This window comes from Pseudomonas sp. NPDC090592, assembly GCF_044769185.1.
Taxonomy (GTDB): domain Bacteria; phylum Pseudomonadota; class Gammaproteobacteria; order Pseudomonadales; family Pseudomonadaceae; genus Aquipseudomonas.
This window is the reverse complement of record NZ_JBIVXJ010000002.1, coordinates 56,330-168,546: the sequence shown is the minus strand read 5'-3', so window position 1 is coordinate 168,546 and position 112,217 is coordinate 56,330. Positions and strand designations below refer to the sequence as shown.

Sequence of the window (112,217 nt, the reverse complement as noted above, 5' to 3'; positions counted from 1 at the left end):
CTGCACAAACCCGCTGGTTGCGTCAGCGCCACCCAGGATCCACAACACCCAACCGTGCTCGACCTGCTGCCCGACGCGCTGCGGGCCGACCTGCACATCGCCGGGCGCCTGGACTTCAACACCACCGGCCTGATGATCCTGACCAACGATGGCCAATGGTCACGGCGCCTGACCCAGCCGGCTACCAAGCTGCCCAAGCACTACCTGGTGCAAACCGAGGACGAGATTGGCGAGCATTACCAGGCCAAGTTCCGAGAGGGTTTCTATTTCGCCTTTGAAGACCTCACCACCCTGCCCGCCCAACTGGACATCCTTGGCCCGCATCAGGCCCGACTGGCGATCGTCGAAGGGCGTTATCACCAGGTCAAGCGCATGTTCGGGTTCTTTGACAACAAGGTGGTGGGGTTGCATCGGGAGAGCATGGGGGCGATCCGCCTGGACCCTGGTTTGGCGCCTGGGGAGTTTCGTGAGCTGACGGCCGAGGAAATAGCCACCGTCTAAGGCGCCTGCCCGGGCCTTTTCGCGGGCACGCCCGCTCCCACAGGCACCCCACACTGTTCAGGGTATGTGCTATCCCTGTGGGAGCGGGCGTGCCCGCGAAAGGGCCGGAACAGACAGCCCAAGGTCGTCATACGACCGCTCGGCGACAAAAGTCACAAATTCTCCCGAACGGCACTTGCAGGATCACCGACCCACTGCTTGAATCCAAATCGTCAGTCTGCATGTGACCGCTTAGTCACGCCCGCAGTCGAAGACACCTTTTGCCGGCTACCCAGGGCCTAGATGCCTTGGGGCACGGCAAATTGCCCGCCAAAAACAATATCGTCGACGCACGTGCCAAGGATCGACACAGGGCCCCCGGTTTCTCTTCAGGCAAATGCCTACCTGTCATAAAGAACGTGCACCCTAGGTGACGCGAATACCCTTTTTGCGCCAGGAGTCGATGACATGAGGCCAGAAATTGCTGTACTTGATATCCAAGGTCAGTATCGGGTTTACACGGAGTTCTATCGCGCGGAAGCGGCCGAGAATACGATCATCCTGATCAATGGCTCGCTGGCTACCACCGCCTCGTTCGCCCAAACGGTACGTAACCTGCACCCGCAGTTCAACGTAGTACTGTTCGACCAGCCGTATGCCGGCAAGTCCAAGCCGCACAACCGTCAGGAACGCCTGATCAGCAAGGAGACCGAGGCGCATATCCTGCTTGAGCTGATCGAGCACTTCCAGGCAGACCACGTGATGTCGTTCTCGTGGGGTGGCGCAAGCACGCTGCTGGCGCTGGCGCACCAGCCACGGTGCGTGAAGAAAGCAGTGGTGAGTTCGTTCTCGCCGGTGATCAACGAGCCGATGCGCGACTACCTGGACCGTGGCTGCCAGTACCTGGCCGCCTGCGACCGGTATCAGGTCGGCAACCTGGTCAACGACACCATCGGCAAGCACCTGCCGTCACTGTTCAAGCGCTTCAACTACCGGCATGTCAGCAGCCTGGACAGCCACGAGTACGCGCAGATGCACTTCCACATCAACGAGGTGCTGCAACACGACCTGGAGCGAGCGCTGCAGGGTGCGCGCAATATCGACATACCGGTGCTGTTCGTCAACGGTGACCGCGACGAGTACACCACGGTCGAAGATGCCCGGCAGTTCGGCAAACATGTGGGCAAGAGCCAGTTCAGCGTGATCCGTGACGCTGGCCACTTCCTGGACATGGAGAATAAAACTGCCTGTGAAGACACTCGCAGCGTGCTGCTCGGTTTCCTCAAGCCGACCGTGCGTGAAACGCGTCATCGCTACCAGCAAGCACAACAGGGGCAGCATGCATTGGCCATCTGAGCAGCTCGGCGCCCTCTGGCAGATACCCGCAGGCCACAGGGTGCCGACAAGCTTTTTTATAACTTGGGCTTCTAATTCGTGGAAGGTTCTGGTAAAAAGTGCTGCGCAGACGCGGGTATAGTTTAGTGGCAAAACGAAAGCTTCCCAAGCTTTAGTTGAGGGTTCGATTCCCTCTACCCGCTCCACATCGCATTCCAGCATGGCGTTCCGGTAACGTCATCGCAGTCAAAAGGAGCCTTGGCTCCTTTTTTCGTTTCCGCCCTCCCGGTTTTGACCTGGCCCATGGCCAATTGCCTGTCGATCCGCTTCAATGCGTAGATGGTTACGTGAAGCATTTCGAAAGGACGACGCATGTTTCTCTCCCGCTGGCTACCGGGCCTTGCCAACCTGTTGCACTACCGCCGCGAATGGCTGCATGCCGATTTGCAGGCCGGGCTTTCGGTCGCGGCCATCCAGATCCCCATCGCCATTGCCTACGCCCAGATCGTCGGCCTGCCGCCACAGTACGGCTTGTACGCCTGCGTGCTGCCCATGATGGTCTACGCGTTGATCGGCAGCTCGCGCCAGCTGATGGTCGGCCCCGACGCCGCCACTTGCGCGATGATCGCCGGCGCCGTGGCGCCGCTGGCCATGGGCGACACGCAGCGCATTGCCGAACTTTCGGTGATCGTCACCGTGCTGGTTGGGGTGATGCTGATTGCCGCAGGCCTGGCCCGTGCCGGGTTCATCGCCAGCTTCTTCTCGCGGCCGATCCTGATCGGCTACCTCAATGGCATCGGCCTGAGCCTGATCGCCGGCCAGTTGTCCAAGGTCGTAGGGTTCAAGATCGAAGGCGACGGTTTTATCCTCAGCCTGGTCAACTTCCTCCAGCGCCTGGGTGAAATCCATTGGGCCACGTTGCTGATCGGCCTGGCCGCCCTGGGCCTGCTGATCTGGCTGCCACGGCGCTACCCGCGCCTGCCTGCAGCGCTAACCGTGGTGGCACTGTTCATGTTGCTGGTCGGCCTGTTTGGCCTGGACCGCTTTGGCGTCGCCATCCTCGGCCCGGTGCCTGCCGGCATTCCGCAACTGGCCTGGCCGCACAGTAATCTGGCAGAAATGAAAAGCTTGTTGCGCGACGCCCTGGGTATTGCCACCGTCAGCTTCTGCAGCGCCATGCTCACCGCCCGCAGCTTTGCCGCACGGCACGGCTACGCGATCAACGCCAACCATGAATTCGTCGCCCTGGGCGTGAGCAACCTGGCAGCCGGGGTCTCCCAGGGTTTTGCCATCAGCGGCGCCGACTCACGCACCGCTGTCAATGACATGGTGGGTGGCAAAAGCCAGCTGGTGGGCATCATCGCTGCACTGGTGATCGCCCTGATCCTGCTGTTTTTCACCGCACCGATGGCGTGGATTCCACAGGCAGCATTGGGTGCTGTGTTGTTGATGGCCGGCTGGGGGCTGATCGACATCAATTCGCTGGGGCGCATCCGCCGCCTGAGCCGCTTCGAGTTCTGGCTGTGCCTGCTGACCACGGTCGGCGTGCTTGGGCTGGGTGTGCTGCCTGGCATCGTGTTTGCCGTAACCCTGGCGATCCTGCGCCTGCTGTACAGCATCTACCAGCCCACCGATGCCGTGCTGGGCTGGCTACCGGGCACCGAGGGCCAGGTCGACATCCGCAAATTCAAGGACGCTCGCACCGTGCCGGGCCTGGTGGTATACCGCTTCGACGACGCGATCCTGTTCTTCAACGCCGACTACTTCAAGATGCGTTTGCTCGAAGCCGTGCAAAGCCAGGACCAGCCCAAAGCCGTGCTGTTCGATGCCGAAGCGGTCACCAACATTGACGTCAGTGGCATCGCGGCCCTGCGCGAGGTGCGCGACACCCTGGCAGCGCAGGGCATCTTCTTTGCCATCGCACGCGCACGCGGCACGTTCCTGCGCATGCTGGTGCGCTCGGGGATGGCGCGGGAGATGGAAGAAAAACTGCTGTTCGGCTCGGTGCGGGCGGGGATTCGGGCGTATCGGGTTTGGCGTAACCGCAACCGCAGCACGCACATTGCCGGGCAGAGCTGAACAGAACGACGCTATCGCAATCCGTTCGGCCCCTACAGAGAAAAGGACTACCCGCCCCCCGGAAAAGGATGATCGCCCAGCGAGGAGCGGATTCGCTAGCCTCGCTGACCCGATCCTGAATGCGACCGGGCAATCCATCTCTGTGGCGCTGGACGACCAGCAGCTACGCCGTTGGCGTACAACCTGCTATGCTTTTTACCGAAACTGCCTTGTTCACCAAGCGAGTCAAGGAACTCCTTGATGACGATGCCTATCGCTTGCTCCAAGTCCGACTCATGATTTCACCTGAGGCAGGTGACCTGATCGAGGGAACAGGCGGCCTGCGCAAACTACGTGTGGCCGCAAACGGGCACGGAAAACGCGGTGGTGCCAGGGTTATCTACTACCACTTCACCGCCAGGTCACAGATAGCCATGCTGTACATCTACCGCAAAAATGACCAACCCGACCTGTCCACCGAGCAACGTAAAGCGCTGCGGTCGATCATTGAACACTGGAGGCACGCATGAACCGTTTTTTTGACGAACTGATGGAAAGCGTGCAACAAATGGACGACATCGTCCAAGGAAAGCAGGCGCCTTCTCGAGAATTCGAGATCGATGCGCTGCTGGTGCGCAACATCCGTAAGGCAACAGGGCTCACCCAAGCACGCTTTGCCGAGATTATCGATGTTCAGGTAGCAACATTGAGGAATTGGGAACAAGGGCGGCGAGAACCAACCGGGCCTGCCAAAGCATTACTACGTGCAATACGTAATGATCCTGATCATGTATTGAAGGCCCTTGCACACTGACAAGGGCCTGTAGGCATCGCACACCCTGCACGACATGATAAAGTCCCCCCGCTCCCCGCTCCACCCAACGGACTCCAGCATGCCTGCACTTGACGCCACCCTCACTCCCTGGCCAGAACTCGCCGCCCGCCATCCCTGCGATGCCCTGCTGCTGGGCAACGGCGCCAGCCGTGCAGTGTGGAAACCGTTCGGCTATTTCTCGCTGTTCGAGGAAGCACAACGCGCAGGCCGCAAGAAAGGCCTGGCGGTCAGTGACCAGGCCCTGTTCAAGTCCCTGGGCACGGAACTGTTCGAACCCGTGCTCAGCGCCCTCAACACCACCGTGCGCGCCAACGCTGCGCTGGCCATCAACTCCACCGCGCCGCTGAACCGCTATTACTCGATCAAGGAAGCGCTTATCCACGCCGTGCGCACGGTACACCTGCCGTGGCCGCTGCTGCCGTCAGCCACCCTGGCGACGCTCAACCAGGCCCTGCGCGGTTACCGCAGCGTCTACACCAGCAACTACGACCTGCTGTTGCCTTGGGCCGTGCAACACGCTTCGCAAGGCTTCGCCGAACTGTTCGACGAGCAAGGTTTCTTCGACGTGCGCCGCACCCACAGCGAAGGCACCCGGCTACTGCACCTGCATGGTGGCCTGCACCTGCTGAAGCTACCCGATGGCACCACCCGCCAGCGCAGCGCCGACAGCGCCGAACTGCTTGACGGCTTTGCCGTAAATATACCCGGTGAAGTACCGCTTTTCGTGAACGAAGACCGTAGCGACGAAAAACTGCGGGCCATCCGCCACTCAGATTATTTGAGCTGGTGCCTTGGGCAACTGGCACATGAGAGCAACGGGCTATGCCTTTTCGGGCAGCACCTGGACAGCAGCGACCAGCACCTGCTCGAAGCCATCCGCCAGGCCAGGCCGCAGCATCTGTCGATTGCCATCAGGCCGTTGAGCGAGGCCTCGGTGATCAACCAGAAGCAGCATTTTGTTGATCGATTTGGAGATTTGGCGGGGACGCAGTTGCATTTCTTTGATGCCAGTACGCATCCGCTGGGCCCGGCAAATCTGGCGATCGAGTTACCAGCCGCTCGAGGCTAGCACGCTCACTGGCAGGAGCGCTGCCAACAGGCTTGCTGGGTTGCTTTTAAAGCAACCCATCCGCCCGCAGCAACGTCTCCAGGCAATGCTCCTGCACCCCATAGAACGCCTTGAGCTGGCCAATCTTCTCCAGCAACGCCTCGTTGCCCCCCGCCTTCTGCCGCTTCACCGCAAGAATCATCTTGTTCTTGTTGGTGTGTTCCAGCGAGATGAACTCGAACACCTTGGTCTCGTAACCGCAGGCTTCCAGGTACAACGCGCGCAGGCTGTCGGTGAGCATTTCGGCCTGCTGGCCCAGGTGCAGGCCGTATTGCAGCATGGGTTGCAGCAACCCCGGGCTGTGCAGTTGTGGGCGGATCTGCTTGTGGCAGCACGGCGAGCACATGATGATCGCGGCGTTGCAGCGGATACCGGTGTGGATGGCGTAGTCAGTGGCGATGTCACACGCATGCAGGGCGATCATCACTTCGATGGCCTCGGGCACCACGCTGCGTACATCACCGCACTGGAATTCCAGGCCCGGGTGCTCCAGGCGCGAAGCAGCGGCGTTGCACAAGTCGACCATGTCCTGGCGCAGCTCCACACCGGTGACCTGTGCCTCGCGGCCCAGGCTGTTGCTCAGGTAGTCATGCATGGCAAAGGTCAGGTAGCCCTTGCCTGAGCCGAAGTCGGCCACCCGCAGTGCCTGCTTCGCAGGTACCGGCGCACCGGTCAGGGCGTGATCGAACACCTCGATGAACTTGTTGATCTGCTTCCACTTGCGCGACATGGACGGGATCAATGCACCTTGTGCGTCGGTCACGCCAAGGTCACGCAGGAACGGCCTCGACAAATCCAGGTAGCGCTTCTTCTCGCGATCATGGCCGCTGCTCGCCGTTGCCTCGCGTGGCGCCTGCGTGCCATGGCGTTGCAACATCGGCTTGCCCTTCTTGCTGAACGTCAGTTGCACCTCGCCGTCAGCATCGAACAGGTGGGCGTTGCGGAAGCTGTCCGGCAATAGTTCGGCCACCAGCGCCTGCGCCTGATCCAGCGGCAGGTTGCGGGTGATGTCGCGGGTCTGGTGACGGTAGACCAGCGACAGGCACGCCTGGCCCTTGGCCTGTAGCGGCTTGGCGATGATCCGTTGCAAGGTCTGGTCGGCACCGACATGGCGCGCCAGCACCAGTTTGACCAAGGTGTTGCCGTGCAGGGCGGCGTTCAGCAGGTCGAGAAACTGGGCGCGCGCATCCGGCGCGGAGGGGGCGGAAGTACTGGCGGACATGGAGAAACGGTGCCTCGAATAGCGGGAAGCGCTTGGCGCAATGCGCACATTCTACAGGGAGGTGATCTTCCTGTGGGAGCGGGCATGTCCAGGCGTCGAGCCGCCGCGAACACCGGCGCAGCCGGTGCCATGCACCGCGTTTGATTCTTCGCGGGCGCGCCCGCTCCCACAGGATACGCGGAGCGCCCAGCATCAGTTCTCTGCGCGACCGCCCAGCCCAATGGGCTGGGCAATCTCCCACAGGGGACTTTACGCGGCAGGATTCTTCAATCCAGGATCACCAAACGGTTGGGCAACTCGTTGCGCGCATGGGTAGGCGGTACGTGCTCGCTGAGCAACTCGCCGCAGGCATCGATGCACTCGACAAAACCTTGCAAGGTCCGCCCCTGACGCACCTGTTCGGCAAAGCGGGCACCGATGGCTGCGCGGGCTTTGGCATCCAGGCAGTGCTCTATTCCCCGGTCGACCAGTATCTCCACATGCCGCTCCGCCTCGCTGACGAAAATCAGCACACCGGTTGCGCCTGCGGTGCGCTGCAGGTTCTGCTCGCGAAACTGCTGGCGAGCCAGCCTGGAGGCGCGCCAGCGGCGCAGGGCTCGCGGGATCATCCAGCCGGCAAGGCGCGGCTGACGCAGCAGCAGGCACAAGCCGACGAACAACAGCACGTTGGCGACCAGCAAGCCACGCACGCTGGGCCACCCCAGCAGCCAATGCAACAGGCCTGGCACGGCCAGTGCCAGCACTGCGGCCCAGAACAGTGGCCAATAGGCGTAATCGTCGGCGCGCCGCGCCAACACGGTCACCAGTTCGGCATCGGTGCGCCGTTCGGCACGGGCAATCGCTTCGGCAATCTGCCGTTGATGGTACTCGTCGAAGGAGGTCATGCCGTCGGTCTCTTGAGCGTTCTTATAGTTGTTGTCCCGGCATTCGGGGCTTCATCCGCAGGCGACATATTCAGGCATAATCCGCTGCTGGAAAGTAAGCCTGCGAATCGTACAACAATAGCCGCCTGAAAACTTCGGCCGCGCGCGTACCACCCTGGATACGGCACAGGCCCCACAACGGAATTGATGATGAAACTGTCTTTGCTGGGCCTGGCCATGGGCCTTGCCAGTCAGGCGGCCCTCGCCGCCCCCACCGCCCCGCCCCTGCAAGACAAGCAGGCGTTCATCGACCATCTGATCAGCCAGATGACCGAAGCCGAAAAAATCGGCCAGTTGCGCCTGATCAGCATCGGCCCGGAAATGCCACACGAAAAGATCCGCGAGGAAATCGCCGCCGGCCGTATCGGTGGCACTTTCAACTCGCGCACCGCGCCTGAAAACCGCCCGATGCAGGACGCGGCCATGCGCAGCCGCCTGAAGATCCCGATGTTCTTCGCCTACGACACCGTCCATGGCGAGCGCACCATCTTCCCGATTGGCCTGGGCATGGCCGCCACCTGGGACATGGACGCCGTTGCCAAGGTCGGCCGCACCGCAGCCATCGAAGCCTCGGCCGACGCCCTGGACATGACCTTCGCTCCCATGGTCGATATCGCCCGCGACCCGCGCTGGGGCCGCACCAGTGAAGGCTTCGGCGAGGACACCTACCTGACCTCGAAAATCGGCCAGGTGATGGTGCGCTCGTTCCAGGGCAGCAGCCCGGCCAACCCCGACAGCATCATGGCCATCGTCAAGCACTTCGCCCTGTATGGCGCAGTGGAAGGCGGGCGCGACTACAACACCGTCGACATGAGCCTGCCGAAAATGTACAACGACTACCTGCCACCCTACCGCGCGGCGCTCGACGCCGGTGCCGGCGGGGTGATGGTGGCGCTGAACTCGATCAACGGCGTGCCGGCCACCTCCAATACCTGGCTGATGAACGACCTGCTGCGCAAGGAGTGGGGCTTCAAGGGCGTGACCATCAGCGACCACGGTGCCATCCAGGAGCTGATCCGCCACGGCGTAGCCCGTGATGGCCGCGAGGCCGCCAAGCTGGCGATCAAGGCCGGCATCGACATGAGCATGAACGACACCTTGTACGGCGAAGAGCTGCCAGGCCTGCTGAAGTCCGGCGAAGTGACCCAGGGCGAGCTCAACCAGGCAGTGCGTGAAGTACTGGGCGCCAAATACGACATGGGCCTGTTCAAGGACCCGTACGTACGCATCGGCAAGGCCGAAACCGACCTGAAAGACTACTACGGCAACGACCGCCTGCACCGCGACGCCGCGCGCGACGTGGCACGCCGCAGCCTGGTACTGCTGGAGAACCACAACCAGACCCTGCCACTGAAGAAGGCCGGCACCATCGCCCTGGTCGGCCCGCTGGCCGATGCACCGATCGACATGATGGGCAGCTGGGCGGCCGACGGCAAACCCGCGCACTCGGTGACCGTGCGCGAAGGCCTGCGTCGCGCCGTGGAGGGCAAGGCCAAACTGGTCTACGCCAAAGGCTCCAACGTCACCGGCGACAAGGCGATCTTCGATTACCTGAACTTCCTCAACTTCGATGCCCCGGAAATCGTCGATGACCCGCGCCCACCTGCGGTCCTGATCGACGAAGCCGTCAAGGCGGCGAAGCAGTCCGACGTGGTCGTGGCCGTAGTCGGCGAATCACGCGGTATGTCCCACGAGTCGTCCAGCCGCACCACCCTGGAAATCCCCGCCCGCCAGCGTGAGCTGATCAAGGCGCTGAAGGCTACCGGCAAGCCGCTGGTACTGGTGCTGATGAACGGCCGCCCGCTTTCGATCAGCTGGGAACGCGAGCAGGCTGACGCCATTCTCGAAACCTGGTTCGCCGGCACCGAGGGTGGCAATGCCATTGCCGATGTACTGTTTGGCGACTACAACCCGTCCGGCAAGCTGGCCATCACCTTCCCGCGCTCCGTCGGGCAGATCCCGATGTACTACAACCACACCCGCATTGGCCGGCCGTTCACGCCGGGCAAGCCGGGCAACTACACCTCGCAGTACTTCGAAGAGCCAAACGGCCCGCTGTACCCGTTCGGCTATGGCCTGAGCTACAGCAGCTTCGAGCTGTCGGGCCTGAAGCTGTCGAACAAGGACCTCAAGCGCGGCGAGAACCTGGAAGCCAAGGTGACGGTGAAGAATACCGGCAAGGTGGCAGGCGAAACCGTCGTGCAGCTGTACCTGCAGGATGTATCGGCATCGATGAGCCGCCCGGTCAAGGAACTGAAGAACTTCCAGAAGCTGATGCTCAAGCCTGGCGAGTCGAAAACCTTGACCTTCCGCATCAGCGAGGACGACCTGAAGTTCTACAATGGCCAGCTGCAGCGGGTTGCCGAGCCAGGGGAATTCAATGTCCAGGTCGGGCTGGATTCCCAGGCGGTGCAGCAGCAGAGCTTCGAACTGCTGTAACCCTGAAGTCGCCTGTACTGGCCCTTTCGCGGGCTTGCCCGCTCCCACAGGTACTGCACAGATCCATTGAGCTGTGAGTATCCTGTGGGAGCGGGCAAGCCCGCGAAGAGGCCGGCCCTGATATCCCAATCTTCCGGATCCGCCCCGATGCCCTTTTCCTTTCGCGCCCTGCGTCTGGGGCTGATCACCCTGCTCATCCTGCTGGGCACCGCGCTCAGTGCCGGTTGGGCCATGCAGCAGGCCAAGCGCCAGGCCATGGAAGACGACGCCCAGCGTGCCAGCCAGCAACTGGGCCTGTACGCCAATGCCCTGCACACCCTGATCGACCGCTACCGTGCCCTGCCCGCTGTGCTGGCACTGGACCCGGAGCTGATCGCAGCCCTGCGCGGCCCGGTCACCGAACAGGTCCAGGACGCCCTGAACCGCAAGCTTGAACGCATCAACGGCGCCGCCAATTCTTCTACCCTGGAGTTGCTCGACCGCACCGGCCTGGCCATCGCCGCCAGCAACTGGCGGCTGCCCAGCAGCTACGTCGGCTCCAACTACGGTTTCCGCCCCTACTTCAAGCAAACCCGCAGCCAGGGCAGTGGCCGCTTCTACGCCGTGGGCGTAACCAGTGGCGTGCCGGGCTATTTCCTGGCCAGCGCGGTAAATGACGAGCATGGCCGCTTCCTCGGCGCCATGGTGGTCAAGCTGGAGTTCCCCGAACTGGAGCGCGAATGGCGCCAGGGCAGCGACATTCTGCTGGTCAGCGACGCCCGCGGCATCACCTTCATCGCCAACCAGGACGGCTGGCGCTATCGCGAGCTGCAGCCACTCAGTGGCGCTGACCGTGCCGAGCTGGCCGAGACCCGCCAATACGACAAGCAGCCATTGGTGCCCTTGCAGCATCAAGTGCTGACCCGTTTTGCCGAGTACAGCACCCTTAGTCGCGTGCAAGGCCCGGAGGGTAGTGCACAATACCTGTGGGAGAGCCTGCCGCTGGAAGGTGAAAGCTGGACCTTGCACCTGCTGCGCAAGCCGCAGGTAGCCGCCGATGGCCGCAATGCTGCCTTGGGCGCCGCGGCCGTGTGGCTGAGCCTGGTGTTCGCCGCCCTGTTCGTCAGCCAGCGCCTGCGCCTGGCCCGCCTGCGCCAGCGCAGCCGGCAAGAGCTCAAGCGCCAGGTCGAAGAGCGCACCCGCGAGCTGCGTACCGCGCAGGAGGGCCTGGTGCAATCGGCCAAACTGGCCGCCCTCGGGCAGATGTCGGCAGCCATGGCCCACGAAATCAACCAGCCGCTGACCACCCAGCGCATGCAACTGGAAACCTTGCGCCTGCTGCTCGACCACGGCCGGCATGACGAAGCGCGGCAGGCCCTGGAACCGCTTGAGCAAATGCTCACGCGCATGGCCGCACTCACCAGTCACTTGAAAACATTTGCCCGTAACAGCCCGGTGGGCCTGCGCGAGCGCCTTGACCTGGCCACAGTGGTCGACCAGGCCTTGCACCTGCTGGAAACCCGCATCCGCAGCGAAGAGGTAGAAGTGGCCCTGTACCTGGCACGCCCGGCCTGGGTGCGCGGCGACGCCATTCGCCTGGAGCAGGTACTGATCAACCTGCTGCGCAATGCCCTCGACGCCATGGCCGACAAACGCTACAAACGCCTGGAGGTCCGCATCGAACCTGATGGCGAGCTGTGGCGCCTGAGCGTACTGGATTCGGGCGGAGGTATCGCCGAGGCTGACCTGGCCAAGGTCTTCGACCCGTTCTTTACCACCAAACCGGTCGGTGAAGGGCTGGGACTGGGGCTGGCCATTTCCTACGGCATCGTCCACGAGGCCGGCGGCCAGTTGCAGGCCGAAAACCTGCCTGGCGGCGCGCGCCTGAGCCTTACCCTGCCCCGCGATCTGGAGCCTGTATGTTGAATTCAGTAATCGTCGTCGATGATGAAGCCAGTATCCGCACTGCGGTCGAGCAGTGGCTGAGCCTGTCGGGCTTCAGCGTGCAGCTGTTCGACCGCGCCGAAGCGTGCCTGGCACACATGCCGCAGCACTTTCCCGGGGTGATCATCAGCGATGTGCGCATGCCAGGCATGGGCGGCCTGCAACTGCTCGAACGCCTGCAGGCAGACGACCCCGACCTGCCGGTGATTCTGCTGACCGGCCACGGCGACGTGCCGATGGCGGTGGACGCCATGCGTGGCGGGGCCTATGACTTTCTGGAAAAGCCGTTCACCCCACAACACCTGCTGGGCAGCCTGCGCCGGGCGCTGGAAAAGCGTCAACTGGTACTGGAAAACCGCCGCCTGCATGAACAGGCCGACCTCAAGTCACGCCTGGAAAACACCCTGCTGGGCATATCTCAAGGCCTGCAACAGCTGCGCCGGCAGGTACTGGACCTGGCCAGCCTGCCGGTCAACGTGCTGATCCGTGGCGAAACTGGCAGTGGCAAGGAGCGGGTGGCCCGTTGCCTGCACGATTTCGGCCCTCGCGCCGACAAGCCTTTCGTTGCCCTCAACTGCGCAGCCATCCCCGAATCGCTGTTCGAGGCGGAACTGTTTGGTCATGAGAGCGGCGCCTTTACCGGCGCCCAGGGCAAGCGCATCGGCAAGCTGGAGTACGCGAATGGCGGCACGGTGTTCCTTGACGAAATCGAGAGCATGCCGCTGGCCCAGCAGGCCAAACTGTTGCGGGTTATCCAGGAGCAGAAGCTGGAGCGACTGGGGGCCAACCAGAGCATCAGCATCGATTTGCGTATCATTGCCGCGACCAAGCCGGACCTGCTCGAAGAGGCACGCGCCGGGCGCTTTCGTGAAGACCTTGCCTACCGCCTGAATGTGGCGGAGTTGCGCCTGGCGCCACTGCGCGAGCGGCGTGAGGACATTCCACTGCTGTTCGAGCACTTTGCCCGTGCCGCCGGCGACAAGCTTGGGCGTGCCGCACCGCCGCTTTCGGGGGCACAACTGGCGCAGCTGCTGTCGCATGACTGGCCAGGCAATGTGCGGGAGCTGGCCAATGCGGCGGAGCGGCACGCGTTGGGGCTAGGTTCACCGAATATCGAGGTAGCGCCTGCCGGGCAGTCGCTGGGAGAGCAAATGGAAGCGTTCGAGGCACAGTGCTTGCGTGCGGCGCTGCGCCAGCATGGGGGATCGATCAGCGCGGTAATGGAGGCGTTGCAGCTGCCGCGGCGTACGTTAAACGAGAAAATGCAGCGGCACGGCTTGGTGCGTGAGGATTTTGTTGGCCGGGAATGAGCGGAAATCCGCTTATGGTGAGCGCCTGGTAGGCGGGAAGTCGCTTATCACAACGTAATTTTGGGGCTGCGTTGCAGCCCTTCGCGGGCGCGCCCGCTCCCACAAGGAAATGTGAAACATCAGGCGCAACGCGGTCCCTGTGGGAGCGGGCGTGCCCGCGAAGGGCGCATAGCGCCCCCGTCTGGATCACCCTGCACCCATTTGGCACACCTTCTGCAATCACCTGTGCAAGCTGCGCCACGGCGCGCTCCACAAAAACAACGAGAAGGTATCCCTGATGGATAACGCCACCTCCCTGCCCGCTGGGGCGGCCACCGCGCCTGCCGCAGAAAAAACCACCGCCAGCCGCCTGAAGTCGATCTTCAGCGGGTCCATCGGCAACATGGTCGAATGGTACGACTGGTATGTCTACGCCGCATTCTCGCTGTACTTCGCCAAGGCCTTCTTCCCGGCCGGCGACTCCACCGCACAATTGCTCAATACCGCCGCGATCTTCGCCGTGGGCTTCCTCATGCGCCCGATCGGTGGCTGGCTGATGGGCCTCTACGCCGACCGCAAAGGCCGCAAGGCTGCGCTGATGGCCTCGGTGCTGCTGATGTGCGCGGGCTCGCTGGTCATTGCCCTGACCCCTGGGTATGAAACCATCGGCGTCGCCGCGCCGATCCTGCTGGTCATCGCCCGCCTGCTGCAAGGCCTGTCGGTGGGTGGCGAGTACGGCACCTCGGCCACTTATCTCAGCGAAATGGCCAGCAAGGACCGCCGTGGCTTCTTCTCCAGCTTCCAGTACGTGACCCTGATCTCTGGCCAGCTTATTGCCCTGGCGGTACTGATTGTCCTGCAACAGACCCTGACCACCGAGCAGCTGTATGCCTGGGGCTGGCGCGTGCCATTCGTGATCGGTGCGCTGTGCGCAGTGGTTGCCCTTTACCTGCGCCGTGGCATGGAAGAAACCGCCTCGTTCACCAAGAAGGAAAAGGCCAAGGAAAGCCTGATGCGCACCCTGCTGCGCCACCCCAAGGAGCTGATGACCGTGGTCGGCCTGACCATGGGCGGCACCCTGGCCTTCTACACCTACACCACCTACATGCAGAAGTACCTGGTCAACACCGTGGGCATGAGCATCAGCGACTCGACCACTATCTCGGCCGCCACGCTGTTCCTGTTCATGTGCCTGCAGCCGGTGATCGGTGGCCTGTCCGACAAGATCGGCCGTCGCCCGATCCTGATAGCCTTTGGTGTGCTCGGCACCCTGTTCACCGTGCCGATCCTCAGCACCCTGCACACCATCCAGACCTGGTGGGGCGCGTTCTTCCTGATCATGGCGGCGCTGATCATCGTCAGCGGTTACACCTCGATCAACGCCGTGGTCAAGGCCGAGCTGTTCCCGACGGAAATCCGCGCCCTGGGCGTGGGCCTGCCGTACGCCCTGACTGTGTCGATCTTCGGCGGCACCGCCGAGTACGTGGCCCTGTGGTTCAAGAGCGCCGGCATGGAGAGCGGCTTCTACTGGTACGTCACCGCTTGTATCGCCTGTTCGCTGCTGGTTTACGCGACCATGAAGGACACCAAGCAACACTCGCGGATTACTACTGACTGATTTCCAGGTCGTTGTCATGAAGAAGGGCGCACCGGTTTCGGAGCGCCCTTTTTCATGCTTGTGAATGCATTGTGTGATTCGATGAGCCGATTAATTGAGCTATTCGGCTCATCATGTGAGCCGAATAGCTCAATTAATCGGCTCACCAGCTCCTGAAACCTGGCTCAAGACATGTCCAACGCCTGACGTGGCTCACGGAGCTGGTACCAGCTGGCCATCAGCACCAGTACCAGCAATACCCCGCCCAGCAACGCCGACGACCCGATCGTGCCAAAGTCCAGGCCGCCCTTTTCATGAGGCTTGGTTAGGAAGTCGCCCAAGGTGGCGCCAAACGGGCGGGTGAGTACAAATGCCACCCAGAACAACACCACACCAGGAATCCGCGTCCAGTAACAGGCCACGACCACTAATGCGATGGCGCTGCCGATCAGCAGTGCGCCGCCGGCAAAACCAAGCCCCGAATCATCGGCCAGGTAATCGCCCAGGGCGGTGCCAAGCGTGTTGGAAAACAGGATCGCTACCCAGTAGAACAACTCGCCCGAGCGATTCTTGATGCGGGTTACATCCAGCGGGTTGCCGCTCAGGCGCCAGACCAGGAAGGTCAGCAGCAGGATACCGATGAGCACGGCCGAACCCGTGGCATAACCAAGGCCGAGCGTGCGGTCCATGAAGTCGGACATGGTGGTGCCAGCGGTACTGGTGGAGAGGATCACCAGCCAATACAGCATCGGGTGGTAGCGGCGCGAATAGAGCTGGCCGAGCAACGTCAGCAGGAACACGCTGATCAGCATCATCGAGCTGACGGCATAGCCCACATTCAATGTCATCGACAACAAGTCGCCTGCCGTCTCGCCAAGGGTAGTAGCGCAGATCTTCATGACCCAGAAGGCCAAGGTGATTTGCGGGAATTTGTTCATTGTTGTGCCGCTCCGGTTTTAGGTGCGGCGATGGTGCTGAGCGGCGTCTGAAAAATCGGTTGGTGATAGATGAAAAATACGTTCATCAGCCATCTCCGTAAGATTTTTCCTTCTTAACGCCCCATTAATTCAACCCTATCAAGCTGCAATGGCTGGCAGAACGTTGGCGCAAGCGTCGACGCCCCCTGAGCCAGGCACCCGCCTGATTCACGGTACAAGCGCCCACACACATCGATAAATTCGATTTTTAACGGCTATTTTTTGCGCTTTTTAATCAAATTAATCGGCGTAGCATTAAACCCATAGAAACGAACAACCTCTCACCCCTGGAGCAACGACCATGAAAAGCAAACTGATCCTCACCTTGGCTCTCTCGGTTTTCGCAGTTGGCGCCTTCGCCGAAGATGGCTTCGACCGTACCAACGCTCACAGCTTTGCCGCGGTGCAAAGCCAGGCCGCCAGCTACGCTGAAGACGGTTTTGACCGCACCGGTGGCCAACGTTTTGCTGAAGATGGTTTCGACCGCACTGGCGGCCAACGTTTCGCCGAAGACGGCTTCGACCGCACTGGCGGCCAGCGTTTCGCCGAAGACGGCTTCGACCGCACTGGCGGCCAGCGTTTCGCCGAAGACGGTTTCGACCGCACCAACGCCCACCGCATCAGCTGATCCCTGATGCGAGCACCCAGCCCGGCTTTGGCCGGGCTTGATCATTTTCAGGCGGGCACAGGCTTGGCACACTAGGCACCTCGTCACCCAGGAGGTGGGCCACAAGCCCAGCACAGATGTACTACTACGAACCTGCCAAAGGCCACGGCCTGCCCCACGACCCGTTCAACGCCATCGTCGGCCCCCGCCCTATCGGCTGGATCTCCTCGCAAGACCGCGAAGGCCGCCTGAACCTGGCGCCTTACAGCTTCTTCAATGCCTTCAACTACATCCCGCCAATCATCGGTTTCTGCAGCGTCGGGCGCAAAGACAGCCTGAACAACATCGAGCAGACCGGTGAATTCGTCTGGAACCTGGCCACCCGCCCACTGGCCGAGCAAATGAACCAGAGTTGCGCGCCGGTTGGCGCCGAGGTGAGCGAGTTTGAGTTGAGCGGCCTCACTGCCACGCCGTCGCGTGTCGTCAGCGTGCCCCGTGTAGGCGAAACCCCGGTGGCCTTCGAATGCAAGGTCAGCCAGATTATCCAGCTCAAACGTGCCGACCAAGAGCCGGTGCCGAGCTGGCTGATCCTGGGTGAGGTGGTGGCAGTGCACATTGCCGAGCATCTGCTGAAAAACGGCATCTACGACACCGCTGCCGCCGAACCGATCCTGCGTGGTGGTGGCCCGGCGGACTACTTCGAGCTGGGCAACCTGTTCAAGATGGCCCGCCCACCGGCCTGATCACCAGATCAGCTCACCCTCTTCGCTGACGCCCTGCAGGCGTTGCAGCTCGGCCGTGGCCGCTTCGTCGGCAGCCACGGCGCCCTTGAACACCTGGCCGTCGAGCACCTTGTGAAAGCGCGGTGCGCCGCCCATGTTCAAGGCCTTGACCGCAATGGCCGCGTTGTAGCCGCCACCTTCCACCGGCACCATCGCCGATACCGCTTCGAAATGAGTGAATTCCCTACGTGCCATGTTGCTATCCACCTGATTGAACAAGGGCGTCACTTTACCTCATCCACCCTCAATCGAAGGTATGCAAGTCCAGGCTGCTGACCACCTGCGCCTGCACCAGCTCGCCAAACACGTCCAGGGTCGGCGAAGCGAAGTAGCCACTCATCGCCTGCTGATCCTGCCAGCTGCCACTGAGCAACCACAAGTCGGCATCGGCCTGCGAGCGCTGCACGGTAAAACTGAGGCAACCGGGTGCGCGCAGCGAGGGCTCGAGCAAGTCACGCAGGCGTGCGCCCAGCTCCGCCGAGCGCCCGCTGCTGGCACGGATGAAAGCAAGGTGGGTGACCGGTTGTTTTAAGGTCATTGCACAATCTCCTTGAAGCAGGCGGACAGAAAAGCCAGGCTGCCAAGGTTAGGGGCACGCCCGCGCGACGCGTTAGGCCATTACTGCACGCCGATTGCCTGATCCTGCAGCACGGCAGGATCAGGCAATCGGCGTGCAGCTTTCGACTAGCGCCCGCCATTGCCCAAACCTATGCTGCGTCGGTCAGTAGAGGAAAGCCATCATGACCACCGCCACATCCACCGATCCGACCCTGGAAATCCAGCGCCAGGAGCTTGCCGAGCTGATCCGCCGACATGCCGGTGACCCCCACGGCCCGGCGTCGGCCATTGATGACTTGTACCTGGTGCGCTACACCGAGAACGTGCGCTCGGTACCGACCCTGGCACAACCCGCGCTGTGCATCCTGGCCCAGGGCAGCAAGAGCCTGTTTCTCGGTGACGAGCAGTACGCCTACGACCCGCTGCACTACATGGTGGTCTCGGTTACCTTGCCGCTAAGCGGTGTGAAGCTCGACGCCAGCCCCGAGCACCCCAGCCTGGGGTTGCGCATGGACCTGGACCCGGCAGAGATCAGCCAGCTGATTGCCGAAAGCGGGCCGATGCTGGTGCCTAACCGGCCCTCCGGCCGCGGCCTGTATGTGGACAAGACCGACGCAGCGCTGCTCGATGCGCTGCTACGGCTGATCCGCCTGCTCGACACCCCGCGCGATATTGCGATGCTGGCGCCGCTGTTCCGGCGAGAGATTCTCTACCGGCTGCTGCGCGGGCCACAGGGTTATCGGTTGTACGAAATCGCCTTGGCCAACAGCCAGACGCACCGGGTTTGCCAGGCCATCACCTGGCTCAACCAGAATTTCCAGCTGCCCTTGCGTATCGAGGACCTGGCCCGTGAGGTAAACCTGAGCACCTCGACCTTGCATCACCGTTTCAAGGCCGTGACGTCCATGAGCCCGTTGCAGTACCAGAAGCAACTGCGCCTGCAAGAGGCGCGGCGGTTGATGCTCAATGACGGGCTTGAAGCGGCGGTGGCCGCCTATAGGGTGGGGTATGAAAGCCCGTCGCAGTTCAGCCGGGAGTACAGCAGGCTGTATGGTGCGCCGCCGATTCGGGATGTTGCCAGGTTGAGAGCTACTGCTGGCTAGAACTTCTTGTTGCCTACACCGGCCTCTTCGCGGGCTTGCCCGCTCCCACAGGTGCTGCACATACTCTGAAGGTTGCGCTGTACCTGTGGGAGCGGGCAAGCCCGCGAAGAGGCCGGCACAGACAATAGCTTCACTTCAACCCGAAACTGTCCCTTGCCACTGATTCTGATCAACCTGGATCAACGTCGGCCCCTTGCGATCAACCGCTTGCCCCAGTGCTGCCTGCAATTGCGTCACATCCGCCACATTCTCTGCAGCCGCGCCCAAGGCCCGTGCCACACCGATGAAATCCGGGGTATGGATATCCACGCCAACTGGCTCGATCGCCCGGTTGACCATGTACTTCTTGATTTCCTCGTACCCCTGGTTGTTCCACAGCAGCACGATCAACGGCACCTGCGCCTCCACCGCGCTGGCCAGCTCAGGCAGAGTGAACTGCATACCACCATCACCAATCAGGCACACCGCAGGCGCACGCTGGCCGATTTGCTCCGCGCTCCCGAGCCAGGCGCCCATGGCCGCTGGCAACGCGTAACCCAGGGTGCCGTAGCCGGTCGAAGCATTGAACCAGCGACGTGGCTGATCCATGTCCAGGGTCAGGTTGCCGGTGTAAACAGGCTGGGTCGAGTCGCCCACCAGGATGGCATTGGGCAGGCGCTCGAGAATGGCGCTCAGCAAGCGCGTCTGGCTCAATGTCGGCTGGTCCCAACCTGCCGCCAGTACCTGGCGCAAGCTGGCCACACGGGCCATGCCCCAGGTGCTTTCGCGTACCGGTTGCGGCTGGGCCTGCAAAGCACCGAGCAAGGCTTCGGCGGCCAGTTCGGCATCAGCCACCAGCGCCAGCTCTGGCAGGTAATTGCGTACGGTCTGGTCCGGGTCGATGTCGATACGCAGCAGGGTGCCCGGGATCTCGAAACCACCCTTGAAGGTCACGTCATAATCGGTTTCGGCAAGTTCGGTACCAATCGCCAGCACCACGTCAGCCTCTGCCACCAGCGCCCGTGTAGCCGGTAGCGACTGGGTAGAGCCGATCTGCAGCGGGTGGCTGGCCGGCAGCAAACCCTTGGCATTGATGGTGAGCGCCACCGGTGCCTGAAGGTGTTCGGCCAGGCGTGCCAAGGCAGCACCGGCTGCCAACGCGCCACCACCGGCCAGGATCAACGGCCGCCTGGCACCGGCCAGGCGCTCGGCCATTTGTGTTATGGCTTGCGGCGCAGCCCCCGCACGGCTGCCGCGTACGGGCCGGCCCGGCAGCAGGAAATCGGCCGGTTCCACCAGCACATCGAGCGGTATTTCAAGGTGCACCGGGCGTGGCCGTGCACTGTCGAACACGGCAAATGCGCGGGCCAGTACCTGCGGCAGGTCTGCTGCACTCATCAACGTGTGGGAAAACGCTGCTACCCCCGACACCAGTGCTGCCTGGTTGGGCAGTTCGTGCAGCTTGCCACGGCCACCGCCCAGCTGGTCACGGGACTGCACGCTGGAAATCACCAGCATCGGGATCGAGTCGGCATAAGCCTGACCCATGGCAGTGGTGATGTTGGTCATGCCCGGGCCGGTGATGATGAAGCACACACCGGGTTTGCCACGGGTACGCGCATAGCCATCAGCCATGAACCCGGCACCCTGCTCATGGCGCGGGGTGATGTGGCGAATGGACGAACCCGCCAGGCCACGGTAGAGCTCCACGGTATGTACACCGGGAATGCCGAAGACATGGTCCACGCCATAGCCTTCAAGGAGTTTGACCAGTACTTCGCCGCAAGTTGCCATCAGGGTTCACCATGAATCTGGTTGGGTTATGTGCTTATTGGACCCAACCCATGACTACCACCACAATGCAAAAAAACACATACTAGCCATGTCCTGTAATCATGGCTTATCGCAATGAAACGCCTACCGCCCCTGCCCGCCCTGCACACCTTTCTGGTGACCGCACAGCACTGCAACTTCACCCGTGCCGGGCAACAGCTGCACATCACGCAAGGCGCCGTCAGTCGCCAGATCGCGGCCCTCGAGGAGCACCTGGGTTATGCGCTTTTCCAGCGCCAGGCCCGCGGGCTGAGCCTGACCCGTGAAGGCCAGGACTGGCTGCCACGGGTGCAGCAGGTGTTTGCATTGATCGAGCAAGGCGTGCATGAGGTGGGCGGGCGCAGCACGACCTTGCAGCTCAAGGCGCCGACCTGCGTGATGCGCTGGCTGCTGCCGCGCCTGATGGAGTGGCAGGCACTGCGCCCGGATGTGCCGGTCGAGCTGACCACCACTGTGCAGCACGGGGTGGATTTTCGTCGCGAGGGCTTCGATGCCGCGGTGGTCTATGGCGACGCGCCGAACTATGGGCTACATGTACGCAAGTTGTTCGATGAACAGCTGACGCCGGTATGTGCACCGTCGCTGCGTGAGGGGCCGGTACCGTTGCAGCAAGTGGACGACCTGGCGCGGCACATGTTGCTGCACCCCTCGCGGGATGAACATGACTGGCAGTTGTGGTTACAGGCAGCCGGGGTCACGCTGGCCACTCATGGGCCAAAGCAGCATTTCGAGACGCTGGACATGGCGATGGCCATGGCCTCGCAGGGGACGGGCGTGGCCATTGGCGACTGGTCGCTGATTGGCGATGACTTGCGCGGCGGGCGGCTGTGCATGCCGTTTGCGCTCAAGGTGGTGACCGGTAAGGGATATTATCTGGTGAGCCAGAGCAAGAGCTTGCCGCCGGGGTTGCTGGAGTTGCTGGATTGGCTGGAGGGCCAGGCCAGCCTGTGAGGGCCTCTTCGCGGGCACGCCCGCTCCCACAGGTACAGCACAGGATTTGCAAGCTGTGCAGTACCTGTGGGAGCGGGCATGCCCGCGAAGCAGGCGACTCAGTACCCGACGGTGAACCGCTGCCGCGAATGCTGCGGCTTCTCCAACTCATCCAGCAGGGCAATCGCATAATCGGCAAAGGTGATCCAGCTCTTGCCATCCGCGCCAATCAGCAGGTGATCCTTGCCCAACGTATACCGCCCGCTGCGCTCACCTTCAACGAACTCCGCCGACGGCGACAGGAAGGTCCAGTCCAGGTTCGGCTCCTGTTGCAACGCCTCCAGAAAACGCACTCCGGCAGCGGCCTCGGCCTTGTAGGCCTCCGGGAAATCCGGGCTATCGATCACCCGGTGCCCCGAGGGCAGCAACAGGCTGCCCGCACCGCCCACCACCAGCAAGCGCTTGACCCCGGCCCGCTTGACCGGCTCGATGATTGCGTGCGGCTCGATGGTCGAAAAATGCGCTGCGCTCAGCACAGCGTCCACACCCGCGACTGCAGCTTGCAGGGCCGCGCTATCCTTGGCATCCAGCGCCTTGACGGTCACCCCGTCCCGGCCCTGCAGTTTCGAAGGGTCACGGGCAATGGCCAGCACACTGTGACCACGGCGCAGGGCCTCTTCCAGCAACTGGCTGCCAGCGCGACCGGTGGCACCGATGATTGCGATCTTGCTCATGGGACACTCTCCATCAATTGAACGGAATTACCACTTCATCTCGCCCATGGCGACCTTGGCCCCCAGCTCCAGGGAGCTTTCATCGGCCAGGCCCGGGTAACGTTGCTTCATGGCCTCGATCAGCGCGCCAGCGTCTTTAGCCTTGGCCGCTTCGGCATCGAAGTCGCGTATGTAGTTTGCGGTGAAACGCACGGCCTGCAACGAGCGGCTGCTGTCCCCCAGGTAATGCCCCGGGATCACCGTACGCGGCGCCAGCGCTTCGATGTGCGCCAAGGTGCCGAGCCAGTCGGCATGGGACTTGGCTGTCTGGGTATCGGCCATCCACACGTGAATGTGCTCGGACACCACCACGCCGCCGACCACCGCCTTGATCGACGGGATCCACACAAAGCTGCGGTCTGGCTGCGGGCCATCAAGGCCGACCACCTCCAGGTCCTGCCCTTCAAGGGTCAGGTGGTTGCCTTCAAGGACCTGCGGCAGCACCAGCCGCGCAGGTTTGTCTGCGCCCATCTGCGGCCCCCAGTACGACAGTTTGGCGTCCATGGTCTGCCGGATATGGGCAACGGTCGCGGCAGAAGCCAGCACCTTGGCATCGGGGAAGGCCTGCGTCAGCGTATCCAGGCCAAAGTAGTAATCCGGGTCGCCATGGCTGATATAGATGCTGGTCAGGCGTTTGCCACCTGCCCGCAGTCGCTGAACCAACTGTTCGGCCTGGGCCTTGCCGAACTGGGCATCGACCAGCACGGCGTCGTGCTCACCACTGACGATCACCGAACTGACCGGGAAAATCGCCTCGTGCCCTGGGTTGTAGACGTCCAGTTGCAAAGGTTCGGCAGCCAGCACCGGGCCGGCCAGGGTAATGCAAGCCAGCAGCAGGCCACGCAAGGGAGTGAACAAGGACATGGGAAAACCTTCAGCAGAACAATGCCCAACAGCTTAGTTGCCCGATCCGTCACAAAAAATGCGATGCTCAAACATAGTTTGTTTCTGAAACCGGGCAAATCATGGACCGTCTCAACGCCATGCGCGTTTTCGTCACCGTCGTCGACCTGGGCAGCCAGTCGGCAGCGGCGGACCATCTGCAACTGTCGCGGCCGGTAGTGTCGCGTTACCTGGCAGAGCTTGAAGACTGGGTGGGTGCGCGGCTGATGCAGCGCACCACACGCAAGCTCAGCCTGACCGCCGCTGGCCAGGAAACCCTGCCACGCTGTCGGCAATTGCTGGAGTTGGCCGGCGACCTGCAGGCCGCCGTGCAACAACCAGACGACGCGCCCAAGGGGGCATTGCGCATCAGCGTCAGTACCTCTTTCGGTCAGGCGCAACTGGTGGATGCGGTAGCGGCCTATGTGCGGCGCTACCCGGGTGTGAAAGTGGAGCTGCAAATGCTCGATCGTACGGTCAACCTGGTAGACGAGCGCATCGACCTGGCCATCCGCACCAGCAACGACCTGGACCCCAACCTGATCGCCCGGCGCCTGAGTGTATGCCGCTCGGTGGTGTGCGCAGCTCCGGCTTACCTGCGCGAACATGGCGCCCCGCAACAGGTAGAAGAGCTGAGCCGGCACAACTGCCTGACCCATGCCTACTTCGGCCACAGCCTGTGGCACTTCGAGGTCACCGGCCATCAGGTTGCCGTACCCGTGGCGGGGAACATCAGCGCCAACGAGGCGATGACACTGCAAAAGGCGGCGCTGGCTGGCGCGGGCATCGCGATGCTGCCAACTTACCAGGCTGCCGAGGCCCTGCGCCGGGGCGAACTCGTACGCCTGTTGCCCGAGGCCAAGCCGCGTGAACTGAACCTGAATGCGGTGTACACGTCGCGCAAGCACATGCCGGCGACCTTGCGCAGCATGCTGGATTTCCTCGTGCAACGGTTCAAGGACGAGCCGGAGTGGGATCAGGACCTGTGATGTAATGCCAGAAATGGCCTACGCTTAAAGGTGTCACCTGTCGCTGTAACAGGAGGTGAGCACCATGGGCATCAAATCAAGAAGAGTCGCCCTTGTCATGGCCCTGACTGCTGTTGCAGGGCTGTATGGCTCAGCCTGTTGGCGCGCCGAGCTGCTACGTAGCCAGCCCAGTGCCGCCAACAGCTGCGAGCAGGCACATTGCGTGCCTCACACCGCAACCTTGAGCGCCGTCCGTTGAGTTGACGGCGCGCCGCCGGTCACTCTTCGACGCTCATGTATTCCTTGGCCCAGCGGATGTAATCCTCTGGCTGGGTGTAGGTGTGCGAGAGTTCGGTAGCACTGAGGTTTTCCGACTTGTTCTGCTGGCCACGCTGCAAGCGCAGGCAATCGTAGGTGGCTTTGATCGCGGCAAAGTAGGCCGCGTGGCCATCGACCACGATGCGCACGCCAAGGCGCGCCAGGCGCTCGTCATCGCGCAGGTTCGGGTTGCCATAGGTGACCAGCATCAGCGGTACCGTCAGGTGCTCGGCAATTTGCTCAAGCTGCTCGAAATCCTTCACGCCCACCATGCAGATGCCATCGGCACCGGCCTTCTGGTAGCTCTGGGTGCGCACGATGACTTCTTCGGTGGTGAGTACACCAGCGTTGGTGCGGGCAATGATGGCCAACGACGAATCGACCCGAGCCTCCAGCGCCGCACGAATCTTGCCAACGCCCTCTTCGACCGGTATCAGGTCGGTGGACTTGCGCCCGAACTGGGCCGGCAGCAGGGTATCTTCAATGGTCAGTGCAGACACGCCGGCGCGCTCCAGCTCGATCACCGTGCGCATTACGTTCAATGCGTTGCCATAGCCATGGTCGGCGTCAGCCAGGAACGGCAGTTGCGCTACCCGGCCAATCCGTGTGGCCTGCTCGACGAACTCGCTGAGGGTAATCAGGGCGAAATCCGGCGCGGCCAGTACCTGCAACGAAGCGACGGAGCCGCCCAGGATACCGACCTCGAAACCCAGGTCTGCGGCAATACGCGCCGACATCGGGTCGAACACCGATGCAGTGTGGTAACAGGAACCTGAAGCGAGCAGCTCTCGGAAGGCAAAACGCAGATCTTGATGGGAAGCCTTGGGCATGATCACTCCGCAAATAAGTTGAAATTTGAACGGTAACTACCGACCCCTGTAATCGGGTCTACCTGACCTGTTCCAACCGTCGCCATCTGGGCGGTCATGCTCGACATGCAGGCAGAGGAATAAAAGGTGTGGGAAACAGCGGCTCGAAAAGCCTGCGGCATACTGCTGCACCAAGCTGGTGCAGGCCGCGGGTTTCAACCCCTGTGGCATACCAACGATATCACGCAGCCATGCAGTACTGGATGAATGCGCCAATGCCGATTCGGCATAGGGGATGCAGATAGTACATAGGAAGCTACCTAACTCAGGTTACAATTCGAGGACCTCTTCGCGGGCGCGCCCGCTCCCACAGGTACAGCACGTAGCTTGATCCTGAGTCTTATCTGTGGGAGCGGGCATGCCCGCGAAGAAGCCATAACCGATAACCAAGGTATCTCCGTGACTGCCGCCCTGCCCCCCACCACCCTGCGCAACGTGCTCACCGCCCTGATGCTGGCGATCTTCCTCGGGGCACTGGACCAGACCATCGTCGCCGTCTCGCTGCCGGCAATCTCGGCCCGGTTCAACGATGTCGGCCTGCTGGCCTGGGTCATCTCCGGCTACATGGTGGCGATGACCGTGGCGGTGCCGATCTACGGCAAACTGGGCGATCTGTACGGGCGGCGCCGGATGATCCTGACCGGTATCAGCCTGTTCACCCTGGCCTCCATCGCCTGCGCCATGGCCCAGGACATGCAACAGCTGGTGCTGGCCCGTGTACTGCAGGGTATTGGCGCGGGCGGCATGGTCTCGGTCAGCCAGGCGATCATCGGCGATTTCGTACCACCGCGTGAGCGCGGCCGCTACCAGGGCTATTTCAGCAGCATGTACGCCGTGGCCAGCGTCGCCGGGCCGGTGCTGGGCGGCTGGCTGACCGAGTACCTGTCGTGGCGCTGGGTGTTCTGGATCAACCTGCCGCTAGGCCTGGTTGCCTTGTGGGCAATCCACCGTGCCCTCGGCGGCATGCCGGCGCAGCGACGCGAGGCCCAGGTGGATTACCTCGGCGCCGTGCTGCTCATCCTCGGCCTGGGCAGCTTGTTGCTGGGCATCACCCTGGTCGGTCAGGGCCACACCTGGATTGATCCTGCCGTACTGGCCCTGTTCGCCTGCGCTGTCCTGGGCCTGGCGTTGTTCATTGCACATGAGCGGCGCTGCCCGGAGCCGCTATTGCCCTTGGGGCTGTTCAGCAATCGGGTGGCGGTGCTGTGCTGGGGGGTGATCTTTTTCGCCAGCTTCCAGTCGATTTCCCTGACCATGCTCATGCCGTTGCGCTACCAGGGCATTACCGGTGCAGGCGCCGACAGCGCCGCGCTGCACCTGCTGCCGCTGGCCATGGGGCTGCCCTTGGGCGCCTTCACCGGGGGCCGCATGACCAGCCGGACCGGGCGCTACAAGCCGCAGATCCTCGCGGGTGCGTTGCTGATGCCAGCGGCCATTTTCGCCATGGCGCTGACCCCGCCACAATCCGCTTGGCTCAGCGCCCTGTTCATGCTGCTGACCGGCATTGCCTGCGGGTTGCAGTTCCCGACATCGCTGGTAGGCACGCAAAGCGCTGTAGACAGCAAGGATATTGGCGTGGCCACGAGCACCACCAACCTGTTCCGCTCGCTGGGCGGGGCCATGGGCGTAGCCTGCATGTCCAGCCTGTTGCTGGCACTGCTGCACCAGGGCGGGTTCGGATTGCTCGGTAATCCGTTGCTGGGAAGCTTGAAAGCGGGTGAGGTAGACCTGGTGACGCAAGGGCGCCTGCTGGAGACGTTCCGGCAGTTGCTGATGGGGAGTGCACTGATTGCGGTGCTCGGGCTACTGGCAGCGGTGGCATTGCCAGACCGGCAACTGCGCGGCCGCTAAGCACCTGCGCGTTTGTGTAGGAGCGGCCTTGTGTCGCGATCGGGCTGCGCAGCAGCCCCAGCAATTTTGGTACCGCTGCTGAAATCCTGGGGCTGCTGTGCAGCCCGATCGCGACACAAGGCCGCTCCTACAGGATCTGTGCCTGGCTCATTAATCCTCTGTTAATACAAAGAGGAAACACTCCCTCACAATCCTTAACAAAGTGTCATTTGCGCAGCGCCGGGCTCAAGCGCAGCATATCCAACCCGGTGTCGACCCATTTTTCGACATCACCTAGCAGATCGACACTGTCAGGCAGCAACAGCCAGCGACCGATCAGGCCATCGACATAGGCAAACATGGCCACCGCCGCGCGCTCGACATCCAGCGCTTCAGGCAACTGGCCCCGGCGAACGGCATTGGCCAACGCCAAGGTAATGCCCTTGTGGCAATCCAGCACCGCGCCCTGGCGCTGCTGGCGAATTTCACACATGTCATCGGTGAACTCGCACTTGTGATGCAGGATTTCATTGATACGCCGGGTTCGGGCATCGAGCACCAGCTCGTTGAACACTTGCAACAGCAGCTTGCGCATGCAGCCAAGCGGGTCGAGTTCGTCCTCGCTTTCACTCGCCCGCGCCAGGTGGTCATGGGTTTCGTGAAGGCTGTCGAGCAACGCCTGCACCAGCTCGGCCTTGTTGCTGAAGTGCCAGTAGATCGCCCCGCGCGTCACACCTGCCAGTTCGGCGATGTCGGCCAGGGTGGTTCGCGCAACCCCGCGCTTGTAGAAAGCCTTTTCCGCCGCCTCTATGATCTGGGCACGGGTTTCCTGGGCTTCTTCTTTGGTTCGACGGACCATGGCAGTACAACCTCATCTGGCCCGAACGCGCAGCGCGTGCGGGGAACGCTCCGGGGCGCCTCTGCAGGGTGCCTCGCGGATGAGCTAATCAAGGGCTGTGGCAGTACCCAGGTACAACCCAGCGGTATTTACAAACAACCATGAATGTAAGTATATTCCTTAGCAAGCTATTTATCCACCGGATAGCAATTTTTCCAGATCAAGACTCTTCCACTACTCTTGAGCGTCTCCCAGCTCCAGCGACCCGAGGATCCTCATGCAATTCAAGCCAGCCGTTACCGCTCTGGTTTCCGCCGTCGCCCTGGCAACCCTGCTCAGTGGCTGTAAGAAAGAAGAAGCAGCGCCTGCGGCGCAGGCTCCTCAGGTCGGCGTCGTGACCATTCAGCCCCAAGCCTTCACCCTGACCTCGGAATTGCCGGGGCGTACCAGTGCCTACCGCGTCGCCGAAGTGCGCCCGCAGGTCAACGGCATCATCCTCAAGCGCCTGTTCAAGGAAGGCAGTGAGGTCAAGGAAGGCCAGCAGCTCTACCAGATCGACCCTGCCGTATACGAAGCCACCCTGGCCAATGCCCAGGCCAACCTGCAGGCTACCCGCTCGCTGGCCGAACGCTACAAGCAGCTGATCGATGAACAGGCGGTGTCCAAGCAGGAATACGACGACGCCAATGCCAAACGATTGCAGGCCGATGCCTCGCTGAAAAGTGCACAGATCGACCTGCGCTACACCAAGGTGCTGGCACCGATCAGTGGCCGCATCGGGCGCTCTTCGTTCACCGAAGGTGCGCTGGTGAGCAATGGCCAGACCAACGCCATGGCCACTATCCAGCAACTGGACCCGATCTACGTCGACGTCACCCAGTCCACCGCCGAGCTGCTCAAACTGCGCCGTGACCTGGAAAGCGGCCAACTGCAAAAGGCTGGCGATAACGCCGCCTCGGTGCAGCTGGTACTGGAAGACGGCAGCCTGTTCAAGCAGGAAGGCCGCCTGGAGTTCTCCGAAGTTTCCGTGGACGAAACCACCGGTTCGGTCACCCTGCGCGCCCTGTTCCCCAACCCCGACCACACCCTGCTGCCAGGCATGTTCGTGCATGCGCGGCTGAAGGCCGGGGTCAACGCGAACGCCATTCTGGCCCCGCAACAAGGCGTAACCCGTGACCTCAAAGGGGCACCGACCGCACTGGTGGTCAACCAGGAGAACAAGGTCGAACTGCGCCAGCTCAAGGCCAACCGTACCCTGGGCAGCGACTGGCTGATCGAAGAAGGCCTCAACCCGGGTGACCGCCTGATCACCGAAGGGCTGCAGTACGTGCGCCCAGGTGTCGAGGTCAAGGTCAGCGAAGCCACCAACGTCAAGAAGCCGGGTAGCCCTGATCAGGCCAACGCGACGAAAGCAGACGCCAAAGCGGAGTAAACCATGTCGAAGTTCTTTATCGATCGCCCGATCTTCGCCTGGGTGATCGCCTTGGTGATCATGCTGGTCGGCGCCTTGTCGATCCTGAAGCTGCCGATCAACCAGTACCCCAGCATCGCGCCGCCGGCCATCGCCATCGCCGTGACCTACCCGGGCGCCTCGGCGCAAACCGTGCAGGACACCGTGGTTCAGGTGATCGAGCAGCAGCTCAACGGTATCGACAACCTGCGTTACGTGTCGTCGGAAAGCAACTCCGACGGCAGCATGACCATTACCGCTACCTTCGAGCAAGGCACCAACGCCGACACCGCGCAGGTACAGGTACAGAACAAGCTGAACCTGGCCACCCCGCTGCTGCCGCAAGAAGTGCAGCAGCAAGGCATCCGTGTCACCAAGGCAGTCAAGAACTTCCTGCTGGTGATCGGCCTGGTGTCCGAAGACGGCAGCATGACCAAGGACGACCTGGCCAACTACATCGTCTCCAACATGCAGGACCCGATCTCGCGCACGGCCGGTGTAGGTGACTTCCAGGTGTTTGGTGCGCAGTACGCCATGCGTATCTGGCTCGATCCGGCCAAGCTGAACAAGTTCCAGCTGACCCCGGTCGACGTCAAGACCGCCGTGGCCGCGCAGAACGTGCAGGTGTCCTCCGGCCAGCTCGGTGGCCTGCCGGCCTTGCCGGGTACCCAGCTCAACGCCACCATTATCGGCAAGACCCGCCTGCAGACTGCCGAGCAGTTCGAAAAGATCCTGCTCAAGGTCAACAATGACGGCTCGCAAGTACGCCTGGGTGACGTAGCCCAGGTCGGCCTGGGCGGTGAAAACTACGCGGTCAGCGCCCAGTTCAACGGCAAGCCGGCTTCCGGCCTTGCAGTAAAACTGGCTACTGGCGCCAACGCTCTGGACACTGCCAAGGCACTGCGCCAGACCATCGCCGACCTGGAGCCATTCTTCCCGCCTGGCGTGAAGGCTGTGTTCCCGTATGACACCACCCCGGTGGTCACCGAGTCGATCAGCGGCGTGATCCACACCCTGATCGAAGCCGTGGTCCTGGTGTTCCTGGTGATGTACCTGTTCCTGCAGAACTTCCGCGCCACCATCATCACCACCATGACCGTACCGGTGGTATTGCTGGGTACGTTCGGCATCCTTGCCGCCGCAGGCTTCAGCATCAACACCCTGACCATGTTCGCCATGGTGCTTGCCATCGGCTTGCTGGTGGACGATGCCATCGTCGTGGTGGAAAACGTCGAGCGGGTCATGTCTGAAGAAGGCTTGCCGCCCAAAGAGGCGACCAAGCGCTCGATGGAGCAGATCCAGGGCGCCCTGGTGGGTATCGCCCTGGTGCTGTCGGCGGTACTGCTGCCCATGGCCTTCTTCGGTGGTTCCACAGGTGTGATCTACCGGCAGTTCTCCATCACCATCGTCTCGGCCATGGGCCTGTCGGTGCTGGTGGCGCTTATCTTCACCCCGGCCCTGTGCGCCACCATGCTCAAGCCGCTGAAGAAGGGCGAGCACCATGTGGCCAAGCGTGGTTTCTTCGGCTGGTTCAACCGCAACTTCGACCGCAGCGTAAACGGCTACGAGCGCAGTGTCGGCACCATCCTGCGCAACAAGGTGCCGTTCCTGCTGGCCTATGCACTGATCGTGGTCGGCATGATCTGGCTGTTCGCCCGCATCCCCACCGCGTTCCTGCCGGAAGAAGACCAGGGCGTACTGTTCGCCCAGGTGCAGACGCCGGCTGGTTCGAGCGCCGAGCGCACGCAGGTGGTCGTCGACCAGATGCGTGAGTACCTGCTGAAAGAAGAAGCCGACACAGTGGCCTCGGTGTTCACCGTCAACGGCTTCAACTTCGCCGGCCGTGGCCAGAGTTCGGGCATGGCGTTCATCATGCTCAAGCCGTGGGGCGAACGCTCTGCCGAGAACAGTGTGTTCAACCTGGCCCAACGCGCCCAGCAGCACTTCTTCAGCTTCCGCGATGCAATGGTGTTCGCCTTCGCCCCGCCAGCAGTGCTCGAACTGGGTAACGCCACCGGCTTCGACGTGTTCCTGCAGGACCGCGGCGGTATCGGCCACGCGAAGTTGATGGAAGCGCGCAACCAGTTCCTGGCCAAGGCAGCACAAAGCAAAATCCTGATGGCTGTGCGCCCTAACGGCCTGAACGACGAGCCGCAGTACCAGCTGACCATTGATGACGAACGTGCCAGCGCCCTGGGCGTGACCATCGCCGACATCAACAACACCCTGTCGATTGCCCTGGGTGCCAGTTACGTCAACGACTTCATCGACCGCGGCCGGGTCAAGAAGGTGTACATCCAGGGCGAACCAAACGCGCGGATGAGCCCGGAAGACCTGCAGAAGTGGTACGTGCGCAATGGCGCTGGCGAGATGGTGCCGTTCTCCTCCTTCGCCAAGGGCGAATGGACCTACGGTTCGCCGAAGCTGTCGCGTTACAACGGTGTAGAGGCGATGGAAATCCTGGGTGCACCAGCGCCAGGCTACAGTACCGGTGAAGCCATGGCCGAAGTCGAGCGCATTGCTGGCGAACTGCCAAGCGGCGTCGGCTTCTCCTGGACCGGCATGTCCTACGAGGAAAAACTCTCCGGGTCGCAAATGCCGGCGCTGTTCGCCCTCTCGGTACTGTTCGTGTTCCTGTGCCTGGCAGCCCTGTACGAAAGCTGGTCGATCCCGATCGCCGTCGTCCTGGTCGTACCGTTGGGTATCATCGGTGCACTGATCGCCACCAGCCTGCGCGGTTTGTCCAACGACGTGTACTTCCTGGTCGGCCTGTTGACCACCATCGGCCTGGCGGCGAAGAACGCCATTCTGATCGTCGAGTTCGCCAAGGAACTGCATGAGCAAGGCCGCAGCCTGTATGACGCGGCAATCGAGGCGTGCCGCATGCGTCTGCGCCCGATCATCATGACCTCGCTGGCGTTCATCCTCGGCGTGGTACCGTTGACCATCGCCAGTGGCGCGGGCGCCGGTAGCCAGCATGCCATCGGTACCGGTGTGATCGGCGGCATGATCAGTGCGACCGTGCTGGCCATCTTCTGGGTACCCCTGTTCTTCGTCGCAGTGTCGTCGCTGTTCGGCAGCAAAGAGCCGGAAAAAGACGTCACCCCTGAAACTCCACGTTATGAGGCTGGGCAATGACCAAGTCTTTGTTGTCCCTGGCGGTAACCGCTTTCATTCTTGGCGGCTGCTCGCTGATCCCCGACTACCAGACCCCGGAATCGCCGGTGGCAGCGCAGTGGCCGCAAGGCCCTGCGTACTCGCCGACGCAGTCGGCAGACGTTGCCGCTGCCGAACAGGGCTGGCGCCAGTTCTTCCACGACCCGGCGCTGCAGCAGCTGATCCAGACGTCGCTGGTCAACAACCGCGACCTGCGCGTTGCGGCGTTGAACATCGACGCCTACCGCGCGCAATACCGCATCCAGCGCGCCGACCTGTTCCCGGCGGTTTCGGCCACCGGCAGCGGCAGCCGCCAACGGGTGCCGGCGAACATGTCGCAAACCGGTGAATCGGGCATCACCAGCCAGTACTCGGCCACCCTGGGCGTCAGCGCCTATGAGCTGGACCTGTTTGGCCGCGTGCGCAGCCTGACCGAGCAGGCGCTGGAAACCTACCTGTCCAGCGAGCAGGCACGTCGCTCCACGCAGATCGCCCTGGTGGCCAGCGTGGCCAACGCTTATTACACCTGGCAGGCCGACCAGGCGCTGTTCAAGCTGACCGAAGAAACGCTGAAGACCTACGAGGAAAGCTACAACCTCACCCGTCGCAGCAATGAAGTCGGCGTGGCTTCGGCACTGGATGTCAGCCAGGCGCGCACCGCCGTGGAAGGCGCCCGGGTCAAGTACTCGCAGTACCAGCGCCTGGTCGCCCAGGACGTCAACAGCCTGACCGTGCTGCTGGGCACCGGCATTCCGGCCGACCTGGCCAAGCCGCTGCAACTGGATGCCGACCAGCTGGCCGAAGTACCCGCCGGCCTGCCGTCGGACATCCTTCAGCGTCGCCCGGACATCCAGGAAGCGGAGCACCTGCTCAAGGCCGCCAACGCCAACATCGGCGCCGCCCGTGCAGCGTTCTTCCCCAGCATCAGCCTCACCGCCAATGCTGGCAGCCTGAGCCCCGACATGGGTCACCTGTTCGCAGGTGGCCAAGGCACCTGGCTGTTCCAGCCGCAGATCAACCTGCCGATCTTCAACGCTGGCAGCCTGAAAGCCAGCCTGGACTACTCGAAGATCCAGAAAGACATCAACGTCGCCAAGTACGAAAAAACCATCCAGACCGCCTTCCAGGAAGTCTCCGATGGCCTGGCGGCGCGCAAGACCTTCGAAGAGCAGTTGCAGGCGCAGCGCGACCTGGTGCAGGCAAACCAGGACTACTACCGCCTGGCCGAACGCCGCTACCGCATCGGTATCGACAGCAACCTGACGTTCCTCGACGCCCAGCGCAACCTGTTCAGCGCCCAGCAGTCGCTGATTACCGACCGCCTGTCGCAGTTGACCAGCGAGGTCAACCTGTACAAGGCGCTTGGTGGTGGCTGGTATGAGCAGACCGGGCAGGCCACCCAGCAGGCATCGGTGGAAGCACCGAAAGGCTGATTGAACCTGTAGCAGCATCAAGCCCACCCTCGCGGTGGGCTTTTTGTTTTTTGTTGCCAGTGCCGGCCTCTTCGCGGGTGAACCCGCTCCCACAGGTAATGCACAAGCCTTGGAACCTGTGCGGTCCTTGTGGGAGCTGGCTTGCCGGCGATAGGGCCAGTACAGACAAACTATTAACCAACTGGAACATTCCGTTCGATTATCGCCCCGTTCCGTTTGCGGCGAATTGCCTCACCCCCGCCCTAGCCCGCACCATCCCCCCACGCAACGTTGCCCAAGTTCATCAAAAAAGCCCCGCACCTGCAGGCCGCATCCTGCAGCGCACCGGCTCACCCATAAAAACAAGAGATCCACGACAGATGAGCACTTCGCACACCGCACGCCAGCTGCTGCCCGGCCTGTTGGCCATGTCCTGCGCCTTCCCCCTGTTCGCCGCAGAGGGCGGCTTCATGGAGGACGCCAAGGCCACGCTTAACCTGCGTAACTTCTACATCAACCGCAACTTCGTCGACCCGGCTCACCCGCAGGCCAAGGCCGAGGAATGGACGCAAAGTTTCATTCTCGACGCCCGCTCAGGCTTCACCCAAGGCACCGTCGGTTTCGGCGTGGACGTGTTAGGCATGTACTCGGTCAAGCTCGACGGCGGCAAAGGCACCACCAACACCCACCTGCTGCCCGTGCACGACGACGGCCGCCCGGCTGATGACTTTGGTCGCCTGGGTGTAGCGCTGAAAGCCAAGCTGTCGGAAACCGAGCTGAAAGTCGGTGAATGGATGCCAGTGTTACCCATCCTGCGCTCGGACGATGGCCGCTCGCTGCCGCAGACCTTCCGCGGTGGCCAGCTGACTTCCAGGGAGATTGCCGGCCTGACGCTGTACGCCGGCCAGTTCCGCGGCAACAGCCCGCGCAACGACGCCAGCATGGAAGACATGTCGATGAACGGCAAAGGCGCGTTCACCTCCGATCGCTTCAACTTTGGCGGCGGCGAGTACACCTTCAACGACAAGCGCACCATGATCGGCCTGTGGGATGCCCAGCTCAAGGACATCTACCGCCAGCAGTACCTGAACCTGACCCACAGCCAGCCGCTGGGCGACTGGACCCTGGGCGCCAACCTGGGCTACTTCATCGGCAAGGAAGACGGCGCAGAGCGCGCCGGCAAGCTGGACAACCGCACCGCCTCCGCCATGCTTTCGGCACGCTACCAGGGCCATACCTTCTACGTAGGCTTGCAGAAGGTCAGCGGCGACGATGCCTGGATGCGGGTCAACGGCACCAGTGGCGGTACCCTGGCCAACGACAGCTACAACTCCAGCTTCGACAATGCCAAGGAGCGCTCCTGGCAGGTGCGCCATGACTTCAACTTCGCGACCGTTGGCGTGCCCGGGCTGACCCTGATGAACCGCTACATCAAGGGTGACAACGTCACCGTGGGCAGCGTGGATGATGGCAAGGAATGGGCACGGGAGACCGAAGTGGCGTACGTGGTGCAGTCGGGTAGCTTCAAGGACCTGTCGGTGAAATGGCGCAACTCCACCATGCGCAGGGACTTCAGCACCAACGCGTTCGATGAGAACCGCCTGATCGTGAGCTACCCGCTGAATCTTCTTTGAATTCTTCGCGGGCAAGCCCGCTCCCACAGGGATTGCACCCGTCTTGAATCGTGCGCCCTACCTGTGGGAGCGGGCTTGCCCGCGAAGAGGCCAGAAGCTCTTTCAAATAACTATAAGAAATAACCAAATCAATAAACCTTCTTTGACGACATAAGCTGTAACAGCTTGAATAGGCCCCTGCCCCCCCGCCCCAGAGCCGTGACATGGACCTCCGTCAGCTGCGCTACTTCATCGCCCTCACCGAATACCGCAGTTTCGTCCGTGCCGCCGAGGCCATGGGCATCACCCAACCCGCCTTCAGCCGCGCCATCCAGAGCCTGGAACACGCCTTCGGCTGCCCGCTGGTTGACCGCGCCAGCAAAGCCCTACCGCCTACCCCCGAAGGTCTGGTGGTACTGCAACATGCCCGGCGGTTGGTTCAAGGTGCCGCGCAACTGAGCAACGAAGTGCTGCAAATGAGCAAGCTCGACGCCGGCGAGCTGCATTTTGGCAGTGGCCCGGCGCTGGCCGTGCGCCTGGTCCCCGACGCCTTGCGCCACTTCATCGAGCGCCATCCGGGCATCCGCACCTCGCTGCTGGTGGACAATGCCGAACGCCTGGGCCAGGCCCTGCGCCGTGAACAGATCGAGTTTTTCGTCGATGATATCCGCCCGTTCGAAGCCGACCCCAACTTCCACACCGAGCCCCTGTCGCCCCGCCCCGGCCTGTTCTTCTGCCGCCCGGGCCACCCGTTGCTGGCCAAGGACAGCCTGTCGACCAACGACTTGTTCAGCTACCCGCTTGCCAGTGCCCTGCTAGCCCCCGGTGTGCGCAAGCGCCTGGCCAACCTCAGTGGGCGCAGCGACTTCACCCCGCACCTGCAAACCGAACACCTGGCGGTGCTGCGCAGCGTTGTACAGGGCAGCGACGCGGTTGGCACTGCCAGCGAAGAGGCCGTGGCCGAAGACCTGGCTGCCGGCACACTGGTGCGCCTGCACTGGCGCAACCTGCCGCCGGCGCTGGAGGTGCTGAGCGTGCGTTGCGGGGTGGTCAGCCGTAGCGGTTACCGGTTGTCGCCTGCAGCGCGGGCGATGATCGACACATTGGTGGGGCTGGATATGCCGGTGCGGGCTGCTGCCATTCGCTGAGCTGATGATGGTGGTAGGTGCGGGCTATCCTGAGCTATATGGGTTGCCTGTGCTGGCCTCTTCGCGGGCTTGCCCGCTCCCACAGGATCACCACAGTTTTGAAGCTGGGTGGATTACCTGTGGGAGCGGGCATGCCCGCGAATAGGCCGGCACAGGCAAAACAACACTGAACAGGGAGGCACAACAATGAAAACCCTCGTCGACCACCTGAGCCAGTACGCCAGCTACCACCGCGACCCACGCAACATCGCCACCCACTTCGTCGGCATCCCCATGATCGTGCTGGCGGTCACCATCCTGCTCTCGCGCCCTGGCTGGGAAGTAGTCGGTATCTGGCTATCCCCTGCGCTGCTGGCAGCGGCGGCCTCGGTGTGGTTCTACCTGCGCCTGGACCTGCGCTTCGGGCTGGTGATGGGGCTGTTGCTGGGCCTGTGCCTATGGGTCGGCCAGGTGCTGGCCGTACAGACAACAACGCTATGGCTCAGCGCCGGGCTGGGGGCGTTCGTGGTGGGCTGGGTCATCCAGTTCGTCGGCCATTACTACGAAGGCCGCAAACCGGCCTTTGTCGACGATGTCAGCGGGTTGATCATCGGGCCGCTGTTCGTGGTCGCAGAAGCGGCGTTCATGCTGGGCCTGTGCCCGGGCCTGAAGCGCGCCGTCGAAGCCAACGCCGGGCCGGTGGCCGTGCGCGCCCTGTAAAAACTTACGCGGTCTCTGTGGGAGCGGGCGTGCCCGCGAACACCGGCAGCGCCGGTGCCATCTACCGCGTCGCCAGTTTCGCGGGCACGCCCGCTCCCACAACAGTCAACTGCGCGATTCTACGCCCAGCTCATCCCACACCGATTCGGCCATGTGGAAGGTGGCGTTGGCCGCCGGAATGCCGCAGTAGATCGCGCTCTGCATCAGCACTTCCTTGATCTCGTCACGGGTCACGCCGTTGTTGGCCGCCGCACGCAGGTGCAGTTTAAGCTCGTCGTTGCGGTTCATGCCGATCAGCATGGCGATGGTGATCAGGCTGCGGGTATGGCGCGGCAGGCCCGGGCGGGTCCAGATATCCCCCCAGGCGTGGCGGGTGATCATCTCCTGGAACTCGCCGTTGAAGTCGTTGAGTTTTTCCAGGCTGCGGTCCACGTGGGCATCGCCAAGTACCGCACGGCGTACTTGCATGCCGGCGTCGTAACGTTGTTTCTCGTCCATGGCGTTGTCCTCAGTGAGCCAGCAGGAAGTCGAGCACACGGCGGCTGAAGGCCTCACCGATTTCGACGTTGGACAGGTGCGCCGCCAGGAAGTCGACGTACTCAGCACCTTTGATGCCAGCCTGCATGAAGCGGCCATGCTCAGGGGTAGTCACCACATCCTCGGTACCGGCCACGATCAGCGCCGGCACCTGGATGCGGCCCAGTTGCTCCCGGTAATCGGCATCACGCACCGCGGCACAGTTGCCGGCATAGCCCTGCGGGCTGGTTTGCGCCAGCATCTGGCAAATGCGCTGGGCCTGCTCTGGCTGGGCCTGGGCAAAGTCCGGGGTGAACCAGCGGGCGATGGAGGCATCGCGCAGGTCGACCATGGCCTGCTGGCCACCTTTGAGCACGGTGTCGATACGGGTGTTCCACACCTCGTCATTGGCGATCTTGGCGGCGGTGTTGCACAGGGTCAGGCTGTGCAGGCGGGCACCGGCGTTGATGCCCAGCCACTGGCCGATCAGGCCACCCATCGACAGGCCGACGAAATGCGCTTTCTGGATGTCCAGGCCATCGAGCAGGGCCAGCACGTCGCGGCCCAGCTGTTCGATGCTGTAGGGGCCTTCGGTGACCAGCGATGCACCGTGGCCACGGGTGTCGTAGCGCAGCACCCGCAAGTGCTGGCTCCACAGCGGAATCTGGGTGTCCCACATGCCCAGGTCGGTGCCCAGCGAATTGGACAGCACCAGCACCGGGGCGTTTTCCGGGCCATCGATCTGGTAATTCAAAACGCCATCGGCCAGTTGCAAATGCGCCACAGCAGTCTCCTTCAGGCAGTGAAATGTTGATGTTCGGATACGGCCCGCGCCACCCAGACGCGGGCCTGGCCCAGATAATGGGCAGGGTCGAGCAGGCGATCGAGTTCCTCGGCAGACAGCTCGGCGCTGACCTGCGGTTCGTCACCCAGTACGGCACGCAGGTGGCGCTGCTCGGCCACCGCACGCTGGCAGCATTGCTCCAGCAAGTGGTGGGCGCGGTCGCGGCCCAGGCGCTGGGCGAGGACGATGCTCACCGCTTCGGCCAGCACCAACCCTTGGGTCAGGTCGAGGTTACGGCGCATGCGCGCTGCATCCACTTCCATGCCTTCGGCAATCACCAGGGCCTGGCGCAGCGCGCCGGAGACCAGGCAGCAGATGTCCGGCAGTGTTTCCCACTCGGCATGCCACAGGCCCAGGCTGCGCTCATGCTCCTGGGGCATGGCGGCAAACAGGGTCGACACCAGGCCAGGTACGCGGGTGGCAGCGCCAATCAGAACCGCCGCGCCCACCGGGTTACGCTTGTGCGGCATGGTGGAAGACCCCCCCTTGCCCGGCGCGGAAGGCTCGAACACCTCCCCCGCCTCGGTCTGCATCAGCAAGCTGACATCGCGGCCAAACTTGCCCAGGCTGCCGGCCACCAGGCCCAGCACCGAGGCAAACTCCACCAGGCGGTCGCGCTGGGTGTGCCAGGGCTGCTCAGGCAGGGTCAGCTTCAGTTGCTCGGCCAGGGCCTCGGCCACCGGCATCGCCTTGCTGCCCAGGGCGGCCAGGCTGCCCGAGGCGCCGCCGAACTGCAGTACCAACAGGCGCGGGCGCAGCTCCTGCAGGCGCTGCCGGTGGCGGGTCAATGCCCCCAGCACGCCGGCCAGTTTCATGCCCAGGGTCACCGGGGTGGCATGTTGCAGCCAGGTGCGGCCCACCAATGGCGTATCGGCATGCTTCAAGGCCTGCTGCGACAGGGTATTGGCCAGTTTGCCCAGGTCGGCTTCGATCAGGTCGAGGGCATCGCGCAGCTGCAGCACCAGCCCGGTGTCCATCGCGTCCTGGCTGGTGGCGCCCAGGTGCACGTAGCGCTCAGCCTCGGGCACGCCACTGGCAATCACCTTGCCCAACGCCTTCACCAACGGGATCGCCGAGTTGCCAGCAGTGGCAATGGCATTGGCCAGCGCGCCAACGTCATAGCGCTCGGCCTGGCACGCCGCCTCGATGGCAGCCACGGCGCTGTGCGGCACCAGCCCGGCAGCGGCTTCGGCACGGGCCAGCGCGGCCTCGAAATCCAGCATGCCCTGCAAGCGGCCACGGTCGGAGAAGATCTCGCGCATGGCCGGCGCGGTGAAGTAGGCGTCGAACAGTTGGTTGGTCATGCCACGTCCTTAATCATCGTGGTGCAGGTACGCGGCCTGCTTCGGCAGGCGCAGGCTGAACAGGAAGGCAATCGCCATCATGGCCGTCACGTACCAGTAGAAAGTGTTTTCCATGCCCAGGGTCTTCAGGCCCAGGGCTACGTACTCAGCGGAGCCGCCGAATGCCGCGTTGGCAACTGCATAGGCCAGGCCCACACCGAGCGCACGCACTTGTGGCGGGAACATCTCGGCCTTCACCAGGCCGCTGATCGAGGTGTAGAAACTGACAATACATAACGCCAGGCTGATCAGCACGAAGGCCATGAACGGGCTGGTCACGGTTTTCAGCGCCATCAGCAGCGGCACGGTGCACAGGGTACCCAAGGCGCCGAACAGCAGCATCGAATTGCGCCGGCCGATACGGTCGGACAACATGCCGAAGAACGGCTGCAGCACCATGAACAGGAACAGCGCGCCGGTCATCACATAGCTGGCGTTCTTCGCGGTCATGCCGGCCGTGTTGACCAGGTACTTCTGCATGTAGGTGGTGAAGGTGTAGAAGATCAGCGAGCCGCCGGCGGTGTAGCCCAGTACCGTGATGAACGCGGCGGCGTGGTTGCGGAACAGGCCGCCGATCGAGCCGGCATCCTTGTCGTTGCGGGTTTCGGCGCTGCTGGTCTCGTGCAGCGAGCGGCGCAGCATCAGCGAGATCAGCGCAGCGATGGCCCCGACCACGAACGGAATGCGCCAGCCCCAGGCACGCAGTTCATCTTCGGTCAGCAACTGTTGCAGGATCACCACCACCAGCACCGCCAGCAACTGGCCGCCGATCAAGGTGACGTACTGGAACGAAGCAAAAAAGCCGCGCTGACCGCGCAAGGCCACTTCACTCATGTAGGTGGCTGTGGTGCCGTACTCACCGCCCACCGACAGGCCCTGGATCAGACGGGCCAGCAACAGCAGTGCCGGGGCCCAGGTGCCAATGCTGGCGTAGGTAGGCAGGCAGGCGATCATCAGCGAGCCGAAGCACATCATCAGCACCGAGATCATCAGGGAATTCTTGCGACCATGGCGGTCAGCGAGGCGGCCGAAAATCCAGCCACCAATGGGGCGCATCAGGAAGCCAGCGGCGAATACCCCCGCCGTGTTCAACAGCTGTACGGTCGGGTCGTCGGAGGGGAAGAAGGCCGGGGCGAAATAGATGGCGCAGAAGGCGTAGACGTAAAAGTCGAACCATTCCACCAGGTTGCCTGATGAGGCACCAACGATAGCGAAGATGCGCTTGCTGCGCTCTTCGCCGGTGTAATAGGTTGAGGTCATGACGGGTTTACTCCTGGAGGGTCACAGGTAAGTCTAGACATACCTGGTAACACACTCGTTCCGCTTTGAAGCTGGCAATTGGCCTTGAGTCGAACATACCGGCCTCTTCGCGGGCACGCCCGCTCCCACAGCGGGAGGCGTGGTTCCCCTGTGGGAGCGGGCGTGCCCGCGAAGAGGCCGGTACAGGTCAAACCCGCTCGATGGCCAGCGCCAAACCTTGCCCAACGCCCACACACATGGTCGCCAAGCCTTTACGCCCACCGCTCTTCTCCAGCTGATGCAGCGCAGTCAGCACCAGGCGCGCCCCGCTCATGCCCAGCGGGTGGCCCAGGGCAATCGCGCCGCCATTCGGGTTCACCTGCGGCGCATCATCGGCCACACCCAGCTCACGCAGCACCGCCAAACCTTGGCTGGCAAACGCTTCATTAAGCTCGATCACATCAAAATCATTTACCGCCACACCCAGGCGCTCGGTCAGCTTGCGCACCGCCGGCACCGGGCCGATGCCCATGACCCGTGGTGCAACGCCGCCGCTGGCCATGCCGAGCACGCGGGCACGCGGGGTCAGGCCGTGCTTCTTCACCGCTTCAGCCGACGCCAGGATCAACGCCGCAGCACCGTCGTTCACGCCCGAGGCGTTGCCAGCGGTGACGGTCTTGTCCGGGCCGTTGACCGGTTTGAGCCTGGTCAACGCCTCGAGCGTGGTTTCCGGGCGCAGGTGTTCGTCCAACTCGACGATGGTTTCGCCCTTCTTGTGCGCAATGCGCACCGGCACGATCTCTTCGGCGAAAAAGCCGGCAGCCTGTGCGGCTGCAGCTTTCTGCTGGCTGCGCAGGGCAAACGCGTCCTGGTCAGCGCGCGAAACCTGGTAGTCATCGGCCACGTTGTCGGCGGTTTCCGGCATGGAGTCCACGCCGTACTGGCTCTTCATCAGCGGGTTGATGAAGCGCCAGCCGATGGTGGTGTCTTCCAGCTTCATGTTGCGCGAATAGCCGCTTTCGGCCTTGCCCATGACGAACGGCGCACGCGACATCGACTCGACACCGCCAGCAATCGCCAGCTCCATTTCGCCACTGGCAATGGCGCGGAAAGCGGTGCCGATGGCATCCATGCCCGACGCGCACAGGCGGTTCAGGGTGACGCCCGGGATGCTGTCGGGCAAGCCGGCCAGCAGCAGCGCCATGCGCGCTACGTTGCGGTTGTCTTCACCGGCCTGGTTGGCACAGCCGAAGAACACTTCGTCAACCTGGTCCCACTGCACAGTCGGGTTGCGCTCAATCAGCGCTTTCAACGGCACGGCAGCCAGGTCGTCGGCACGCACACCCGCCAACGCGCCGCCGAAGCGGCCGATCGGGGTGCGGATGGCGTCACAGATAAATACGTCGCGCATTAGGCTTCTCCTGCCACTGGCCATGGGCCGCGGCGGTACGTTTGGAGGCTACTGGTCAGGGTGCTTCGTTGCGCTCAGATTAAGGAGACTGGCGGGGGGCTTACAATCCGATAATCGACTCAATGTGCGGTTATCGAACAATTTGTTAGATTGCTACCTACCCCCTTCACTGCCTGTACCGTCCTCATCGCCGGCAAGCCAGCTCCCACAGGTGCCACCGGCCCTGGCCTTGCGCAATCCTGTGGGAGCCGGCTTGCCGGCGATTGGGCCACTACGTCAGGTCGCGTCCGCGTGGCTCACCAGCCCCTTGACGATCACCCCCACGGTCGCCAGTGCGGCAGGCACCAGCAGCGCCGTCAGCACCTGCTCGAAATTCCAGCCCAGGCCCAGCAGTGTCGCGCCACTCCAGGCACCGAGGATCGCGCCAAAGCGGCCAATACCCAGCATCCACGATACACCGGTGGCCCGGCCCTGGGTCGGGTAGAAGCGTGCCGCCAGTGACGGCATCGCCGACTGCGCACCGTTCACGCACATGCCGGCAATCAGCACCAGCGTCGCCAGTACGGTGATGTTGCCCAGGCTCTGCCCCACTGCGTAGGCAAACACCCCGGCCAGCAGGTAGAAGATGCCGATCACCTTGTGCGGGTTGAAGCGGTCCATGGCCCAACCCACCCCCACCGCACTCAACACACCGCCAAACTGGAACAGCGCACCGATGAACGCGGCCTGCTCCATGCTCGCGCCGCTGTCACGCATCAGGGTTGGCAGCCAGCTGGTCAGCAGGTACACGATCACCAGGCCCATGAAATAGGTCAGCCACAACAGCACGGTGCCCAGGCCATAAGTGCCAGAGAAGATGACCGCAAACACGTTGCGTGCTGCAACGGCCTTCTGCTCTGGCACGCTGAAGCTGCCCGCTTCGGCCACCACCTGCGGCGCGATGGGTGACAGGGTCTTGCGCACCTTGTCAGTACCGCGGTTGCGCACCACCAGGAACCGGGCCGACTCCGGCAGCCATACCATCAATACCAACGCCAGCAGCAATGGCAGCACGCCACCGATGACCAGCAGGCTATGCCACCCATAGGCCGGGATCATCTTGGCGGAAATGAAGCCACCACCGGCCATGCCCAGGTTGAAGCCACAGAACATGCTGGTCACCAGCAGCGACTTCAGGCGCTCGGGGGTGTACTCGGACAGCAGCGTGGTAGCGTTGGGCATGCCTGCACCCAGGCCCAGGCCGGTCAGGAAGCGCAGCACCAGCAGCTGGTCAACGTTGGTGGCGTAGGCCGAGGCCAGGCTGAAGCCGCCAAACACCAGCACCGCGCCTACCAGCACGCCCTTACGGCCGAAGCGGTCAGCCAGCGGCCCGGAGCCCAGGGCGCCAAACACCATGCCGATCAACGCGGCACTCATCACCGGGCCGAGGCTGGCGCGGTCTATCCCCCACTCCTGCGACAGCGCCGGGGCGATAAAGCCCATGGCGGCGGTGTCCAGGCCATCGAGGAAGACGATCAGGAAGCACAACAGCACGACCCGCCATTGATAGCGGGACAAAGGCTGCTGATTGATGAACGACTGAACGTCGAGGCTTTTGCCGACGCTGTTTTGCGCTTGGTTCATTGTTGTTATCCAGAATGTAGGGCACAGCCAGACCACTGCACACGGGCAACCGGCACAGAGGACGATGATTGGGGAATATGGCCTGCGTCAGCCTGGATACAACGGAACTGCGCGCAGGTGCGGCCGCGGCAGCGAGGGGACAGTATTCATGGTAAGTGCCTCTTATGTTTTTCTTGTTCGATCGGCAGGGCCGACCGTTGCGAGAAACATTAATCAGCGGGCGCAGGTGAAGCAATTCACCCGGAACGACACTGTGCGTTTATCGCACAAGAAACGGTTTTGCCTGTTCAATTTTTGAATGTGGGCGCTGTGCGCCCCAATCGCCGGCAAGCCAGCTCCCACAGGCTTCGCGCAGTCCTCCAGAACTGCACAGTACTTGTGGGAGTTCGGCTTGCCGACGATTGGGCCGGCAATCTCAACCAAACAACTGATGGCAAAGGTCGCGACTGGCAGCCAGTAAAATCGGCAAGAACCGTTGCTCCAACTCGCTACGCGTCACTCGCCCGACGTGGGTGCTCACGTTCAACGCCGCCAACACCTGCCCCGATGCGTCATAGATCGGCACCGCAATCGAACGCAGCCCCTGCTCCAGCTCCTGGTCGACCACGCACCAGCCCTGGGCCCGCACCTGCTGGATGCAGGCGAACAGTGACTCAGGGTCATTCAGGGTGCGGCTAGTGCGCGCCTTCAGGTCCGCACGCTCCAGGTACTCACGCAGGCTGGTGTCGTCCATCGCCGCCAGCAGGATGCGCCCCATCGATGTGCAATAGGCCGGCAGGCGCCCGCCCACCGACAGGTCGACCGATATCAGCCGCTCGACCGTGGCCGAACGGGCTATATAAAGAATGTCGTCACCTTCGAGGGTGGCCATGTTGGCGGCCTCGTGCAACTGATCACTGATACGGTCCAGGTAAGGTTGCGCAGAAATCGCCAACGGCGTCGACGACAGGTAGGCATGCCCCAGCGTCAGCACTTTGGGCAACAACGAATAGGTACGCCCGTCGGTGGTGGCGTAACCCAGCTTGATCAACGTGTGCAGGCAACGGCGCACCGCTGCGCGCGGAATTTCGGTGCGGTGGCTGATCTGGGCGATGGTCAGGTGGCGCTTGCGCTCCTGGAAAGCCTGGATCACCGCCAGGCCCCGTGCCAGGGAGGTCATGAAATCCGGGTCGCCGGTAAACGCCTGAATACGCTTGGCAGGTGAGGCCACGATCGGTGGTGCCATGGCCGAAGCGGGCCGCGCGGGCTCCGGATTGCCGGAATCGTTGGCCAGGGTTTCGTCACTCATCGCACACCTCAAAAAAAACGCCCATTCGTGCGATTATCGAACAAACGGCCGATAATCGCAATTGACCGCCGACACTTTTGCTTATACCTTTCTCTGGCCACTTGTGGCTTCTTTGGAGAGACTGGTCAGGTACCCACCGTAGAAGTCCCCAGGCAACGGCCTCGCCTTTTGGCGAGGCCGTTTTTCATTCGGGCCTTGCCCGGCATTGCAGCGAACTTTTATCCGCCATGCCTTTCAAACTTGTACGAAAGGCGCAAACAGTTTCCCGGCACCGCCCTTTACTTATGTCAGATGATGTCAGTGTTGGGTAAATAACGATGTTCGGTAAATTATCGGTTGCTATAATCGACTGCACAGGCCCGACGCTTGCGTGGCAGTGGAACCTTGCGCGGTATCAAGCCGTTGCGGCCAACAAGGCATGTGCACGCTGCACAACGCATAACAACAGTCATCACACTTATTCAGGTACTGCATGTGACAAAAGACGAACTGCGCGCAGAACTAGAGCGCCAGGCTGAACGCTTTAAAGATGTCTACGGTGGCGAAGTCACCACTTACGCCGCACAACCGGACCCGGAACGCAAACCTTGGCGCAAACGTGCCAGCATCCGTGACCAGTCCTTCAGCCAGGAACTGGAACGTATGGAGAAGGAACTGCGCGGCGACAATCCCTGACCTGGGGCCACGCCAGCGCGTCGTCGCCCGGCCCCCGGGCGCGGTCTATCTTTACCGTCAGGCCGAAGGTGAAATGGAATTACACAAATTTCATACATCCGTTTGAATGCCGGACGGACGGTTATTTGTTGAGCTTTTTGCAGGATTTCGCCAGATTTAGGGCCATTTAACCGACATTTCCCTGCCTCGAAGCCTTGATGGACCCAGCCCGTGCTCACCCGGATGATTGCCATCGGTCTGTAGCAGGTGCATCGATTGCAAAGGTTTTCTGGCATAATCCCGCCCCCCTATGACCGCCAGACAACCTTCATGATCGATTTATTCAGCGGACTGGATGCCTGGGTGTTGGTGAGCCTGCTGCTCGCCTTGACCTTCGTACTCGCCTTCGAGTTCATCAATGGCTTTCATGACACCGCCAACGCGGTAGCTACCGTCATCTATACCAAAGCCATGCCGCCGCACCTCGCCGTGTTCTTCTCCGGCGTGTTCAACTTCCTTGGCGTTCTGCTCGGCGGTGTCGGGGTGGCCTATGCCATCGTGCACCTGCTGCCGGTAGAGCTGCTGATCAATGTGAACACCGGACACGGCCTGGCCATGGTCTTCTCGCTGCTGGCCGCGGCCATCACCTGGAACCTGGGCACCTGGTACTTCGGCATCCCCGCTTCCAGCTCGCACACGCTGATCGGCTCCATTCTCGGTGTTGGCCTGGCCAACGCCCTGATCAACGACATCCCGCTGGGCGACGGCGTGAACTGGCAGAAGGCGATCGACATCGCCATGTCGCTGGTGGTCTCGCCAATGGCAGGTTTCGCCGTTGCAGCCCTGGTACTGATCGGCCTGAAATGGTGGCGCCCGCTGTCGAAGATGCACAAAACCCCCGACCAGCGCCGCAAGCTCGACGACAAGAAGCACCCGCCATTCTGGAACCGCATGGTGCTGGTGGTTTCGGCCATGGGCGTGAGCTTCGTACACGGTTCCAACGATGGCCAGAAGGGCATCGGCCTGATCATGCTGGTACTGATCGGCATCGTCCCGGCCAAGTTCGTCCTCGACCTGAACAGCACCACCTACCAGATCGAGCGTACCCGCGACGCCACCTTGCACATGAGCCAGTTCTACCAGCGTAACGCCGCCACCTTGGGCGAGTTCCTGGCACTGGGCAAAGCCAAGGCCAGCGACCTGCCAGAGCAGTTCAGCTGCAACCCGCAGCAGACCGAACCGACCATTGCCGCGCTGCAGTCCTCGCTTCAGGGCGTGACCGACTACCACAGCCTGAGTGCAGACAAGCGTGTTGAAGTGCGCCGCTACCTGCTGTGCCTGGATGACACGGCGAAAAAGGTTGGCAAGCTGCCAGGCCTGGATGCCCGTGAAAAGGCCGACCTGGAAAAACTGCGTAAAGACCTGACCGCCACTACCGAGTACGCGCCGTTCTGGGTCATCGTGGCCGTTGCCCTGGCCTTGGGCCTGGGCACCATGGTTGGCTGGAAGCGCGTGGTACTGACCGTTGGCGAGAAGATCGGCAAGCAAGGCATGACCTATGCCCAGGGCATGTCGGCACAGATCACCGCAGCCTGTGCCATCGGCATGGCCAACGTGTTCGCCCTGCCGGTATCCACCACCCACGTGCTGTCGTCCGGCGTGGCCGGCACCATGGTCGCCAACAAGAGCGGCCTGCAGGGCGGCACCGTGAAGACCATCCTGCTGGCCTGGATACTGACCCTGCCGGCCTCGATGGGCCTGGCAGCCGGCCTGTTCTGGCTGGCGTCCAAAGCCATTGGCTGAGTGATACCCGCATAGAGAAAGGCGCCTTCGCAGGCGCCTTTTTTGTGCCTGACGCGGCACCTTGTAGGAGCGGCCTTGTGTCGCGATGGGCTGCGCAGCAGCCCCGGCAATATCTGCTGGAACCAAGATCCCGGGGCTGCTGCGCAGCCCATCGCGACACAAGGCCGCTCCTACAGGTACAGCGCAAGCCTTCAGGCTGACTACCTTTTCTTGCCCCCCAACAACGACCCCATCAACCCGCGCATCAGCTGCCGCCCCAACTGATTGGCCGCCTGGCGCACTGCCGACTTGATCGCCTGCCCCGCCGCACTCTGCAGGAACTCGCCGGCCTTGTCGGCAAAACTCTCTTCATCCGCCTTCGGCTGCGGCGCCGGCTCCACCGCCTCGCCCTTGCGCTGGGTCAGCATTTCATAGGCCGATTCACGGTCCACCGGCTTGTCATAACGCCCCGCCAGTGGCGAAGCGGCAATCAGCGCAGTGCGTTCGCTTGCAGACAACGGCCCGATCCGCGATTGCGGCGGCGCAACCAACACCCGCTGCACCATGGCCGGCGTGCCCTTCTCCTCCAGCGTGCCTACCAGCGCCTCGCCAATCCCCAGCTCGGTCAGCACCGCCAGGGTGTCGAACGCCGGGTTGGGGCGAAAACCATCGGCCACCGCGCGCAACGATTTCTGCTCCTTGGCAGTAAACGCCCGCAAGCCATGCTGAATGCGCAAGCCCAACTGGGCCAGTACCGCATCCGGCAAGTCACCCGGTGACTGGGTAACGAAATACACCCCCACGCCCTTGGAGCGGATCAACCGCACCACCTGCTCCAGGCGGTCCTGCAGCGCCTTGGGCGTGCCGTTGAACAGCAAGTGCGCTTCATCGAAGAACAGGGCCAACACCGGCTTGTCGGCATCGCCACGTTCGGGCAACTGCTCGAACAACTCGGCCAGCAGCCACAGCAGGAAAGTCGCATAGACCTTGGGCGCCTCATGCACCAGCCTGCTGGCATCGAGCAGGTGGATGCGCCCACGGCCATCGGTGTCTGGCCGCAGCAAGTCTTCCAGCTGCAAAGCCGGCTCACCAAACAACGCTTCAGCGCCCTGCTGTTCCAAGGTAGCAAGCCGACGCAACAAGGCCTGGGTAGATGCAGTGGTCATCAGCGCACTGTCTTCACCCAGCAGTTGCGGGTTGTCCTTCAGATGCGCAAGCAGCGCTTTCAGGTCCTTGAGGTCCAGCAGCAGCAGGCCCTCACGGTCGGCCACCTTGAAGGCCGCGTACAACGCCGCCTGCTGACTGTCGGTCAGCTCAAGCAAGTTGCCCAGCAGCAACGGCCCCATTTCACTGAGCGTGGTGCGCAGCGGGTGGCCGGACTGCCCGGCTATATCCCACAAACTCACCGGGTAGGCCCGAGGCGTGTGCCCCAGCCAGGGCATGCCTGCGATGCGCTCAGCCACCTTGCCCTGCGGCGTGCCGGCAGCCCCCAGCCCACACAGGTCGCCTTTGACGTCGGCCGCGAATACCGCCACCCCCGCATCGCTGAACACTTCCGCCAGATGCTGCAGGGTAACGGTCTTGCCTGTACCCGTTGCGCCCGCCACCAGTCCGTGACGGTTGGCCAACCGCATTGCTTGCCCTACTGGCTGGCCATCCGGGCCTGCACCTACAACGATGGTCGAAGATTCCGACATCTCATTAATCCTCTGCTCAAGCTTTACCTTAATTCGGCCGATACCTTTGGGTGATATTTGCCTTAATTCAGAGAGGAACAACCGAAAAGGGACTTTTCGGGATAGTGCACATCCTTACCGCTTCACCCGTGCGAACACCTGATATAAAACCTTAGCGGAACCGATTACGCCATGAACAAAAGCCTTCGTTTCAGCCACAAGATTCTTTTGGCGGCATCATTGATCGTGATGCTCGCCTTCAGCCTTTTCACCCTCTACAACGATTACCTCCAGCGTAATGCGATCCGCGAGGACCTGGAAAACTATCTGGCTGAAATGGGCGCCTCCACTTCGACCAACATCCGCAACCTGTTCGAAGGCCGTATCAAACTGGTGGAAAACCTGGCACAGAACATAGCCCAGGACCCGGCCAACGCCGAAACCCTGATGGGCCAGAATGCACTGGTTTCCAGCTTCCTCACCGTGTACCTGGGCAAGGTCGACGGCGGCTTCAGCGTGCGCCCCGACGCAAAAATGCCCGACGGCTACGACCCACGTACCCGCCCCTGGTACAAGGACGGCATGAGCGCTGCCGGCGCAACCCTGACCGAACCGTACATCGACATGACCACCAACAAGATGGTCATCGGCATTCTCAACAAGGTGTCCAGCAGTGTCGGCGTGGTCGGTGGCGACCTTGCCCTGGACGGCCTGGTGCAGATCATCAACTCGTTGAACTTCGGCGGCATGGGCTACGCCTTCCTGGTCAACGACCAAGGCAAGATCCTGGTGCACCCGGACAAGGACCTGGTGATGAAATCGCTGTCGGACCTGTTCCCGCAGCACACCCCGAAACTGACCGGTGAACTGACCGAGGTACAGAGTGAAGGCCAGACCCGCCTGCTGACCTTCACCCCGATCACCGGCTTGCCTTCGGCCAACTGGTACATCGGCCTGTCGGTAGACAAGGACAAGGCATTCTCGATGCTCAGTACCTTCCGCACCTCGGCGGTAATCGCCACGGTGGTGGCGGTGGTGATCATCATTGGCCTGCTTGGCCTGCTGATCCGGGTCCTGATGCAGCCCCTGCACACCATGACCCGCGCCATGGAGGACATCGCCCAGGGTGAAGGCGACCTGACCAAACGCCTGCGCATTCACAACCACGATGAGTTCGGCATTCTGGGCAGCGCCTTCAACCGTTTTGTCGAGCGTATCCACAGTTCGATCCGCGAAGTGTCCTCGGCCACCGAACAGGTCAACGAAGTGGCCCTGCGTGTCATCAGTGCCTCCAACTCGTCGATGACCAACTCCGACGAGCAGAGCAACCGCACCAACAGCGTGGCCGCCGCCATCAACGAGCTGGGCGCCGCCGCCCAGGAAATCGCCGGTAACGCCGCCCAGGCTTCGCAGCACGCCAGTTCGGCGCGCCTGCTGGCCGAAGAGGGCCAGCAAGTGGTCGAGCGCAACATTGCCGCGATGAACCGCCTGTCCGACCTGATCGTCAGCTCCAGCGCGCACATCGAGACGCTGAACAACAAGACGGTCAACATTGGCCAGATCCTTGAAGTGATCACCAGCATTTCCCAGCAGACCAACCTGCTGGCGCTAAACGCTGCCATCGAAGCGGCCCGTGCGGGTGAAGCCGGGCGTGGTTTTGCCGTGGTGGCCGATGAAGTGCGCAACCTGGCGCACCGCACCCAGGAATCTGCCCAGCAGGTGCAGACCATGATCGAAGAGCTGCAGGTAGGCGCCCGCGAGTCGGTCGAGACCATGGACCAGAGCCAGCGCCACAGCCAGGACAGCATGCAGATCGCCAACCAGGCCGGTGAGCGGCTCGACAGCGTTACCGTGCGTATCGGCGAGATCGACGGCATGAACCAGTCGGTAGCCACCGCCACCGAGGAGCAGACCGCCGTGGTCGAGGCGATCAACATGGACATCAACGAGATCAACATGCTCAACCAGGAAGGCGTGGAGAACCTGCAGGCCACCTTGCGCGCCTGCTCGGACCTGGAGCAGCAGGCCGGCCGCCTGAAGCACCTGGTGGGCAGTTTCCGCATTTAAGCACGTACCGCGTCGCCCGCTCCCACAGGGATAACACTGGCCGCATGGCCTGCACAGTCTCTGTGGGAGCGGGCAGGCCCGCGAAGCAGCAAACACCACTCCCCAGCCCCGCCCCATCCCGATCGAACAAACTATCCTTCTGAAAGGTCAACCTTTAGGCGCGTCATCGCCGGCCCGTTACCGCCGCATGACAGACCCGAAGACGATCCCGGAGGGATGCTGATCGTGCACATTGCCGACATCACCATGTTCTACGCCCCGGCCAGCGGCGGCGTACGAACCTATCTTGATGCCAAACACCGCCGTCTCGACGCCATTGATGGTGTACGCCACAGCCTGCTGATACCCGGCGCGAGCGCCCAGCATGCCGACGGTATATTCCAGGTGCCCGCCCCACCCCTGCCGTTCGGCAAGGGCTACCGCTTCCCGGTACGCCTGGCCCCCTGGTGCAAAACGCTGCGCACGCTCAAGCCCGACCTGATCGAAGTTGGCGACCCCTACCTGACTGCCTGGGCAGCGCTGGAGGCGCGGCGTCAGCTCGATGTGCCGGTAATCGGTTTTTACCATTCCGACCTGCCCTTGCTGGTCAGCAACCGCATGGGCAACTGGTTCACGCCCAATGTCGAGGCCTACGTCAGCAAGCTGTATGGCAATTTCGACCGGGTACTGGCGCCCAGCCAGGTCATGGCCGACAAACTGCGCCGCCTGGGCGTGCATGATGTGCATGTACAGCGCCTGGGGGTGGACCTGGCCACCTTCAACCCTGACAAGCGCGACCCGCAGCTACGCGCACAACTGGGTATTGCCGACACCAGCCGCCTGCTGATCTATGCCGGCCGTGGCTCGCGGGAAAAGAACCTGCCCGTGCTGCTCGACTGCATGCAGCAGCTGGGTAACCCCTACCACCTGCTGCTGGTGGGCTCGAACATGCCGGCCAATGTGCCGCACAATGTCAGCGTGATCGACCACTTCCACCCCGCGCCGGAGGTCGCACGCCTGATGGCCAGTGCCGACCTGCTCGTGCACGCCGGGGATCAGGAAACCTTCGGCCTGGTCATACTCGAAGCGATGGCCAGTGCTACCCCCGTGGTAGCCGTGCGCGCTGGCGCCTTTGGCGAGATCGTCAATGAACACTGCGGGCGCTTGTGCCGCCCCAACGATGGCCAGGCCATGGCGGCGGCCGTGCGTGAGGCATTCGAGGCCGGCGTAGGCAAACTCGGGGCGCAGGCCCGACATCACGTGGAGCAGCATTATTCATGGGACAACGTGGTGTGCGGCCTGCTGCAGCACTACCAGGCCGTACTCGGCCACCCGTCGCAGGTACGCGCCCATGGCTGAGCTACAACCGGCATCGCGCAGCCTGATGCTGGTGCTGCACGATGTCGCGCCCGAAACCTGGCCCGACTACCAACCCTTCGTCGAGGCCATTGATACACTCGGCAGCATCCCCATGACATGGCTGGTGGTGCCGGACTTTCACCAGCGCAACCTGCTGCTGCGCTCCCCCACCTTCTGCCGCCTGCTTGAGCGGCGCCTGGCCAAGGGCGACGAGCTGGCCCTGCACGGCTATTACCACGCCGACAACGGCCCGCCGCCACGCACGCCCGGCGAATACTTCATGCGCCGTATCTACACCCACGAAGGCGAGTTCTATGGCCTCGACCAGCAGCAGGCGTTGCAACGGCTGGAGCAGGGCCTGGGCCTGTTTCACCAGCAGGGCTGGCCTGTAGCCGGCTTCGTCGCCCCGGCCTGGTTGATGAGCGAAGGCACCCGCCAGGCCTTGCGCCGCCTGCCACTGCGTTACACCAGCACCCCGCAGCACCTGTACCGTTTGCCGGACTTCACCGCGATCGAAGCCCCCGGGTTGGTGTGGAGTGCCCGCAGCGCCTGGCGCCGCGGGCTTTCCAGGGTGCTGTGCGACTGGCAATGCCGGCGTTGGCGCGACGCCGACACACTGCGCCTGGGCCTGCACCCGGTAGACATGCGTCACCGCAGCTCTCGTGACTACTGGCTGAACACCTTGCGCAGGTTGCTGGCTCAAGGCCGCGAACCACTGACCAAGTCGGCCTGGCTGGACCGCCAGGCCAACGCATGAATCGCTTGACCTGGCTGGGCCTGGCACTGCTCGGCGCAGTGCTGGTGCCAACCCTGCTCGGTGGCAGCGAGTTGCTGCCAAGGTTGCAGCGCTTCGACCCCGCGCTGATGCTGATGCTGCTGGGCATGATCCTGCTGTGCTGGGTCATCAACGCCATCCGCCTGCGCCTTCTCCTGGGCCAGCAAGGCACAAGGCTTGGGCACCTGCGCAGCCTCGGCGTGGTGATGGCCACCGAATTCGCCATCTGCACCACCCCTGGCGGCAGCGGCGGGCCCTTGACCCTCATGGCCTTGCTCGCGCGCCACCGCATCGGCCCGGCACGCAGCGGCGCTGTCTTCGCCATGGACCAACTGAACGACCTGGTGTTCTTCTTCTGCGCCATGCTGGCCATAGCCGGCTATGCGCTGTTCCACAGCCTGGGCCGCAGCCAGGAAAGCATGCTGATGGGCAGCGCGCTGCTGCTGTGCACTGCTCTGGCCGGAGTGGTCGGGCTGCTGCGCTACCGGCGCACGGTGATGCGCGTCAATGGCAAGTTGCTGCAGCGTCTGGGCATGAGCCAGCAGCGCAAACGCCGCTGGGCTCGCAAACTGCTGCACTTCATCGACGCACTGGCGCAAACCTGGCGCCTGCCCAAGCGAACGCTCAGCCTGGTGTTTACCCTGACCTGCGCACACTGGTGCCTGCGCTATAGCGTGTTGTACCTGGTATTGAGAGGGTTGGGGGTGGACTTGGCGTGGATCCCCAGCTTCCTTGTGCAGATGCTCTCGCTCAGCGCCGGACAGTTCAGCCTGTTGCCCGGAGGGGCAGGAGCTGCCGAGCTGACCTCGGCCAGCCTGTTGACGCCACTGGTGGGCAGTTCGACCGCAGCGGCGGCCATCCTGATCTGGCGTGCGGTTACTTATTACTTTTATCTGCTGGCGGGTGGGCCGGTGTTTGTGTGCCTGTTGGCCCGCCCGTTGCTGGAGCGTTGGCGGCGTCAGGCGGGTTGAGCTGTTGCCAGAGTTCGGCAGCGCCGGGGAAGTCGGTGCCGTCGCTATCGTCGAGCGCTTCGGGATCGTAGCGGGCCAGGCAGCCTTCGCCGAGGGTGGGCGGGGGTGAAGCGGTGGGTTTGTTGCGTTGCCTGGCCATCAGTATTCCTTTCGAGATTGCCGGGGGCGCTTTGCGCCCCTTTCGCCGGCAAGCCAGCTCCCACACCGACCGCATCGAGTCCAGGCCATGTGCAATCCCTGTGGGAGCTGGCTTGCCGGCGATGGGCTGCAAAGCAGCCCTAAGGCCTCACAGGCAATCCGACCCTGTCAGTCGAACACCACCGTCTTGTTACCATGCACAAGAACGCGGTCTTCCAGGTGGTAACGCAGGCCACGGGCCAGCACCATCTTTTCCACATCACGGCCAAAGCGGACCATGTCTTCGATGCTGTCGGCATGGCTGACACGCACCACGTCCTGCTCGATGATCGGGCCAGCGTCCAGCTCTTCGGTAACGTAGTGGCAGGTCGCGCCGATCAGCTTCACGCCACGCAGGGAGGCCTGGTGATAGGGTTTTGCGCCAACAAACGACGGCAGGAAGCTGTGGTGGATGTTGATCACCTTCTCGGCATAGTCCTGGCACAGTTGCGGCGGCAGGATCTGCATGTAGCGCGCCAGCACCACCACATCGGCGGCATGCTCATTGACCAGGCGCGACACTTCGGCAAAGGCCGGGGCCTTGTCCTTGGGGTCGACCGGCACATGGAAGAACGGAATACCGTGCCACTCGACCATGCTGCGCAGGTCGTTGTGGTTGGAAATAACGCAAGGGATGTCGCAGTCCAGTTCGTCGGTGTGCCAGCGGTGCAACAGGTCGGCCAGGCAATGCGACTCGCGGCTGGCCATCAGCACCACGCGTTTTTTTTGCGCCGAGTCGGTAACGCGCCAGGTCATGGAGAACTCTTCGGCGATGGGCGCAAACGCCTCGCGGAAGGCTTCAATACCGAATGGCAGCGATTCGGCACGGATTTCATGGCGCATGAAGAACCACCCGCTCTGCTCATCAGAGTGGTGGCTGGCTTCGTTGATCCAGCCATTGTACAAGGCCAGGAAATTACTGACTTTCGCCACGATACCTACACGGTCGGGGCAGGCGATCACCAGACGATAGGTGCGCATGAATGAGACTCCAGAACTTCGCAAAGGCGCCTATTCTAGCGGTCCGCCAGAAAAAACGCAGTAATGATTGCAGCGGCGATGGCCTGTGCGGATCAGCCATCGCTGCGCGAGTAGTTCCTGACCGTGATGACGCAACGCAGGGTGTTTATGTAAATTTTTGTTCACGTGGAGAAATATTGTCACAGCTTAATTAACAGTTAATTGCCCAGTACCATGTTTACTTGTGACTATCGCCTGTCTATTATTGGCCCACACATTTCTGAACACGCATTAAGGAACACTCCATGTCCCTGATCAACGAGTACCGCGCCACCGAAGAAGCCATCAAGGAACTTCAGGCCCGCCTGGCCAACCTGTCGCAGGATGACAAGCTGAAGAAAGAACTGGAGTTCGAAGGCAAACTGCGCACGCTGATGGGTGAATACTCCAAGTCGCTGCGCGACGTGATTGCCCTGCTCGACCCAGAGTCGAAACTGAGCAAGGCACCTCGCGGCGCGGTCAAGGCCACTGCCACCAAGCGTGCGCGCAAGGTCAAGCAATACAAGAACCCGCACAACGGTGAAGTCATCGAAACCAAAGGCGGCAACCACAAAACCCTGAAAGAGTGGAAAGCCACTTGGGGCGGCGACGTGGTTGAAAGCTGGGCGACCCTGCTGGACTGATTGTCCGCATACTCGCTTTGCTTATCGCAAACAAAAACGCCGGCACATTGCCGGCGTTTTTGTTTGCCTGTTGATCAGCCAATTGCAAATTGTGCCTGCAATTGCCGGGCATGCATTTGCCAGGCGTCCAGCACGCGCCGGCCGGCTTCGTCAGCGCGCTCCCAGGCTTGCTGGTGCGCTTGCTCGAAGTCGCCCAGCGTATTCGGTGCCCCCCACTGCGGGTCGCTCAGGCGCTGCTGGCAGAAGCCATGCCAGCGCTGGCGCTCTTCGCTGTTCAAGGTTTCCGGGAAGTTGCGCGCCCGGTAGCGGAATAGCAGTTCGGGTAGGCGCGGGTCATCGAACATCCAGTGCCCACGGCCCAACTGCGCGGGTTCCAGCGCACGCACTTGCTCACATAAGCGGCGGTCCCGGTCCCCTATAAAACCGTCATACAACTGTTGCTCCGGATCTTCACTCGGGGTGAAGTCTTCCTTGCCGTAGATGTGCTCCAGCTTGTCTTGCCATTGCGCCTGTTGGCTGGCCAACTGTTCGCCACGCAATTGTAACAACGTCAAGTCCAGGCCTAAACGTTGTTGATCGACAGGGCGCAATACTGACAACGGTGCCAGCACCGGGCAACGATTGATTTGTACCAGTTTGAGCGGCACTGGTAATTCACCCTCGGCCAACTCTTCATGGCGGGTGTACAAACGCTGGCGCAAAACTTCAGCACTTTCCCTCAGTAACGGTAGGGTTTCCTGATGCAGGTCGCACACAATCAGTGCATTGCGATTACGTGGGTGCCATGCCAGTGGCAATACCACACCCAGGTAATTGCGCGCTGCCGAAAAACGCCCGGATATATGCACCAGTGGCTGCAACAAGCGGACCTGCTCCAGCACTTTATGTTTGCTGCGTAACTGGAACAGCCAGTCATACAGTTTGGGCTGTTTCTGCCGTATCAGGCGGGCCAGGGCAATGGTTGCCCGCACGTCGGAAAGCGCCTCATGGGCATGCCCATGGTCAATGCCATTGGCTTTGCTCAGCAACTCCAGGCGCAAGCTGGTGCGCCCATCCTGTTGCGGCCATTGAATACCGTCCGGGCGCAAGGCGTAGGCAGTGCGCACGATGTCGATCAGGTCCCAGCGGCTGTTGCCGCCCTGCCACTCACGGGCATAGGGGTCGAAAAAGTTGCGGTACAAACTGTAGCGGGTCACTTCATCGTCGAAACGCAGGGTGTTGTAGCCCGCGCCACAGGTGCCCGGTTGCGCCAGCTGCGCATGGACCCTGGTCATGAACTCGGCTTCGCACAGCCCCTGCTCAGCCAGCAACTGCGGCGTGATGCCGGTCACCAGGCAGGCGGCCGGGTGCGGCAGGATATCGTCGGAGGGCCGGCAATAAAGACTGATCGGCTCGTCGATCTCGTTGAGGTCGAAGTCGGTGCGCACACCGGCCACCTGCAATGGCCGGTCGCAGCGCGGGTTGATGCCGGTGGTTTCGTAGTCGTGCCAGAAAATGCTGGAGGTCACGGGATCGTCCTGTATCAAGGTCGACCCGATTCTAACGCAGCCTCAGACAGAAGCGTTGGCGGGGTGGAAGCTGAAATAGTCGCGCAATGAGCGCACGAACTCGTCGTACTCGCGAGGCGCCTGCAGCAGCATGAAACCCGAATCGTAGTGCCCCGGCGTCTGGTCTTCGCGGCACCACAGGCAACTGGCAGTCAGGTTGACGAACTGATGCCCCCCGCCGACCAACGGCATGCGCAGTTGCAGTTCGTAATCAGGCCCGACCATGACGGGCAGCTGGCTGATGACCATCAGGCCATCTTCGGAGGCATTGCCTAGCTGGCCGATTTCCTGGTTGGTAAACCGGTTGAACACCTTGAGCACACAAGGCAGCTGATGACGTTCGATGTGGCGCTTGTTGAACATGATCGCGAGTGTATTCCGTACCTGATGCCAGGAATACAAGGTACTGGCGGTTGTTGTAACAGCTGAGTTACAGATTAGCGCAGCGTGCGCAGCAATTCTCGTGAAATAAACCACACCTTGGTGTTAGCGCCAAGGTGCAGTCGTCACCGGGTTGGCCACGGCCGTTTCGCCGCCGCGGTAATGGCCGAGTTTTTCCAGGGTGTGCAGGCGCGCCCGCGCCCGGTAGGCGTATTCGTTGCCCGGGTACTTCTGGATCAGGTACTGATAGGTCTGCGCGGCATCCACGTACAACGCCTGGCGCTCCAGGCACTGGCCCCGCAGCAGCGACACTTCGGGGTGGATGAACGGCCGCGAGCGGCTGGTACGGTCGACCTGCGACAGCTCCAGCATCACCCGGGCGCAATCGCCACGGTCATAGGCGCGGTAGGCGTTGTTCAGGTGGTGGTCCATGGACCAGCGGGTGCAGCCGACGGCGCTGGCCGCCAGGGCGAAAACGATCAGGGCTCGCATGGTGATCTCCTTTGATGGGAAGTATATCGGCCTGGAGTGGGTTTTCTTCAATCGCTGGCTGCAAGCTGCAAGCTGCAAGCTGCAAGCTGCAAGAAAAAGCAGCGTATGCGCCGTTCGCGCTTTTACTTGTAGCTTGCCGCTTGTAGCTTGCAGCTGCCCTATCCCCGAAGGTCGCAGGTAGTGCAACGGAACAATGACTACAGCGAGATTCAGGAGTAGCCTTTCGCTGCGCTTCACTATAGGAGTCTGTGCATGAGCATCCGCCGTACCAAAATCGTCGCCACCCTTGGCCCCGCCAGCAACTCGCCGGAAGTGATCGAACAGCTGATCCTCGCTGGCCTGGACGTGGCACGCCTGAACTTCTCCCACGGCACGCCGGACGAACACAAGGCCCGCGCGCGCCTGATCCGCGACATCGCCGCCAAGAATGGCCGCCATGTTGCACTGCTGGGCGACCTGCAGGGTCCGAAGATCCGCATCGCCAAGTTCGCCAACAAGCGCATTGAATTGAAGATTGGTGACAAGTTCACCTTCTCCACCGCCCACCCGCTGACCGAAGGCAACCAGGACATCGTCGGTATCGACTACCCGGACCTGGTCAAGGACTGCGGCGTCGGTGACGAACTGCTGCTCGACGATGGCCGTGTGGTCATGCGCGTCGAAACCGCCACCGCAGATGCCCTGCACTGCGTGGTGATCATCGGCGGCCCGCTGTCCGACCATAAAGGCATCAACCGTAAAGGTGGCGGCCTGACCGCACCGGCCCTGACCGAGAAAGACAAGGCCGACATCAAGCTGGCAGCAGAAATGGACCTGGACTACCTGGCCGTTTCCTTCCCGCGTGACGCCAGCGACATGGAATACGCGCGCAAGCTGCGTGACGAAGCCGGCGGCAGCGCCTGGCTGGTGGCCAAGATCGAACGCGCCGAAGCGGTGGCCGACGACGAAACCCTCGACAAGCTGATCCTCGCTTCCGATGCCGTCATGGTTGCCCGTGGCGACCTGGGTGTGGAAATCGGCGACGCCGAACTGATCGCCATCCAGAAAAAGATCATCCAGCACGCCCGCCGCAACAACAAGGCGGTGATCGTGGCGACCCAGATGATGGAGTCGATGATCCAGAACCCGATGCCGACCCGTGCCGAAGTGTCCGATGTGGCCAACGCCGTACTGGACAACACTGACGCGGTGATGCTGTCGGCAGAAAGCGCCGCCGGTTCCTACCCGATCGAAGCCGTACAGGCCATGGCACGTATCTGCTCGGGCGCCGAAAAGCACCCGACCAGCCAGAAGTCCAGCCACCGCCTGCACACCACCTTCGAGCGCTGCGACGAAAGCATCGCCCTGGCGGCCATGTACACCGCCAACCACTTCCCGGGCGTGAAGGCGATCATCGCCCTGACCGAAAGCGGCTACACCCCGCTGATCATGTCGCGCCTGCGCTCGCACGTGCCGATTTTCGCCCTGTCGCCACACCGCGCCACCCAGGCTCGCGCCAACATGTTCCGCGGCGTGTACCCGATCGCCTTCGACCCGGCCTCGCTGCCGGCCGACAAGGTGAGCCAGGCTGCGGTCGACGAACTGCTCAAGCGTGGCCTGGTGGAGCAAGGTGACTGGGTGATCCTGACCAAGGGTGACAGCTACCACACCATCGGTGGTACCAACGGGATGAAGATCCTGCACGTTGGTGACCCGCTGGTCGGCTGACCTAGCCCCGGGGCCGCTTTGCGGCCCAATCGCCGGCAAGCCAGCTCCCACAGGGACCACGCAGGCTCAGGTCTGATGCAATCCTGTGGGAGCTGGCTTGCCGGCGATGAGGCCAGCCCAGGCAACCCAAATGCCTCAGGCATGTTCAGCGAACACATCGGCAAACACCTGCCCCCGCGGCACCCCGGCAATGAACAGCCGCCGCGCAAACCGCTCCACACTCCCCGGCGCCCCGCACACCAGCGCCACCGTCTGCCGCGAAGACGGCCGCAACCCTGCCAGCGCTTCATCCATCTGCTCTGCCAGCACCAGTTCGACCTGCACGCCCTGCAGTTGCATCAGTGGTTCAGCCAGATAATGCCCGGCACTGTCCCGCGCCACATGCAGCACCCGAATCTCGCCGCGATGCCCCTGTCGCACAGCCTCACGCAAGATGCCCCACAACGGCGCAAGCCCGGTTCCGGCTGCCAGCAGCCAGAGCGGCCGATCCTGCCAATCCAGGTCGTAATGCAAAGCACCACCCCTGAATTCGCCCAGGCGCAGCACATCTGCCACCTGCAAACCACGAGCCTTGTCGCAGAAGGCGCCCGGGCGCCGGCAATCGATGTGAAACTCCAGGAAGTCATCTTCCGCCGGCAGGCTGGCCAGGGAATAAGGCCGCGCTATCGAACCATGCCACAACACCACATGCTGCCCCGCCTGGTAGCGCACCACCCGCTCGGGCCTTAGCCGTACACGCAACACGTCCCCGAACCAGTCCAACGCGCAGACGTGCGCCGGCACACCATCGCGCTGCGGGTCGAACAGCGCCACATTCAAGTCCTCGACCACCCGGCACTGGCAGGCCAGGCGCCAGCCCAGGGCATGCTTGTCCAGTGCCAGGGCCTCGGGCAAGGCATCCAGCGGTTGCCCGGCCAGGCAGTGCACCAGGCAGGCATGACAACTGCCGGCACGGCAGCTGTAGGGCACGTTGAGCCCGGCATCATTCAAGGCGTCGAGCAGGTTGCTGCCGGTCGGCACCGCCCAGCGGCGCTCGCCCACGCAAAGTTCGGGCATGGTCGGTCTTTCTCCACAAATCACAGTCCACTTTAAGCCAAGCGCGCTACAGCAGCAAAAAGGATGCCCAAGCACTGCCGGACCATGGTCCAGACCGGCCGCAGGTGTGCCCGGCACGGATGCGCGCTATACTGCCGCGCCTTTTTCCGTCGGCCTGACCTGCCGGCGCCTTGCAAGGCGCTTCGACATGCTGGTCGGCACCGTCGATGCGTCTTTTTGAATGTTCCCGTCTTTAAGAGGAGCGCGCTGCATGACCGTGATCAAGCAAGACGACCTGATTCAGAGCGTCGCCGACGCCCTGCAATTCATTTCGTACTACCACCCCGTCGATTTCATCCAGGCCATGCACGAGGCCTATCTGCGTGAAGAATCGCCCGCTGCACGCGATTCCATCGCCCAGATCCTGATCAACTCGCGCATGTGCGCCACCGGCCACCGCCCGATCTGCCAGGACACCGGTATTGTTACCGTGTTCGTGCGCGTGGGCATGGACGTGCGCTGGGACGGCGCCACCCTGAGCGTCGACGACATGATCAACGAAGGTGTGCGTCGCGCCTACAACCTGCCGGAAAACGTCCTGCGCGCTTCGATCCTGGCCGACCCGGCCGGTGCTCGCAAAAACACCAAGGACAACACCCCGGCGGTCATCCACTACTCCATCGTCCCAGGTGACAAGGTTGAAGTGGACGTGGCTGCCAAAGGTGGCGGCTCCGAGAACAAGTCGAAGATGGCCATGCTCAACCCGTCCGACTCGATCGTCGACTGGGTGCTGAAGACCGTTCCGACCATGGGTGCTGGCTGGTGCCCGCCTGGCATGCTCGGCATCGGTATCGGCGGTACCGCCGAGAAAGCCGCCGTCATGGCCAAGGAAGTGTTGATGGAATCCATCGACATCCATGAGCTGAAAGCCCGTGGCCCGCAGAACCGCCTGGAAGAAATCCGCCTGGAGCTGTTCGAGAAGGTCAACCAGCTGGGCATCGGCGCCCAGGGCCTGGGTGGCCTGACCACCGTGCTCGACGTCAAGATCATGGACTACCCGACCCACGCCGCGTCGCTGCCGGTGTGCATGATCCCCAACTGCGCTGCCACCCGCCACGCCCACTTCGTGCTCGATGGTTCCGGCCCGGCCGAGCTGGAAGCGCCGTCGCTGGACGCCTACCCGGAAATCGTCTGGGAAGCCGGCCCGAGCGCCCGTCGCGTCAACCTCGACGACATCACCCCGGAAGAAGTCGCCAGCTGGAAGCCGGGCGAAACCATCCTGCTCAACGGCAAGATGCTGACCGGCCGCGATGCCGCGCACAAGCGCATGGTCGAAATGCTCAACCGTGGCGAAGCGCTGCCGGTAGACCTGAAAGGCCGCTTCATCTACTACGTTGGCCCGGTCGACCCGGTCGGTGACGAAGTGGTAGGCCCGGCTGGCCCGACCACCGCTACCCGCATGGACAAGTTCACCCGCCAGATCCTCGAACAAACTGGCCTGCTGGGCATGATCGGCAAGTCCGAGCGTGGCCCGACTGCCATCGAAGCGATCAAGGACAACAAGGCCGTTTACCTGATGGCCGTGGGTGGCGCTGCCTACCTGGTGGCCCAGGCCATCCGCAAGTCGAAGGTCCTGGCCTTCGCCGAGCTGGGCATGGAAGCGATCTACGAGTTCGAGGTCAAGGACATGCCGGTGACCGTTGCCGTGGACAGCAACGGTGAGTCGGTTCACATCACCGGCCCTGCCCTGTGGCAGAGCAAGATTGCCGAGAGCCTGGCAGTCGAAGTGAAGTAAACCTGATGTAACAACAACGGCCCCAACAGGGGCCGTTTTTGTTGTCACAGGATCAAGTTGGCAGTTCCTTGGTCCAGAACGACATGATCTTTTCCGAGCTTTCCTGCGCGTCCAGGTCACGCCAGGCGTAACGGGTGCGCAGGGATGGGTCATGCAGGAAGCCGCGGTTGCGCCAGAAGCCCTGCAGCGGCTTGTAGTCCGCAGGCCGCAGCGGATGCCCGCCGGGGCGCTCCACGGCGCAGAACGCGCAGTAATCGAACTCGGCCAGCTTGTGCGCGTAGGACTCGCGCTCGATGAAGAAGCGAACCCCCAGGCCCTGACCGCGATATTCCGGCAGCACCAGTGACTCACCGAAGTAATACACAGCGGCCGGGTCACGCCCATGGGCCAGGAACGGCTGCTGGAATTCGGGTGCAACATCCACCAGCGGCAGGCCCGTGGAGGCACCTACCAACTTGCCATCGTCCAGTGCCAGCACTACCAGGCTGCGCCCGGAGCGGGCATAGGTGGCAAGGTAATTGGCCTCGTACTCAGGGCTGCCATCGTAAAGGAAGGGAAACTCGCGAAACACTGTCAGGCGCAGGCGAACGAGGTCATCGATGTATGGCGCGATAGCGGCGCCGTGCAACAGGCGTATTTCCATGCTTGGCGGTCGTTTTGTCGATGTGGATGACGCGCTCGGCTAAGCCGGGCTTGAGGGGAAACCCTATCATCCGGGGCAACGACCCGCCTTTTCCCTACACGACAGGTATTGTTCCATGACCGCTACCGAGCTGCCGGTGACATGCAGGGCTTGCTGGCGCTGCTCAACGAGGACGTGATCCACGACATCAACCAGGGCGAGCGGCAGATGGGCAAGGCCCGGTTTGCGACGTTCATGGACAAGATGAACCGCTGCTACCGCGAACGCCTGGCCGACATCGTGGTGATGCAAAACGCCGATGGCAGCCGTGTGGCGGCGGAGTTCACGGTGCACGGTGAATACCTGGCGGATGACGAGGGGTTGCCGGCGGCCAAGGGGCAGACCTACGTGCTGCCGGCGGGGGCTTTCTTTTACATTCACTGCGGCAAGATTGCCCGGGTGACCAACTACTACAACCTCAATGACTGGGTTGAGCAGGTAAGTTAAGCCTGTACCGGCCTCTTCGCGGGCACGCCCGCTCCCACAGGGATTGCACAGGTTTTGAAATGTGTGCTGAACCTGTGGGAGCGGGCGTGCCCGCGAAGAGGCCCGGTCAGGCGATACGGGTGCCCAGCACCTTGAGAAAGGCCGCCAGCCACGCCGGGTGCGCCGGCCACGCTGGCGCAGTCACCAGGTTGCCATCCACATGCGCCTGGTCCACGGCGATATCGATGAACGTGCCACCCGCCAACCGCACTTCCGGCGCACACGCCGGGTACGCGCTGCATTCGCGCCCTTCCAGCACCCCCGCCGCCGCCAGCAGCTGGGCACCGTGGCACACCGCCGCAATCGGCTTGCCTGCCTGGTCAAAGGCCCGCACCAGCTCCAGCACCTTTTCATCCAGGCGCAGGTACTCCGGCGCACGGCCACCCGGAATCAGCAGCGCGTCGTAACTCTCGGCCCGCACCCGCACGAAGTCATGGTTCAGGGCAAAGTTGTGCCCCGGCTTTTCACTGTAGGTCTGCTCACCCTCGAAATCATGGATGGCGGTGCGCACGGTCTGCCCTGCCACCTTTTCCGGGCACACCGCATGCACGGTGTGGCCTACCATGCTCAGGGCCTGGAACGGCACCATCGCCTCGTAATCCTCGACGTAGTCGCCCACCAGCATGAGAATCTTCTTCGCCGTCATCGCACCCACTCCTTCGGTTAACAGATACTGCACGATAGCCGCTGTCAGTCACGCCGGTCGAGCAGGTTGACCACCAGCCGGTCGATCCAGCCCCAGATCCGCTGTTTCACCCGGTGCCACAGTGGGCGGGCATGCCAGTGGTCAAGGTCGACTTCCTCGCTCAAGGCAAAATCGCGCTCGAAGCTGGCCACCACGGCTGCCGTCAACGGCGGGTCCAGCGCCTCGATGTTGGCTTCAAGGTTGAAGCGCAGGTTCCAGTGGTCGAAATTGCACGAGCCGACGCTGACCCAGTCATCTACCACAGCCATCTTCAGGTGCAAAAAGCACGGCTGGTACTCGAAAATGCGCACCCCGGCACGCAGCAGCCGTGGGTAGTAACGGTGCCCGGCGTAGCGCACCGATGGATGATCGGTGCGTGGGCCCGTCAGCAACAACCGTACATCAAGCCCCTTGCTGGCGGCACGGCGTAATGAACGGCGCACGCTCCAGGTCGGCAGAAAGTACGGCGTGGCCAGCCATACCCGTTGCTTGCCGCTGTTCAGCGCCCGCACCAGCGAATGCAGGATGTCCTGGTGCTGGCGGGCGTCGGCATAGGCCACCCGGCCCATGCCCTGCCCCTGCGCAGGCACCTTGGGCAGGCGCGGCAGGCCGAAGCCTTCGGCAGGGCGCCAGGCGGTGCGACGGTTGTTGGCCGACCACTGGCGGTCGAACAGCAGTTGCCAGTCGTTCACCACCGGCCCCTGGATCTGCACCATCACCTCATGCCATTCGCTGGTCGCGTCGCCCGGCGTCCAGAATTCATCGGTAACGCCCGTGCCGCCCACCACCGCCCAGCGTTCATCCACCAGCAGCAGCTTGCGATGGTCGCGGTACAGGTTGCGCAGGCCGCGCTTCCAGCGCAGTCGGTTGTACCAGCGCAAGTACACACCGGCGTCCACCAGCCGTTGGCGCAGGGCGCTGTTGAAGGCCAGCGAGCCATAGTCATCGAACAGGCAGCGCACCCGCACGCCACGCCGGGCGGCCTGCTCCAGCGCTTCGACCACCGCCTCGGCACAGGCACCCGCTTCGACCAGGTACAGCTCCAGGTCGACCTGCATCTCGGCGCGCACAATCGCCGCCAGCATGCGCGGAAAGAACTCGGGGCCATCGATCAGCAGTTCGAACTGGTTGCCATCCCGCCAGGGGAAGACCGGCCCCGGCATATCAGCGGGCGGTGAAGATCAGCACCGCGCTAACCGGCACCGACGGGTTGATGGACTTGAGCCCGGCGAACTTGCGCAGGGTTTGCAGCCCTGGCAACAGGCCGAAATCTTCGGCACGCAGCACCAGGGGTTCGAGCGTCACCACCTGGAAGCGCCGCTCGTCCAGGCGGGTGGCCAGCAACAGGGCGTTGTAGCTGTGCGACTGGCCATGCAGGGTAACGGTGAGCGGCAGGCGCAGTTCGATCTGTGCACCGTTGGCCAGGTCGTTGATCGGGCGCAGGTCCAGTTGTGCCTGCACCGTGGCTTCGGCAAAGCGCTCCACTTCGAACAGGTCGTCACGCATGCGTTCGTCACGCAGCGGGATGCCACTGCTTACCGAATCCATCTCGATGCTCAGCCCGGCCACGCCCTTACGGTCGACCTTGCCGTGCAGCACCAGAAAGCGATGCACTTCGGCCGTATCACCGTTCTTGCCGGTAATGAACGACAGGCGTGACGATTCGCCATCGAGGTGCCAATTGGCATGGGCGGGCAGGCAGCAAGCCAGCAACAAGGCGGGCAACAGACGGGGCAGCTTGAACATGACAGATCTCGTGAAACCAGGCCGCCAACCTTACCCGCCCGCCTTCATGGCAGCAAGCGGCAGCCCTCGCGCTGGCCCTGCCAGGCCGCCTGGTTGCGCCGCCCCAGGCCCACCGCAGTGACTTGCCGTTGCGCGGTGTTTTCCTCCAGCAGGCTCAGCGGCAGCCATTGCTTCACATAGCCTTGGCAGTACGCCTGCTCGAAACCCATGACAAAGCGGCACGAACAGTACTCCTTGGCCGAATAGGCCGAGAGGATGCCAGGGAAATCTGCCAGTGCCTGACGCTCGTGCCAGGCCCAGACCAGCAACCCCAACAGCACCAGCACCAGCAGCAGCAGCAGCAGCAGCAGCAAGCGTTTCATGCCCCCTCCCCGGCCAGTGCCGCCAATACCCGCTTGAGCAGTTCGTCGTGCTGGTAACTACCGTCACGGTCATCGGCATAGCGCACGATCACCAGCTTTTGCGCAGGCACTACATACAGCGCCTGGCCCCAGTGGCCAAGGGCGGCGAAGGTATCTGCGGGCGCATTCGGCCAAGGCCGCCCGGCAGCGGCCAGCGGCTGGTTGAGCCACCAATGGCCGCCAGGGTTGGCTTCACCGGGCACAGGCTGGGCATGCTCAAACGCAGTGCGGTTGAAAGCCACCCAAGCCTTGGGCAGCAGTTGCCGGCCTTGCCACTGGCCGTCGCGCTGCATCAGCAAGCCGATACGCGCCAGATCACGGGCGCTGAGGTACAGATAGGAAGAGCCCACGTAGGTGCCCGCCCGGTCGCGCTCCCACACCGCGCTTTCGATACCCAACGGGGTGAACAGCGCGTGCCACGGGTAATCGGCGTACTGCCCGGCATCGAGCATGCCGCGCAGCGCAGCGGCCAGCACGTTGCTGTCGCCACTGGAGTAGAGGAATCGCTGACCGGGGCTGGCCGACGCACCCCGCGCCGCCGTATAGGCCGCCATGTCCCCGTGGCCACGGGTATACAGCATGGCCACCACCGAAGACTTGAGCGGTGCGTATTCGTAGTCTTCCTGCCAGTCCAGGCCACTGGCCCAGTGCAGCAGATCCGCCATGCGTATGCCGGGATGGTCGCGCATGCCCGAATAGAACCGCGAGACAGGGTCTTGCAACTGGAAGCGCCCTTCGCCTTGGGCAACACCCATGAGCGTGGCAAGTACGCTCTTGCTGACCGACCAGGTCAGGTGTGCGGTGGCGGCCGTGGTGGGGGCGGCGTAGCGTTCGTGGAGGATGCGGCCATCGCGGATGATCAGCAGGGCGTCGGTGCGGATGCCGCTGCGGTCAGGGGCGCGGGAGGGGAAAGCGTAGGCGTCGACGGCTTGCCAGTTGAGGGTGGCAGGGTCGGTCTGCCAGTGTGGATCAGGCCAGTTTTCAGCCCAGGCGCTACCCGCCACCATCGCTATGATGACCAACAGTATCTTCATCGAGCTCGCCTTGATTGGGGCTGCTTTGCAGCCCTTCGCGGGCTCGCCCGCTCCCACAGGGATCGCACAATAGTTCAAACCTGTGGGAGCGGGCATGCCCGCGAAGGGCCGCAAAGCGGCCCCGGTATTGATCGGTTCACGCAACCTTATCAGGCGCTCATGACAATCCCGCAGCCTCCCACGCCTTGCTCAGCCGCTTCTCCCGGGCAGCCGCCGCCAGCGCCATCACCCCCTGGTCGCGCTGCCAGATCTGCGCCCAATGCGCCGGCCCCGCCGCCAATGCCGCATCAATCTCCCCCCGTAACGCCTGGAACTGCGCAAACAGTCCGCCCAACAGCAAATGACATCCCACACTGTCGGCACACTGACGGCTCCCCTCTGCACACCCGGCCAGCAACCCCAGCAATTGCAGGCGCAACCCCTGTGGCCATGCACACGCCTGCCCCACGCCATACAGCCACGCTGTCAACGCGGTAAGCACGTACAAGTCCTCCAGCGAGCGGAACGGCTTTACATAGGCATCCCAGCCGTCGCCGGCCAGCAACTCGCACGCAGCCTGGTCGAGCAATAGCCGGCCATGGCCGACTTCCGGCATCAGCGGCAGGGTCGGTAATGGCTCCAGCGTCACCCCGGGCTCGCCGGGGTAGACCACCGCCAGGTTCAACCGGGGTGCCTCGCCAGCCGCTTCGCTACGCGCCGCCACCAGTAGCCACTCCGCCTCCAACCCAGCCGTGACGAAATCCTTGCTGCCCGTCAGCCGCAAGTCATCAAGGCGCGTGTGCATGTCCGCCGGCCGCACACTGCGCCGTTCGGTGGCGCACAAGGCGCCGAGGCTGGCCGGCGCACTGGGCCACAGCACCCGCAAGGCGGCCTGGTAACCCACCAGGAAAGCCAGGCCCGGCGTGGCCATCGCGCGCGCGCCCAGTACCGCCAGTTCGAAGGGGGCCACCGGGCCGAGGCGCTCCAGCAGTGCGGCATAGGTTTCGCCCAGGGTGCCCGCCAGCGCATGACGAAACGGGTCATTCAATCGTTGCAACCAGGCCATCAGACGACTCCTTGCGGGGGAATTCTGCTCACGGTTTGGGGGGGTGTCACGCAAGCATCACCAAAGATTCACAGGGGTGACACCGCGTCTACCTAGGCTGACTTTGCACAACAAAGCCGACCGGCCGCAACCCTTCAGGGCTGGCTTATGGAGACTCGTAATGACTCGGATCGCTCACGCTGGCGACAACAGCACCGAACGCCGTCTGCAAGCCGAACGCCTGGTTGGCGCCGCGGCGCTGCAAGAGGCCCAGGCCCTGCGCTACAAAGTGTTCAGTGCAGAATTCAAGGCCAAGCTCAAGGGCGCCGAGCAGGGTCTGGACATGGACGACTACGACGTGCACTGCCGCCACATTGGTGTACGTGACCTGAGCACCGGCGAGCTGGTCGCGACCACTCGTCTGCTCGACCACCAGGCCGCCAGCAGCCTGGGCCGCTTCTACAGCGAAGAAGAATTCCGCCTGCACGGCCTGCTGCAACTGCAAGGGCCGATTCTCGAACTGGGCCGCACCTGCGTTGCCCCCGACTACCGCAACGGCGGCACCATCGCGGTGCTCTGGGGCGAACTGGCCGAGGTGCTCAACGAGGGCCGCTACAGCTACCTCATGGGCTGCGCCAGTATCCCCATGCAGGACGGCGGCGTGCAGGCTCACGCCGTGATGCAACGCCTGCGTGACCGTTACCTGTGCACCGAACACCTGCGCGCCGAGCCGAAGAACCCGCTGCCGAGCCTGGCCCTGCCGGGGAACGTCATCGCCGAAATGCCACCGCTGCTCAAGGCCTACATGCGCCTGGGCGCGAAAATCTGCGGCGAGCCGTGTTGGGACGAAGACTTCCAGGTAGCCGACGTCTTCATCCTGCTCAAGCGCGACGACCTGTGCCCGCGCTACGCCCGCCACTTCAAGGCGGCGGTCTGATGCCGAAGCTGCGGGTAATGGCCCGCCTGGCTCGACTGCTGTTGGTACTGACCCTGGGCATGTTGATGGCCAGCCTGATCGCCCTCGCCGAACGCCTGGGCTTCAAGCCGCCCATCGAACGGCGCCAGCGCTGGACCTGTCTGTTCATGAAACGCCTGGTTGCTGCCCTGCCTTTCGACGTGAAAGTAGTCGGCGAGCTGCCCCAGCGGCCGATGCTGTGGGTCAGCAACCATGTTTCCTGGACCGACATTCCCCTGCTCGGCATGCTGATGCCGCTGTCGTTCCTGTCCAAGGCTGAAGTACGCCACTGGCCTGTAGCCGGTTGGCTGGCGGAAAAGGCCGGCACCCTGTTCATCCGCCGAGGCGGCGGCGACAGCCAGCGGCTGCGGGAGCAGATCGCCGGGCAACTGGGCATGGCCCGGCCGCTGCTGATCTTCCCGGAAGGGACCACCACCAGCGGCCGAACCCTGCGCACCTTCCACGGGCGCCTGCTGGCTGGCGCCATTGATCGGGGTGTGGCGGTGCAACCGGTGGCTATCCAGTACTTGCGCGATGGCCAGATCGACCCGGTTGCGCCTTTCATTGGCGATGATGACCTGGTGTCGCACCTGATGCGCCTGTTTGCCCAGCCGCGGGGAGAGGTGTGCATTCACCTGTTGCCGCCGATAGGTAGCGTGGGCAAGGAGCGTGCAGTGCTGGCTGTGCAGGCGCAACAGGCGATTCACCTGGCGCTGTTCGGGGTTGAAGATATCGAGATGGCACCACGGCGGCAGGCGCGGGCTGCCTGAGACTCTCGCATTTTCTGACCTGGCCTCTTCGCGGGCTTGCCCGCTCCCACCTCGACCGCATGGCCCTCAAGCCATGTGCAGTACCTGTGGGAGCGGGCAAGCCCGCGAAGAAGCCAGCATAGAACTAACTGTCAGACATCCGCCCCGCCGCCGCAAATGCCTGCAACTGCGGGTAGAACTCGCGAAAGTCCGCCATCAGCGGCTCATACAACCGCTCCAGCTCACCCATCACCCCAGCCATTCCTTCCGGCCGCGACAGCCGTCGCGCAATGCCGTTGAACACCTGCTCCAGCGTGGCAAAGTCGCCATACGCCCCCAGCCAGTCATCCGCCGCCATGAACGGCGCAATCCGCGCCAGCCGCCCCGGCAACTGCGGTTCGGCGAGCAACACCCGATAAAACGCCCCTGTGAACTGGTCCAGCGGCTGCTCGGCATAATCAGCCCAATGCCGCGCCAGGCAATGGTCGAAGAACACATCCAGCACGATACCGGCAAAGCGCCGCCGCTCACGCGGAAAACGCGCCAATGCCGCCAGCACCAACGGGTGCTGGTCGGTGTAGCTGTCGATATGCCGGTGCAGCCGAATGGCTGCCTCCAGTGCAGGCGGGAAGCGCCCCTCCAGCGAGCCTTTGACAAAATCGCCGTAAAGGCTGCCAAGCAGTTGTTGCGGCGCCGGGCCGCCCAGGTGCAGGTGTGCGAGGTAGTTCATGCGCGCAGTCTAGCACTGCGCAGCTCTATATCGTTATAACGCGATATAGCGATTCGTACTCAGCTCAGAACCTCTTCATATTTGTATATCGGGAACGGGCGATTTACATTTCGCCCTATCGCGATATACCGCTGCAACGAGCCTCAACCCTATGCCCCTCGATCTCGACGAAATCATAAAAGCGCTGGCCCATCCGGTCAGGCGAGAAATCCTCAGCTGGTTGAAAGACCCGGCAACGCAATTTCCCGACCAGTACCACAGCACTGATAACGGTGTCTGTGCCGGGCAGATCGACCAACGCTGCGGCCTGTCGCAGTCGACTGTCTCCGCCCACCTGGCGACCCTGCAACGCGCCGGGCTGATCAGCAGCCAGAAGATCGGCCAATGGCACTTCTTCAAACGCAACGAGGCCACCATCGAGGCGTTCCTCGAACAACTGCGCCAAGCACTTTGACAAGGCAGGTAACCACCATGACCACGCTTTTCGATCCGATCTCCCTGGGCGACCTGCAATTGCCCAACCGCATCATCATGGCCCCGCTCACCCGCTGCCGCGCCGACGAAGGCCGCGTGCCCAATGCGCTGATGGCCGAATACTACGTACAGCGCGCCAGCGCCGGGCTGATCCTCAGCGAGGCGACGTCGGTCAGCGCCATGGGCGTCGGCTACCCGGATACCCCTGGCATCTGGAACGATGAACAGGTGCGTGGCTGGAACAAGGTCACCAAGGCCGTGCATGCCGCAGGCGGGCGCATCTTCCTGCAACTGTGGCACGTTGGCCGCATCTCTCACTCAAGCTACCTGAACGGCGAGCTACCGGTAGCCCCCAGCGCGATCCAGCCCAAGGGCCATGTGAGCCTGGTGCGCCCGCTGAGTGACTACCCCACCCCACGTGCGCTGGAAACCGAAGAAATCACCGACATCGTCGAGGCCTACCGCAGCGGCGCCGAAAATGCCAAGGCTGCCGGTTTCGATGGCGTAGAGATTCACGGCGCCAACGGCTACCTGCTCGACCAGTTCCTGCAAAGCAGCACCAACCAGCGCACCGACCGTTATGGCGGTTCGCTGGAAAATCGTGCTCGCCTGCTGCTGGAAGTGACCGATGCAGCCATCGAAGTGTGGGGCGCGAGCCGCGTGGGCGTGCACCTGGCACCGCGTGCCGATGCGCACGACATGGGCGATGCCGACCGGGCCGAAACCTTTACCTACGTGGCCCGTGAGCTGGGCAAGCGTGGCATTGCCTTTATCTGCTCGCGCGAGCGTGAAGCCGATGACAGCATTGGCCCACTGATCAAACAGGCATTCGGTGGTCCGTACATCGTCAACGAGCGCTTCGACAAAGCCAGCGCCAATGCAGCCCTGGCCAGTGGCAAGGCCGATGCGGTGGCGTTTGGTGTACCGTTTATCGCCAACCCTGACCTGCCGGCGCGGCTGGCGGCGGATGCGCCGCTGAACGAGGCGCGGCCAGAGACCTTCTACGGCAAGGGGCCGGTGGGGTACATCGATTACCCGCGGTTGTGATTAACGGCCATTCGCGGGCACGCCCGCTCCCACAGGGATATCACCAAGCCTGAAGGCTGTGGAGGCTTTGTGGGAGCGGGCGTGCCCGCGAAGAAGGCTCAGGTGATCTAAGGCCGGGCACTGATCTGCTGTTGCAGGTTCTGGATCTGGCTCTGCAAGGTATTCAGATTGCGGGTCATCTGTGCCCGGAAAGCATCGAACTCCTGCACCGAAGCGCCACCGGATGCAGCAGCAGCCGGGCGGTTGTCGATCTGGCTCTTCAGCACGACCATATCCTGCTCAAGGCTCTGGATCGCCGCACTGGGGTTACCCTGCTTCTTCAGCGCCGCCACATCGCTGCCCAGGCTCTTGAGCTGCCCGTCCAGCTTGCCTCCGTCCACCTGCGCAGCCTTCAGCGCAGCCACCTGCTCGTTCAAACCCTTGAACTGCGCATCCAGCTTGCCACCATCGACCTGGCCCGAACGCAACGCTGCCAGCTCACCATTCACCAGCTTCAGCTGTGCCTGCAACTGGCCTTGCAGCTCGGCAACAGCCTTCTGCTGCTCACGGGTATCAGCCAGCACCTGCTCCAGGCGCTTGCCCAAGTCACCGGTCTGCCCTGCTACACCTTTCTGCAATTGGCGCAGTTGCAACTTCAGCGCCTCGCTGTTGGTCGTGGCGCCAGACTCGCTGGCAGCCACCTTGCCGCTGATCGCCTGCAGGCGCCCGGCCGCGTCCTCGCTGATGCGGGCAAAGCTTTCCTGGGTGGCCACCAGTTGCTGTTCCATCAGCGAGATCTGCTGGAAGCTCCACCAACCCAGGCCTGCCAATGCGATGAACGAGGCACCCAGCAATGCCCACAGCGGCGCCGTGCTGGCGCCACGGGCGGCTTTCTGGCGGCTGCGCACCACGTGCGCCGGCATCAGTTCGTCATCATCAACGGTGCCCGCCCGCAAGGTAGGCACGTCATCGTAGTCATCGTGAGCATGGTTACGCATGGATACATTCAACCGCGGTAGTCGCAAAGAGGCACGAGTATAAACCGCCAGCGCGGCACGTTGATGACCATCGTCCACCCAGTGGCATCAATGCGCCTGCGGCAAGTGCTTCCACCAGCCACAGAACTCATCCAGCGCCGTCCACAGGCTGACCTTGGGCTGGTAGTCCAGGTATTGCCGGGCACGGTTGATGTCCAGGGTGAAATCGCGGCTCATCACCTGCATTCCCAGGCGTGACAAGGTCGGTTGCGGGCGCCCGGGCCACAGCATGCAGGCCGCTTCGTTCAACGCGGCCAGGCTGTAGGCCAGGCCGTAGGAGCGGTAGCGGGTAACCTGTGGCAGCTGCATCTGGCGCATCACGTAGTTGACCACGTCCCACAGCGGCAGCGGTTGACCGTTACTGATGTTGTAGGCCTGGCCCAGCGCGCGCTCCTCAGCGAACAATGCGCTGAGCAGCGCCTCGTTGAGGTTGTGTACGCTGGTGAAATCAACCTTGTTCAGGCCGTTGCCGATGATTGCTACCCGGCCTTTGCGCTGCATCTGCATCAGCCGCGGAAAGATACTCGCATCACCGGCACCGGTGACGAAGCGCGGGCGCAACGCCAGCACTTCGAGCCCGAACTCCTGGGCACCGAACACTTTCTGCTCGGCCAGGTACTTGGTGTGCCCATAGTGGTCGTGGAAGCGGCGCGGTACCTGGTCTTCACGGATATCCACACGCGAATGACCATTGAAGTAGATCGACGGCGACGACAGGTGAACCAGGCGCCGGACATGCTCCTTCAGGCAGCCCTCGACCACGTTCTCGGTGACCACCACATTGCCTTGATAGAAGTCCTGATAGCGCCCCCAGGTGCCCACTGCACCGGCGCAGTGCACCACGGCATCGATGCCCTGGCACAGCCGACGGGCCAGTTCGGCATCGCCAAGGTCGCCAGGAATGAACTGGGCGCCGCGCTTGACCAGGTGCTCGACCCCTTCGGCGCGGCGGCCGCTGACCCGCACGTCCAGGCCCTGCTCCAGGGCAAAGCGCGCAAAGCGCCCGCCGATGAAGCCACTCGCGCCGGTGACCAGAATTCGCATGTAAGACTCCGTCTTGCCAGATTTCAGATGCAACTGACGCCAGCCGTGGCTACAAGGGCACCAGCCAATGCCGGGCGGTGTGCCGCAGGTGGTCGGTCAGTTGCGCGAGCAGTTGCCCGCCATTGCGCCAATGATGCCAGTACAGCGGCACATCAATGGGTGTATCGCTGCAGATTTCCACCAATTGCCCACTGGCCAGTTGCTCCCGGGCCTGCAATTCGGGCACCAGCCCCCAGCCAAGCCCCGCCTCGGTCATGCGCAGGAAGCCTTCGGAAGACGGGCACAGGTGGTGCAGGAAACCGTCCTCGATGCCGAGCGATGCCAGGTAGCGGTGCTGCAGGAAGTCGTCCGGGCCGTACACGATCGCTGGGGTGCGGGCCAGGCGGCTGGCGACAAAACCCTGGGGGAAATGCCGCGCCATGAACCCGGGGCTTGCCAACGCCCGGTAACGCATCGCCCCCAGTGGCAGGCTGCGTGCCCCGGCGACAGGGCGTTCGCTGCCACACAGGCAGGCCGCCACCTCACCCGCACGCATGCGTTTCAGGCCCACTTCCTGGTCTTCTACTACCAGGTCGGTCAGCACGTTCTGCTGCGCACAGAAGTTGCCCACCGCGCCAGCCCACCAGGTGGCCAGGCTATCGGCGTTAAGGGCGATGCGCAGGCGCTCCGGCATGCCCTCTTCGTCCAGCGCCGGCACCTGGCGCTGCAAGTCACGTTCAAGCAGGCGCACCTGCTGCACATGGTTGAGCAACTGGCGGCCGACCTCGGTCGGACTGGGCGGCGTGGCACGCACCAGCACCGGCTGCCCGACCCGGGCTTCCAGCAACTTGATGCGCTGCGAAATGGCCGACTGCGACAAACCCAGCACTTGCGCCGCGCGCTCGAAGCCCCCCTGTTCGATCACCGCCGCAAGGGCGGCCAGCAGCTTGTAGTCGAACATCGATTTTCCTAATGACAGATCAGCTTTATTTGTTTTTCTTATACAGCGCAGATCCCCAGAATGACCACCATCTTTTGCGGTTTTTCAGTGGAGAGCACGCCATGTGGCAAAGCTATATCAACGGCATGCTGGTGGCCTTCGGGCTGATCATGGCCATCGGCGCGCAGAACGCCTTCGTCCTCGCGCAAAGCCTGCGCCGCGAGCATCACCTGCCCGTGGCGGCGCTGTGCATCGTCTGTGACGCCATCCTGGTGGCTGCCGGTGTGTTTGGCCTGGCAACGGTGCTGGCGCACAACCCGACCTTGCTGGCAGTCGCACGCTGGGGTGGTGCCGTGTTCCTCATCTGGTACGGCGCCAAGGCGTTGCGCAGCGCCTTTTCGAAACAAAGCCTGCAACATCAGCAGGGCCAAGGCACGCGCTCGCGGCGTGCGGTGCTGCTCAGTGCCCTGGCGGTAACCCTGCTCAACCCGCACGTGTATCTCGACACGGTATTGCTGATCGGCTCGCTGGGCGCCCAGCAGACCGAACCTGGCGCTTATGTGGCCGGGGCGGCCAGCGCATCGCTGCTGTGGTTCTCGACCCTGGCGATCGGCGCGGCCTGGCTGGCACCTTGGCTGGCACGGCCTGCGACCTGGCGCATGCTCGACCTGATGGTGGCGGTGATGATGTTCGCAGTGGCGGCGCAGTTGATTTTCAACTGATCTGGGCTCGCCACCACATCTTTATCGCCAGGGAGATCGAGCGCCGCCCGCGCGGCGCTTCGCGGGACAAGCCCGCTCCCACATTTGTTGCAACGTGCCAAACCTGTCAGGCCATGGTTGCCAGCCTTGTCGGGGCCACTCGATTTCCCGACTGGCGCTGCTGCCGCCCCACACCTCTCAAGACATGCGCCAAGGCTGGCAACGCCTCTCCTACAGGCATGGCCACGTTGCAACAAATGTGGGAGCGGGCTTGCCCCGCGAAGCGCCGCGCGGGCGGCGCTCGATCTCACAGGCAACACAAACACCAAGGCGAATACCACCGGTCGGCATCCAACAACCGCTCTGGAACCTCTATTCCCTATCTTTGTTGCGTGGTTATGCGCCGGGGCTGGTGCTATGATCGGGCCCTTGCGTCGCAAAGAGTACAAACTCGCCGACGCTCATAGGGCCGCCCGTGATCGGCCCTGCGCAAACCGCGAACTAGACCTGAATCAGGAGATCCACCATGGCTTTTGAATTGCCGCCGCTGCCGTACGCCCACGATGCCCTGCAGCCGCACATCTCCAAGGAAACCCTGGAGTATCACCACGACAAGCACCACAACACCTACGTCGTGAACCTGAACAACCTGGTCCCAGGCACCGAATTCGAAGGCAAGACCCTGGAAGAGATCGTCAAGTCCTCTTCGGGCGGCATCTTCAACAACGCCGCTCAGGTCTGGAACCACACCTTCTACTGGAACTGCCTGGCACCTAACGCCGGTGGCCAACCGACCGGTGCCCTGGCTGACGCCATCAACGCCGCTTTCGGTTCCTTCGACAAGTTCAAGGAAGAGTTCACCAAGACTTCGGTTGGCACCTTCGGTTCCGGCTGGGGCTGGCTGGTGAAGAAGGCTGACGGTTCCCTGGCCCTGGCCAGCACCATCGGCGCCGGCTGCCCGCTGACCAGCGGCGACACCCCGCTGCTGACCTGCGACGTCTGGGAACACGCCTACTACATCGACTACCGCAACGTCCGTCCGAAGTACGTCGAGGCGTTCTGGAACCTGGTCAACTGGAAGTTCGTTGCCGAGCAGTTCGAAGGCAACACCTTCAAGGCCTGAGTCATTCAGCCCTGAACGTAAAGACCCGGCCCTGTGCCGGGTTTTTTTATGCCTGTGCCGGCCTCTTCGCGGGCACGCCCGCTCCCACAGATACGGCGCTGCCGGTGAACTTGATGCTCTCCCTGTGGGAGCGGGCGTGCCCGCGAAGAGGCCGGCACGGTTTTGCTTGCTCAGCGCGCATACCGCGCTAACATCAAACCTCGGGAAGATTGATACAGCGCACTCAAGTTGCGGGGTCATGCAACCGATACACTGCTCATGATCGGCCGATAGTGTATCGTCATCGTTGATGGCAAAATGATGCCACGCGCATGGATAAGGAAACCTCATTGAAGCTGGAATTGCGGAACAGCTTGTCGGTCAAGTTGCTCAGGGTCGTGTTGCTGTCGGCGTTGGCGGTTGGCGTCGTGCTCAGCTGTGCGCAAATCGTCTATGACACCTACAAGACCCGCCAGGCCGTGAACAACGATGCCCAGCGCATCCTCGACATGTTCCGCGACCCTTCCACCCAGGCGGTGTACAGCCTCGACCGCGAAATGGGCATGCAGGTGATGGAAGGCCTGTTCCAGGACGAATCGGTGCGCATGGCCTCCATCGGCCACCCCAACGAAACCATGCTGGCCGAAAAGTCCCGCCCGCTGCAGGACATGTCCATGCGCTGGCTGACCGACCTCATCCTTGGCCAGGAACGCACCTACACCACGCAACTGGTCGGCCGCGGCCCCTATAGCGAATACTACGGCGACCTCAGCATCACCCTCGACACCTCGTCCTACGGCGAAGACTTCCTGATCAACGCGGTGATCATCTTCATTTCCGGCGTATTGCGGGCCTTGGCCATGGGCCTGGTGCTGTACCTGGTGTACCACTGGCTGCTGACCAAACCGCTGTCCAAGATCATCGAGCACCTTACCCAGATCAACCCCGACCGCCCCAGCCAGCATCAGATACCGCTGCTCAAGGGCCACGAAAAGAACGAACTGGGCCTGTGGGTCAACACCGCCAACCAGCTCCTGGCCTCGATCGAGCGCAACACCCACCTGCGCCACGAGGCCGAAAACAGCCTGCAGCGCATGGCCCAATACGATTTCCTCACCGGCCTGCCCAACCGCCAGCAACTGCAACAGCAACTGGACAAGATCCTCATCGATGGCGGCCGCTTGCAGCACCGCGTGGCGGTACTGTGTGTGGGGCTGGACGACTTCAAGGGCATCAACGAACAGTTCAGCTACCAGGTTGGCGACCAGTTGCTGCTGGCCCTGGCCGACCGCCTGCGCGCCCACAGTGGCCGCCTGGGTGCCCTGGCGCGGCTGGGCGGCGACCAGTTCGCCCTGGTCCAGGCCAATATCGAACAGCCCTACGAAGCGGCCGAGTTGGCGCAAAGCATCCTCGACGACCTGGAAGTGCCTTTCGACCTCGACCACCACCAGCAGATCCGCCTGCGCGCCACCATCGGCATTACCCTGTTCCCCGAAGACGGCGACAGCACCGAGAAGCTGCTGCAAAAAGCCGAACAGACCATGACCCTGGCCAAGGCCCGCTCGCGTAACCGCTACCAGTTCTACATCGCCAGCGTCGACAGCGAAATGCGCCGCCGCCGCGAGCTGGAAAAGGACCTGCGTGAAGCCCTGCCGCGCAACCAGCTGTACCTGGTGTACCAGCCGCAGATCAGCTACCGCGACCACCGCGTGGTCGGTGTCGAGGCGCTGCTGCGCTGGCAGCACCCGGAGCTGGGCATGGTGCCACCGGACCAGTTCATCCCCTTGGCCGAACAGAACGGCAGCATCATCGGCATTGGCGAATGGGTACTGGACCAGGCCTGCCGCCAACTGCGCGAATGGCACGACCAGGGCTTCAGCGACCTGCGCATGGCGGTCAACCTGTCCACCGTGCAACTGCACCACAGCGAGCTGCCACGGGTGGTCAACAACCTGCTGCAGGCCTACCGCCTGCCCCCGCGCAGCCTGGAGCTGGAAGTGACCGAAACCGGCCTGATGGAAGACATCAGCACCGCCGCCCAGCACCTGCTCAGCCTGCGCCGCTCCGGGGCGCTGATTGCCATCGACGACTTCGGCACCGGCTATTCATCGCTCAGCTACCTGAAATCGCTGCCGCTGGACAAGATCAAGATCGACAAGAGCTTTGTCCAGGACCTGCTGGACGATGATGACGACGCCACCATCGTTCGCGCCATCATCCAGCTGGGCAAAAGCCTGGGCATGCAGGTAATCGCCGAAGGTGTGGAAACCGCCGAACAGGAAACCTACATCGTTGCCCAGGGCTGCCACGAGGGGCAGGGCTACCACTACAGCAAGCCGCTGTCGGCTCGGGAGCTGACCCACTTCCTCAAGCAGGCACAGCGCAACCAGGTGTCGATGCTCTGACCCGTCCGTACGGTTACGGGCCGTGACCTGGATTTACATGAATTGCACGCCGGCCCCTTTACAGCAAATGCAAATCTTTCGCATGATGTTGCGGTTTCGCGTGCCACGGCGCACGGTCCACCCCTTGGTCCAACCACACGACGCAGGAAAACCAACAATGATTCGAATGCCTCTGGCCTCCGCCAGTCTGCTGGCCATTGCCATCGCTCTCGCCGGCTGCGGCGAAGGCAAGGACGAAAAAGCCGCCGCGCCGCAAGCCCAGGCACCTGCTGCCGCCAGCACCACCGCTGCTGCGCCAGGGGCTGTCGATGAAGCCGCCGGCAAAGCCGTGGTCAAGCATTACGCCGAAATGGTCCATGCCGTGTACAGCGACTCGCTGAGCACCGCCAAAACCCTGCAGACCGCAGTCGACGCGTTCCTGGCCAAGCCAAACGACGAAACCCTGAAGGCAGCCAAGGAAGCCTGGTTCGCCTCGCGCGTTCCGTACCTGCAATCCGAAGCCTTCCGCTTCGGCAACACCATCATTGACGACTGGGAAGGGCAAGTGAACGCCTGGCCGCTGGACGAAGGCCTGATCGACTACGTCGACAAGAGCTACGAGCACGCCCTGGGCAACCCGGCCGCCAGCGCCAACATCATCGCCAATACCGAGATCCAGGTGGGCGAAGAGAAGGTCGACGTCAAGGACATCACCCCCGAGAAGCTGGCCAGCCTGAACGAGCTGGGTGGTTCCGAGGCCAACGTCGCTACCGGCTACCACGCCATCGAGTTCCTGCTCTGGGGTCAGGACCTGAACGGTACCGGCCCAGGTGCCGGCGCCCGCCCGGCCTCCGATTACCTGGAAGGCCAGGGCGCTACCGGTGGCCACAACGAGCGCCGCCGCGCCTACCTGAAGGCAGTGACCCAACTGCTGGTCAGCGACCTCGAAGAGATGGTCGGCAACTGGGCACCGAACGTCGCCGACAACTACCGCGCCAAGCTGGAAGCCGAGCCGGTCAACGACGGCCTGCGCAAGATGCTGTTCGGCATGGGCAGCCTGTCGCTGGGTGAACTGGCGGGCGAGCGCATGAAGGTTTCGCTGGAAGCCAACTCGCCGGAAGATGAGCAGGACTGCTTCAGCGACAACACCCACTATTCGCACTTCTACGATGCCAAAGGCATCCGCAACGTCTATCTGGGCGAGTACACCCGCCCGGACGGCACCAAGCTGACCGGCCCGAGCCTGTCGTCGCTGGTGGCCAAGGTTGACCCGGCCGCCGACGCCACCCTCAAGGCTGACCTGGAAGCGACCGAAGCCAAGATCCAGGTAATGGTCGACCACGCCCTCAAAGGCGAGCACTACGACCAGCTGATCGCGGCCGACAACGCTGCGGGCAACCAGATCGTGCGTGACGCCATCGCCTCTCTGGTCAAACAGACCGGTGCGATCGAGCAAGCTGCCGGCAAGCTGGGTATTGCCAACCTGAACCCGGATACCGCGGATCACGAGTTCTGATCCGGCGATAGCGCTTCACCCCATACGCCCGGCCTCGTGCCGGGCGTTTTCGTTTGCCTGGCATCACTTCCCGCTGCCGAGCACGCGGACCAGCGTTCATCCTGCAGGCCTTCATTGGAATGCCAAGCAGGAGGCACCGTGCTGCAAATTCTTGATGTCTGGGGTGAAGGCCGAATTGTCCAGACTGTGCCGGGACAAAACCTCATTACCGGTTTCAGCAATGCGTACAACCTGAACAAGATTGGCCAACGCATTTCCAACGGGCCATTCGCCGGCGAGCACATCCCCAACATCATTCTCGTATACGAATACGACGCTCCGGACTTTCCGCTCGACGATCGTGCTGTCCCCCACGTGACCTTGATGGGCGCCCCTATTACCTACCACGTCGCCCGGGAGATGTGTCGAGTGGTCGCACGCCCCGGCAAGATCTACCTCTACGACCCCAACGAAACTGACCGCCGAATGTTCGAGGCAGTCGCCTTCGAACAGGGCTTGCAGCCATTAGGCCGCTTTCTGTCCAGCGAACTCGAGCCCCCTTTCAATGAGATCACGCTGCTCGCGGCCTACGTCTATCGCGCCCCGATCAGCCCGTTGCCACGCCCTAAAAATCGACAATAGAAGGAAATGCCCCCATGGCCAGCCTCACCTACCTGCGCTCCATCGCCAACAACACACCCTATACATTGACCCTGGTCGACGGTGAAAACCGCGGCCAAAGCCTGGCGATAGGCGCACAGCACGTCTGGAACGGCTCGCTCGCCGTTCCGTGGATCGGCAAATCGGAAGAAAACTACAAGGCCTTGCGCTTGATCCTCGGCCCAGCTGCCGAGACCAGCATCTGGGTATTCCAAGACTACTGGCAACCCGCACACCAGGACGTCATCAAGTGCCTCACGGCCAGTAGCATGGAGTATGCAAGCGAGGAAGTCATCGAGGTGGCAGGCGACAATCACGATGGCGGCAGCAAGAACCTGATCGTCAGCCTGGTCAACCGGCAGTTCAGGCTGCTCATGGCCTGACCGCCCCAAACAGCGACGATTTCATCAAGCAAACGCAAATTGCTCTTATTCAATGATCCTGGGCCTGATAAGCTTGCACGCCGGTTTTTCGCCCACGCCCAGGATTCTCGATGTCCTCGTCGCTGTCCCGACTCGCCCCCCTGCTGCTGGCCTTTGCCCTCGCCGCCTGTGACGACGCCCCGCGTTTCACCCAGGCCGAGCCCGGCGAAGCCTTGTCGGCTGGCAAGGCGACCGTGCAGCGCAGCGACCGCAACGCCTATTCCCTGCCCTCGGCCACCCTCTCGCCCGAACGGCGCCTGGACTTTGCCGTGGGCAACAGCTTCTTTCGCAACCCCTGGGTAATCGCCCCCTCCACCACCACCGCGCGTGATGGCCTGGGCCCGCTGTTCAACACCAACGCCTGCCAGAACTGCCACGTACGCGATGGCCGTGGGCACCCGCCGGAGCCTGGCGACAGCAACGCGGTGGGCATGCTGGTACGCCTGTCGATCCCCGACCAGCCATACCTGGCCAAAGTGATCGAGCGCCTTGGCGTGGTGCCAGAGCCGGTCTACGGCACCCAGTTGCAAGACATGGCCATCCCCGGCGTGGCGCCGGAAGGCAAGGTGCGGGTGAGCTACACCAGCCAGACCGTGTCATTCCAGGATGGTCACCAGGTCGAACTGCGCAAGCCAACCCTGGACATTACCCAACTCGGCTATGGCGTGATGCACCCCGACACACGCTTTTCAGCCCGCGTGGCCCCGCCGATGATCGGCCTGGGCCTGCTCGAAGCCATTCCCGAAGCCGACTTGCTGGCCAACGAAGACCCGGACGACCGCAACCACGACGGCATCCGCGGGCGTGCCAACCGGGTGTGGGACGATGCCCAGGGCAAGACCGTGGTCGGCCGCTTCGGCTGGAAGGCCGGGCAACCCAACGTCAATCAGCAGAACGTGCACGCCTTTGTCGGTGACATGGGCCTGACCAGCACCCTGCAGCCCAAGGACGATTGCACCCCGGCGCAGGCCGACTGCCTGGCCGCGCCCAACGGCGACGGCGTCGGTGGCGAGAAAGAAGTCAGCGACAACATCCTGCGCCTGGTCACCTTCTACACCCGCAACCTGGCCGTGCCGGCACGCCGCGACGTCAACTCGCCGCAGGTGCTGGCAGGCAAGAACCTGTTCTACCAGGCCGGCTGCCAGGGCTGCCATACCCCACAGTTCACCACTGCGGTCGACGCCGCCGAGCCAGAGCTGGCCAGCCAGGTCATCCGCCCCTACAGCGACCTGCTGCTGCACGACATGGGCCCGGGCCTTGCCGACGAGCGCACCGAATTCGCCGCCAACGGCCAGGACTGGCGCACCCCGCCACTGTGGGGCGTGGGCCTGAGTGAAACGGTCAGCGGCCACAGCCAGTTCCTGCACGATGGCCGCGCCCGCAATCTTCTCGAAGCCGTGCTCTGGCACGGCGGCGAAGCCGAGGCGGCACGCAATTTCGTACTCACTTTCAATGCCGAGCAGCGCACTGCGCTACTGGCTTTCCTGAACTCACTTTAAAACGCGCAAAGGAGCCGGGCATGTTCCGACCCAAACTGTTGTTCACCAGCCTCGCCGCACTCGCCCTCGGTGCCTGCTCGCCGCAGGACCCGCAAGCAGTCACCTCCGCTGCCATCGCCAAGCAGGTCATCCTGCCCACCTACAGCCGCTGGGTCGAAGCCGACCGCATGCTGGCCGCCAGTGCCCTGGCCTACTGCGAAGGCAAGGAAGACCTGGAAAAGGCCCGCGCCGACTTCCTCAACGCGCAAAAGGCCTGGGCCGAGCTACAGCCGCTGCTGGTCGGCCCGCTGGCCGAAGGCAACCGCGCCTGGCAGGTACAGTTCTGGCCTGACAAGAAGAACCTGGTCGGCCGCCAGGTCGAGCAGTTGGTCAACGGCGACAAGCCGGTCGACGCCGCTTCCCTGGGCAAGGCCAGTGTGGTGGTACGCGGCCTGTCGGCCTACGAGTACATCCTGTTCGACAGCAAGCCGGACGTCGCCACTGCCGAGCAGAAAGCCCGCTACTGCCCGTTGCTGGTCGCCATCGGTGAGCACCAGAAGGTGCTGGCCGAGGATATCCTCAAGAGCTGGAACAGCACCGACGGCATGCTTTCGCAGATGACCAAGTTCCCCAACCAGCGTTACGCCGATTCCCACGAGGCAATCGCAGACCTGCTGCGCTCCCAGGTCACCGCCCTGGATACCCTGAAGAAGAAACTGGGCGCGCCGATGGGCCGCCAGAGCAAGGGCATCCCACAGCCGCTGCAGGCCGAAGCCTGGCGCAGCCACTCCTCGTTGAAAAGCCTGGAAGCTACCCTCAAGGCTGCCGAAACCGTCTGGGTCGGGGTCGACAACAAGGGCCTGCGCGGCTTGCTGTCCAGCGATCAGAAAGCGCTGGCGGACAAGATCGACGCCGCCTACGCTACCTCGCTCAAACTGCTGGCGGACAACCAGAAGTCCCTGGGCGAGCTGCTGGCCGACGACGCAGGCCAGCAAACCCTCAACCAGATCTACGACAGCCTCAACGCCGTCCACCGCCTGCACGAAGGCGAACTGGCCAAGGCGCTGAACATCCAGCTGGGCTTCAATGCCAACGACGGTGACTGATCATGCTGCGACGCCAGGCCCTCAAACTCGGTAGCGTATTGCTCAGCGCCCTTACCCTGGGCGGCTGGAGCCTGTTCCGCAATAAAGGCAGCGAACCCCTGCTGCTTTCGGCGCGTGACGATGGCGACGGCAAGCACTATGCCGTCGGTTTTCGCCTGGACGGCACCCAGGTGTTCAGCACCCAGGTCGCCCAGCGTTGCCACGCCATCATCCACCACCCCGAGCAGCCGATTGCCCTGTTCGTCGCCCGCCGGCCCGGTACCGAAAGCTACCTGGTCGACTTGCGCGACGGTCGCCTGCTGCAAACGGTGGTTTCGCAGCCGAACCGGCACTTCTATGGCCACGCGGTGGTGCACAAGGGTGGCGAATGGCTATATGCCACCGAGAACGACACCACCGACCCAGGCCGGGGTGTGCTCGGCGTGTACCGCTTTGAAGGCGAGCGCCTGGTGCACACCGGCGAAATCCCGACCCACGGCATCGGCCCGCACGAGGTCGCCTGGCTACCCGACGGCGAGACGCTGATCGTGGCCAACGGTGGTATCCGCACCGAAGCCGAAAGCCGGGTGGAGATGAACCTCCACGCCATGGAGCCAAGCCTGGTACTGATGCAGCGTGACGGCACCCTGCTGAGCAAGGAAACCCTGGCCCAGCAGATGAACAGCGTGCGCCACCTGGCGGTGGGCAGCGATGGCACCATCGCCGCCTGCCAGCAGTTCATGGGCGATGCCGATGAAACGGCGCAGCTGTTGGCGATCAAGCGCCCGGGCGAGCCGTTCAAGGCCTTCCCGGTGCCAGAGCGGCAGTTGCAGGCCATGGCCCAGTACACTGCCAGTGTCGCTATCCACAGCGAGTTGCGGCTGGTAGCGCTGACTGCGCCACGGGCCAACCGGTTGTTTGTCTGGGACCTGGACACCGGTGCGGTGAAGCTCGATGCATCGATGCCCGATTGCGCAGGCGTCGGCGCGGTGAAGAACGGTTTTGTGGTTACTTCCGGGCAAGGCCGTTGCCGGTTTTATGATTGCACCAAGGCAGAACTGGTCGGGCAGCCGATGAACCTGCCGTCCGGGTTCTGGGACAACCACCTGCATCTCGTCTGATTGTTCTGCTGCCTTCACTGGCCTCTTCGCGGGCAAGCTCGCGCCCACAGGGACCGTACAATCCGCTGACTACGCGGTTTCTGTGGGAGCGGGCTTGCCCGCGAAGAGGCCAGTGAAGGCATTTCACAACCTTTCCACAAAAAACAGTCAATACTTCCCCCATCCACACGTGGGCAGGATCGCCCGTTGTCGTGTCTAAACGAATAACAACCAAATCCAAGGAACCGGACCTATGCTGCGCCGCCGCATGCTCATCATGTTGGCCGTGGTTCTGCTGATCGTGCTGGCCCTGGGGGGTTACAAGGCCTTCTCGATCTACCAGCAGATCCAGATGTTCACTGCCCCCAAGCCGCCCATCACCGTCGCGGCAGCCTTGGCCGAACAGCGCCAGTGGCAAGCGCGCCTGCCCGCCGTGGGCAGCCTCAAGGCACTGCAGGGTGTAGAGCTGAGCCTGGAGGTGGAGGGCATCGTCAAAGCCCTGCACTTCGACTCTGGCCAACAGGTCAAGGCCGGGCAACCGCTACTGCAGCTCAACGACGACCAGGAAACCGCCCTGCTCGGCACCGCCCAGGCCGACCTGAACCTGGCCAAGGTCGATTTCGGCCGTGGCAGCCAGCTGGTCGGCGACTCGGCGATCTCACGCGGCGAGTTCGACCGCCTCACCACCCAGTACCGCCGCAACCAGGCCGTGGTCGAGCAACTCAAGGCGCAGAAGATCAAGAAAAGCATCAACGCTCCGTTCAGCGGCACCATCGGCATCCGCCAGGTGGACATTGGTCAATACCTGGCCGCCGGTACGGTGATAGCGACCTTGCAGGACACGTCCAGCCTCTACGTGGACTTCAACGTCCCTGAGCAGGCCCTGCCACAGTTGAGCCTGGGCCAGCAGGTGCAGGTGCAGGTAGCCGCCTACCCGGGCCAGACCTTCCCCGCCAGCATTAGCGCCATCAACCCCAAGGTCGAGGAAACCACGCGCAACCTGCTGGTTCGCGCCACCCTGGCCAACCCCGACGGCAAGCTGTTGCCTGGCATGTTCGCCAATCTGCTGGTTCTGCTGCCCAATCCACAGCCACAAGTGGTGGTGCCTGAAAGCGCCATCACCTACACCCTGTATGGCAACTCGGTGTACGTCGCCACGCCGAAGAAAGACAAGGACGGCAAGCCGGAAAACGACGACAAGGGCCAAGCGCAGCTGGTTGCCGAACAACGCACTGTACAAACCGGCGAGCGCCGCGACGGCGTGGTGGTGGTCAACAAAGGCTTGCAGGTCGGCGAACAGGTGGTCACTGCCGGGCAGCTGAAGCTCAGCCCAGGCGCCGCAATCCGCATTGGCCAGGACAAAGCCCTCAAGCCCGAACAGGGCTCGCCGGGCAAGGACTGAGGAGGCTGGCATGGCGTTCACCGACCCGTTCATCCGCCGCCCGGTGCTGGCCAGTGTGGTCAGCCTGCTGATCCTGTTGCTGGGCTTCCAGGCCTGGAACAAACTGCAGATCCGCCAGTACCCGCAAATGGAAAACGCCCTGATCACGGTGACCACCGCCTACCCCGGGGCCAACGCCGAGACCATCCAGGGCTACATCACCCAGCCCCTGCAACAAAGCCTGGCCAGCGCCGAAGGCATCGACTACATGACCTCGGTAAGCCGGCAGAACTTCTCGATCATTTCCATCTACGCGCGGATCGGCGCCGACAGCGACCGCTTGTTCACCGAGTTGCTGGCCAAAGCCAACGAGGTGCGCAACCAGTTGCCCCAGGACTCGGAGGACCCGGTGCTGAGCAAGGAAGCTGCCGATGCCTCGGCGCTGATGTACGTCAGCTTCTACAGCAAGGAAATGAGCAACCCGCAGATCACCGACTACCTGTCGCGGGTCATTCAGCCCAAGCTGGCCACCCTGCCAGGCATGGCCGAGGCGGAGATCCTCGGCAACCAGGTGTTTGCCATGCGTATCTGGATCGACCCGGTCAAGCTGGCCGGCTTCGGCCTGTCGGCCACCGACGTGACCAACGCTGTGCGTCGCTACAACTTTCTCTCTGCTGCCGGTGAGGTGAAAGGCGAGTACGTGGTCACCAGCATCAACGCCAGCACCGAACTGAAGTCGGCTGAGGCGTTCGCCGCCCTGCCGGTCAAGACCAGCGGTGACAGCCGCGTGCTGCTGGGCGACGTGGCGCGGGTGGAGATGGGTGCAGAAAACTACGACACGGTCAGTTCGTTCGACGGCACCCCCTCGGTGTATATCGGCATCAAGGCCACCCCGGCTGCCAACCCGCTGGAAGTGATCAAGGAAGTGCGGCGCATCATGCCCGAGCTGGAAAGCCAGTTGCCCGCGGCACTGAAGGTGTCGATCGCCTACGACGCCACGCTGTTCATCCAGGCCTCGATCGACGAAGTGATCAAGACCCTCGGCGAGGCAGTACTGATCGTCATCGTGGTGGTGTTCCTGTTCCTCGGTGCGCTGCGTTCGGTGCTGATCCCGGTGGTGACCATTCCGTTATCGATGATCGGCGTGCTGTTCTTCATGCAGATGATGGGCTACTCGCTCAACCTGCTGACCTTGCTGGCCATGGTGCTGGCCATCGGCCTGGTGGTCGACGATGCCATTGTCGTGGTGGAAAACATCCACCGGCACATGGAAGAAGGCAAGTCGCCATTTGACGCGGCCATTGAGGGCGCCCGCGAAATCGCCTTGCCGGTGGTGTCGATGACCATCACCCTGGCCGCCGTGTATGCACCGATCGGCTTCCTCACCGGGCTCACCGGCGCGCTGTTCAAGGAGTTTGCGCTGACCCTGGCCGGCGCGGTGATCATCTCCGGCATCGTGGCACTTACACTGTCACCGATGATGTGCGCCCTGCTGCTGCGCCAGGAGCAGAACTCCAGCGGCCTGGCCCACCGCCTGGACGTGCTGTTCGAACGCCTGAAGGTGCGTTACCAGCGCCTGCTGCACGCCACCCTGGACAGCCGCCCGGTGGTGCTGGTGTTCGCCGTGATCATCCTGTGCCTGATCCCGGTGCTGCTCAAGTTCACCCAGAACGAACTGGCGCCCAACGAGGACCAAGGGGTGATCTTCATGATGAGCAGCGCGCCGCAGCCGGCCAACCTCGATTACCTCAACGCCTACACCGACCAGTTCACCCCATTGTTCAAGGCCTTCCCGGAGTACTACTCGTCGTTCCAGATCAACGGCTTCAACGGCGTACAGACCGGCATCGGCGGCTTCCTGCTCAAACCCTGGAACGAACGCGAGCGCACGCAGATGGAATTGCTGCCGCTGGTGCAGGCCAAGCTTGAGGAAATCGGCGGCCTGCAGATCTTCGGCTTCAACCTGCCCTCCCTGCCCGGCACCGGCGAAGGCCTGCCGTTCCAGTTCGTGATCAATACCGCGGGCGACTACCCGGCACTGCTGGACGTGGCCCAGCGCATCAAGGCCCGCGCTCAGGATTCCGGCAAGTTCGCCTTCCTCGACATCGACCTGGCGTTCGACAAGCCCGAAGTGGTGGTGGACATCGACCGGGCCAAGGCCGCGCAGATGGGGGTATCGATGGACACCCTCGGTGGCACGTTGGCAACCCTGCTGGGCGAAGCGGAGATAAACCGCTTCACCCTTGAAGGCCGTAGCTACAAGGTCATCGCCCAGGTCGAGCGGCCCTACCGCGACAACCCCGGCTGGCTGAACAACTACTACGTGAAAAACGACCAGGGCCAGTTGTTGCCGCTGTCGACCCTGATCACCCTCACCGACCGCGCCCGCCCGCGTCAGCTCAACCAGTTCCAGCAACTGAACTCGGCGATTATCCAGGGCGTGCCGATGGTCAGCCTGGGCGAAGCGCTGAAGACCGTGCAGGACATCGCCCGCGAAGAGGCCCCGGAAGGCTTCGCCTTCGACTATGCAGGCGTGGCGCGCCAGTATGTGCAGGAAGGCAGCGCGCTGTGGGTCACCTTCGGCCTGGCGCTGGCGATCATCTTCCTGGTGCTGGCGGCGCAGTTCGAGAGCTTCCGCGACCCGTTGGTGATCCTGGTGACGGTGCCGTTGTCGATCTGCGGGGCGTTGTTGCCGCTGTTCCTGGGTATATCGAGCATGAACATCTACACCCAGGTCGGGCTGGTGACCTTGATCGGCCTGATCAGCAAGCACGGCATCCTGATCGTCGAGTTTGCCAACCAGTTGCGTGAGGAACGTGGTTTGAGCGTGCGCGAGGCCATCGAGGAAGCCGCGGCGATTCGCCTGCGGCCGGTGCTGATGACCACGGCAGCGATGGTGTTCGGCATGGTGCCGCTGATTCTGGCAACCGGCGCCGGGGCGGTCAGCCGCTTTGACATCGGTACGGTGATTGCCACCGGCATGTCGATTGGTACGCTGTTTACCCTGTTTGTGCTGCCTTGTATCTATACCCTGCTGGCGCACAAGGCGGTGGCCAAGGAAGCTGTTGTGGCCTGATCCGAGCTCTTCGCGGGCTTGCCCGCTCCCACAGGTACGGCGCCGCGTCTGAAGCTGGCGCTGTACCTGTGGGAGCGGGCAAGCCCGCGAAGAGGCCGGTGAGGCTCATGCAAAAATGCCAGAGGCCCCGCGATTGCGGGGCCTCTGGCATTTCTAGCTAACGCAGGGTTCAACCGAACGGCCGCAATCCCTGGCGCAGGCCAAACAGGAACAGCAACAAATCCTGATCCGGCGCGGCCTGTACCTGTTGCTGCGGTTTCACATCCCGCGGCAACGCGCACTGGTCAGCCATCTCAGCCTTGCTGAACACTGTCGGCCTCGGCTCTTCCCATGCAGCCACCGCCACGGTGGTCACCGCCAGGCCAGCCACCAGGAACAAAGCTCGAGCTATTTCTAGTTTCATCACTCTAACCCTTTGACAGCGCTGCCAAACGCCATCTTGTAAAAGTAGAGCAGCGTCTGCCATTCCGCGTCATTGATCGACGAATGGCGGCGCAGCTGACGCAGGTCGTTACCTGCCGCACGCTGGCAGCTGATACGCCGCCGGCACTTTTCCAGGTCCAGCAGTGCCACTTCGACACGCGCCTGCTCGCCTTCACCAGTCACCTTGATGAATACGTGCTTGCCATACAGGCAGCCGTGCTGCCAGTGCCCCAGGTGCATGCGCGCCAGGTTGTCCGCCAGGTCCTTGTACATGCGCTCATGCACCACCTGCGGGTAACGCTCACGTGCACCTTCGGCATGCCAGGTGTCGAGTTCGACAAAGCCATCCAGCGCCTCGCTGACCAGCAGCGCACGCCACTGGTGCTCGGCATCGCGCTCGGCACCACAAAAGACGATCCGTGGTACACGCACGCCCAATTGCTCGAAGCTGTTCAGTGCATCCAGTTCACGCAATACGGTCGGCCGGCCGAAAGGGTGCAGCAGGCTGCGGTAGATATGCCCGACCTGGCGCTTGGCATACAGCAGCTTGCCATTGGCATCGTTGAGGCGTTGCACGCCGCTCTCGCCGCCGCGGCGCTGGTTAGGCTCCTCGACCCACTCGCCTTGCTGGCGCCAGTAAAAATCGAACCGCGACTCCCCTTTCTGGGCTACAGCCATCAAACACTACCCCTTACGCAATACGTAGACCCGCCACATGGCATAGAACGGCAGGAAGTCGAGGCGTTCCTGGATTCTGAAGCCGGCGGCCATGAATTCTTCTTCGACCGTTTCGGCCGGTAACACGAAACGGTTCTGGTAATTGTCCTGCTCGGCCTTGGCGCTGCGGCGCTGTTCCAGCTTTTTCCGCCGCCAGGCCTTGAAGTTGCCATCCACCCACAGCGAAAGGATCACACTATCACGGCTAACCCGCTGAAATTCCGAAAGTATGGTCTTTCTGTGGGCCGATTCGCCAATGTGGTGGAACAGGCGCATGCAGAAAATGCTGTCCACCGAGTTGTCCGGCAAGTCGATGGCAAATGCCGAGGTCTGCAAAGGTCGTACCCGTGCCACCACTTCTGGCGGTTGCGCGGCACAAGCTGTCTCGATCATCGCTTCGGAGTTGTCGGCACCAATGATCACCCGGTTAGGCTTTTCAGCCAGCAGCGGCCAGAAGCGGCCTGCACCACAGGGCAGGTCCAGTACCAGGCCGGGCTCACCAGCCAATGCCAGGGCGCGGCGCGCCAACTGCTCATCTCGCTTGTGGGAAAGGCGTCGCGCCAGGCCGTCCTGGTGCTTGAGAAAGTACTCGCGGGCATGGTCTTTGTCGTACTTCTCGGAAAATTCAAGCTTGATGGGGCTACGCATCGGGCATCTCCTGACTCCATTGCGCCCACCTTAGGCAGGCAGGCGTTGGAATCAGGTCATGCCCATGTGAAAAAAATGTTGCGCGCCCTTTGACCTGTTACAACAGATTACTCGACCATGGCGTCCGGGCTGCTTTGGACCTTGGTATTGCTCAAGTCCACCTGGAAGCGGCAACCATGCGGCAGGGTCGAAGTGAGGGTGACATGCCAGCCCTGGTCGTCGCAGATTCGCTGCACCAGCGACAGGCCAAGGCCCAGGCCCTCGCCGCGCCGCTCATCGCCACGAACGAACGGCTTGAACATCGCCTCGCGCTGCTCTTCGGGGATGCCCACGCCGCTGTCCTCCACACTGAAACCGTTGGCTTCCAGGCTTAGCCGGATATAGCCACTGTCGGTGTAGTGGGCGGCGTTGCGCAAAAGGTTGCCCATCACCGACTGCAGGAACGTGGCGTTGTACAGCACCGGGCTGGCACTGACGCGTCCGTCGAAATACAGGGCAAGGCCCTTCTGCTCGATCGTGTCGCGCCATACGCCGATGAGTTCGTCGGCCACTTCCCTCAGGGTTGCCCTTGAGGCCACGGCGCCCTCGTCGCGTTGTGCCCTGGCCAGCATCAGGAAGGTCTGTACCAGCTCGCGCATTTCTTCCGTGGCCCGCGCCACGCGCTCAACCTGGCTGCGCGAACGGGCGTCCAGCGTCGGGTTCTCCATCAGCAGTTCGCACGAAGTGGCCAGCACCATCAAGGGCGTGCGCAGTTCGTGGCTCACGTCGCTGGTGAACAGCCGCTCGCGGGTCAGCGCGTCACGCAGGCGGCCCAGGGTATCGTCGAAGGCTACCGCCAACTGGCCTACTTCGTCCGCCGCATAGTCCGGCGCCAGCGGCGGGGCCAGGCCCAGTAACTGGTCGCGGTGCCGCACCTGGCGCGCCAGGCGCACGACCGGCGCCATCACTCGGCGTGCCACCAACCAGCCCAGAATGACGGCCAGCACCAGGCTGAGTACGAAGCCCACCACCACCACGGCGAACAGTACGCGCTCGCGTTCTTCGAAGTCGCTCTGGTCCTGCAACAGCACATACCGTCGGCCATCGACGATCTCGACCATGGCGTGGTACGACAGCTGATCGCGGAACACCTCGTGGAAGCCCCGATCGAGGTGGCGCAAGTCCTTGGGTAACTCGAAATCGTCACGCCCGCCGCTGAAGTAGAACAACTGGTCGGGGCGCGGCCGGTGGCTCCAGTCACCGACACTGTCCATGCGCAGCAGGCGCTGCAGATCACCGCCCAATACCGAGGAAATCAGCCGCTCTTCGACCAGGTGCACGGTGGCGACAATGCCGAAGGCAAAGGCGCCGGCCACCAGCGCGCTCATCAGCGCAAAGGCGATGATGATGCGCTGGGCAAGGCTTTGCTTAAACTCCATCGCGGCCCTCGGCGAGGCGATAGCCGACGCCATGGACGGTATGCAGCAACGGCTTTTCAAACGGTTTGTCGATTACCTGGCGCAGTTGGTGCACATGGCTGCGCAGGCTGTCGCTGTCGGGGCAATCGTCGCCCCACAGGGCTTCCTCCAGTACTTCGCGGCGCAGAACGTGCGGGCTTTTCTGCATCAGCACCGCCAGCAACTTGAGGCCTACCGGGTTGAGCTTGAGCAAGCGACCCTGGCGGGTAACCTCAAGGGTATCGAGGTCATAACTGAGATCGGAGACCTGCAGGGTACGCCGCCCGCCGCCCTGGGCGCGGCGCAGCACCGCTTCGATGCGTGCGGCCAGCTCCGACAGGGCGAAGGGCTTGAGCAGGTAATCGTCCGCCCCGGAACGGAAGCCTTGCAGGCGGTCGTCCAGTTGGTCGCGGGCGGTCAACATGATCACCGGGGTATCGCGGCGGGCATCTTCGCGCAGGCGTTTGCACAGGGTGTAGCCATCGATGCCGGGGAGCATGATGTCCAACACGATCAAGTCGTAGTGTTCGGTGGCAGCCAGGTGCAAGCCGGACAAGCCATCCTGGGCACAGTCCACTGTGTAGCCTTTCATGCCCAGATAATCGGCCAGGTTGGCCAGGATATCGCGGTTGTCTTCAACCAAAAGAATGCGCATCGGTTTCTCCTGTGCGGCGCTTCTCGCTGTGGTGCGCGGCAGGCGCAGCTTAAGGCCTATGCCTGCACGGTGCCAGCCCTCGGAAAAATTCACCGCACTTGACGGTTTTTTCACTGATCCTTCACGGACACAGGATAGCGGGCAGCCGACAATGCCCGATCTTTTTCGTGCCCTGGAGCCGCCATGCAGCAACGAACCCGCCCTCGCCCGATCAACGTCTGGCTGTATCTGGGCATACCCTTGGCGACCGCGCTGGCCTTGATCCTGCTGGAGTTGACGTCGATCGACATGGATGTGGCCAAGCTGTTCTTCGACCCCGCCGCGGGGCAATTCATCGGTCGCCACAGCTATCTGCTGGAAAACATCCTGCATGACCGGGTCAAACAAGTGGTCATCCTGCTTGGGGTTTTGTCGCTACTGACCTTTGCCGCCAGTTTCTTCTGGAAACGTCTGTTCAGCTGGCGCCGTGAGCTGGGCTGCCTGGTGTTGGCGCTGGGCCTGTCCACGGCGTTTGTCACACCGTTGAAGAAAGTGACCCAGGTGCAGTGCCCATGGAGCCTGACCCAGTTTGGCGGCAGCGAAACCTACAGCAAGCTGCTGGAACCGCGACCGGCTACCGACAAGCCTGGGCTGTGCTGGCCAGGCGGGCATGCGGCGACCGGGTTCTGCCTGTTCGGCTTGTTCTTCATGCTGCGTGATCGCAAGCCACGGCTGGCGCGGATGGCGTTTGTCGTGGCCTTGCTGGCTGGATCGGTATTAGGCGTAGGGCGGATGATGCAGGGCGCGCATTTCTTGTCGCACAACGTGTGGACGGGGGTGTTCTGCTGGTTGATCGGGCTGGGGTCGTATTACCTGATCCTGTATCGCCGAGGCGTTGTGGAAGCGCCAGACGCCGAACGTAGCGTCGCCTGATCGAGGGGCCGCTTTGCGGCCCATCGCCGGCAAGCCAGCTCCCACAGGTGCAGCACAAGAATCAGGCCTGTGAAGATTCTGTGGGAGCTGGCTTGCCTGCGATGGGCTGCGCAGCAGCCCCAATGGCCCTCACAGGTATAACGAAAAAGCCCCGGTTCTCACGAACCGGGGCTTTTTCATGCTACTGGGGGTAAGGCTGGCTTACATCATGCCGCCCATGCCACCCATGCCGCCCATGTCTGGCATGCCGCCGCCAGCTGGTGCTTCGCTCGGAGCGTCAGCAATCATGGCTTCGGTGGTGATCATCAGACCGCCGATCGAAGCAGCAGCTTGCAGGGCCGAACGGGTGACCTTGGCTGGGTCCAGGATGCCCATCTCGATCATGTCGCCGTACTCGCCGGTAGCAGCGTTGTAACCGAAGTTACCCGAACCTTGCTTGACCTTGTCAGCAACAACGCTTGGCTCGTCGCCGGCGTTGGCAGTGATCTGGCGCAGCGGGGCTTCAACAGCGCGACGCAGCAGGGCGATACCGACGTTCTGGTCTTCGTTGTCGCCTTTCAGGTCGGCAATGGCAGCCAGGGCGCGAACCAGGGCAACACCACCGCCAGGCACCACGCCTTCTTCAACGGCTGCACGGGTAGCGTGCAGGGCGTCTTCAACGCGGGCTTTCTTCTCTTTCATTTCAACTTCGGTGCCAGCACCGACCTTGATCACGGCAACACCGCCAGCCAGCTTGGCCAGACGCTCTTGCAGCTTCTCACGGTCGTAGTCCGACGAAGTTTCTTCGATCTGGGCGCGGATCTGCTTGACGCGAGCCTGGATGTCGTCTTCGGCGCCAGCGCCGTCGATGATGATGGTGTTTTCCTTGGACAGGGTCACACGCTTGGCGTTACCCAGGTGCTCCAGGGTAGCGGTTTCCAGGGACAGGCCGATTTCTTCGGAGATGACCTGGCCGCCAGTCAGGACGGCGATGTCCTGCAGCATGGCCTTGCGACGGTCGCCGAAGCCCGGGGCCTTGACCGCTGCAACCTTGACGATGCCGCGCATGTTGTTGACTACCAGGGTAGCCAGCGCTTCGCCTTCAACGTCTTCGGCAACGATCAGCAGTGGGCGGCCGGCCTTGGCAACGGCTTCCAGCACTGGCAGCAGCTCACGGATGTTGGAGATCTTCTTGTCGACCAGCAGCAGCAGCGGGCCTTCCAGCTCGGCAACCATGGTGTCCGGCTTGTTGACGAAGTATGGCGACAGGTAGCCACGGTCGAACTGCATGCCCTCTACGACGGACAGTTCGTTTTCCAGGCCCGAGCCTTCTTCAACGGTGATCACGCCTTCTTTACCGACTTTTTCCATGGCTTCGGCAATGATGTTGCCGATGGAGTCGTCGGAGTTGGCGGAGATGGTGCCTACCTGGGCGATGGCCTTGGAGTCGGCGCATGGCTTGGACAGGTTCTTCAGCTCGGCAACGACGGCAGCAGTGGCCTTGTCGATACCGCGCTTCAGGTCCATCGGGTTCATGCCGGCAGCGACGGCTTTCAGGCCTTCGTTGACGATGGCCTGAGCCAGAACGGTAGCGGTGGTGGTGCCGTCACCGGCAGCATCGTTGGCCTTGGAAGCAACTTCCTTGACCAGCTGGGCGCCCATGTTTTCGAAGGCGTCTTTCAGCTCGATTTCTTTGGCGACGGAAACGCCGTCCTTGGTGATGGTTGGCGCGCCGAAGCTCTTGGCCAGTACCACGTTACGGCCTTTCGGGCCCAGGGTCGCTTTTACCGCGTCAGCCAGAACGTTGACACCAACCAGCATTTTCTTACGAGCGGAATCGCCGAATTTTACGTCTTTAGCAGCCATGATCGTTTAATCCTTGGAAATCTTTGGAGTAACGGGAAGTCGGGGAAATCAGCCTTCGATAACGGCGAGGATTTCGTTTTCGGCCATGACCAGCAGGTCTTCGCCATCGACTTTCACGGTGTTGCTGCCCGAGTAAGGGCCGAAGACCACTTTGTCACCCACTTTCACGGCCAGCGCGCGAACTTCGCCGTTGTCCAGGATGCGACCGGTGCCGACGGCTACAACTTCGCCGCGGTTTGGTTTTTCAGCGGCCGAACCCGGCAGGACGATACCGCCAGCGGTTTTCGATTCTTCTTCGCTGCGACGGATAACGACGCGGTCATGCAGAGGACGAAGCTTCATTGTCGATCTCTCCCAAATTGTGGTTTTCATCGGCCGGTATCGACACCGGCGGGTTGATGCTGTCCGGCGTTGCCGGGGGGTGGCCCGCAATGGGCGAACCACCTGTGTCATGTCTGGCGTAACCACCAGAAACCTTGCGGTGACCACATACATGAGGCCGCCATATTCAATTACAAGGCTTGATATACAAAATTTTTCTTCAGGCTGAAAAACACCGGGGCCGCTTGTGCGGCCCCGGGCGTTTTACTTGTCGCGGCGCTCGTACTCGCCTTCGATCACGTTCGGACGGTGGCCACTCTCGCGTGGTCGCGCCTGGAACGGGTCGTCCTGGAATGCACGCTGGCGCATGGCCTGGGCCTCGGCACGCTCGCGCATCTTGCGTGCGGCCAGGTGGCGGGTGAACGGCAGCAGGCACAGCAAGCCCAGCACGTCGCTGATGAAGCCCGGCAGCAACAGCAGGCCGCCACCGACCGCCAGCATCAGGCCCTGGAACATGTCCTCGGCGGGCAGTTCGCCACGCTGCAGGCTTTCACGGGCACGCAATGCGGTGGCCAGGCCGGCCACGCGCATCACCAGCACGCCCAGGGCGGAGCCGGCGATGATCAGCAGCAGCGCCGGGAAAAACCCGATGGCCGCGCTGACCTTGACGAAAACGAAAAGCTCCAGTACCGGAAACAGCAGAAGCAACAGTAGAAAAGCACGCATCAAAGCAATCCTCGTTGGAAGAGAACCTTCCTGTAAGACCTACAGATGGATGCGTATGCTCGGCTTTTCAACCCTCGACTGCCGTCGCAACCGGCCACTGGTCGGCGCGCGCCAGTAAAACCAAGGCTTCGCGCACTTGTGTCGGCGTGTTGCAAGTACTGGGGAATGGCAACCAGTGCAGCGCCTGGCCAATGCGCAGGTGCATGCCTTCACTATCGACCCCGGCCATTTGCGCCGGCGCATGGCGTGGCAGGTCGGTCAGCTCGACGTAGTGGGCGATGGCGTTGGCGTGGTCGCTGTTCATGTGCTGGACCATGCTTGCCTCGGCCTTGCCGGCGAACGGGTTGGCCAGGGTCACCTGGTCCAGCCAGTGGATCGCGCCGAAGCCGCCGATGTAGCGGTGGCGCACCGGTTGCAGCACCCAGAAGTCGAAGTCGTGGGCCTTGTGGTAGTTGCCGGCTTCGGGGAAGTAGCGGTAGTAGCGTTCGGCGGCAGCCTCGATGGCGGCTTCGTCGACCAGCTTGTGCGCCTCGGCCATCACCGTCAGGCGCCCTACGGCTTGCACGTCCTCGGCCTCGCGCTCACCCACCAGCAGCGAGCACTTGGGGTCTTTCTGCAGGTTGTGGGTGTGCTGGGCGATGCGGCTGATGAGGATCAGCGGGTTGCCTTGGGCGTCCAGGCAGTACGGCACGACCGAACCGAACGGGAAGCCGGGCATCGACTTGGAATGGGTCGAGAGCACGCCGCGGTATTCCTTGAGCAGCAGTTCCCGGGCGGGGCGGATGGCGTTGGTACTCACGTGGGGCGGCTCCTGGTGTCAGACTGGATAGATGACAAGATAAGCATTATCAGTTCCAGTGCCAATGGGGCTGCTGCGCAGCCCTGTCGCGACACAAGGCCGCTCCTACAGGTTGTACGCGATCCCCTGTAGGAGCGGCCTTGTGTCGCGATGGGCCGCAAAGCGGCCCCAAAAAACTACCAGGTCACGCCAAAGCCCGCGGTATAGCGGGTCTTGTCCAGGTCACTCTCACGCGTCCCGGTGATGATGTCCTTCTCTGCCTTGAGGTTGAGCGAGGCCCACTCGGTAACCTTGTAGCGCAGGCCAACTTCGGCATCCAGCGAGTAGTCGGCCACGCCGCCCAGCGGCTTGGCGAACTCGCCGTTGGTGAACAGCTGCACGTTCTTGCCGATCAGGTAGCGGGTGTAGTCCCACTTCACCGCCGCGGAGTAGAAATTGTCCTTGCTGCCATCCTGGTATTCGAAGTCGGTGCGGTTGACCAGCGAACCCAGCGAGAACGCCCCCAGTTCGTCATCCCAGAACTGGTAACCCGGGCCGGTACCCACGGTGCGCTGGCGGGCCAGGTCTTCGATGCGGTCGCGCTTGTATTCCGCACGGCCCTGCCAGAACCACTTCTCGGTCATGAAACGGTCCAGGGCGTACTCGGCACTCCAGTTGTCGGTGGTGGTGACGTCGTCCTTGGTCTCGCGGTTGTACTCGCCTTCGGCGTTGTGCCGCCAGCGGCCGTGACGGGCCGTGGTCTTGAAGCCGATGTCGTAATCGTCGGTGTCATTCTCGGCACGCTTGTAGTCCAGCGCCACGTCGACGTTGCCCTTCCACACGAAGTCCTCGACCAGTGGCTTGGGCTTCATGATCTGCTCGATGCTTGCCAGCTCCACGGTCTTCGGCGCCTCGCCATTGGCCAGGGTAACCTTGCCAGGCTCGGCCGCTTTCAGCGATTTGGCCTTTTCTCCGGTGTAGGCATCTTGCTTGACCAGCATTTCCTGGTCGCTTTCCAGGGTCTGGACTTCTTTCCAGTCCAGGGCGATGGACCCACCATAAGGGGTTTCCAGCAGCAGCTTGCCACCGTCGAAGACTTTGATCTTGCCGCTGAGCCGGTCACCGTTCTTCATCCACACGGTGTCGGCGAACACCGGGGCGGCGCACAAGGATGCAGCGAGCAGGCACAACAACGATCTAGAATTCATAAGCGGACTACGGGTTCGATTTGACGAAAAAAGCCGGGCATTATCCAGATACCTACGCCCAGAGCAAGGACAGACCGAGCACTTGGCGTTGAGTTCAACTCTCATTTGCCGGACCATCGGTCCGTTTTCATCTGCAGCCCAAGGGGGGCGTGATGTCTGATGGATATGAGCACGCCTTGGAATCCGCCGAGGGCCGACGAACGGCGCTATATTCAGTACTTGGCCAGGTGCCTAGCGGCAAGGTGGTGAGCTACGGCCAACTGGCCGAGCTGGCGGGGCTTGGCCGTGCGGCGCGCTGGGTCGGGCGCACCCTCGGACAGTTGCCTGCGGACACCCGCCTGCCCTGGCATCGGGTGCTCGGTGCAGGTGGGCGGTTGAGCCTGGCAATGGGTACCCCGTCGGGGGATGAACAAAGGGCGCGACTACGTGCCGAAGGTGTAAATGTAACCAACAATCGTGTGGATATGACGCGCCATGGCTGGCGCCCAATGGAGCACAGCGGTTAGAGTGCGCGCTTTGTTTTCGCAAACTTGAGGCAGATGTTGGCCCATGCCCCGTAAAACCTGGCGCGCTGCGCTTGCTGCCTATGCCAGCCCGTCAACCTTGGTACTTTTGCTGCTCGGTTTCGCCGCCGGCCTGCCCTACATGCTGGTTTTCTCGACCCTGTCGGTGTGGTTGCGTGAAGCCGGCGTTGCCCGCGAAACCATTGGATACGCCAGCCTGATCGGTCTGGCCTACGCCTTCAAGTGGGTGTGGTCGCCGCTGCTCGACCAATGGCGCCTGCCGCTGCTGGGTGGGCTGGGTCGGCGACGTTCGTGGCTGCTATTGTCGCAATCGCTGGTAGTCATCGGCCTGGTCGGCATGAGCCTGTGCGACCCGCAACAACATCTGTCGTGGCTGATCGCCATGGCGGTTCTGGTGGCCTTTGCCTCGGCTACCCAGGACATCGCGGTAGACGCCTACCGCCTGGAAATCGCCGACGACCAGCGCCAGGCCGCGCTCGCCGCCAGCTACATGGCCGGCTACCGGGTAGCAGCCTTGCTGGCCACGGCCGGCGCCCTGTTCTTCGCCGAGTGGTTCGGGTCCACCGGTTTCAGCTACCTGCACAAGGCCTGGGCCGGCACCTACGTCATGTTCGGGGTGATGATGCTGCCTGCCCTGTTCACCACCCTGGTCATGCGCGAGCCGCCAGTGCCCCTGCGCACCCAGTTGTCGGCTGCGCGCTATGGGCTGGTGCACCAGCTGGCGTCGGTGTTCGTGCTGATCATCCTGCTGGTGTCGGTGCCGGCCAGCTTCACGCAAATGTTCAATACCGGCTGGTCGAGCGTCATTTCGGGCGATGCCACGCCGCTTGACCTGCTGCTGGAAGACCGCGCTTTCCTGCGCCTGATCCTGTATGTGCTGCTGAGCTGGGCGTGCCTGTCGAGCCTCGGCCGTCGCGGCCTGGCACCTGTACTTACGCCGGTCCACGACTTCATTGCGCGCTACCGCTGGCAGGCCCTGCTGCTGCTCGGCCTGATTGCCACCTATCGCATGTCCGATACCGTGATGGGCGTGATGGCCAACGTGTTCTACATCGACATGGGTTTCACCAAGGACCAGATCGCCAGTGTCAGCAAGATCTTCGGCCTGATCATGACCCTGGTCGGCGCCGGGGTCGGCGGCCTGTTGATCGTGCGCTTCGGCATCATGCCGATCCTGTTCATCGGCGGCGCAGCCTCAGCGGCCACCAACATCCTGTTCCTGATGCTGGCCGACATGGGTCCAAACCTGGAAATGCTGGTGGTGACCATCTCGCTGGACAACTTCAGCTCCGGCCTGGCCACTTCTGCCTTCGTTGCCTACCTGTCGAGCCTGACCAACCTGAAGTTCTCGGCCACCCAGTACGCGCTGCTCAGCTCGATCATGCTGCTGCTGCCGCGTCTGATCGGCGGGTATTCGGGGGTGATGGTGGAGAAGTTCGGTTACCACGACTTCTTCCTGATTACTGCATTGCTGGGGGTGCCTACGCTGATCCTGATCGCCCTGCAGTGGCGCCAGGAGGCTGGGCGGGGTACGCCGGTGGCAGAGGAAAATTCGGCGGCCGAGCGGCCCTGACAGGTTTGTAGCGCCTGTGCTGGCCTCTTCGCGGGCTTGCCCGCTCCCACAGAAACCGCACAGATCTCAAGGGCTGTGCTGTACCTGTGGGAGCGGGCAAGCCCGCGAAGAGGCCGGTACAGGCAAAGACGATTACTGAGTAACAGCCCCTTCCCCAGGCCGCCCGCCCACCACAAACCACAGCGGCCACAGCGCCAACGCCCCTGCCACCCCCGCTGCCAGGGCAAAGTGCAGCAAGCTGGCCCCGGCACCAATCATCGCCAGCACCGCCCCGCCCAGCCCCAGCAAGGCAATGGTGATCATCCCCAACATGGCCGAAACCAGGCCCTTGCTCTGTTCACTGGAGAACAGCGTCATGCGGTACAGCACCGCGTTGGCTACGCCCAGCCCCAACGCGTACAGCGACATGCCTGCCACCACGCTGGTCACGCTCGGCCAGTACCAGGTCGCCAGCACCATCAGGCACAGGCCAGCCAGGTACGGCCACAGCGCCCCGCGCACCAGTGCGGGCAGCGGGTAGCGGTCGGCGATGCGGTTGATGATCAGGTTGCCAAGTATCAGACCACCGAAAACCGGCAGCTGCCACAGGGCATATGCCATTGTGCTCAAGCCCTCATCGTGAATCAGCAACACCGGCGACAGGCCGATCCAGCCAATCAGCGGCAAGCCGACCAGCCCCAGGGCGGCACTGCCGGCAACGAAGCGGCGGTTGGTCAGCAATTGGCCGTAACCGGCCAACAACGGCAGCAGGTGAATCGGGGTAAACGCCAGGCGAGAACCGTCACGGCGCTCAACACCCAGGGTTTCCGGCATCAACCGGTACAACAGCACCCAGGCCAGCACCGCGCCGATGGCAAAGGCCACGAACAGCCAGCGCCAGTCCAGCCACTGCAACAGCAACGTGCCCACCAGCGGCCCCAGCAGCGGGGACAGCAAGGCAATATTGGCCAGCAAGGCCATCATGCGTACGGCATCCGCCTCGCTGAAGGCTTCGTTCAGCGCGGGGTAGCTGACCGTGACCACGAAGCCCAGGCCGATCCCCTGCAACAGGCGCAGCAGGTTGAACAGGCCGATGTCGTGGACCCAGAACGTGGCCAGGCAGGCCACGCCAAAGAACGCGCAGCCGGCCAGCAGCAGCGGGCGCCGGCCATAACGGTCGGCCAGCGGCCCGATCAGCCATTGCAGCACCACGCCGCCCAGCAGGTACAGGTTGAGGGCGTGGGGGATGTACTCGGGGCTGGCGTTCAGGTCGCCCACCACCACCGGCATGGCCGGCATGACCGCGTCGCTGGCCAGGTAGGTCAGCAGCTCGAACAGGGCCAGGGTAAGGCCGAACAGCAGGGCGCGCAGGGGGGTGATGTAAAGCAGTGGTTTCATGATGGCGTATCGGGTGTGGCAACTGGGGTCAGGCTATATGCCAGAAATGGCCGGCAATTGCTGTGAACAAGTGTAAAAACGGGGCCGCTGCGCGCCCTATCGCGACACAAGGCCGCTCCTACAGAGATCGCATAACCCCTGTAGGAGCGGCCTTGTGTCGCGATGGGGCGCACAGCGGCCCCGGCTTTGTACCGCCTTACTGCGCGGCTGCCTCCTGCACCACACGAATCACCCGTTGCGGAAACGGGATGTCGATTCCCTCTGCCTTCAACCGGTCACGGGCATGCTCATTGAGCATGAACATCACATCCCAGTAGTCGGCAGTCTTGGTCCACAGGCGCAGCGAAACGGTGATCGAACTGTCGCCCAGGGTCGCAATAACCGCCTGCGGTGCCGGATCTGGCAGCACGCGTGGGTCCTTCGCCAGCTCCAGCAGCACGTTACGGGCCTTTTGCAGGTCAGCCTCGTAGTCCACGCCCACATCGAACACCACCTTGCGCGTCGGCTGGCGGTTGGTGTTGGTGATGATGCCGTTGGACAGGCTGCCGTTGGGCATGATCACTGTCTTGTTATCACCCGTGCGCAGCACGGTGTGGAAGATCTGGATGCTGTCGACCGTACCCGACACGCCTTGCGCCTCGATCCAGTCACCAATGCGGAACGGGCGGAACATCAGGATCAGCACGCCACCAGCGAAATTCGCCAGGCTGCCTTGCAAGGCCAGGCCGATGGCCAGGCCTGCGGCACCGATGGCAGCGACGAACGAGGTGGTCTCGATGCCGATCATCGACGCCACGCTGACGAACAGCAGCACCTTCAGCACAATGTTCGACAAGGTGCTGATAAACCCTTGCAGGGCCGCGTCGGCGCGCAACCCGGCCAGCTTGCCAAGGCGCGCACTCACCCGGTTGATCAGCCACCAGCCAATGGCCAGTGTCAGCAGCGCCAACAGCAGGCGGCTGCCGTATTGCATGATCAACGGGATCCACGTCTGGGACTGGCGGACGAGCTGATCGACTTCAGCGTTCAAATCCATATTCATCTCCTGATGCCTGGCGGCATGTACACGGTAAAACCGGCCGCAATCCGCAACGCGGCCATGGAACCGATGGACATCATTTGGCCATCGGGGTTCCGGGCATAGCCTGCATCAGTCGCGGAAGTTGTTGAACTGCAGCGGCATGTCGAACTCCTTGGAACGCAGCAGGGCAATGGCTTCCTGCAGGTCGTCACGCTTCTTGCCGGTTACGCGTACTTGCTCGCCCTGGATAGCGGCCTGCACTTTCAGCTTGCCTTCCTTGATGGTGGCGACGATCTTCTTGGCCTGGTCCTTGTCGATGCCTTCGCGGAACTTGGCTTCCTGTTTCTTTTCCTTGCCCGATGGATACGGGTCTTTGATTTCCAGGCACTTCACGTCGATCTTGCGCTTGACCAGCGCCAGGCGCAGGATTTCCAGCATAGCTTCGAGCTGGAACTCTTCCTCGGCAGTGAGCATTACTGCCTGGTCCTTTTCCTTGAACTCGAAGGTGCCCTTGCCCTTGAGGTCGTAACGGCGGTCCAGTTCCTTGATGGCGTTGTCGACCGCGTTCTGCACTTCGTGCTTGTCCAGTTCCGATACCACGTCGAACGAAGGCATGGTTGTTCTCCCAAAATAAAAGCGCGCTCAGGCTGAAGATGGAGCGCGCTGGGTTTGACGGTTAAAATGCGGGCTCATTATAACGGGTTGCGAAACGCATATGAGCAGCACCTGGCATATTCTCGGCGCCGGCAGCCTGGGCAGCCTGTGGGCTTGCCGCCTGGCGCGCGCGGGCAAGGCAGTGCGCCTGATCCTGCGGGACGGGCAACGGCTGCAGGCCTACCAGCAAGCCCGCGGCCTGACCCTGATCGAACAGGACCAGCCCCACCACTACGCCATCCCCGCAGAAACCGCGCAGGCACATGGCCCGATCCACCGTCTGCTGGTGGCCTGCAAGGCCTACGATGCCGCCCCGGCCATTGCCGGTGTGGCAACACGGCTGGCCGAGGGGGCCGAAGTGCTGTTGCTGCAGAACGGCCTGGGCAGCCAGGACGAAGTGGCCGACCTGGTGCCCCACGCACGCTGCATTTTTGCCTCCAGCACCGAAGGCGCCTTCCGCGAGGGCGACTGGCAGGTGCGCTTTGCCGGCCACGGCTTCAACTGGCTGGGCGACCCACGTACCCCCACCACCCCCGCCTGGTTCGATGACTTGCACGAAGCCGGCATCCCCGCTGAATGGACCGTGGACATACTCACCCGCCTGTGGCGCAAGCTGGCGCTCAACTGCGCCATCAACCCGCTGACCGTGCTGCACGACTGCCAGAACGGCGGGTTGCTGGGGCACTTGGGTGAAGTGGATGCACTGTGCAGCGAACTGGCCGAGTTGCTGCGCCACTGTGGCCAGCCGCAAGCTGCGGTTGAACTGGACGAAGAAGTGCAGCGGGTTATCCTCGCCACCGCAGCCAACTACTCTTCCATGTACCAGGACGTGCGCGCCAGCCGGCGCACCGAGGTGCACTACCTGCTCGGCCATGCCTGCCGTGCAGCCGGCCGCCACGGGCTACAGTTGCCCGAGCTGGAACGCCTGCAGCAGCGCCTGGTCGATAACTTGCGCACACGTGGTTTGCCCTGCGACTGATGCGGCCCCTTGAACCGGATACGGACATTACCTAGCCCATGACCTTGCGCCAACGCCTGGAAAACCTCCCGGTCGGGCAGAAGCTGCTGGCGGCCCTGCTGGTATTGCTGGTAACCATCCTGCTGGTGGCCAACCTTACCTTCATCAGCGCGGCCTACTGGATAACCCAGGAAAGCATGGCCCCCCAGGCACTGCAGACCATCGGCAGGCTGGTGGCCAACCCTCAGCTTGCTGCCCGCGCCGGCGACACCCCGGACACCGCCAACGCCCTGCTCAAGGAGCTGGACAGCTACACACCGTTGCGGGCTGCCGCCGTGTACGGTGGCGACGGCCGCATGCTGGCGCAGTTGCAGCATGGCGAGCCGCTGGCCCTGCCCAAGCGTTTTCGCAACATCGACGGCTGGCGCCTGATGGAGTTTCGCAGCACCCAGCTGATTCGTATCCCGCGCGACGCCAACCCGCCAGCGCACCTGCTGCTGGTGGCCAGCAGCGAGCTGCCCACCGCCTTCTACACCGGCACCCTCAGCGCCAGCCTGGGCATCCTGGTGTTCAGCATCCTGCTGTGGATCGTCATCGCCCGACAGATCAAACGCCTGATCACCCAGCCGATCCATCAGCTTGAAGAGCTCAGCCGCCAGGTCACCCGTGAAGAGAGCTACGCGCTGCGGGCCACGCGTGGCAACGACGACGAAATCGGCAGCCTGGCCGCAGCCTTCAATACCATGCTGTCGCGCATCGAGGCCCGCGAGCAGCAGCTCAAGCGCGCTCGCGACGAGTTCCAGGATGCCTATGACCAGGCCCAGGGCCTGGCCGAGGAAACGCGCCATACCAACCGCAAGCTGGAGCTGGAAGTGCAGGTGCGCAGCAAGATCGAAAAAAAGCTCACCGGCTTTCAGAACTACCTCAACAGCATCATCGACTCGATGCCCTCGGCGTTGATCGCCCTCGACGAACAGCTCTACGTGACGCAATGGAACCACGAAGCCACGGTGCTTTCCGGCACGCCACTGGACGAAGCCCTGAACCAGCCGGTGTTCATTGCCTTCGAGCCGCTCAAGCCGTTCCTGCCGCAACTGAAGGAAACCGTGGAAAAGCACCGGGTGGCAAAGGTCGAGCGGGTTACCTGGCCCAAGGGTGACGACCTGCGCCACTACGCCCTGACCTTCTATCCGCTGACCGGCGGCGGCGGGCGCGGCGTGGTCATCCGGATCGACGACATTACCCAGCGCCTGTCACTGGAAGAGATGATGGTGCAATCCGAGAAAATGCTATCGGTCGGCGGCCTGGCGGCGGGCATGGCCCACGAAATCAACAACCCGCTAGGCGCTATCCTGCACAACGTACAGAACATTCGCCGGCGCCTGTCGCCAGAGTTGCCGCGCAATCAGGAGCAAGCAGAGGAACTGGGCATCGACCTGCCCACGATCAACCGTTACCTGGCCAGCCGCGAAGTGCCGCAACTGCTCGATGGCATTCAGCAGGCCGGCGCCCGGGCAGCCAAGATCGTCACCCACATGCTCAGCTTCAGCCGCCGTAGCAACCGTCAGCTGGCACCGTGCGACCTGCCAGCCTTGATCGACCAAGCGGTGGAAATTGCCGGCAACGACTTCGACCTCACCATCGGTTTCGACTTCAAGGGCCAGGCCATCGTGCGCCAGTTCGACCCCGAGCTGGGGCCAGTGCCCTGTACCGCCAATGAACTGGAACAGGTGCTGCTGAACCTGCTGAAAAACGCCGCCCAAGCCATTCACTTGCGCCCACAGCCGAGTGAGCCAGGGCGCATTACCCTGCGCACGCGGCTGAACCCGCCGTGGGCGGAAATCCAGGTCGAGGACAACGGCGTCGGCATGCCCGAGGCAGTACGCAAACGCACCTTCGAGCCATTTTTCACCACCAAGGAAATCGGCCAGGGCACAGGGCTGGGCTTGTCGGTTTCATATTTCATCATCACCAACAATCACAAGGGGCAGATGGAAGTGCAGTCCACGCCCGGCCAGGGCACCTGCTTCACCCTGCGCCTGCCCCTCGGCCAGCCGGCGATGCCGGCCAACACGGAGAAGTGACATGGGTTACCGCCTGTCGAAGATTTACACCCGTACCGGCGACAAGGGCGAAACCGGCCTGGGCGATGGTCGACGGGTGCCCAAGGACCACCCGCGGATCGAGGCGATTGGCGAGGTAGACAGCCTGAACAGCCAGTTGGGCGTGCTGCTGGCGGGGCTGGACGAGCACGGGCTGGATGAGGTGAGCACCGTGCTGGCTCCGTGTCAGCACCGTTTGTTCGACCTGGGGGGCGAGTTGGCGATGCCGAGTTACCAGGCGTTGAACCTGGCGGAGGTTGAGCGGCTGGAAGCGGCCATCGATACCTGGAACGACGAGTTGGGGCCGTTGAAGAACTTCATCCTGCCCAGTGGTTCGGCGCTGGTCGCGCAGGCGCATGTGTGCCGGAGCCTGGCGCGCAGCGCAGAGCGGCGCTGCCAGCAGTTGAATGCGCTGGAGCCGCTGGAAGGGGTTGGGTTGGCGTATATCAACCGGCTTTCGGATCTGCTGTTTGTGGCGGCGCGGATCATCGGGCGGCGGCAGGGGGTGGCTGAGGTGTTGTGGCAGCCTGCTGAAAAGCCTCAGGGCTGATAGTTTTGGGGCTGCTTTGCAGCCCTTTCGCGACACAAGGCCGCTCCCACAGGTGCGGTGTACGCAGGTCCCTGTGGGAGCGGCCTTGTGTCGCGATGGGCCGCAAAGCGGCCCCAATTGCTCAGGCCTCAGGCCTCAGGCCAGAACGCCCGAATCCCGGCCACACCTTGTGCACCGGCTTCCCAGGCCTGCTCACGCTCACCCGGCCCTACCCCACCTAGCAGGTAGACCGGCTTGTTGAACCCGGCGATCAACCGCTGCGCCTCTTCCCACCCCAACGGCACAGCCTCAGGGTGGGTCTGGGTCGCCTGCACCGGCGACAAGGTGACGAAGTCCACATCCATCTGCGCTGCCAGCGCCAGTTCCTCGGCACTGTGGCACGACGCGGCCAGCCAGCGCTGCTTGGGGAACGGCCGGCCCTTGGCCGCGTACTTGCGCAGCTGTGCTGCCGTCAGGTGCCAACCCGCCGAGGGGAAGTCGCCCAGCCACTCCAGCGGCCCTTTGAGCATAAGCTGTGCTTTACCGGCGCATAGCCCGACCGCATCCACCGCCACGTCGCGGTACTTGGGGTCGTACATGTCCGGGGCACGCAACTGGATCAGGCGAATACCATTGGCTACCGCTTTCTGGATACCCTTGAGCATCTGCGGTACTTCCAGGCCATCCGGGGTAATCAGGTACTGGTCCGGCAGGCGCGCGGCAGCCACGATCGGCTTGTTGGCCTCAGGGAACTCATATTGCGGCAGGTCGCGCGGGGCCACCCATTCCAGCGGCTGCCCCTCGGCGCCATGGGGCTCGCCGGTGAACGCGTCGACTTCGCGCACATCCAGCAGCACCTGTTTGTCCGGGTAATCATGGCTGACCTTGATCAGCGCACGCGAGCGGGTCACCTCGATGCCCAGCTCCTCGCACAGCTCACGGGCCAGCGCTGCCTCCACGCTTTCGCCCGCTTCCACCTTGCCACCGGGGAATTCCCACAGGCCACCCTGATGCTGGGTATCTGCCCGGCGGGCAATCAGAATACGGCCGTCATTGCCGCGAATGACAGCCGCTACTACATGAATCCGTTTCACCCTTCACGCTCCGCCAGGCCGGCCTGCTGCCAAGCCTTGAAGGCTGGCCACTGATAAATGGTTTCGATATAGGCGGCCGCCTCTGCGGGCACCTCTACACGATAGGTGCGCAGGCGCACGGCCACCGGGGCGAAGAAGGCGTCGGCCAGGCTCGGCTTGCCAAACAGGAATGGCCCGCTGTCCTTGGCCACCACACGGCATTCGGACCACAGCGCGACGATACGGTCGATGTCGACCTGCACGTCCAGCGGCAAATCGTCCAGAGCCTTGTCACGCGAGAGGTCGAACGGCATGGCGCCACGCAGCGCGAAGAACCCGCTGTGCATCTGCGCGCAGGCCGAACGGGCTTGCGCACGGGCAGCGACGTCGGCCGGCCACAGCTGGGCCTCGGGGTGGCGTTCGTTGAGGTATTCGGCAATGGCCAGCGAGTCGGCGATCACACCGTGTTCGGTCTTCAGCAGCGGGACCTTGCCGGTGGCGGAATAAGCGAGGATACGCTGACGGGTGTCAGGCTGATTGAGTTTGATCAGGGATTCTTCGTAGGGCACGCCAGCCAGCTCGAGGGCCAGGGCGCCACGCAGCGACCAGGAGGAATACAGCTT

104 protein-coding genes, 1 tRNA gene and 1 pseudogene (2 of these 106 running past the window's edge) are annotated in these 112,217 nt (G+C 62.8%); 55 read left to right on the top strand and 51 right to left on the bottom strand.

Features of this window, described 5'->3' with window-relative positions:
• From ACIQUI_RS02320 to ACIQUI_RS02310, 3 genes are all read left to right on the top strand, one after another.
• Positions 1-501: the 3' portion of a pseudouridine synthase gene (locus tag ACIQUI_RS02320; protein WP_403194643.1), read on the top strand. It extends 192 nt beyond the left edge of the window; only the last 501 of its 693 coding nucleotides appear in the window; its start codon lies off the left edge, out of view; the stop codon is at positions 499-501.
• 447 nt (positions 502-948) lie between these two features.
• On the top strand, positions 949-1,836 hold the full coding sequence (locus ACIQUI_RS02315; RefSeq protein WP_403194641.1) for an alpha/beta fold hydrolase: 888 nt from the start codon (positions 949-951) through the stop codon (positions 1,834-1,836).
• 111 nt (positions 1,837-1,947) lie between these two features.
• A tRNA-Gly gene (locus ACIQUI_RS02310) sits at positions 1,948-2,021 on the top strand.
• On the opposite strand, the gene ACIQUI_RS02305 is transcribed toward ACIQUI_RS02310, so the two are convergent.
• Positions 2,010-2,189: a hypothetical protein gene (locus tag ACIQUI_RS02305; RefSeq protein WP_403194640.1), complete on the bottom strand. Its 180-nt coding sequence runs from the start codon at positions 2,187-2,189 to the stop codon at positions 2,010-2,012. The two genes, ACIQUI_RS02310 and ACIQUI_RS02305, sit on opposite strands and share 12 nt — an antisense overlap.
• Between ACIQUI_RS02305 and ACIQUI_RS02300 the strand changes: the two genes are divergently transcribed.
• From ACIQUI_RS02300 to ACIQUI_RS02285, 4 genes are all read left to right on the top strand, one after another.
• The gene (locus ACIQUI_RS02300) at positions 2,188-3,894 is read left to right on the top strand and encodes a SulP family inorganic anion transporter (protein ID WP_403194638.1); all 1,707 of its coding nucleotides are present in this window, start codon (positions 2,188-2,190) and stop codon (positions 3,892-3,894) included. The genes ACIQUI_RS02305 and ACIQUI_RS02300 overlap by 2 nt on opposite strands.
• Before the next feature lie 188 nt (positions 3,895-4,082).
• Positions 4,083-4,403 carry a type II toxin-antitoxin system RelE/ParE family toxin gene (locus tag ACIQUI_RS02295; protein WP_403194637.1) on the top strand — a complete coding sequence of 107 codons (321 nt, stop codon included), beginning with the start codon at positions 4,083-4,085 and terminating at the stop codon, positions 4,401-4,403.
• On the top strand, positions 4,400-4,687 hold the full coding sequence (gene nadS / locus ACIQUI_RS02290; protein WP_286111130.1) for a NadS family protein: 288 nt from the start codon (positions 4,400-4,402) through the stop codon (positions 4,685-4,687). The genes ACIQUI_RS02295 and nadS overlap by 4 nt, the downstream gene beginning before the upstream one ends.
• A gap of 79 nt (positions 4,688-4,766) precedes the next feature.
• Complete coding sequence (locus ACIQUI_RS02285) at positions 4,767-5,777, top strand: DUF4917 family protein (RefSeq protein WP_403194635.1); 1,011 nt, start codon at positions 4,767-4,769, stop codon at positions 5,775-5,777.
• Positions 5,778-5,823: 46 nt separating this feature from the next.
• Here the strand turns inward: ACIQUI_RS02285 and ACIQUI_RS02280 are convergent, their stop codons facing one another.
• The gene (locus ACIQUI_RS02280) at positions 5,824-7,038 is read right to left on the bottom strand and encodes a class I SAM-dependent methyltransferase (RefSeq protein WP_403194633.1); all 1,215 of its coding nucleotides are present in this window, start codon (positions 7,036-7,038) and stop codon (positions 5,824-5,826) included.
• A gap of 266 nt (positions 7,039-7,304) precedes the next feature.
• Entirely contained in the window at positions 7,305-7,922 is a 618-nt protein-coding gene (locus ACIQUI_RS02275) for a TPM domain-containing protein (RefSeq protein ID WP_403194631.1), read from the bottom strand.
• Positions 7,923-8,108: 186 nt separating this feature from the next.
• Between ACIQUI_RS02275 and bglX the strand changes: the two genes are divergently transcribed.
• The 4 genes from bglX (at position 8,109) to ACIQUI_RS02255 (ending at position 15,230) form a co-directional block, all read left to right on the top strand.
• A complete protein-coding gene (gene bglX / locus ACIQUI_RS02270) occupies positions 8,109-10,400 on the top strand; it encodes a beta-glucosidase BglX (RefSeq protein WP_403194629.1) in 2,292 nt (763 codons plus the stop codon).
• A 147-nt stretch (positions 10,401-10,547) separates the two neighbouring features.
• The gene (locus tag ACIQUI_RS02265; protein WP_403194628.1) at positions 10,548-12,305 is read left to right on the top strand and encodes an ATP-binding protein; all 1,758 of its coding nucleotides are present in this window, start codon (positions 10,548-10,550) and stop codon (positions 12,303-12,305) included.
• Positions 12,299-13,633, top strand: coding sequence for a sigma-54-dependent transcriptional regulator (locus tag ACIQUI_RS02260; RefSeq protein WP_403194626.1), 1,335 nt, complete (start codon positions 12,299-12,301; stop codon positions 13,631-13,633). The genes ACIQUI_RS02265 and ACIQUI_RS02260 overlap by 7 nt, the downstream gene beginning before the upstream one ends.
• Before the next feature lie 277 nt (positions 13,634-13,910).
• A complete protein-coding gene (locus ACIQUI_RS02255; protein ID WP_403194624.1) occupies positions 13,911-15,230 on the top strand; it encodes an MFS transporter in 1,320 nt (439 codons plus the stop codon).
• 164 nt (positions 15,231-15,394) lie between these two features.
• On the opposite strand, the gene ACIQUI_RS02250 is transcribed toward ACIQUI_RS02255, so the two are convergent.
• The gene (locus ACIQUI_RS02250; RefSeq protein ID WP_403194622.1) at positions 15,395-16,147 is read right to left on the bottom strand and encodes a hypothetical protein; all 753 of its coding nucleotides are present in this window, start codon (positions 16,145-16,147) and stop codon (positions 15,395-15,397) included.
• 340 nt (positions 16,148-16,487) lie between these two features.
• On the opposite strand from ACIQUI_RS02250, the gene ACIQUI_RS02245 reads away from it, so the two are divergent.
• Together ACIQUI_RS02245 and ACIQUI_RS02240 are read left to right on the top strand one after the other, a co-directional pair.
• Positions 16,488-16,814 (top strand): hypothetical protein, encoded by a 327-nt coding sequence (locus ACIQUI_RS02245; RefSeq protein WP_403194620.1) that lies wholly within the window; start codon positions 16,488-16,490, stop codon positions 16,812-16,814.
• 116 nt (positions 16,815-16,930) lie between these two features.
• Positions 16,931-17,536, top strand: a complete 606-nt coding sequence (locus tag ACIQUI_RS02240; protein ID WP_391132149.1) for a flavin reductase — start codon at positions 16,931-16,933, stop codon at positions 17,534-17,536.
• Here the strand turns inward: ACIQUI_RS02240 and ACIQUI_RS02235 are convergent, their stop codons facing one another.
• Positions 17,537-17,803: a hypothetical protein gene (locus tag ACIQUI_RS02235; RefSeq protein WP_403194618.1), complete on the bottom strand. Its 267-nt coding sequence runs from the start codon at positions 17,801-17,803 to the stop codon at positions 17,537-17,539.
• Between the two features lie 16 nt (positions 17,804-17,819).
• Positions 17,820-18,113, bottom strand: coding sequence for a putative quinol monooxygenase (locus ACIQUI_RS02230; protein WP_049278214.1), 294 nt, complete (start codon positions 18,111-18,113; stop codon positions 17,820-17,822).
• Positions 18,114-18,315: 202 nt separating this feature from the next.
• Between ACIQUI_RS02230 and ACIQUI_RS02225 the strand changes: the two genes are divergently transcribed.
• Positions 18,316-19,236: an AraC family transcriptional regulator N-terminal domain-containing protein gene (locus ACIQUI_RS02225; protein WP_403194616.1), complete on the top strand. Its 921-nt coding sequence runs from the start codon at positions 18,316-18,318 to the stop codon at positions 19,234-19,236.
• 135 nt (positions 19,237-19,371) lie between these two features.
• Here the strand turns inward: ACIQUI_RS02225 and ACIQUI_RS02220 are convergent, their stop codons facing one another.
• Positions 19,372-21,009 (bottom strand): 5-guanidino-2-oxopentanoate decarboxylase, encoded by a 1,638-nt coding sequence (locus ACIQUI_RS02220; RefSeq protein WP_403194614.1) that lies wholly within the window; start codon positions 21,007-21,009, stop codon positions 19,372-19,374.
• A 114-nt stretch (positions 21,010-21,123) separates the two neighbouring features.
• Between ACIQUI_RS02220 and ACIQUI_RS02215 the strand changes: the two genes are divergently transcribed.
• A complete protein-coding gene (locus ACIQUI_RS02215) occupies positions 21,124-21,999 on the top strand; it encodes a LysR substrate-binding domain-containing protein (RefSeq protein ID WP_403194613.1) in 876 nt (291 codons plus the stop codon).
• Positions 22,000-22,097: 98 nt separating this feature from the next.
• Here the strand turns inward: ACIQUI_RS02215 and ACIQUI_RS02210 are convergent, their stop codons facing one another.
• Both ACIQUI_RS02210 and ACIQUI_RS02205 read right to left on the bottom strand, forming a co-directional pair.
• On the bottom strand, positions 22,098-22,712 hold the full coding sequence (locus ACIQUI_RS02210) for an NAD(P)-dependent oxidoreductase (RefSeq protein WP_403194611.1): 615 nt from the start codon (positions 22,710-22,712) through the stop codon (positions 22,098-22,100).
• Between the two features lie 27 nt (positions 22,713-22,739).
• Entirely contained in the window at positions 22,740-23,615 is an 876-nt protein-coding gene (locus ACIQUI_RS02205) for an MBL fold metallo-hydrolase (protein WP_403194609.1), read from the bottom strand.
• A gap of 101 nt (positions 23,616-23,716) precedes the next feature.
• Between ACIQUI_RS02205 and ACIQUI_RS02200 the strand changes: the two genes are divergently transcribed.
• Positions 23,717-24,622 (top strand): LysR family transcriptional regulator, encoded by a 906-nt coding sequence (locus ACIQUI_RS02200; RefSeq protein ID WP_403194607.1) that lies wholly within the window; start codon positions 23,717-23,719, stop codon positions 24,620-24,622.
• A gap of 257 nt (positions 24,623-24,879) precedes the next feature.
• Here the strand turns inward: ACIQUI_RS02200 and ACIQUI_RS02195 are convergent, their stop codons facing one another.
• Complete coding sequence (locus tag ACIQUI_RS02195; protein ID WP_391132167.1) at positions 24,880-25,749, bottom strand: isocitrate lyase/phosphoenolpyruvate mutase family protein; 870 nt, start codon at positions 25,747-25,749, stop codon at positions 24,880-24,882.
• Positions 25,750-26,187: 438 nt separating this feature from the next.
• Between ACIQUI_RS02195 and ACIQUI_RS02190 the strand changes: the two genes are divergently transcribed.
• Positions 26,188-27,639, top strand: coding sequence for an MDR family MFS transporter (locus ACIQUI_RS02190; protein ID WP_403194605.1), 1,452 nt, complete (start codon positions 26,188-26,190; stop codon positions 27,637-27,639).
• A gap of 205 nt (positions 27,640-27,844) precedes the next feature.
• Here ACIQUI_RS02190 and ttgR read toward each other — a convergent pair whose 3' ends face one another.
• The gene (gene ttgR / locus ACIQUI_RS02185; protein ID WP_403194603.1) at positions 27,845-28,477 is read right to left on the bottom strand and encodes an efflux transport transcriptional regulator TtgR; all 633 of its coding nucleotides are present in this window, start codon (positions 28,475-28,477) and stop codon (positions 27,845-27,847) included.
• A 256-nt stretch (positions 28,478-28,733) separates the two neighbouring features.
• Here ttgR and ttgA point away from each other — a divergent pair, with 256 nt between their 5' ends.
• From ttgA to ACIQUI_RS02155, 6 genes are all read left to right on the top strand, one after another.
• Positions 28,734-29,888 (top strand): toluene efflux RND transporter periplasmic adaptor subunit TtgA, encoded by a 1,155-nt coding sequence (gene ttgA / locus ACIQUI_RS02180; RefSeq protein WP_391132173.1) that lies wholly within the window; start codon positions 28,734-28,736, stop codon positions 29,886-29,888.
• A gap of 3 nt (positions 29,889-29,891) precedes the next feature.
• Positions 29,892-33,044, top strand: coding sequence for a multidrug efflux RND transporter permease subunit TtgB (gene ttgB / locus ACIQUI_RS02175; protein ID WP_403194600.1), 3,153 nt, complete (start codon positions 29,892-29,894; stop codon positions 33,042-33,044).
• Entirely contained in the window at positions 33,041-34,495 is a 1,455-nt protein-coding gene (locus ACIQUI_RS02170; RefSeq protein WP_403194598.1) for an AdeC/AdeK/OprM family multidrug efflux complex outer membrane factor, read from the top strand. The genes ttgB and ACIQUI_RS02170 overlap by 4 nt, the downstream gene beginning before the upstream one ends.
• A 359-nt stretch (positions 34,496-34,854) precedes the next feature.
• Positions 34,855-36,108, top strand: a complete 1,254-nt coding sequence (locus ACIQUI_RS02165) for an OprD family porin (RefSeq protein WP_403194596.1) — start codon at positions 34,855-34,857, stop codon at positions 36,106-36,108.
• A gap of 203 nt (positions 36,109-36,311) precedes the next feature.
• Positions 36,312-37,235: a LysR family transcriptional regulator gene (locus ACIQUI_RS02160; protein WP_403194594.1), complete on the top strand. Its 924-nt coding sequence runs from the start codon at positions 36,312-36,314 to the stop codon at positions 37,233-37,235.
• 186 nt (positions 37,236-37,421) lie between these two features.
• Entirely contained in the window at positions 37,422-37,934 is a 513-nt protein-coding gene (locus ACIQUI_RS02155; protein ID WP_403194592.1) for a DUF962 domain-containing protein, read from the top strand.
• 105 nt (positions 37,935-38,039) lie between these two features.
• On the opposite strand, the gene pcaC is transcribed toward ACIQUI_RS02155, so the two are convergent.
• The 7 genes from pcaC to pcaR form a co-directional block, all read right to left on the bottom strand.
• Positions 38,040-38,432 carry a 4-carboxymuconolactone decarboxylase gene (pcaC, locus tag ACIQUI_RS02150; protein ID WP_012273983.1) on the bottom strand — a complete coding sequence of 131 codons (393 nt, stop codon included), beginning with the start codon at positions 38,430-38,432 and terminating at the stop codon, positions 38,040-38,042.
• Between the two features lie 10 nt (positions 38,433-38,442).
• Positions 38,443-39,234, bottom strand: coding sequence for a 3-oxoadipate enol-lactonase (gene pcaD, locus ACIQUI_RS02145; protein WP_403194589.1), 792 nt, complete (start codon positions 39,232-39,234; stop codon positions 38,443-38,445).
• Between the two features lie 11 nt (positions 39,235-39,245).
• Positions 39,246-40,598 (bottom strand): 3-carboxy-cis,cis-muconate cycloisomerase, encoded by a 1,353-nt coding sequence (locus tag ACIQUI_RS02140; RefSeq protein WP_403194588.1) that lies wholly within the window; start codon positions 40,596-40,598, stop codon positions 39,246-39,248.
• 9 nt (positions 40,599-40,607) lie between these two features.
• Complete coding sequence (locus tag ACIQUI_RS02135) at positions 40,608-41,897, bottom strand: MFS family transporter (RefSeq protein WP_264360632.1); 1,290 nt, start codon at positions 41,895-41,897, stop codon at positions 40,608-40,610.
• A gap of 187 nt (positions 41,898-42,084) precedes the next feature.
• Entirely contained in the window at positions 42,085-43,287 is a 1,203-nt protein-coding gene (gene pcaF, locus ACIQUI_RS02130; protein WP_403194585.1) for a 3-oxoadipyl-CoA thiolase, read from the bottom strand.
• Between the two features lie 276 nt (positions 43,288-43,563).
• Positions 43,564-44,910, bottom strand: a complete 1,347-nt coding sequence (locus ACIQUI_RS02125; protein WP_403194584.1) for an MFS transporter — start codon at positions 44,908-44,910, stop codon at positions 43,564-43,566.
• A gap of 415 nt (positions 44,911-45,325) precedes the next feature.
• Complete coding sequence (gene pcaR, locus ACIQUI_RS02120; protein ID WP_403194582.1) at positions 45,326-46,198, bottom strand: pca regulon transcriptional regulator PcaR; 873 nt, start codon at positions 46,196-46,198, stop codon at positions 45,326-45,328.
• A gap of 474 nt (positions 46,199-46,672) precedes the next feature.
• Here pcaR and ACIQUI_RS02115 point away from each other — a divergent pair, with 474 nt between their 5' ends.
• Positions 46,673-46,873: a hypothetical protein gene (locus ACIQUI_RS02115; protein WP_391132196.1), complete on the top strand. Its 201-nt coding sequence runs from the start codon at positions 46,673-46,675 to the stop codon at positions 46,871-46,873.
• 309 nt (positions 46,874-47,182) lie between these two features.
• Positions 47,183-48,655, top strand: coding sequence for an inorganic phosphate transporter (locus tag ACIQUI_RS02110; RefSeq protein WP_403194580.1), 1,473 nt, complete (start codon positions 47,183-47,185; stop codon positions 48,653-48,655).
• Between the two features lie 200 nt (positions 48,656-48,855).
• On the opposite strand, the gene ACIQUI_RS02105 is transcribed toward ACIQUI_RS02110, so the two are convergent.
• Positions 48,856-50,331, bottom strand: a complete 1,476-nt coding sequence (locus tag ACIQUI_RS02105; RefSeq protein ID WP_403194578.1) for a helicase HerA-like domain-containing protein — start codon at positions 50,329-50,331, stop codon at positions 48,856-48,858.
• 171 nt (positions 50,332-50,502) lie between these two features.
• On the opposite strand from ACIQUI_RS02105, the pseudogene ACIQUI_RS02100 reads away from it, so the two are divergent.
• From ACIQUI_RS02100 to ACIQUI_RS02080, 5 genes and pseudogenes are all read left to right on the top strand, one after another.
• Positions 50,503-51,519, top strand: a pseudogene (locus tag ACIQUI_RS02100) (cache domain-containing protein); the annotation flags it as partial.
• A 93-nt stretch (positions 51,520-51,612) separates the two neighbouring features.
• Positions 51,613-52,377 carry a methyl-accepting chemotaxis protein gene (locus tag ACIQUI_RS02095; protein WP_403194814.1) on the top strand — a complete coding sequence of 255 codons (765 nt, stop codon included), beginning with the start codon at positions 51,613-51,615 and terminating at the stop codon, positions 52,375-52,377.
• Between the two features lie 216 nt (positions 52,378-52,593).
• Positions 52,594-53,715 (top strand): glycosyltransferase family 4 protein, encoded by a 1,122-nt coding sequence (locus ACIQUI_RS02090; RefSeq protein WP_403194576.1) that lies wholly within the window; start codon positions 52,594-52,596, stop codon positions 53,713-53,715.
• Complete coding sequence (locus ACIQUI_RS02085; protein WP_403194574.1) at positions 53,708-54,472, top strand: DUF2334 domain-containing protein; 765 nt, start codon at positions 53,708-53,710, stop codon at positions 54,470-54,472. Before ACIQUI_RS02090 ends, ACIQUI_RS02085 begins: the two co-directional genes overlap by 8 nt.
• Positions 54,469-55,461, top strand: a complete 993-nt coding sequence (locus tag ACIQUI_RS02080) for a lysylphosphatidylglycerol synthase transmembrane domain-containing protein (protein WP_403194572.1) — start codon at positions 54,469-54,471, stop codon at positions 55,459-55,461. Before ACIQUI_RS02085 ends, ACIQUI_RS02080 begins: the two co-directional genes overlap by 4 nt.
• Here ACIQUI_RS02080 and ACIQUI_RS02075 read toward each other — a convergent pair.
• On the bottom strand, positions 55,367-55,600 hold the full coding sequence (locus ACIQUI_RS02075; RefSeq protein ID WP_403194570.1) for a hypothetical protein: 234 nt from the start codon (positions 55,598-55,600) through the stop codon (positions 55,367-55,369). The genes ACIQUI_RS02080 and ACIQUI_RS02075 overlap by 95 nt on opposite strands.
• A 167-nt stretch (positions 55,601-55,767) precedes the next feature.
• Positions 55,768-56,619, bottom strand: coding sequence for a formyltetrahydrofolate deformylase (gene purU, locus ACIQUI_RS02070; protein WP_403194568.1), 852 nt, complete (start codon positions 56,617-56,619; stop codon positions 55,768-55,770).
• A gap of 284 nt (positions 56,620-56,903) precedes the next feature.
• On the opposite strand from purU, the gene mvaT reads away from it, so the two are divergent.
• Positions 56,904-57,281, top strand: a complete 378-nt coding sequence (gene mvaT, locus ACIQUI_RS02065; RefSeq protein ID WP_391132210.1) for a histone-like nucleoid-structuring protein MvaT — start codon at positions 56,904-56,906, stop codon at positions 57,279-57,281.
• Positions 57,282-57,355: 74 nt separating this feature from the next.
• Here the strand turns inward: mvaT and sbcB are convergent, their stop codons facing one another.
• The 3 genes from sbcB to ACIQUI_RS02050 form a co-directional block, all read right to left on the bottom strand.
• Positions 57,356-58,789, bottom strand: a complete 1,434-nt coding sequence (gene sbcB / locus ACIQUI_RS02060) for an exodeoxyribonuclease I (RefSeq protein ID WP_403194566.1) — start codon at positions 58,787-58,789, stop codon at positions 57,356-57,358.
• 42 nt (positions 58,790-58,831) lie between these two features.
• Positions 58,832-59,191 (bottom strand): PilZ domain-containing protein, encoded by a 360-nt coding sequence (locus ACIQUI_RS02055; protein ID WP_391132214.1) that lies wholly within the window; start codon positions 59,189-59,191, stop codon positions 58,832-58,834.
• A gap of 123 nt (positions 59,192-59,314) precedes the next feature.
• Positions 59,315-59,701, bottom strand: coding sequence for a tol-pal system YbgF family protein (locus ACIQUI_RS02050; protein ID WP_403194564.1), 387 nt, complete (start codon positions 59,699-59,701; stop codon positions 59,315-59,317).
• Positions 59,702-59,953: 252 nt separating this feature from the next.
• Between ACIQUI_RS02050 and pyk the strand changes: the two genes are divergently transcribed.
• Positions 59,954-61,408, top strand: coding sequence for a pyruvate kinase (gene pyk, locus ACIQUI_RS02045; RefSeq protein ID WP_110635940.1), 1,455 nt, complete (start codon positions 59,954-59,956; stop codon positions 61,406-61,408).
• A gap of 135 nt (positions 61,409-61,543) precedes the next feature.
• On the opposite strand, the gene ACIQUI_RS02040 is transcribed toward pyk, so the two are convergent.
• Positions 61,544-62,464 (bottom strand): iron-sulfur-binding ferredoxin reductase, encoded by a 921-nt coding sequence (locus tag ACIQUI_RS02040; RefSeq protein WP_403194561.1) that lies wholly within the window; start codon positions 62,462-62,464, stop codon positions 61,544-61,546.
• 250 nt (positions 62,465-62,714) lie between these two features.
• Between ACIQUI_RS02040 and ACIQUI_RS02035 the strand changes: the two genes are divergently transcribed.
• Positions 62,715-64,238 carry a fumarate hydratase gene (locus ACIQUI_RS02035; protein WP_016488901.1) on the top strand — a complete coding sequence of 508 codons (1,524 nt, stop codon included), beginning with the start codon at positions 62,715-62,717 and terminating at the stop codon, positions 64,236-64,238.
• 52 nt (positions 64,239-64,290) lie between these two features.
• Here ACIQUI_RS02035 and ACIQUI_RS02030 read toward each other — a convergent pair whose 3' ends face one another.
• On the bottom strand, positions 64,291-64,881 hold the full coding sequence (locus ACIQUI_RS02030) for a GNAT family N-acetyltransferase (protein ID WP_403194559.1): 591 nt from the start codon (positions 64,879-64,881) through the stop codon (positions 64,291-64,293).
• Positions 64,882-65,022: 141 nt separating this feature from the next.
• Between ACIQUI_RS02030 and ACIQUI_RS02025 the strand changes: the two genes are divergently transcribed.
• Entirely contained in the window at positions 65,023-65,367 is a 345-nt protein-coding gene (locus ACIQUI_RS02025; RefSeq protein WP_403194812.1) for a ketosteroid isomerase-related protein, read from the top strand.
• 106 nt (positions 65,368-65,473) lie between these two features.
• On the opposite strand, the gene ACIQUI_RS02020 is transcribed toward ACIQUI_RS02025, so the two are convergent.
• The 6 genes from ACIQUI_RS02020 to ACIQUI_RS01995 all read right to left on the bottom strand — a co-directional run bounded on the left by ACIQUI_RS02020 (position 65,474) and on the right by ACIQUI_RS01995 (position 70,317).
• Entirely contained in the window at positions 65,474-66,052 is a 579-nt protein-coding gene (locus ACIQUI_RS02020) for a DJ-1/PfpI/YhbO family deglycase/protease (RefSeq protein ID WP_391138075.1), read from the bottom strand.
• Between the two features lie 44 nt (positions 66,053-66,096).
• Entirely contained in the window at positions 66,097-67,254 is a 1,158-nt protein-coding gene (locus tag ACIQUI_RS02015) for a phosphatidylserine/phosphatidylglycerophosphate/cardiolipin synthase family protein (protein ID WP_403194557.1), read from the bottom strand.
• A 1-nt stretch (position 67,255) separates the two neighbouring features.
• The gene (locus ACIQUI_RS02010) at positions 67,256-67,837 is read right to left on the bottom strand and encodes a YceI family protein (RefSeq protein ID WP_403194555.1); all 582 of its coding nucleotides are present in this window, start codon (positions 67,835-67,837) and stop codon (positions 67,256-67,258) included.
• 44 nt (positions 67,838-67,881) lie between these two features.
• The gene (locus ACIQUI_RS02005; RefSeq protein WP_403194552.1) at positions 67,882-68,199 is read right to left on the bottom strand and encodes an amidase; all 318 of its coding nucleotides are present in this window, start codon (positions 68,197-68,199) and stop codon (positions 67,882-67,884) included.
• Positions 68,196-69,272, bottom strand: coding sequence for a serine hydrolase domain-containing protein (locus ACIQUI_RS02000; RefSeq protein ID WP_403194550.1), 1,077 nt, complete (start codon positions 69,270-69,272; stop codon positions 68,196-68,198). The genes ACIQUI_RS02005 and ACIQUI_RS02000 overlap by 4 nt, the downstream gene beginning before the upstream one ends.
• A 157-nt stretch (positions 69,273-69,429) precedes the next feature.
• Positions 69,430-70,317 carry an acyl-CoA dehydrogenase gene (locus ACIQUI_RS01995; protein WP_403194548.1) on the bottom strand — a complete coding sequence of 296 codons (888 nt, stop codon included), beginning with the start codon at positions 70,315-70,317 and terminating at the stop codon, positions 69,430-69,432.
• Positions 70,318-70,477: 160 nt separating this feature from the next.
• Between ACIQUI_RS01995 and olsB the strand changes: the two genes are divergently transcribed.
• Positions 70,478-71,233, top strand: a complete 756-nt coding sequence (olsB, locus tag ACIQUI_RS01990; protein ID WP_403194546.1) for an L-ornithine N(alpha)-acyltransferase — start codon at positions 70,478-70,480, stop codon at positions 71,231-71,233.
• Positions 71,233-72,021, top strand: coding sequence for a lysophospholipid acyltransferase family protein (locus tag ACIQUI_RS01985; RefSeq protein ID WP_403194544.1), 789 nt, complete (start codon positions 71,233-71,235; stop codon positions 72,019-72,021). The genes olsB and ACIQUI_RS01985 overlap by 1 nt, the downstream gene beginning before the upstream one ends.
• A 124-nt stretch (positions 72,022-72,145) precedes the next feature.
• On the opposite strand, the gene ACIQUI_RS01980 is transcribed toward ACIQUI_RS01985, so the two are convergent.
• Positions 72,146-72,730 (bottom strand): ACP phosphodiesterase, encoded by a 585-nt coding sequence (locus ACIQUI_RS01980; protein ID WP_403194542.1) that lies wholly within the window; start codon positions 72,728-72,730, stop codon positions 72,146-72,148.
• A gap of 151 nt (positions 72,731-72,881) precedes the next feature.
• Here ACIQUI_RS01980 and ACIQUI_RS01975 point away from each other — a divergent pair, with 151 nt between their 5' ends.
• Positions 72,882-73,184, top strand: coding sequence for a helix-turn-helix domain-containing protein (locus tag ACIQUI_RS01975; RefSeq protein ID WP_391138099.1), 303 nt, complete (start codon positions 72,882-72,884; stop codon positions 73,182-73,184).
• 17 nt (positions 73,185-73,201) lie between these two features.
• The gene (locus ACIQUI_RS01970; RefSeq protein WP_403194539.1) at positions 73,202-74,251 is read left to right on the top strand and encodes an alkene reductase; all 1,050 of its coding nucleotides are present in this window, start codon (positions 73,202-73,204) and stop codon (positions 74,249-74,251) included.
• 107 nt (positions 74,252-74,358) lie between these two features.
• Here the strand turns inward: ACIQUI_RS01970 and ACIQUI_RS01965 are convergent, their stop codons facing one another.
• The 3 genes from ACIQUI_RS01965 to ACIQUI_RS01955 form a co-directional block, all read right to left on the bottom strand.
• Entirely contained in the window at positions 74,359-75,228 is an 870-nt protein-coding gene (locus tag ACIQUI_RS01965; protein ID WP_403194537.1) for an ATPase, read from the bottom strand.
• A gap of 87 nt (positions 75,229-75,315) precedes the next feature.
• Positions 75,316-76,311, bottom strand: coding sequence for an NAD-dependent epimerase/dehydratase family protein (locus tag ACIQUI_RS01960; RefSeq protein WP_403194535.1), 996 nt, complete (start codon positions 76,309-76,311; stop codon positions 75,316-75,318).
• A 49-nt stretch (positions 76,312-76,360) separates the two neighbouring features.
• Positions 76,361-77,251 (bottom strand): ArgP/LysG family DNA-binding transcriptional regulator, encoded by an 891-nt coding sequence (locus tag ACIQUI_RS01955; protein ID WP_391138111.1) that lies wholly within the window; start codon positions 77,249-77,251, stop codon positions 76,361-76,363.
• Positions 77,252-77,352: 101 nt separating this feature from the next.
• Between ACIQUI_RS01955 and ACIQUI_RS01950 the strand changes: the two genes are divergently transcribed.
• The 11 genes from ACIQUI_RS01950 to ACIQUI_RS01900 all read left to right on the top strand — a co-directional run bounded on the left by ACIQUI_RS01950 (position 77,353) and on the right by ACIQUI_RS01900 (position 92,114).
• The gene (locus ACIQUI_RS01950; protein ID WP_403194532.1) at positions 77,353-77,952 is read left to right on the top strand and encodes a LysE/ArgO family amino acid transporter; all 600 of its coding nucleotides are present in this window, start codon (positions 77,353-77,355) and stop codon (positions 77,950-77,952) included.
• Between the two features lie 505 nt (positions 77,953-78,457).
• Positions 78,458-79,054 (top strand): Fe-Mn family superoxide dismutase, encoded by a 597-nt coding sequence (locus ACIQUI_RS01945; RefSeq protein ID WP_391138117.1) that lies wholly within the window; start codon positions 78,458-78,460, stop codon positions 79,052-79,054.
• A 329-nt stretch (positions 79,055-79,383) separates the two neighbouring features.
• Positions 79,384-81,438 (top strand): putative bifunctional diguanylate cyclase/phosphodiesterase, encoded by a 2,055-nt coding sequence (locus ACIQUI_RS01940; RefSeq protein WP_403194810.1) that lies wholly within the window; start codon positions 79,384-79,386, stop codon positions 81,436-81,438.
• A 157-nt stretch (positions 81,439-81,595) separates the two neighbouring features.
• Complete coding sequence (locus ACIQUI_RS01935) at positions 81,596-82,933, top strand: imelysin family protein (protein ID WP_403194530.1); 1,338 nt, start codon at positions 81,596-81,598, stop codon at positions 82,931-82,933.
• A gap of 138 nt (positions 82,934-83,071) precedes the next feature.
• Positions 83,072-83,554, top strand: coding sequence for a hypothetical protein (locus ACIQUI_RS01930; RefSeq protein ID WP_403194528.1), 483 nt, complete (start codon positions 83,072-83,074; stop codon positions 83,552-83,554).
• A gap of 14 nt (positions 83,555-83,568) precedes the next feature.
• Complete coding sequence (locus ACIQUI_RS01925) at positions 83,569-83,955, top strand: hypothetical protein (RefSeq protein ID WP_403194526.1); 387 nt, start codon at positions 83,569-83,571, stop codon at positions 83,953-83,955.
• Positions 83,956-84,065: 110 nt separating this feature from the next.
• Complete coding sequence (locus ACIQUI_RS01920) at positions 84,066-85,493, top strand: di-heme oxidoredictase family protein (protein ID WP_403194524.1); 1,428 nt, start codon at positions 84,066-84,068, stop codon at positions 85,491-85,493.
• Between the two features lie 20 nt (positions 85,494-85,513).
• A complete protein-coding gene (locus ACIQUI_RS01915) occupies positions 85,514-86,578 on the top strand; it encodes an imelysin family protein (RefSeq protein WP_403194522.1) in 1,065 nt (354 codons plus the stop codon).
• A gap of 2 nt (positions 86,579-86,580) precedes the next feature.
• Entirely contained in the window at positions 86,581-87,678 is a 1,098-nt protein-coding gene (locus tag ACIQUI_RS01910; RefSeq protein WP_403194520.1) for a DUF1513 domain-containing protein, read from the top strand.
• A gap of 232 nt (positions 87,679-87,910) precedes the next feature.
• On the top strand, positions 87,911-89,059 hold the full coding sequence (locus ACIQUI_RS01905; protein WP_403194518.1) for an efflux RND transporter periplasmic adaptor subunit: 1,149 nt from the start codon (positions 87,911-87,913) through the stop codon (positions 89,057-89,059).
• Between the two features lie 10 nt (positions 89,060-89,069).
• Complete coding sequence (locus ACIQUI_RS01900) at positions 89,070-92,114, top strand: multidrug efflux RND transporter permease subunit (protein WP_403194516.1); 3,045 nt, start codon at positions 89,070-89,072, stop codon at positions 92,112-92,114.
• 169 nt (positions 92,115-92,283) lie between these two features.
• Here ACIQUI_RS01900 and ACIQUI_RS01895 read toward each other — a convergent pair whose 3' ends face one another.
• The 5 genes from ACIQUI_RS01895 to colR all read right to left on the bottom strand — a co-directional run bounded on the left by ACIQUI_RS01895 (position 92,284) and on the right by colR (position 95,993).
• Positions 92,284-92,517: a hypothetical protein gene (locus ACIQUI_RS01895; protein ID WP_403194513.1), complete on the bottom strand. Its 234-nt coding sequence runs from the start codon at positions 92,515-92,517 to the stop codon at positions 92,284-92,286.
• Positions 92,517-93,215 carry a lipopolysaccharide kinase InaA family protein gene (locus tag ACIQUI_RS01890; RefSeq protein WP_403194511.1) on the bottom strand — a complete coding sequence of 233 codons (699 nt, stop codon included), beginning with the start codon at positions 93,213-93,215 and terminating at the stop codon, positions 92,517-92,519. Before ACIQUI_RS01890 ends, ACIQUI_RS01895 begins: the two co-directional genes overlap by 1 nt.
• A gap of 6 nt (positions 93,216-93,221) precedes the next feature.
• Positions 93,222-93,902 (bottom strand): class I SAM-dependent methyltransferase, encoded by a 681-nt coding sequence (locus ACIQUI_RS01885; RefSeq protein WP_372029413.1) that lies wholly within the window; start codon positions 93,900-93,902, stop codon positions 93,222-93,224.
• Between the two features lie 107 nt (positions 93,903-94,009).
• Entirely contained in the window at positions 94,010-95,320 is a 1,311-nt protein-coding gene (locus ACIQUI_RS01880; RefSeq protein WP_403194509.1) for a sensor histidine kinase, read from the bottom strand.
• On the bottom strand, positions 95,310-95,993 hold the full coding sequence (gene colR, locus ACIQUI_RS01875) for a two-component system response regulator ColR (RefSeq protein ID WP_016488935.1): 684 nt from the start codon (positions 95,991-95,993) through the stop codon (positions 95,310-95,312). The genes ACIQUI_RS01880 and colR overlap by 11 nt, the downstream gene beginning before the upstream one ends.
• Positions 95,994-96,176: 183 nt before the next feature.
• Between colR and ACIQUI_RS01870 the strand changes: the two genes are divergently transcribed.
• Positions 96,177-96,905 (top strand): phosphatase PAP2 family protein, encoded by a 729-nt coding sequence (locus tag ACIQUI_RS01870; RefSeq protein WP_403194507.1) that lies wholly within the window; start codon positions 96,177-96,179, stop codon positions 96,903-96,905.
• Between the two features lie 201 nt (positions 96,906-97,106).
• Here ACIQUI_RS01870 and groL read toward each other — a convergent pair whose 3' ends face one another.
• The 5 genes from groL to ACIQUI_RS01845 all read right to left on the bottom strand — a co-directional run bounded on the left by groL (position 97,107) and on the right by ACIQUI_RS01845 (position 101,783).
• The gene (gene groL, locus ACIQUI_RS01865) at positions 97,107-98,750 is read right to left on the bottom strand and encodes a chaperonin GroEL (protein ID WP_403194505.1); all 1,644 of its coding nucleotides are present in this window, start codon (positions 98,748-98,750) and stop codon (positions 97,107-97,109) included.
• A gap of 48 nt (positions 98,751-98,798) precedes the next feature.
• The gene (locus ACIQUI_RS01860; protein ID WP_003260750.1) at positions 98,799-99,092 is read right to left on the bottom strand and encodes a co-chaperone GroES; all 294 of its coding nucleotides are present in this window, start codon (positions 99,090-99,092) and stop codon (positions 98,799-98,801) included.
• A gap of 243 nt (positions 99,093-99,335) precedes the next feature.
• Positions 99,336-99,797 carry an FxsA family protein gene (locus ACIQUI_RS01855; protein WP_403194503.1) on the bottom strand — a complete coding sequence of 154 codons (462 nt, stop codon included), beginning with the start codon at positions 99,795-99,797 and terminating at the stop codon, positions 99,336-99,338.
• 67 nt (positions 99,798-99,864) lie between these two features.
• Positions 99,865-100,596: a HugZ family protein gene (locus ACIQUI_RS01850; protein WP_403194501.1), complete on the bottom strand. Its 732-nt coding sequence runs from the start codon at positions 100,594-100,596 to the stop codon at positions 99,865-99,867.
• A gap of 176 nt (positions 100,597-100,772) precedes the next feature.
• Positions 100,773-101,783, bottom strand: coding sequence for a DUF481 domain-containing protein (locus tag ACIQUI_RS01845; protein WP_391127743.1), 1,011 nt, complete (start codon positions 101,781-101,783; stop codon positions 100,773-100,775).
• A 152-nt stretch (positions 101,784-101,935) separates the two neighbouring features.
• On the opposite strand from ACIQUI_RS01845, the gene ACIQUI_RS01840 reads away from it, so the two are divergent.
• Complete coding sequence (locus tag ACIQUI_RS01840; protein WP_391127740.1) at positions 101,936-102,289, top strand: MGMT family protein; 354 nt, start codon at positions 101,936-101,938, stop codon at positions 102,287-102,289.
• A 43-nt stretch (positions 102,290-102,332) separates the two neighbouring features.
• A complete protein-coding gene (locus ACIQUI_RS01835; RefSeq protein WP_391127737.1) occupies positions 102,333-103,880 on the top strand; it encodes an AmpG family muropeptide MFS transporter in 1,548 nt (515 codons plus the stop codon).
• Positions 103,881-104,012: 132 nt separating this feature from the next.
• Here ACIQUI_RS01835 and ACIQUI_RS01830 read toward each other — a convergent pair whose 3' ends face one another.
• The 3 genes from ACIQUI_RS01830 to ACIQUI_RS01820 form a co-directional block, all read right to left on the bottom strand.
• Complete coding sequence (locus ACIQUI_RS01830) at positions 104,013-105,257, bottom strand: MFS transporter (RefSeq protein ID WP_403194498.1); 1,245 nt, start codon at positions 105,255-105,257, stop codon at positions 104,013-104,015.
• Between the two features lie 196 nt (positions 105,258-105,453).
• On the bottom strand, positions 105,454-106,293 hold the full coding sequence (locus tag ACIQUI_RS01825; RefSeq protein ID WP_403194496.1) for a mechanosensitive ion channel family protein: 840 nt from the start codon (positions 106,291-106,293) through the stop codon (positions 105,454-105,456).
• Between the two features lie 114 nt (positions 106,294-106,407).
• A complete protein-coding gene (locus ACIQUI_RS01820) occupies positions 106,408-106,893 on the bottom strand; it encodes a YajQ family cyclic di-GMP-binding protein (protein ID WP_403194494.1) in 486 nt (161 codons plus the stop codon).
• A gap of 100 nt (positions 106,894-106,993) precedes the next feature.
• Between ACIQUI_RS01820 and ACIQUI_RS01815 the strand changes: the two genes are divergently transcribed.
• From ACIQUI_RS01815 to ACIQUI_RS01805, 3 genes are read left to right on the top strand one after another with little or no spacing between them, the layout of a single operon-like run.
• Entirely contained in the window at positions 106,994-107,911 is a 918-nt protein-coding gene (locus ACIQUI_RS01815; RefSeq protein ID WP_403194492.1) for a putative 2-dehydropantoate 2-reductase, read from the top strand.
• Between the two features lie 38 nt (positions 107,912-107,949).
• Positions 107,950-109,974 (top strand): ATP-binding protein, encoded by a 2,025-nt coding sequence (locus ACIQUI_RS01810; protein WP_403194490.1) that lies wholly within the window; start codon positions 107,950-107,952, stop codon positions 109,972-109,974.
• Between the two features lies 1 nt (position 109,975).
• Entirely contained in the window at positions 109,976-110,542 is a 567-nt protein-coding gene (locus tag ACIQUI_RS01805; protein WP_403194488.1) for a cob(I)yrinic acid a,c-diamide adenosyltransferase, read from the top strand.
• Positions 110,543-110,670: 128 nt separating this feature from the next.
• Here the strand turns inward: ACIQUI_RS01805 and ACIQUI_RS01800 are convergent, their stop codons facing one another.
• Positions 110,671-111,615 carry a Nudix family hydrolase gene (locus ACIQUI_RS01800; protein WP_403194486.1) on the bottom strand — a complete coding sequence of 315 codons (945 nt, stop codon included), beginning with the start codon at positions 111,613-111,615 and terminating at the stop codon, positions 110,671-110,673.
• On the bottom strand, positions 111,612-112,217 hold the 3' portion of the coding sequence (locus ACIQUI_RS01795; RefSeq protein WP_403194484.1) for a glutathione S-transferase family protein. Its footprint extends 27 nt past the window's final position; the window shows 606 of its 633 coding nt (coding positions 28-633); the start codon falls outside the window, past its right edge — the gene reads right to left on this strand; its stop codon occupies positions 111,612-111,614. Before ACIQUI_RS01795 ends, ACIQUI_RS01800 begins: the two co-directional genes overlap by 4 nt.

Excerpts from the sequence above, each read along its gene's own strand:
- ACIQUI_RS02315 (WP_403194641.1), top strand. The coding sequence starts at position 949 with ATGAGGCCAGAAATTGCTGTACTTGATATCCAAGGTCAGTATCGGGTT.
- ACIQUI_RS02300 (WP_403194638.1), top strand. The coding sequence starts at position 2,188 with ATGTTTCTCTCCCGCTGGCTACCGGGCCTTGCCAACCTGTTGCACTAC.
- ACIQUI_RS02305 (WP_403194640.1), bottom strand. The coding sequence starts at position 2,189 with ATGCGTCGTCCTTTCGAAATGCTTCACGTAACCATCTACGCATTGAAG.
- ACIQUI_RS02295 (WP_403194637.1), top strand. The coding sequence starts at position 4,083 with ATGCTTTTTACCGAAACTGCCTTGTTCACCAAGCGAGTCAAGGAACTC.
- nadS (WP_286111130.1), top strand. The coding sequence starts at position 4,400 with ATGAACCGTTTTTTTGACGAACTGATGGAAAGCGTGCAACAAATGGAC.
- ACIQUI_RS02285 (WP_403194635.1), top strand. The coding sequence starts at position 4,767 with ATGCCTGCACTTGACGCCACCCTCACTCCCTGGCCAGAACTCGCCGCC.
- ACIQUI_RS02280 (WP_403194633.1), bottom strand. The coding sequence starts at position 7,038 with ATGTCCGCCAGTACTTCCGCCCCCTCCGCGCCGGATGCGCGCGCCCAG.
- ACIQUI_RS02275 (WP_403194631.1), bottom strand. The coding sequence starts at position 7,922 with ATGACCTCCTTCGACGAGTACCATCAACGGCAGATTGCCGAAGCGATT.
- bglX (WP_403194629.1), top strand. The coding sequence starts at position 8,109 with ATGATGAAACTGTCTTTGCTGGGCCTGGCCATGGGCCTTGCCAGTCAG.
- ACIQUI_RS02265 (WP_403194628.1), top strand. The coding sequence starts at position 10,548 with ATGCCCTTTTCCTTTCGCGCCCTGCGTCTGGGGCTGATCACCCTGCTC.
- ACIQUI_RS02260 (WP_403194626.1), top strand. The coding sequence starts at position 12,299 with ATGTTGAATTCAGTAATCGTCGTCGATGATGAAGCCAGTATCCGCACT.
- ACIQUI_RS02255 (WP_403194624.1), top strand. The coding sequence starts at position 13,911 with ATGGATAACGCCACCTCCCTGCCCGCTGGGGCGGCCACCGCGCCTGCC.
- ACIQUI_RS02250 (WP_403194622.1), bottom strand. The coding sequence starts at position 16,147 with ATGAACAAATTCCCGCAAATCACCTTGGCCTTCTGGGTCATGAAGATC.
- ACIQUI_RS02245 (WP_403194620.1), top strand. The coding sequence starts at position 16,488 with ATGAAAAGCAAACTGATCCTCACCTTGGCTCTCTCGGTTTTCGCAGTT.
- ACIQUI_RS02240 (WP_391132149.1), top strand. The coding sequence starts at position 16,931 with ATGTACTACTACGAACCTGCCAAAGGCCACGGCCTGCCCCACGACCCG.
- ACIQUI_RS02230 (WP_049278214.1), bottom strand. The coding sequence starts at position 18,113 with ATGACCTTAAAACAACCGGTCACCCACCTTGCTTTCATCCGTGCCAGC.
- ACIQUI_RS02225 (WP_403194616.1), top strand. The coding sequence starts at position 18,316 with ATGACCACCGCCACATCCACCGATCCGACCCTGGAAATCCAGCGCCAG.
- ACIQUI_RS02220 (WP_403194614.1), bottom strand. The coding sequence starts at position 21,009 with ATGGCAACTTGCGGCGAAGTACTGGTCAAACTCCTTGAAGGCTATGGC.
- ACIQUI_RS02215 (WP_403194613.1), top strand. The coding sequence starts at position 21,124 with ATGAAACGCCTACCGCCCCTGCCCGCCCTGCACACCTTTCTGGTGACC.
- ACIQUI_RS02210 (WP_403194611.1), bottom strand. The coding sequence starts at position 22,712 with ATGAGCAAGATCGCAATCATCGGTGCCACCGGTCGCGCTGGCAGCCAG.
- ACIQUI_RS02205 (WP_403194609.1), bottom strand. The coding sequence starts at position 23,615 with ATGTCCTTGTTCACTCCCTTGCGTGGCCTGCTGCTGGCTTGCATTACC.
- ACIQUI_RS02200 (WP_403194607.1), top strand. The coding sequence starts at position 23,717 with ATGGACCGTCTCAACGCCATGCGCGTTTTCGTCACCGTCGTCGACCTG.
- ACIQUI_RS02195 (WP_391132167.1), bottom strand. The coding sequence starts at position 25,749 with ATGCCCAAGGCTTCCCATCAAGATCTGCGTTTTGCCTTCCGAGAGCTG.
- ttgR (WP_403194603.1), bottom strand. The coding sequence starts at position 28,477 with ATGGTCCGTCGAACCAAAGAAGAAGCCCAGGAAACCCGTGCCCAGATC.
- ttgA (WP_391132173.1), top strand. The coding sequence starts at position 28,734 with ATGCAATTCAAGCCAGCCGTTACCGCTCTGGTTTCCGCCGTCGCCCTG.
- ttgB (WP_403194600.1), top strand. The coding sequence starts at position 29,892 with ATGTCGAAGTTCTTTATCGATCGCCCGATCTTCGCCTGGGTGATCGCC.
- ACIQUI_RS02170 (WP_403194598.1), top strand. The coding sequence starts at position 33,041 with ATGACCAAGTCTTTGTTGTCCCTGGCGGTAACCGCTTTCATTCTTGGC.
- ACIQUI_RS02165 (WP_403194596.1), top strand. The coding sequence starts at position 34,855 with ATGAGCACTTCGCACACCGCACGCCAGCTGCTGCCCGGCCTGTTGGCC.
- ACIQUI_RS02160 (WP_403194594.1), top strand. The coding sequence starts at position 36,312 with ATGGACCTCCGTCAGCTGCGCTACTTCATCGCCCTCACCGAATACCGC.
- ACIQUI_RS02155 (WP_403194592.1), top strand. The coding sequence starts at position 37,422 with ATGAAAACCCTCGTCGACCACCTGAGCCAGTACGCCAGCTACCACCGC.
- pcaC (WP_012273983.1), bottom strand. The coding sequence starts at position 38,432 with ATGGACGAGAAACAACGTTACGACGCCGGCATGCAAGTACGCCGTGCG.
- ACIQUI_RS02140 (WP_403194588.1), bottom strand. The coding sequence starts at position 40,598 with ATGACCAACCAACTGTTCGACGCCTACTTCACCGCGCCGGCCATGCGC.
- ACIQUI_RS02135 (WP_264360632.1), bottom strand. The coding sequence starts at position 41,897 with ATGACCTCAACCTATTACACCGGCGAAGAGCGCAGCAAGCGCATCTTC.
- pcaF (WP_403194585.1), bottom strand. The coding sequence starts at position 43,287 with ATGCGCGACGTATTTATCTGTGACGCCATCCGCACCCCGATCGGCCGC.
- ACIQUI_RS02125 (WP_403194584.1), bottom strand. The coding sequence starts at position 44,910 with ATGAACCAAGCGCAAAACAGCGTCGGCAAAAGCCTCGACGTTCAGTCG.
- pcaR (WP_403194582.1), bottom strand. The coding sequence starts at position 46,198 with ATGAGTGACGAAACCCTGGCCAACGATTCCGGCAATCCGGAGCCCGCG.
- ACIQUI_RS02110 (WP_403194580.1), top strand. The coding sequence starts at position 47,183 with ATGATCGATTTATTCAGCGGACTGGATGCCTGGGTGTTGGTGAGCCTG.
- ACIQUI_RS02105 (WP_403194578.1), bottom strand. The coding sequence starts at position 50,331 with ATGTCGGAATCTTCGACCATCGTTGTAGGTGCAGGCCCGGATGGCCAG.
- ACIQUI_RS02095 (WP_403194814.1), top strand. The coding sequence starts at position 51,613 with ATGACCAACTCCGACGAGCAGAGCAACCGCACCAACAGCGTGGCCGCC.
- ACIQUI_RS02090 (WP_403194576.1), top strand. The coding sequence starts at position 52,594 with ATGCTGATCGTGCACATTGCCGACATCACCATGTTCTACGCCCCGGCC.
- ACIQUI_RS02085 (WP_403194574.1), top strand. The coding sequence starts at position 53,708 with ATGGCTGAGCTACAACCGGCATCGCGCAGCCTGATGCTGGTGCTGCAC.
- ACIQUI_RS02080 (WP_403194572.1), top strand. The coding sequence starts at position 54,469 with ATGAATCGCTTGACCTGGCTGGGCCTGGCACTGCTCGGCGCAGTGCTG.
- ACIQUI_RS02075 (WP_403194570.1), bottom strand. The coding sequence starts at position 55,600 with ATGGCCAGGCAACGCAACAAACCCACCGCTTCACCCCCGCCCACCCTC.
- purU (WP_403194568.1), bottom strand. The coding sequence starts at position 56,619 with ATGCGCACCTATCGTCTGGTGATCGCCTGCCCCGACCGTGTAGGTATC.
- mvaT (WP_391132210.1), top strand. The coding sequence starts at position 56,904 with ATGTCCCTGATCAACGAGTACCGCGCCACCGAAGAAGCCATCAAGGAA.
- ACIQUI_RS02055 (WP_391132214.1), bottom strand. The coding sequence starts at position 59,191 with ATGTTCAACAAGCGCCACATCGAACGTCATCAGCTGCCTTGTGTGCTC.
- ACIQUI_RS02050 (WP_403194564.1), bottom strand. The coding sequence starts at position 59,701 with ATGCGAGCCCTGATCGTTTTCGCCCTGGCGGCCAGCGCCGTCGGCTGC.
- pyk (WP_110635940.1), top strand. The coding sequence starts at position 59,954 with ATGAGCATCCGCCGTACCAAAATCGTCGCCACCCTTGGCCCCGCCAGC.
- ACIQUI_RS02040 (WP_403194561.1), bottom strand. The coding sequence starts at position 62,464 with ATGCCCGAACTTTGCGTGGGCGAGCGCCGCTGGGCGGTGCCGACCGGC.
- ACIQUI_RS02035 (WP_016488901.1), top strand. The coding sequence starts at position 62,715 with ATGACCGTGATCAAGCAAGACGACCTGATTCAGAGCGTCGCCGACGCC.
- ACIQUI_RS02030 (WP_403194559.1), bottom strand. The coding sequence starts at position 64,881 with ATGGAAATACGCCTGTTGCACGGCGCCGCTATCGCGCCATACATCGAT.
- ACIQUI_RS02025 (WP_403194812.1), top strand. The coding sequence starts at position 65,023 with ATGCAGGGCTTGCTGGCGCTGCTCAACGAGGACGTGATCCACGACATC.
- ACIQUI_RS02020 (WP_391138075.1), bottom strand. The coding sequence starts at position 66,052 with ATGACGGCGAAGAAGATTCTCATGCTGGTGGGCGACTACGTCGAGGAT.
- ACIQUI_RS02015 (WP_403194557.1), bottom strand. The coding sequence starts at position 67,254 with ATGCCGGGGCCGGTCTTCCCCTGGCGGGATGGCAACCAGTTCGAACTG.
- ACIQUI_RS02010 (WP_403194555.1), bottom strand. The coding sequence starts at position 67,837 with ATGTTCAAGCTGCCCCGTCTGTTGCCCGCCTTGTTGCTGGCTTGCTGC.
- ACIQUI_RS02005 (WP_403194552.1), bottom strand. The coding sequence starts at position 68,199 with ATGAAACGCTTGCTGCTGCTGCTGCTGCTGCTGCTGGTGCTGGTGCTG.
- ACIQUI_RS02000 (WP_403194550.1), bottom strand. The coding sequence starts at position 69,272 with ATGAAGATACTGTTGGTCATCATAGCGATGGTGGCGGGTAGCGCCTGG.
- ACIQUI_RS01995 (WP_403194548.1), bottom strand. The coding sequence starts at position 70,317 with ATGGCCTGGTTGCAACGATTGAATGACCCGTTTCGTCATGCGCTGGCG.
- olsB (WP_403194546.1), top strand. The coding sequence starts at position 70,478 with ATGACTCGGATCGCTCACGCTGGCGACAACAGCACCGAACGCCGTCTG.
- ACIQUI_RS01985 (WP_403194544.1), top strand. The coding sequence starts at position 71,233 with ATGCCGAAGCTGCGGGTAATGGCCCGCCTGGCTCGACTGCTGTTGGTA.
- ACIQUI_RS01980 (WP_403194542.1), bottom strand. The coding sequence starts at position 72,730 with ATGAACTACCTCGCACACCTGCACCTGGGCGGCCCGGCGCCGCAACAA.
- ACIQUI_RS01975 (WP_391138099.1), top strand. The coding sequence starts at position 72,882 with ATGCCCCTCGATCTCGACGAAATCATAAAAGCGCTGGCCCATCCGGTC.
- ACIQUI_RS01970 (WP_403194539.1), top strand. The coding sequence starts at position 73,202 with ATGACCACGCTTTTCGATCCGATCTCCCTGGGCGACCTGCAATTGCCC.
- ACIQUI_RS01965 (WP_403194537.1), bottom strand. The coding sequence starts at position 75,228 with ATGCGTAACCATGCTCACGATGACTACGATGACGTGCCTACCTTGCGG.
- ACIQUI_RS01960 (WP_403194535.1), bottom strand. The coding sequence starts at position 76,311 with ATGCGAATTCTGGTCACCGGCGCGAGTGGCTTCATCGGCGGGCGCTTT.
- ACIQUI_RS01955 (WP_391138111.1), bottom strand. The coding sequence starts at position 77,251 with ATGTTCGACTACAAGCTGCTGGCCGCCCTTGCGGCGGTGATCGAACAG.
- ACIQUI_RS01950 (WP_403194532.1), top strand. The coding sequence starts at position 77,353 with ATGTGGCAAAGCTATATCAACGGCATGCTGGTGGCCTTCGGGCTGATC.
- ACIQUI_RS01945 (WP_391138117.1), top strand. The coding sequence starts at position 78,458 with ATGGCTTTTGAATTGCCGCCGCTGCCGTACGCCCACGATGCCCTGCAG.
- ACIQUI_RS01935 (WP_403194530.1), top strand. The coding sequence starts at position 81,596 with ATGATTCGAATGCCTCTGGCCTCCGCCAGTCTGCTGGCCATTGCCATC.
- ACIQUI_RS01925 (WP_403194526.1), top strand. The coding sequence starts at position 83,569 with ATGGCCAGCCTCACCTACCTGCGCTCCATCGCCAACAACACACCCTAT.
- ACIQUI_RS01920 (WP_403194524.1), top strand. The coding sequence starts at position 84,066 with ATGTCCTCGTCGCTGTCCCGACTCGCCCCCCTGCTGCTGGCCTTTGCC.
- ACIQUI_RS01915 (WP_403194522.1), top strand. The coding sequence starts at position 85,514 with ATGTTCCGACCCAAACTGTTGTTCACCAGCCTCGCCGCACTCGCCCTC.
- ACIQUI_RS01910 (WP_403194520.1), top strand. The coding sequence starts at position 86,581 with ATGCTGCGACGCCAGGCCCTCAAACTCGGTAGCGTATTGCTCAGCGCC.
- ACIQUI_RS01905 (WP_403194518.1), top strand. The coding sequence starts at position 87,911 with ATGCTGCGCCGCCGCATGCTCATCATGTTGGCCGTGGTTCTGCTGATC.
- ACIQUI_RS01900 (WP_403194516.1), top strand. The coding sequence starts at position 89,070 with ATGGCGTTCACCGACCCGTTCATCCGCCGCCCGGTGCTGGCCAGTGTG.
- ACIQUI_RS01895 (WP_403194513.1), bottom strand. The coding sequence starts at position 92,517 with ATGAAACTAGAAATAGCTCGAGCTTTGTTCCTGGTGGCTGGCCTGGCG.
- ACIQUI_RS01890 (WP_403194511.1), bottom strand. The coding sequence starts at position 93,215 with ATGGCTGTAGCCCAGAAAGGGGAGTCGCGGTTCGATTTTTACTGGCGC.
- ACIQUI_RS01885 (WP_372029413.1), bottom strand. The coding sequence starts at position 93,902 with ATGCGTAGCCCCATCAAGCTTGAATTTTCCGAGAAGTACGACAAAGAC.
- ACIQUI_RS01880 (WP_403194509.1), bottom strand. The coding sequence starts at position 95,320 with ATGGAGTTTAAGCAAAGCCTTGCCCAGCGCATCATCATCGCCTTTGCG.
- colR (WP_016488935.1), bottom strand. The coding sequence starts at position 95,993 with ATGCGCATTCTTTTGGTTGAAGACAACCGCGATATCCTGGCCAACCTG.
- ACIQUI_RS01870 (WP_403194507.1), top strand. The coding sequence starts at position 96,177 with ATGCAGCAACGAACCCGCCCTCGCCCGATCAACGTCTGGCTGTATCTG.
- groL (WP_403194505.1), bottom strand. The coding sequence starts at position 98,750 with ATGGCTGCTAAAGACGTAAAATTCGGCGATTCCGCTCGTAAGAAAATG.
- ACIQUI_RS01860 (WP_003260750.1), bottom strand. The coding sequence starts at position 99,092 with ATGAAGCTTCGTCCTCTGCATGACCGCGTCGTTATCCGTCGCAGCGAA.
- ACIQUI_RS01855 (WP_403194503.1), bottom strand. The coding sequence starts at position 99,797 with ATGCGTGCTTTTCTACTGTTGCTTCTGCTGTTTCCGGTACTGGAGCTT.
- ACIQUI_RS01845 (WP_391127743.1), bottom strand. The coding sequence starts at position 101,783 with ATGAATTCTAGATCGTTGTTGTGCCTGCTCGCTGCATCCTTGTGCGCC.
- ACIQUI_RS01840 (WP_391127740.1), top strand. The coding sequence starts at position 101,936 with ATGTCTGATGGATATGAGCACGCCTTGGAATCCGCCGAGGGCCGACGA.
- ACIQUI_RS01835 (WP_391127737.1), top strand. The coding sequence starts at position 102,333 with ATGCCCCGTAAAACCTGGCGCGCTGCGCTTGCTGCCTATGCCAGCCCG.
- ACIQUI_RS01830 (WP_403194498.1), bottom strand. The coding sequence starts at position 105,257 with ATGAAACCACTGCTTTACATCACCCCCCTGCGCGCCCTGCTGTTCGGC.
- ACIQUI_RS01825 (WP_403194496.1), bottom strand. The coding sequence starts at position 106,293 with ATGGATTTGAACGCTGAAGTCGATCAGCTCGTCCGCCAGTCCCAGACG.
- ACIQUI_RS01820 (WP_403194494.1), bottom strand. The coding sequence starts at position 106,893 with ATGCCTTCGTTCGACGTGGTATCGGAACTGGACAAGCACGAAGTGCAG.
- ACIQUI_RS01815 (WP_403194492.1), top strand. The coding sequence starts at position 106,994 with ATGAGCAGCACCTGGCATATTCTCGGCGCCGGCAGCCTGGGCAGCCTG.
- ACIQUI_RS01810 (WP_403194490.1), top strand. The coding sequence starts at position 107,950 with ATGACCTTGCGCCAACGCCTGGAAAACCTCCCGGTCGGGCAGAAGCTG.
- ACIQUI_RS01805 (WP_403194488.1), top strand. The coding sequence starts at position 109,976 with ATGGGTTACCGCCTGTCGAAGATTTACACCCGTACCGGCGACAAGGGC.